Genomic DNA, 115,343 nt, shown 5'->3' on the forward strand with positions numbered 1-115,343 from the left:
GCGCTTTCCGAGAGATCGGACAATCAGACTTGGTAACGGCGCTTACCTCACACCCATCGAGTTCGCTCGCTATGAAAAAGTATCCGACAAAATCTTTTGTCGGATACGCGAAGTGCAAAAACTGTCGCTCAAGATTGAACGAGAGGCAACGAAACTTGACGCGCTTAATATGGCTCCAACAACAAATGTTCTCGGACAAGTGTACGAAAGACAAACCAAACTTATGGAGGCTCGAAACTTGACTCTGGAAGAGGCGTGGGGAGAACTTCACGGCATCGCCCAAGGCCTTGAATGTGCTATCGAAGAGCTGGAAAAACAACTTAAGCCGGTTTCTTCTGCTCGTGCGAACGTTGAGCAACCGTTATCGGGTCGCCCACCTGTCTGAAATGTGTCGGGAACCGACCATCACGACTGGCAGAACTGTGCCGATTCTAGAAATTAAAATTCTGACACTGCCTGTCTGAGCTACTACAAAAATTACCTAATTTTGGCAGCGAGTTGATCATACACACTGCGCCCGATTTCGTTATTTTTCTCGGCTATCAGGAAAAGCCCTTTGCCGCTGCTTTTCTTCTCCCACAGTTCACCTAGCTGACATTTTTCCTTGCTGTCATCATTGGTTGCATAAGCCGTCCCCTTGTATTCGACCACTAGCAAGCGGTTATCTTCAAGCATGGCGACAAAATTAGGGTAGAAACTGTAGATCAGCAGCAAATTTGACCAGGTAACAGTGTTGAATTCTAACCATTCAAAAATCGTATAAAGAATTTTAAACCAGCATGTTGCATGAAAGGTTCGATGGTCATTATTGGGCGCTGAAACTGGTCAAAATTCCGCACTGATTAACAGCCTAGATATTTTTCCCCATGGTACCGATGGTGAATTGTGTCTTTAATCGACACCATGTGTCCGTAGTCCCCCGTGTTACATGAACGGGGCATCACGAAGGTAACATTTGCAATCATTTTAAATGCGATCAGAAAAAAGCAAATAAATTGCATTTTCCACACCGAGGTCAAAATATGACGAAAGCGTTTCTGTCCCACTCTTCATCCGATAAGGAATTTGTTCGGGCTGTCGCAAACGGCCTTGGTCGCCAGTTTTGCTTGTTTGATGAGCAGGTTTTTGACACAGGGGAAACCTTCAAGCTCTCAATAGAAAAACACCTCGATGACTCATCGATCTTCGTTTTATTCGCTAGCTCTGAATCAGTCAAGCGCATGTGGATCGAATTCGAAATCAACGAGGCATGGTATCGAATTCTGGAAGGACGCATTTCTAGGGCGTTAGTGTTCCTAATTGATTCCTCGATTGGCCATGAGGCGCTTCCCCCATGGCTGAGTCGAGCAAAAGTATCTAGAACGAACGCTCCCAAAATAGTTGCCAGAGAGATACGCCAACATCTTGATGAGCTGATTAGAACTGAACAGCACCCCTATTTTGAAGGCCGCTCTGACGACATTGGACATCTACAAAAGTTATTGAGGCCTATCGGCGAACCAGCCCCTCGGGTTGTAGGTATTTACGGGCTACCTAACATCGGCAAAAAGACGTTCATAAGAAAAACTGCACAATTAATACTTTCCTTTAATCGAATCATTACGGTACAGATTGAAGAAAGTGACGGTCTTCCAGACATTGCAATAAAAATTGCAAATCTGCTTGAGCCATACTCGACGAAAGCTGGATTTGATGAAATAGTTGCTCGGATCAAATCAGAAAACAAAGAGCAACTCTTAAAGAGAATGATTTCTGATTTTAGGGTCGCCGTCGAGAATAAAGAGATGCCTGTTCTGATTGACGATGGTGGCGTCTTCACATCGGATGGTTTCTTTACCGATATTGCCAAGATGCTTATCGACGCCCTCAAAGATCAAGGTGAACTTTACATCTTTCTCGTTTCGACGAGAAAACCTATCGAAAACCTTCTGTCCATGCAACTTAAGCCTCTCGCAATCGATGCTGTAAAGAGGCTGGTGGCTGAAATTTCATCCACAATGAAGCCGCCTTTGACAATAAATCAGATATCTGAGCTTGCAGAGTACGTAAACGGCTACCCACCTTCGGCATATTATGCAGTTGATCAAGCAAGAGCATATGGGATTGATTCTGTCCTAGCCGATAAACACCGGCTTGTTCAGTTCAGGACAGCAGTTTTTGTCAAATACATAAATAGTCAGTTGATGACAGAGGAACAGAAATCCATATTATTAACCTTAGCACGATATAGTCCTCTCCCATTGCAGGTCTTAGCCGACACACAAGGTTACGATGCAGCTAAGCTTGCGGGTGACATCATGATCCTCGTTGATCGCTCCCTTATAGTTCCAAATGAGTCCGGTTTATATTCAATAGCGGCCCCAGTTGCAGATGCAGTTGCAAGCGAGTTCCTATCCAGTTCAGACGTTAATCATCAAGCCATATACGACTCCCTGAAAATACTCTTGGATGATGAGAATCTTGAGTTACCCCGTTTAGATCTTTATAGGCTGCTTTTTAGGGCTTCTGTTCGAAGTGGTTCAAAGGATAGTACCGCATTTCATATGACTAACGACCTAATTCGTCTAACGGAGGATTATTACCATCGCCGTGACTATAAGCGATGCATAGAGACGGCAAAATTAGCATTAACCGAAGCCCCAAAGAGTTACTCTGCTCGGGATTTCCTTATTCGGAGTTTTATTCAAGAGGAACAATGGGAAAGTGCTGAGAGCGAGATTCGTGAGTTGGAGAAATTTGCCTCACCTCGAGATGTGCAATTTCTCTTGGGATTTCTTGAACGAAAAAGAGGCCGCTTACAAAAAGCTATTACATACTTCCTGAATGCCGAAAAACTAGGTCGTTCAGGCGTAGCATTAAAACGTGAAATCGCCAGCTGCTATTACCACAATGACCAAATATCTGAGGCGAAAAAGTACGTTAATGAAGCATTGGCAACAAATAAAGATAACCGATTTGTAGTGGATCTGTCGATCCAGATTGCTATCCGCGAGGGAGATGAACAGGCTGCGCGTTCTGGTATTGAGAAGCTGGCTGTACTCGACGTCGAGCCATTTGTGAAGCACAGGCTTTCTACGGTCGAACTTCGGTTCGGTAATATCAAAGAGGCACTAAAATCAGCTCGCGAATCTGTGGAAGCATTCGATAATGATCGGCCCACATTCGGAATATTAGCTCAACTGGCGACATGCCTTACCCGCGTTGGCCTATTTGATGAAGCAGATGTGACCATACAACGCCTATCCCGGCTGTATGTCAATCAGCGACCAGATATTCGGTTAGGGCTAGCTTGTAGACTTGAGATTGAACGTAAGCGCTTTTCCAAAGCCTTAGAGATCTTGGATAACGTAAAGGATATAACCCCGATAATTTATGAGGCCATGCGAAGAGACGCGATAGCAGGAGAATTGGCAATTGGGACTATGCCTGATGAGAAAAGAATTCGCTATCAGCACGAACTTGATACTCTTAACAAGGAACTTAGTACATATGATCCGAATGAAGCTTGGTTCACCTTGATTTCATAACCGAACTTTGGATTTCGAGTAGCGGAGCGTTTCAGGTAGCCGTATGATTTCTCTCCAGTGCTTAGATTCATCTTCTCGGGCACGTCATTAGAAAATCAGAACCGATAATTTCCAGTTACCCCGATTTGTCCGGCTTGGCGAGCGAACAAGACTTCAATCCAGTGCCCCATTTCATCTTTTTGGGCGCGCCAATATCAAATTGGAACAGTGATAACCCAGCTATTTGATTCATCCGAACCGGCGAGCCAGCTACCTTCGAGCCTCGTCTGTCCGCTTAGTGTCGGTTTGAGTCATACGTCAACGACGCAAAAGTTTTGAAACTAGCGGTTCGCATTTGACACTATTCGTCAGAGCAACTCGGAGTTCGATAGCAGACAGCCGGACTATCTCATCTACTATGGGGCTACTATTAAAAATAGACAAGCATTTACAGGTTTGTAAGTACTTGTTTTTATTGGTAGGCCGTGCCAGATTCGAACTGGCGACCAACGGATTAAAAGTTAGACCTATCGAGCTAACATATTAGCTTACTACTAGGCTAGTATCTTTGCATCTTCCTACATAATTACTACATTTACCAATTTATCTGAACTATTCTATATAATGTAGTACTAAAAATACCTTTATAATCATTGGTGGAGACGAGGAGGATCGAACTCCCGACCTTCGCATTGCGAACGCGACGCTCTCCCAGCTGAGCTACGTCCCCGATTGTTACGCGTATTTTATAACAAAAAACGGCAGCATAATATTGAGGTTACTGAAGCATTGGCAACGATGTTGCAATCCTGACAGGTATTTCGGCAAGCAATGATACTTACAAGGGCATTAACGGTGGTCAAATCCCTTCACACCCAATCCTTGCCGATCAGAAAATCCGTATAGAGCTTATCTTCAGCACTGCCAGCCTCGGGCTTCCAGTCATAGCGCCATTTCACGATGGGGGGCAATGACATCAGGATGGATTCGGTACGCCCACCCGATTGCAAGCCGAACAGGGTGCCACGATCCCACACCAGATTGAATTCCACATAGCGGCCCCTGCGGTAGGCCTGGAAGTCGCGTTCGGGTTCACCATAGGACGTATTGAGGCGCCGCTCCAGGATTGGCACATAGGCGGGCAGGAAGTGATCACCGACACTTTTGGTCAGATTGAAACAGGTATCGAAATCCGGCTTGCTCAAATCATCAAAGAAAATGCCGCCTATACCGCGCGGCTCCTTGCGGTGTTTCAGGTAAAAATATTCATCGCACCATTTCTTGAAGCGTGGATGATGGTCACCACCAAATGGTTGCAGCGCTTCTTTACAAGTCTGGTGAAAGTGTATGGCATCTTCTTCAAACCCATAGTAAGGCGTCAGGTCCATTCCGCCGCCGAACCACCAGACCGGCTCGGCCCCCTCCTTATGCGCTTCCAGATAACGGACGTTCAGGTGCACCGTGGGTGCATAAGGATTGCGCGGATGCAGCACGAGCGACACGCCCATTGCCTCGAATGAACGTCCTGACAATTCAGGCCGGGCGGCAGTGGCCGAGGCGGGTAGCCCGCCACCGAACACGTGCGAGTAATTCACCCCGCCGCGCTCGAGTACGTTGCCTTCTTCCATCACACAGCTTAACCCGCCGCCGCCCTCGGGGCGTTCCCATTGATCACGGCGGAAATGTTTGCCGTCCACCTCTTCCAGGCGCACAACGATGCGTTCCTGAAGTCCGGTGAAGAATTCTTTAACTTGCTGTGTTGTATCCATGCGAACTCCCCATATCCGTCCCGTACCAGGCGTTACGCGCTACTGGCTTGTCCAAGCGGCTATTTTCGGTGATTGATAGCCCGATACCCGATGTCGTGGCGCATTTGACAGCCGTCGAAATGAATTTGCTCGGCAATGTCGTAGGCGCGGCGCTGTGCTATCTTCACGCTATCCCCCAGCGCGGTAACACATAATACACGCCCACCCGCCGTCACAGTTTCCTTGCCATCTTCTCCACCCAGGGCCGTACCTGCATGGAACACATGAAAATCTTTCTCCGATGACGCCATGGCCAGGAGTTGCGGTAAACCATGAATCACGTCACCCTTGCGCGGAGTATCCGGATAACCCTGCGCCGCCATTATCACACCCAGGGCGGTGCGACGATCCCACTCCGCTTCTATCTTGTCGAGCGTTCCGTTCATGGCGTGTTCCATCAGCGTTACCAGATCGCTTTTCAGCCGCAGCAGGATAACTTCCGCTTCCGGATCGCCCATGCGGCAATTGAACTCCAGCACCTTTACGCTGCCATCCGGCGCTATCATCAGGCCGGCATAAAGAAAGCCGGTGTAAGTCTCGCCGTCCTGCTCCAAGCCGTTCATCGTCGCCTGGATCACTTCGCGCATTATCTTGGCATGCAGCTTGGGTGTGATTACCGGTGCGGGAGAATATGCGCCCATGCCCCCTGTATTTGGGCCCTGATCCCCTTCTTTCAGGCGCTTGTGATCCTGACTGGTGGCAAGCGGCAGCACATGGCGGCCATCGGCCATGACGATAAAACTGGCCTCCTCTCCTTCCAGAAATTCCTCGATCACGATCCGCGCACCCGCATCCCCCACGCGGTTTTCAACCAGCATCGCGTCCACGGCGGCGTGGGCCTCCGCCAGGGTCGTGGCAACCACCACGCCTTTCCCCGCGGCCAGGCCATCGGCCTTGATAACGATGGGTGCGCCTGTCTGATCCAGGTAATGATGGGCTTCGGCGGCGGAACTGAAGCTGGCATAAGCAGCGGTGGGGATACCATGGCGCTGCATGAAAGCCTTGGCGAAACCCTTGGACGTTTCCAGTTGCGCGGCTTGCCTGGTGGGGCCAAAAATTTTCTGGCCCGCCGCGCGGAAGGCGTCCACGATACCCGCCGCCAGGGGCGCCTCCGGCCCGATGACGGTGAATGCGATGGATTCCTTTCTGGCAAATTCCACCAGCTCGGGAATCCCGGTGATGGAAAGATTCTCAAAATCTTCTTCCAGCAACGTGCCGGCGTTGCCGGGCGCGACAAACACCTTTATGGGACGGGTGGCGCGCGACGACTGGAGCAGTCTCCATGCTAACGCATGCTCCCTGCCACCAGCGCCGATTACAAGTAGTTTCATATCAGGATGTCTCTACATTCAAGTTTTGCGAGTATCCACTGCGGTTCCGGATGCCAGTAGTGCAGCCCTAATGTCTGAAATGCCGCACACCCGTCAGCACCATTGCCACCCCCTGCTCGTCCGCGGCGGCAATCACTTCCTCATCGCGCACGCTGCCACCGGGCTGAATGACCGCCTTCGCACCCGCCTGCACGACCACATCCAGCCCATCGCGAAACGGAAAGAATGCATCCGAGGCAACCACCGAACCGGCGAGCGCAAGACCCGCATTCTGCGCCTTGATGGACGCGATACGGGCGCTATCCACCCGGCTCATTTGTCCCGCGCCCACGCCCAGCGTCTGGCCATGCGCGCAATACACGATAGCATTGGATTTGACGAATTTCGCCACGCGCCACGCAAACAGCAGATCCTGCAATTGTTGCGGCGTCGGTTGCACTTTGGTGACGACTTTCAATTGTGCCTCGGCGACATTGAGGTTATCCGGCGTTTGCACCAGCAATCCGCCGCCCACGCGCTTGAAATCAAAAGTATTGCCTCCTGCCTGAAGCGGCAAGGCGAGCACGCGCACATTGGTTTTGCGGGCGAGAATCTGTTTTGCGTCATCGCTTAATTCCGGCGCGATGACCACCTCGACAAATTGTTTGATCACCGCTTCGGCTGCGGCGCCGTCAAGCGCGCGATTGAAAGCGATGATGCCGCCAAAAGCGGAAGTCGGATCTGTGGCAAACGCCAATTGATAAGCCGCAAGCGGTGTATCGGCCACGGCCACGCCGCAGGGGTTGGCATGCTTGATGATGACACAGGCAGGCAGATCAAAGGTCTTGACGCATTCCCACGCGGCATCGGCATCGGCAATGTTGTTGTACGATAATTCCTTGCCCTGCAACTGGGTGTAGCTGGCAAGACTGCCGGAAGCGGGCGCAAGGTCGCGATAGAAGGCCGCTTGCTGGTGCGGATTCTCACCGTAACGCAAATGCTGGCTGATACTGAAATTAAGATTGAGACACGCGGGAAACGCCTGGCGCTGTCCGGGCGGCTCATCCTCCGGGCCGATCGCAGTAAGATAGTTGCTGATGGCGCTATCGTATGCGGCGGTATGCGAGAACGCCTTGCAGGCGAGCTGGAAACGCAGCTCCTGCCCGACCGCGCCCCCGGCGGACTTCATCTCCTCCAGCAGCGGCGCATAATCCTCCGGATCAGTCACGACGGTTACGCTCTTATAATTCTTTGCCGCGGCTCGCACCATGGTGGGACCGCCGATGTCGATATTCTCGATGGCCTCTTCCAGGCTGCAATCGGAACGGGCCACGGTCTGGCTGAAGGGGTAAAGATTCACCACCACCAGCTCAATGCCGGAAAACCCTGCCTTTTCCATAGCCGCCATGTGCTCAGGGGAATCCTTCCGCGCCAGGATGCCCGCATGGATTTTCGGATGCAGGGTTTTGACCCGCCCGTCGAGCATCTCGGGAAAGCCGGTGTAATCGCTTACTTCAATAACGGTCAAGCCCGCGTCCTTGAGCAGTCTGGCGGTACCGCCAGTGGAAAGAATGGTCACTCCCAGCCGGCGCAACTCGCGCGCAAACTCGACGATTCCGGTTTTGTCGGAAACGCTGATGAGAGCTTGTTTAATCGTCATTTATGGAATTATCCTAAATTCGGCAGTTGGATGGGAGGGCTCACGCAAAAAATTTACCCGGCTATCTGCCTATTTGATCTGGTACTGCTTCATTTTATTGCGCAGCGTATTGCGGTTAATACCGAGCAACTCGGCGGCACGCGTCTGATTGCCCTTGGCATGGCTCATCACCAGCTCGATCAGAGGTTTCTCGACGCTGCGTATTACCATGTCATAGATGGCATGGGGTTTCTCGCCGTCCAGATCGGCAAAATAACCGTTCACGGCTTCGCGTACGCAACGGGCGATTTCGTTTTCATTAATAATGCTCATGCAACCAACTCCTCGGGCTCAACGTAAGTCAAGCGCCGGCCGCGGCCGGCAAGCTCACTGAAAAATTCGTTAACCGCCAACAACTGCTGCTCAGTCGTTTGCAACTGATTCATTGCATGACGAAATACAGCAGAGCCCACTAAACCTTTGGTGTACCAGGAGATGTGCTTGCGGGCGATGCGCACACCGGAATACTCACCGTAGAAATCATATAGCTCATGCAAATGCTGGATGAGCACGCGATGGATCTCGCTCACTTCCGGTAGCTGGAGATGCTCGCCCGTGGCGAGATAGTGGCTGATCTCACGAAATATCCATGGCCGTCCCTGGGCAGCGCGGCCGATCATGATGGCGTCGGCCCGGGTATAGTCGAGTACCTGCCTTGCCTGTTCAGGCGTGGTGATATCGCCATTGGCGATGACCGGAATTTTTACCGCGGCCTTTACCTCGGCGATGGTGTCATACTCGGCATGCCCCGCATAAGCGCAAGCACGGGTACGGCCATGAATAGCCAGCGCCTGGACCCCCGCGCTCTGGGCAATGTTCGCCACTGCAAGTGCATTTCTGTGCTGTGTATCCCAGCCAGTGCGGATCTTCAGGGTAACAGGGACATTTACCGCACCTACCACGGCATCCAGTATCTTTCCCACCAGCGGCTGATCCTGCAACAATGCGGAGCCGGCCATCACATTGCAGATTTTCTTGGCCGGACAACCCATATTGATGTCTATGATCTGCGCCCCTTGCGCCACATTATAGCGTGCGGCTTCAGCCATCATTGCCGGGTCGGCGCCCGCAATTTGCACCGAAATGGGATCCACTTCTCCTTCATGATTGGCGCGCCTCCGGGTCTTTTCCGAGCCCCACAGCAAGGAGTTGCTCGATACCATTTCCGACACGGCCATGCCCGCACCCATGCTCTTGCACAACTGCCGGAAGGGACGATCGGTCACCCCCGCCATGGGGGCGACGATAAGATTGTTTTTAAGAATATGAGGGCCGATCTGCATGCTCTGCTTTTGAATAATGGGGCTGACCCGGAAGAATGAAGGATAGGAACAGTTGCAATTTTAACAGGCTATTGAAATTCCCGTAGCGCTGGCGGTAATCAATGATGGTGCGGTAGCGTATCGTTACGCGGCGACATCAGATAGATGTAAGATCTTACAGGTGACGAAAGCTGATATTTCCTGTAACCCATATCGCTTTGGGGGATTCATTCAGGAAACCGCCGCCTTGATCTGTATGCAAAATGCCTCGATCGCATCAAATAGCCTTGGCAGAGGCGAATTCAACCCCTCGCACCAAACATCATGCGCCGGGCGACGAAACGCTTGGCTTGCGGAAGACAATCCAGCGCGCTCAGCCCCATGCCACGCATGCTTCCCAATACAGGATCGTCATTGGAAAAAAGTTTCACCAGCGAATCCGTGAAAATTCGCCCGGCGCCGCTGTCCATCCGGCGCCTGTGACGATATCTTGCAAGCATCGCCGGAGTTCCTGTCTCAGCGGGAGCTGAGATAATTTCGTCAGCCAGTTCCCAGGCATCACGCAAGCCCAAATTAAAACCTTGCCCCGCAACCGGGTGCAAAGTCTGTGCCGCATTGCCCACCAATGCCGCACGGCAAGCCGTGACGGGGGTGACGTATTTTAGCACAAGAGGAAAGCCGGAACGTTTGCCGGCCTCGACGAGTTTACCGAGACGATCACCGAAATGGTCATGCAATCGAACAAGGAATGCTGCGTCATCCAAAGCAAGAATTTCCTCGGCCGCCGAGGGAGAAACCGTCCATACCAGGGCAAAGTACTCACCCGAAGGTAGCAATGCCACCGGACCATCCGGAGTGAAGCGTTCATAAGCCACGCCCGCCTCGGCGGGAGAACGTATGAATCCGCTCCCGGTGCGGCCGGTAATTTTCAAGGGACGCGCTGCTGTTCCGCCCAAACGGGGACAGCACTCACTTTTGATGCGCGCAACCACCGCCCATTGCTGGTAGTCCTGCACATGCTGGGTCACGCCTTCGATTTGAGCAGTGAGGCGGCCGCCATCCGCCAGCACCAGCAACCGGGCAGCGGCTTTCTTTGTCACTCCATCATGCTGAAATTCAGCCTGCGCCCTCTCGGCGCCGGTTTCCAGCCGCGTTACCTGCGCCCCGGTCAAGTAGTCGACATCGCATTTTTTCAGCGCCTTATGCATGGACCGGAATACATCATGGTGGTTTACTACATAACCCAGTGCCGGCACGCCGATATCGTCAGCGGTCATGACGGCGCGGCCGAAACCCCCGCGATTGGAGATATGGATGGTCGTGATGGGCGTGACGTCCGGTAACCCCTTCCATACGCCCAAACGCTCCAGGATAAGCCGGCTGCCGTGAGACAGCGCCAAGGGGCGCGAGTCTTCCGTTTTTTCTGGCAATCCGCGCGCTTCCAGCAGCAACACGGATACACCGGCGCCGCGCAACGCCAGTGCCAACCCCATGCCTACCGGGCCGCCACCGATGATGATCAAATCATATTCATGCTTCAGGATAGTTTTTCCTTGGCTCATATCCGTACATTCGCGGCTTATTTAGTGTGCGGCTCATCCGTTCGTTCTTCGATGATTTCAGCATCCTCGATTACAACATATTCTCCCTCTTCCGCTTCCCTGGCTTTACGTAATTTTCGGCGCAGCCACCACAGACGAAACGAAATACCCGCAGCGGCAATGGCGAATAGGGCAAGAAAAGCGGTAAAAAAGAAAATACCCAAAACAGCCATGACAATCAATACAGGAATAAAGAGCAGGTAAGCCGCCCACCGGCTGCCAGGGGAGACATGCACGATCTCCTCTTCCGGCATGCCCGTCTTCTCATTCCGGGATATGCGTCTTATGACTATTTTCCTGTCTTCGTCCATAATCCTGAATCCGGCGGTTGGACTACCAATCTTTCCGATCCTGCATCAATTCTTCAATCTCCACCACCGCCTTGGGAGCAGCCGACGTCAATACTTCGCATCCGGTTTCCGTTACCGCCACATCATCCTCGATACGCACACCCGTATCCCAGAAATGGCGGGGCACGTTATCCGCGGGACGGACGTAGCAACCCGGTTCCACTGTCAGGGTCATTCCCAGTTGGAGTGGGCGCCATTCCCCATTGCGCTTGTATTCGCCGGCGTCGTGCACATCCAGTCCCAGCCAGTGACCGGTACGGTGCATGTAAAAACGCTTATAGTCTTCCGACTGTATGACCGAATCCACACTCCCGTGGCACAGACCAAAATCGATGAACCCCTGAACCAGCACCCGCAGTGCCGCTTCATGCGGCGCATCCCATGGGCTGCCCGGCTTTACCGCGCTTATCGCCGCCGCCTGTGCCGATAGCACCAATTGATACAGGTCTCTTTGCGCTGGCGTGAATTTTCCATTCACCGGGAACGTGCGCGTAATGTCAGCCGCATAGCCGTCCACTTCGCAGGCCGCGTCGATCAACAACAGATCGCCGGCATTCAGGCGGGCATTGTTCCCGACATAGTGCAAAACACAGGCATTCGCGCCGCCTGCGACGATAGACGTGTAGGCGGGCGCTTGCGCGCCATGACGGCGGAACTCGTGCAGCAGCGCGGCCTCCACTTCATATTCGTTCATACCGGGCCGGGTTTCCCGCATTGCCCGGCGATGGGCGCCACTGGAAATCTCGGCTGCGCGGCGCATGACCTGAAGTTCTTCCGCGCTCTTGAACAGACGCATTTCATCCAGCAGGGGACGGATGTCATGAATTCTGGCGGGCGCGGTGACTCCGCTGCGGGTCTGTTGGCGTACCTGGTTGATCCAGCCGGTGATACGCGTATCCCATGCCGTATCGTGTCCCAACGAGCAATACACGGTGGGCTGATTTGCCAGCAATCCCGGCAGCATGTCGTCCAGCCTGAAGATGGGATATGCCTCATCGAAATCGAATGCATTCCGCGCTGCCTCGGGACCATAACGGAAGCCATCCCAGATTTCCCGCTCCAGATCCTTGTCGCGGCAGAACAGGATATGCCTGGATGCTTTCTCGTCCGCTTCCGCCACCATCACCAGCACCGCTTCCGGTTCGCGAAAACCGGTCAGGTAATAAAAATAGCTGTCGAAGCGATAGGGATAATGCGCATCGCGATTCCGCACCTGTTCCGGCGCGGTGGGAACAATGGCAACGCCTTTTTGCATCTGGGATGCCAAATGCCGGCGCCGCTCGCGGAATGATTTAATGGGGATCATCACTAATGATTATTACAGTATTTTGCAGGATAACGCAAAGCAGGCACAGCGTCAGAAATTCTCATCCCTCGTTCAGCCGAGCATCAAGCTGGCGCAGGCGTTCCGGCGTGCCCACGTCCACCCATATCCCTCGATAATGCTGACCGCCAATTTTTCCAGCCGCAATTGCCTGGCGCAGCAGGGGCGCGAGCTTTGCCACGGTGCCAGGCACCACATCCTTGAACAATCCGGGTTGATACGCACCGATCCCGCTGAAAGTAAGATTATCCTTCCCTGAAGGGACTATTCTGCCGGAATCGAGGACGAAATCACCGCCGGCATGCTGGGCCGGGTTATCCACCATCACCAGATGCGCCAGATCCTCATCGGGATGGGTTTGCATATGCCGCAGGGCCGGCAATAGTATCGAAAAATCGATTTCGCAATAAATATCGGCATTCACCGTCACGAATGGCTGTTCCCCGTATTCATTTTCCCACCCGGCTTGCAGAAGGGGCATTGCCTGGGCGATACCGCCGGCCGTTTCCAGCGCTGCCGACTCATGCGAATAACGGATGCGGACACCATAACGTTCTCCATTGCCCAGCGCCGCCTCGATCATCTGCCCCAGATGCGCATGATTGATGACGACTTCGACAAAACCCGCGCGCGCGAGGCTCTCAAGATGATACTCAATCAGCGATTTGCCCCCTGCGCGCAGCAGTGGCTTGGGCAGCGTGTCAGTCAGCGGGCGCATGCGCTCGCCGCGCCCCGCGGCCAGAATCATGGCCTTGAACCTAAATCCGGCAGTCGATCGCTCGCTTGTCAGTCCAGCGCCATGATTGGTAGAGAATTTTTGTTCCACTTAGTTCTCATCTTTAGGGTGAACGGCGCCATTTCAGAATGTGTAGCCGACTTTTGCCTCTGGCGGCTTGTTTTCCAGCCCATCCAGCAGCGTCAGCAGAGGATTGAGCTCGCGGTAGCGCTCGCAGGCCTTGCGCAAGTACTCCATCACCAATGGCATGTCCCTGAGATAACCCGCTTTGCCGTCGCGATGATACAGGCGCGCGAAAATTCCCAGCACCTTGATATGACGCTGTACGCCCATCCATTCGAAATCGCGGTAAAAATCAGCGAAATCGGCAGCCACCGGCAATCCTGCTGTTCGCGCTTCTTCCCAGTAGCGGATTATCCAGTCCAGGATACGTTCTTCGTCCCAGCGGATATAGGCGTCCTTGAACAGCGACACCAGGTCGTAGGTGATGGGGCCATAAACCGCGTCCTGAAAATCGACAATACCGGGATTGGGGGTCGTCACCATCAGATTGCGCGAATGGTAGTCGCGGTGCACGAATACCTTGGGTTGCGCAAGATTGTTCCGTACAATCCGTTTGAAAACCGCATCAAGCTCCGCTTTCCGGCTTGCCCCAAGGGACGCCTGCAAATGCTTCGCCACATACCAGTCCGGGAACAAATTCAGCTCTCTCATCAATAGCGCTTCATCATATTCCGGCAGCACGCCGGGGCGGCTCGCCAGCTGGATTTTAAGGAGGGCCGCCAGCGCATCGCGATATAAGCAATCGGCTTTATCGGGATCGCCATTCAGCGCCTGGAGGTAGGTGGTACTTTCAAGATCAGAGAGCAGCAGGAAACCCTGTGTCGGATCCTGCGCCAATATGGTTGGCACATGCGCACCGGCGGCGGCGAATAGTCCAGCCACATGCACAAACGGTGCACAATCCTCCTGCTGCGGCGGCGCATCCATCACGATCAATGTCCGGTCATTGAACGTTGCGCGGAAATAACGGCGGAAACTCGCATCGGCGGAAGCCGGCGATAGCGTGAAGCTTTTATCGGGGAAGTGTGTCTTGATCCAGTTTTCCAGAAGTTGCAAGCGTTCCATAATAATCCGCTGATTTGCCTAATTACCAGAAATATGAGATTTTAGCATGCATGCATCACTCCTCATCCAGCCGGGTGATGGGGCGGCAATCATGGAGGAAATCATGCTCAATCAAAAAGTATTGGACGAAATCGTAACCAAAGTCAACGAACTGCTTGCGCAGAGTCCGGTGAAGGATGTGGAAAAAAATCTGAGGGTTATGCTGTCGGGGATGTTCACCCGACTGGATCTGGTAACGCGTGAAGAATTCGAGGTACAACAGGAAGTCGTGAAACGTACGCGCGAAAAATTGACCGCGCTGGAAGCGAGGATCGCTGAACTGGAAAATCCCACGAAATCAGATAGCCTGGACACTCCGGCGGAGACGGTGGATGACCTCTCGGAAACGGAATGATCTGATATTCGGGCTATGGCAGGTAATAAAGAATTGTAGATACTTTGCAAATATGCAAAAAATATTGGTATTGATTCCATTGGCCCCTGGCTGAGACTTTTTTCATGCCGCTTGCTATTCTTTATAGCCGCGCTATCTCGGGCATGGAGTCTCCGCTGGTGACGGTGGAAGCTCACATCGCCAATGGCTTGCCCAGTTTCACCATCGTTGGATTACCGGAAGCGGAAGTCAAGGAAAGCAAGGACAGGGTGCGGGCAGCGCTGCAAAACGCGCAATTCGAATTTCCCGCCCGGCGCATTACGATCAACCTCGCCCCCGCCGATCTGCCCAAGGAAAGCGGGCGCTTCGATCTACCCATTGCGCTCGGCATACTCGCGGCGACGGGTCAAATTCCTTCGAATAAACTTGATCAGTACGAATGGGCGGGCGAACTCGCCCTCACCGGAGAATTGCGCGCCATACGCGGCGCATTGGCGATGACTTACGGAGCATCGCGTTCGGGCCGCAGTTTCGTGCTGCCGCAACAAAACGCCGCGGAGGCTGCGCTGGTTGCAGAAGCGACCGTCTATCCCGCCACATCGTTATTGCAGATATGCGCACACCTCGCCGGGCGCGAGCCGATGCAACGTTATACGGCGGATGACGGGGCAAGCACCGAAGGCAACCCGGAAAGCGGCGGGCCTCAATACCCGGGAATGGAGGAAGTCAAAGGTCAGGCGTATGCGAAGCGCGCGCTGGAAATTGCAGCGGCGGGAAACCATAGCATGCTGATGGTGGGTCCGCCCGGCACGGGAAAATCCATGCTGGCAGCACGTTTTCCAGGCATCCTGCCATCCATGACCGAAGATGAGGCGCTTGAATCCGCCGCGATGCAATCCCTCAGCAGTGGCGGCTTTAACGTTGCCCACTGGAAACGCCGCCCTTATCGATCCCCGCACCATACCGCCTCGGGCGTCGCCCTGGTGGGCGGTGGCAGCAATCCCCGGCCCGGCGAAATCTCGCTGGCAATGAATGGCGTATTGTTTCTCGACGAGCTGCCGGAATTTGACCGCAAGGTGCTGGAAGTCTTGCGTGAACCGCTGGAATCTGGACGTATCACCATATCACGCGCGGCGCGCCAGGCGGACTTTCCCGCCCGGTTCCAGTTGATCGCGGCGATGAACCCCTGTCCCTGTGGCTACCTCGGGCACTACAGCGGCAAATGCCGCTGTACTCCCGACCAGGTGGCGCGCTATCGCGGCAAAATTTCCGGCCCCCTGCTCGATCGCATCGACATACAGATCGAGGTGCCCGCCGCGCCACAGGAAGACCTGATGCGCCAAGTCCAGAGTGAATCAAGCAGTTCCATCAGGCAGCGGGTCGAGTCAGCCTATCAGCGGCAATTGACGCGCCAGGACAAGGCCAATGCACGGCTGACGGTAAAGGAGATTGACAAGTACTGTGTGCCGGATACTTTGGGGGAGGATCTGCTCAAACAAGCCATCAGCCGCCTGAATTTTTCGGCGCGGGCTTATCATCGTGTTCTAAAAGTGGCGCGCACCATCGCCGATCTGGCGGCAAGCGACGGCATAACCAGTACGCATATCGCGGAAGCGGTGCAGTACCGGAGGCTGGACAGAAGTTAGCCCGGACAAGTTGGATCGAGCTATCCTGCCAGCATAGCGCAAGCTGACGGGCCAATCCAATTCATTAATTTTCATCCTTCACCATCTCCATGGATGCAGGCTTTGTCGAGTTATGCTTCGCTGACCGACCTGCGTCAAGTCTATTGAATTGACATACCACCGCTTTGTTGCAATTTTATGGCATAAAAAATTTTTGCCAGGCACCTTGACAATGACAATCTCCTATACTAGTTTTAGTGTGTTGGAACGAAGCACCTGTCCCGGGAGAGAACATGGGTTTATTCCCCCAAGAATAAACATCCCCAGGTCTTCAATCCAGCCTGTATCACATCTCTCAATTCCCTTGAGTTATCGCTACCACTTCCCATAAAAAGGAGTTAATAATGTCTGATGAGCAGAAACCAGAGGATTCTCCAGCACCCGCCCCGGAAATTGATCCACAGGCAGCGGGAGCGCCCCAGCCTCGTGCACTGGCTGCAAACGCCAGACTGGCCGATCTTACGATCGGCGATCTGAATTCCATTATTGCGGCTGAGACCAACAGAGCCATCGCATCCCGCTTAGGCAATCTGGGTAATATAGGCGCTGCCGGCAGCCACGTGAATTCCGGACCGCCAGGATTTGTCAACGGCGGCGGCCATGCCAACTTCGACCCGGCCAGAGGCATTGGCAACCGCGTGAATGTCGGCGATCTCGGCAGGGCGGGTGTCCATGTGAACTCCGGCCCTCCGGGATTCGTCAACGGCGGCGGTCATGCCAATTTCGATCCGGCCAGAGGCATTGGCAACCGCGTGAATGCCGGCGACCTTGGCAGGGCGGGCGTTCATGTGAACTCCGGCCCTCCGGGATTCGTCAACGGCGGTGGTCATGCCAATTTCGATCCGGCCAGAGGCATTGGCAACCGCGTGAATGTCGGCGACCTTGGCAGAGCCGGCTCGCACGTGAATTCCGGCCCTCCGGGATTCGTCAATGGCGGGGGACATGCCAATTTCGATCCCAGGGTTAACGTGGGCGCCGGTCTCATCAACGTTACCCTGCCGGACGGAGGCCAGGTCGCCATTCCGGCGGCCGGCCCGGTGGATTTGCACGTGCGCGGCTTCCACATTACCCGTTAGCCAATCCGGCCGATGAATCATATGCGGGCCCATGTCGACTGACGGCGCGGCCTGGTCAGGCCGCGCCGTCCGGTCGCTGCGCGCTTTTGTCGAAGCGACTTGCCAAGACGAAAAACTGCGCCAGTTACTGGAAAGCGATCCTGCGACGGCACTGCGCGTGTGGCAGTGGGAATCCGATGCCGTGCCGGCATCACTGCCTCCCCCCATGAGCGCAGTGTCGGTCAGTATCGATGACGCGAGCCTGCTGGGTCCGATAGCGTGGCGAACCGAGCCGGATAAGGCGCTATTGCGGCAAACGCAGCTGCGTCTTTTACTTGCGGGGGCCAAGCCTCTGGCGCTGATCCATGGCAGCGAGCAAAGCCTGACCGCCTTGGCAACCTGGATGCGGGCGCGCGGTTTCTTCACGCTGCTTGGCCCGCATGAATTCCTGCCGCAACACGATTCATGCAAGGGTGGCTATAGTAATCGCATGACCGAGGTAACCGGCGCACATGCCGGTTCTGGTGCATGGCGTGGATTGCTGGTTGCTCCCGACGAACAAACCGTGCTGATGGCCTGGCTATGCCAGCTGTTTAGATGGGAAAGCTTCCTGGGAAGATTACTCGGTTATCCGTCCTGCTGCTGCAAAGCGTTCGAAGACCGCTGGCCCATCGCCGCCTCAAACCACGAAGGGGATGTCGGTCTCATGCTCCTGAAGGAATCAGCATCGGAGACGGTACCACAGGTCCATAACTTGAGCTGGACCACAAATATTTTTGCGCGCTATTTTGGGTGGGAAATTATTCAGCATTTTCCCTGCCAATGGGATTGCCCCGCCACGGCAAATCTGGCCCGGCGCTATTTCGCCGTGCTTGCGCAGTATTGGCCGGCGGATGCACAGGAGATACTGGAATATCTGGCATCTCCCCTGCTGGTGATCCCCCATCATGGCTACAGCCTTTTTCGCGGCGGACACGTGACGCGCGAGGACACTGGCACGAGCTTGATCTATGATCCCGAACGCGTCCAGATTATCGGTATGGACAGCATTTTTACCGATGAAATCGTATCTTCGTCCCGTTTGACGACGGGTATGAACGGAGGCTGGAAAATTGCCGGCGGCGACGTTCCAGGCCGGCTGCTGGATGTCAGCCTTGATGAAACTGTTAGGAGGATCGCGATATGAAATATTTCAGCAGGCCCTACAGGGAAAGCGCCGAAAGTACGTATTTGGCGGAGGCTCACGGCAAGCGCTACGAACCTTTCGGCACAATCAGCTTAAGCGATCAAACGGTGCTGGGCACGGGAGGTGTCATCCTGGAGGATATCGCGGGCGAGACGCTTGCCATTCACCCTGAGAATGCGGCGTGGGCATTTCTCAGTGCCGGCGAGTCAAAATGGTTTCGGCAACTGGAGGGAAAGCCATTTGGCTGGTTACGCCATAATCTATTGCAATACGGTCCGGACAATGCCCTGGACTTTGCCGCCCAACTCTATCGGCGCGGTCTGCTGACGCTGAATGGACACGCTGCCGTGGACCGGCGGATGTTCGCGGACGGCCCCAATTACGACGAGGGAAACCTGATTGAGTTGCTCATCACCGAGAAATGCAATCTTGCCTGTCCCTATTGCCTGGCGGGAGCAAACTCATCCATGCCGGCCATGGATCGGGATATTGCCCGAAAAACTGTGGATCTTGCATTTGCCATGCGCGAGAGCGACACACTGGCTTTCGAGTTTGCCGGCGGTGAGCCATTCCTCAAATATGAACTCATGAAGGAAACCGTGGCATACATTCGTAATCATCCATTACGAGGCAACCGGAAGCTATTTCTTAGCACGCAAACCAATGCCACCTTACTGAATGAGGAACGGGTCCGCTGGTTGAAGGAAGAGGATATCCGGGTAGGAATTTCCCTTGATGGAGGCGCACAACAGCAGAATTTGAGCCGCCCCCAGGTCAACGGCAAGGAGTCATTCAGCAAGATTGCCAAGGGAATCGACCTGCTGCACCGGTTCGAGGTGCCCTTCGGCGGCCTGGTGGTGCTGAACCGGTCCAATGCGGATGACCCGGCGGCCCTGGCGGCCACCATGCTTAATCTTGGTATCCATGGCTTCCGGCTGAATCCCGTGGCCTACCTGGGCGATGCGCGCAAGAACTGGAATAAGGTTGGCTTGAGCCAGGATCAGATTATTGATTTTGTCAAAGACCTGATGAATCACGTAGTGGCGCAAAAATTGCCATTGCTGGAAGACAACGTCCGTAGCATGTGCGACTTTCTCACCAGCAAACAGCGCAGAACGCGCTGCATGCGAACCCACTGCGGGGCGGGGGATACTTTCCAGGCCGTTGCCGCCAATGGCGATATTTATCCCTGCGGCCGCGCCACGCAATCACCCGGACTCAAGCTGGGAAACATTTTCGATGCCGGCCTGGAGAGCCTGTCACAGCCGTCCCGGCATAATGCCGTCATGCAGCAAATTCGCGAGCGCCGCCCGGCTGATCTTGAAGGGTGCAGCACCTGCTCCTATCGGCAGCTATGCCAGTCCGGGTGTTCCGCGCAGGCCTGGGAGCGTTACGGCACAGTCCGGCACCGCACTCCCGAATGCTCCTTTTACAAAACGCTTTACCCCTATTTGATGCACTGGCTGTCCTTCGACGAAATCGCGTTCGATCACCTGAACACCTGTAATTATTTCAATAACGAGGGTGAACGCTTTTCGCGCGACTTTGCATCCATAAAATACCAGGCGGTAGCGGTGTGAAGCTCGATGACGCCGGTCTAAAGGAAGTACTGCGGGAAGAAGGGCTGCCGAAGCATGTGCTAACGGACTGTGCGGGCCTGTGTTACCCGGCTGAACCCGGCAGAACCGTTGACATATTGTTCGGGTTGTCCGCGCTGGCCCGTTCAGCACGCTTGCGGAGCCAGATCTATGCGGCGATGGACACAATGGACAAAAAAGAGCACCCGCTCGCGCAGGGTCTTGTCACCATTCTTGAAAGCCTGCCTGCCGATAGCCGCGCCCGGCTATTTTCCACCCCCCTGGCAGAAATAGACACCGCCCCGAAGGCGGAACCGGACAACCCCGGCAATCCCGGCGCAATACAGATATTGTCCGGGGTGCGGCATTTTATTCACCATCCCGACGTACGCAATATCACTTTTATTTTGCCCCCCTGCCTTTTCTCGGCAGGGCCGCTGTACCTGCCGCACGTCCATGCCATGCTGTCCAATGATGTGCCAGACGTTACGCTGGCTGTGGCGGAAAATGAAGGCAAGACTCATTTCGTCTGGAGCGATGGATTGAGCCTGACGCTTGTCAATAACGGAAGCGGATTGCCGGCGGGCTTCAGTCATCCCCGCCTCGCGGCCCTGCCTTGGGTTGGGGGATTTCCCGTGCTCAACAGGGTTGCTGAAGTTGGCCCCCTGCTATCCTCTTTCGGGCCTGCGACAGATGAAGAGATTGACCTGGGAACCGGGCGTATCGAAGCAGCGCTGGGACTTCTCAGCCAGATCTGGCCGCTCGCCTTCCATGGCCTCTATCGCCACGTCAAGGCGCTGTGTATTCTAAAACAACGCGGGCACTCGCGCAGTCATAGCCCGCCGGAGCTGCCGGGAACCATATTTATGAGCGCCGATGACATCGAACGCATTGGCGATTTGCTGTGCCATGAATCGAGCCATATCAGAATGAATGTTTTCCGGCTCTACGATGCGATTGCCCGCGCGCGCAATCCAGAGGCGGAAGCCATCGGTTTCGTCTCCCCCTGGCGGCCGGATTTGCGTCCATTGCGAGGGCTCGTGGATGGTGTGCATGCTTTTCTCAATGTTTGCCACTATCATCGCCGGCTGGAAATGCGATTTCCCGATGCGTGGGCCTCCTGCGCGATTTATGAGCGGCAAAAACGGAACGTGATGCAGGCCGGTATCACACTGCGCGAACATGCTGTGCCGACGCCGATCGGCGCCATGCTGCTGGAAGAATTTGCCCGGGAGGAGGCCCTGCTATGAACACTTTCGCTTTGAGCCCGGCAATCGATGCCGGAACGGGTCTGGATATCGACCCCTCGTCGCTTGCCCGGCTCCGTATGGAATTCCTTGATCGTGGCGCGGCCGTGCTGGGTCCGCCTGCTCTCGGCCATGATACGCATGCAAATCTTCTGAACGAGGCGCTCGCGCAGCGGCAGAATGCAAGCTGGAGCCTGGTTGCAAAGCAATGTCCGGGAGAAATCTCTCAGCACAATCTCCGCGCGCATCTCGGATGGCACGCACGGAGCTTCCTCTCGTCGGCATCTGTGCTGGCCAGCCTGGAACATGTCACCGGCCATCGGCTTGCTCCATCCTGGAGTGCCAGCTGCTATACCTACTACGATGGTCCCGGCCAGCACATGGGCGAGCATTGCGACAAAAAGGAAGCCTGCCGGATTGCCCTGCTGGTCTATCTTCAGACCATCTGGATGCCCGATGTTCAACCGTCGGCGGGACTTCAGCTGCATGTCTTCCGCGGCGACAACGCAGCAAGCGGCCTATTGCTGCGCATCACCGGGTTGTCGAACCGGATTGTCTTCCTGAACGGCGCCGAGCAGGCGCACCTGCGGCCCGCACTGGCTGCAGGGGAACACATGACGATGCTGGCGGGCTGCTACCAATCAGCAACCGGGAGCGACTTCAGGACTACCTGAAGACAATCTGAACGCCATGCAGTGGAATGATTGGCCCCCTGATGATCCGGCGCTTTTGCCAGGCTATGAGGCATGGCGGGGCGGAAAGCTCGGAGATGCCGAGCTGTTCTTTCGGGAAAGGGCCGGGAAGCAACCGGATTGCGCCGATGTCTGGCGTGGATTAGGCAATGTAGCCTGGTCCCGCCAGGATTTCGCAACCGCCCTTGCTCATTTCAGTGCGGCATTACGCCTCGCGCCCTGGAATCCGATGCACTGGGGTAACATGGGCCTGGTTCGCCGCGACCTTGGCGAACCGCAAGCCGCGATCTCGGCCTTCCGCGTGGCGCTCGGCCTCGATCCGGAATATGCGCCGGCGCTCAATGAATGGGCAAATGTCTTGTTCGATGTAGGCCGCTATGCGGAAGCGTTGCCGCTGTATGATGCCTCGCTGGCGATCGACAATAATCGAGCGGTGGTGCATCACAACAAGGGAGTCTGCCTGCGCTATCTGGGAAGGCTGCCGGAAGCGGTGCGCTATTTTCGCGCCGCGTTGATGCTGGATCCCGGTTACCGCTATTCGCTGGAAGAGCTGCAACATCTGCAACATCTGGGGAGAGAGATAGATGTCAAATGACAAGACCGGCAAGCAGATCGCCGAACCCTATGACGTTGTGATTGTTGGTGGTGGTATTGCGGGCCTGTATTGCTGCCATGAACTGATCAAGCAGCGTGAATTGCTCAAAATCAACAGTATTCTCCTTCTCGAAGCTTCGAACCGGTTTGGAGGCCGCATAGAAACATGGTCCTTGCTGAGAACTGATGAGAAGAATGGAGAAGCCATCGGCTTCGATGATACATGGGATCCCTGTAACTGGGATTTTACCAGCGGAAAACCTGATCCTCTTGAGCCGCATGGCGGCAAGCAATCTCCCTATCGAGGTCCCACAGAAAGACACTCGATGGAAAAGGATGGCAAGGCTGCCGAGAAATTATCCAGGATTGAATATTTTCGTGCTGAATTCGGGCCCATGAGAATAGAGCCGCGTGACCAGCCTTTATTGCACGCATTGCTCGACGAACTGGGAATAAAGGAACAGGCGCCCGGCGAAGAAGAAAGCCTGGACGATTTAGTACCCTTTTCGTCCTATGCGTCCGAAGATCCCATGGAGCCCCGATTTACCCTTCGCGAAGAAGAGGCCAAGCAAAAAACCCCCTTTGACCTGATGATACTGGCCCTCAGGCGTATTTTTGAACTTGTTGATCTCGATAATGCAGAAACGCCGTGGAAGACCAGCGCCGCCAATGAACAGTGGAGAAATTTAACGGAAGAAGCCTTCTTTTATCGCCATTACTGGAAAGGGGAGTTGCTCGAATGGATCCAGAATATTACTGACGAAGATCTGGAAGTCATCAGAAAAACCGCGAGTTTCAGAGGCCAGCCGCTGTGGAATCTGGGTTTCTGGAATGTCCTCAGCGATGTGTTAAGCCATTACGCCGTGGTCAAGATAAGGGACTGGGGGAGTTATTACCACTTTGTACATGAAAACTTGAATGCCGCGGAATGGATTATTTTCTGGCTTAGAGCGATTCGAAGCACCGGATCGCTGCGCGGCATTCGCGGGGGAATGAGCCGGATTATCTGGAAGCTCCTGGAAAGGCTTTATGAAGAAGGAAAAAATAATCCTTCGTTGTGTATTCAGAAAGGCAGAAAAGTATTGGGCCTTCAGTCGGATGGTGATGAAGTGAATCTCATCATCGAAAACGAGAAAGATGTGATCAAGGCGCGGAGAGTGATTCTTGCCTTGCCCAAGCGTCCGCTTGAAAAAATATCATGGAATGGAGGCCCGCCCCACGGAATGCTCAAGGCGGCGCTGAACGCCGTCACCTGCCTCCCCCTGTTAAAGTGCTTCTTCGTGATTGAAAAACCCTGGTGGGAAGACAACAGGCCTCTTAATCGCAGTGCCGCGGATATTCCCACACGAGAATTGCTCTACGTGAAAAGCAGCGATGGGACCAAAGGGCTTATCATGGTCTACACAGACCGTCCGGCAATTACGTTCTGGTCCGATTACTTGAGAACAATCGAATGCAATCATGATCAACCCGGTCAAGCGCCGCCGGAGGACCCTCAACTTGAGAGCCAGGAAATCGCCAAGACCTGGTTCTTGAAGCTGGAAAAAGAACTCTTGCATCCAGATACGCAAGATACGTCTCGATCAATCTATCTTAGTGACGAAAACCCGATCATTGTAAAAGAGCCGGGCTATCCTCGGTTGTGGCAACGTTTCGTGCAGTTTGCGAGAGACTATGAGCACCATGATTTTACCCAGGATCGCCTCCTTGCCTGCGGAATGCGCGACTGGGGCAAGAGCCCCTTTGGCGCCGCGGCTCATGGATGGCTGCCAGGGGTGATGTCCTGGAGACATATTGAGTTCCTTGAGGCATTCTCCTTGAATCAGAATCCCTCGGAAAGAAAGAATATCCATATTTGCGGGGAAGCGTTTTCTGACTACCAGGGTTTCATCGAAGGTTCGCTTCGATCCACAAGACGTGTTCTACGCAGCATTGAAAAGCAGGCAAAATCCACTACCAGCCCGCCGGATTTGAAGAATCGAAGCGAAAATGCGGCTGGGTGAGGTAGATTTTGACGATTTTAAAGACCAATAGTTGTTCTATTGGCAGAGAAAGCGGCGAAATATAGGCTGGCTCGATACTTTCATACCCGGCCTTTGCAGCCGACTTCCTTTAAGTCCGGCGGCTGCTAAGTGGAGCGGCAGCCCTGCCATTCCCTGTGGGGTCAGGGCAAATACCGATGGGGGCATGATAGAATCCAGCCTCAATCGTAACCGATCCAGTCATGAACCAACATCCCCGCACTGCATTATTGCAAGACCTCCTATCCCACCGCATCCTGATGCTGGATGGGGCCATGGGCACCATGATCCAGAGCTACAAGCTCGACGAGGCGGATTATCGCGGGTCGCGTTTCGCCGATTTTCCGCATGATCTCAAGGGCAATAACGACCTTCTGACCCTCACCCAGCCGCAGATCATCCATGCCATCCATACCGGCTACCTGGAGGCTGGCGCCGACATCATCGAGACCAACACCTTCAATTCCACCGCGGCTTCGATGTCGGATTACCACATGGAGGATCTGGTATACGAACTGAATTTTGCCGGAGCTAAACTGGCAAAGGAAGCCGCGCAGGCGATTGAAGCGAAAACACCGGACAAGCCGCGCTTTGTCGCGGGGGTGCTGGGGCCAACCACGAAAACCGCGTCGATATCGCCGGACGTGAACGACCCGGGGTTTCGCGGCATTACCTTCGACCAACTGGTGGCGGACTATTCCGAATCCATTCGGGGCCTGATTGACGGTGGTGCCGATATCCTGCTGGTCGAGACCATATTCGACAGCCTGAACGCCAAGGCCGCGCTGTTTGCCATAGATCAGTATTTCGAGACTCATGGCATACGCTTACCCATCATGATTTCGGCGACCATCACCGACGCTTCCGGACGGACGCTCTCAGGACAGACGCCAGAAGCCTTCTGGAATTCCGTAAGTAACGCGCGCCCATTATCCGTGGGACTCAACTGCGCCCTGGGGGCGGAATTGATGCGCCCATATATAGAGGAGTTGTCGAGGGTCGCCGGTGTGTATGTCAGCGCGCATCCCAATGCCGGCCTGCCCAATCCGCTGGCGGAAACCGGCTATGACGAGTCGCCCGAATATACCGCCAGTCTGATCAAGGGATTTGCACAATCAGGCTTTGTCAATATCGTCGGTGGCTGCTGCGGCACGACACCCGCCCACATCAAAGCGATCGCCGATGCAGTGAGCGGTATTACACCGCGAGCTATCCCCGATATTCCGAAAAAGCTGCGGCTGTCCGGGCTGGAACCTCTCGCTATCGGCGACGATTCACTGTTCGTGAATGTTGGCGAACGAACCAATGTCACCGGCTCGAAAGCCTTTGCCCGGCTGATACTGGGTAATAACTATGCGGAAGCACTGAGTGTCGCCCGCAACCAGGTGGAAAATGGCGCGCAAATCATCGACATCAATATGGATGAGGCGATGCTCGATTCGCAGAAGGCGATGGTGACGTTCCTGAACCTTATCGCCGCCGAACCGGACATCAGCCGTGTACCGGTCATGATCGATTCGAGTAAATGGTCGGTGATCGAAGCGGGGCTCAAATGCGTGCAGGGCAAGGCGGTGATCAATTCCATCAGCCTGAAGGAAGGCGAGGCGGAGTTTATCGAACATGCAAAACTTGCACGCCGCTACGGGGCGGCGGTCATCGTGATGGCTTTCGATGAATCAGGCCAGGCCGATACGAAAGAACGCAAGGTGGAGATCTGCAAGCGCTGCTACCGCATTCTCGTTGATCAGGTGGGTTTCCCGCCTGAGGATATCATTTTTGACCCGAACATTTTCGCGGTTGCCACCGGCATCGAGGAACACAACAATTACGGCGTTGACTTCATCGAGGCCACTCGCATCATCAAGCAAACCCTCCCCTATGCCAAAGTGAGCGGTGGCGTATCGAATGTGTCGTTCTCCTTCCGCGGCAATGAGCCGGTTCGGGAGGCGATCCATACCGCGTTCCTTTATCACGCGGTCCGGGCCGGCATGACCATGGGCATTGTCAACGCCGGGCAGCTGGGCGTTTATTCGGATATTCCCAAGGACCTGCTGGAACGAGTCGAGGATGTGCTGCTCAACCGGCCAGTCGAAGGGGACGTCACGCCCACCGAGCGGCTGGTGGAATTCGCGGAAAGCTTCAAGGGAAAAAGCAAGGAAACCATCGAAGATCTCTCATGGCGCGATCAGCCGGTCCAGGAGCGTCTGACTCACGCGCTGGTCAGGGGCATCACCACTTACATCGTGGAGGATACCGAAGCGGCGCGGCTCGAAATCAGTAACCAGGGCGGGCGCCCGATCCAGGTGATCGAAGGGCCGCTCATGAACGGCATGAACGTCGTGGGTGACCTGTTCGGCTCCGGCAAGATGTTTTTGCCCCAGGTAGTCAAGTCGGCACGTGTAATGAAGCAGGCGGTGGCGCACCTGCTGCCATTCATCGAGGCGGAAAAGAAGTTGTCGGGTGATTCCAGGCCCAAGGGCAAGATCGTCATCGCCACCGTCAAGGGTGACGTCCATGATATCGGCAAAAACATCGTTACGGTCGTGCTCCAGTGCAACAACTATGAGGTCGTGAACATGGGCGTCATGGTGCCTTGTGCACAGATTCTGGAAATGGCGCGGCGCGAGAACGCCGATATGATCGGCCTGTCAGGACTGATTACCCCCTCCCTGGAGGAGATGGCACATGTGGCGAAAGAAATGCAGCGTGAGGGGTTTACCATTCCGCTATTGATTGGTGGCGCAACCACTTCGCGAGTGCACACTGCGGTGAAGGTAGCGCCGCATTATAAAGGGGTTACCGTGTGGGTGCCGGATGCGAGCCGAGCCGTAGGGGTATGCAGCAACTTGCTTTCGGAGGATTTGCGGGCGGCCTATGTGAGTGGACTGCAGGCAGAGTACGAAAAAGTCCGCACCCAGCATAAGAACAAGAAGGGCCCTTCGCCCATGCTCACTCTTGCAGAAGCCCGGAATAATGCCTTTAAAACTGATTGGGCGAATTACACTCCACCCGAGCCGGATTTCATCGGTATAAGATCATTAAGAAATTATCCGCTCGAAAAAATAGTACCCCATATAGATTGGACGCCATTTTTTCAGGCGTGGGAGTTGTCGGGACGCTATCCGGCGATTCTGCAGGACGAGGTAGTGGGTGAGGCTGCCACCACGCTGTTCCGCGATGCCCAGGCCATGCTGAAGAAAATTGTCGAGCAGAAATGGCTGGGTGCGAATGCCGTAGTCGGCCTGTTTCCCGCGAATACCGTGAACAATGACGACATCGAAATCTATGCCGACAAGAGCCGCACCAGAGTGGCAATGACCTTCCACAATTTGCGGCAACAGACCACGAAACCAGCCGGGCGCCCGAATCTGTGCCTGGCTGATTTTATAGCCCCCAAGGAAACCGGGATCCGGGACGCCATCGGTGCGTTCGCGGTAACGGCGGGGCTGGGCATAGACGCGCGGGTCAAGGCTTTTGAGGATGCACATGACGATTACAGCGCAATTATATTGAAAGCGCTGGCCGACCGCCTGGCGGAAGCTTTTGCCGAACACATGCACTGGCGGGTACGGCGCGAATTCTGGGGTTTTGTCAAAGATGAAGACTTGAGCAATGAGCAACTCGTCAACGAAGAATATCGGGGCATCCGTCCCGCGCCGGGTTACCCGGCCTGCCCCGACCACACCGAGAAGGGACCTTTGTTTGAACTGCTGAAAGCGCCGGAAAACGCGGGCATTATCGTGACCGAATCCTACGCCATGGTACCTACGGCTGCGGTGTCGGGCTTCTATTTTTCTCATCCCGAAGCTGATTATTTCGCTGTGGGCAAGATAAATAAGGATCAGGTGGAGGATTATGCGAAGCGCAAAGGCTGGGCATTGGAAGAAACGGAAAAATGGCTGGCGCCGGTGCTGGCCTATGAGCGATAGCAATATGCGGGTATCAGGCGGAAGGCAAGTCTGCGGGTAAGCGAGCGGGAAACGGGTGCGGAATTCGAAGCCCAGTGCGGTTGACTCAGCCTTTCATACGCGTGATTTTTGCCACTTCCGGAATACGCCTCAAACTGCGCATGACTTGTGCGAGGTGGTAGCGGTTGCGGACCTGCAGCATGAAGTTCATGGTGGTATAGGCGCCATCCGCTTCCATGACAACGTTGTCAATATTGGAGCCGGCCTCAGCGATTGCCGCCGCCACCCTTGCCAGTACACCGCGCTGATTGGCTACCACTGTCTTGATACTGACCTCGAAATGCCTGGCAATTCCTTTACCCCATGCCACATCCAGCCAGTTGTCCGAATGGCCCCGGTTTTTTGAGATTACCGGGCAATCATGGATATGAATCACCAATCCCTGATCTTTCTTGATGAAACCGACAATGGGGTCCCCCGGGATCGGGCGGCAGCATTTGGCGAATTGTACCGCCATGCCTTCGGTGCCAAGTATGGTGATGACGCCGTTACCTCCATTCGCTCTGGACGAAGACTCTCCGGGTGATGCCAGACGCCTTGCGATGACTGCCGGCAAGTGCATGCCCAATCCCATGTCCGCCAGTAAATCCTTTCTGGATTTGGCACCGCTCTCGCGTGCCAGTTTCTCCCACTGCGCTTCGCTTATCGTCTGCGGATCAATCTTGAGCGACATCAAAGCCTGATTCAGCAAGCGCTCCCCCAGTTTCGCCGATTCTTCGTATTGCATGGTCTTGAGAAAACGGCGGATATGCGAGCGCGCCTTGCCGGTAACCACGTAATTAAGCCAGGCAGGATTGGGTTTGGCATGTGATGCCGTGACAATCTCCACGCGGTCGCCGCTTCTGAGATGGGTGCGCAATGGCGCATTCTCACCGTTTATTTTGGCGGCCACGCAGCAGTCGCCGATGTCGGTATGCACCGCATAGGCGAAATCCACAGCCGTGGCATCCTTGGGCAGGGCCAATATCTTGCCTTGGGGCGTAAATACATAGACTTCGCCGGGAAACAGGTCAACCTTGAGGTGTTCCAGGAACTCCAAAGAATCGGTGGAGTCACTCAGCGTTTCCAGCAGACTCTGCAACCACTGATGAGTTTTCATATGCAGATCGTTAAGATCAGCATCGGTACTCTTGTAGAGCCAGTGTGAGGCCACACCGGCCTCGGCTATCCGATGCATGTCGGCGGTACGGATCTGCACTTCAATGGGGGTACCGTAAGGTCCCCATAGCGTGTTATGCAAGGACTGGTAGCCATTTGCCTTGGGAATCGCGATGTAGTCCTTGAATTTGCCAGGAATAGGGTTGTACAGGCTGTGCAACGCGCCCAGCGCGATGTAGCAGGAGGGCACGTCCTTGACGATAACGCGGAAACCGTAAATGTCGAGCACCTCGGAAAACGTAAGGTGCTTCTCCGCCATTTTCTTGTAGATACTGTAAAGCTGCTTTTCGCGTCCAGTCACCTCGGCATCCAGTCCCGCGGCCTGAAGACGCTGCTTGATGGAATCCAGAATTTTGGTTACCACTTCGCGCCGGTTTCCTCGCGCCGCCCTGGTGGCATTGGTCAACACTCTGTAACGCGTGGGGAAAAGGTAACGGAAACTGAGCTCCTGCAGCTCCTGGTAGATATTGTTGAGCCCCAGCCGATTGGCGATAGGCGCATAGATCTCCATGGTTTCGCGGGCGATACGGCGCCGTTTCTCGGGCCGCATCGCTTCCAGCGTACGCATGTTGTGCAACCGGTCCGCCAATTTGATGAGTATGACACGCACATCACGCGCCATCGCCAGCAGCATCTTGCGGAAATTCTCCGCCTGGGCGTCCGCATGGGTCTGGAATTCGATCTTGTCGAGCTTGGAAACCCCATCCACCAGCTCGGCCACCGCCTTGCCAAACCTATCGCTGATCTCGGCCTTGGAGACGTGGGTATCCTCCATCACGTCGTGCAACAACGCGGCGGTCAGCGTCTGGGGATCGAGACGCAATTTTCCGAGAATGCCGGCTACCGCAAGCGGATGGGAGATATAAGGTTCACCGGATTTCCGGAATTGCCCGGAATGGGCGCTTTGGCTGAAGAGATAGGCGTTCTGAAGCTCAGAAATATCTTCCGGCTTGAGGTAGCCGGATAATTCGCCAAACAGGAAATCCGCCTCGGGTAAAGTAGCAGAGGGGTCCGGCAAACCTCGTGCTCGCATGGTAATTCCTTCATTCACCGTGATAGGCCCGGAGGTACGGGCATCTCAGGATGGCAGCACCCTCATGACAGTCTATAATCCCGCTGCAAATACCCTGGGTTGACCATTGAATTCAACCAGGTTCTAGTATAGATATGCTTCCCGAAAAATCAAAGCGGGACACTGGTAAGTATTTCTATTCCGACCTTTCCCTGGGCCAGTTCGCGCAATGCAATCACGGTAGGCTTATCCCGTGCGGGTTCCACCATGGGGGTCCCGCCGACCGAAAGCTGTCTCGCGCGAATGGTCGCGACCAGGGTCATATCGAAACGGTTGGGAATTCTTTTTAAACAATCATCAACGGTAATGCGTGCCATGGTATTGCTCCAGAAATCAGGAATAACGGTATAAAATGAATCGCTTTGACTCTTCATCCCGAAGTGCGGGAGATGCAGAAAAGATCAAGAAACTCTCGTTTATGGAACAGGCATTCCAGCGAATTGCGTTATCAGGCTACGATGGCGATCAAGTTGCCTTGATATTCTCAAGCGCTCGGCGTGTATGATACAGGTCAAATCCTGCAATGCCGTGCCCAGTTTCTCGTTGATGATAACATAATCATATTGACTCACATGAGCCATCTCCTCACGGGCGGCAGCCAGACGCCGCGTGATGGCTTCCAGGCTATCCTGACCCCGCTGCCTTAAGCGTGCTTCCAGCACCTCCGGTGATGGCGGCAGGACAAAAATTCCCACCGCATCGGGAAAGACGCATCGCACCTGTTGCATGCCCTGGCTGTCGATTTCCAGCAGAATATCGTGCCCCGACAAGATGGTCTCATCTATCCATTTTTGCGAAGTGCCATAATAATTCCCGTAAACTTCGGCACTTTCGATGAACTCCCCCTGCTTTAGCCTCTGTTCGAAAGCGTCCTGGCTTACAAAATGGTAATCACGCCCATCGACTTCGTCGGGACGCGCCGGGCGCGTGGTGTATGAAACCGACAGGCGCAGGTCGATGCCGGTTTTAAGCAGCGCCTTGACCAGGCTGGTTTTTCCGGCACCCGAGGGAGCACTGATAATGAATAAATTACCCGGCGTCATTTTGTGATGGTTTTTTCAAAGTGTAGCAAGCCGCCGTCTGGTCCAGGTTAACGGGAACGAACCCAGCGCACAATATCCTGAGCCGTCATGGCACCCGACTGCCGTGCAACCTCGCGCCCACCTCTGAATAGTGCAAGCGTAGGAATGCTGCGAATGTGATATTGCGCACCCAATGCCGGCTCAGCCTCGGTGTCGACCTTTGCCAGCCGGACATGCGGCTCCAGCATGCCCGCTGCCTGCACGAAGGCAGGTGCCATCATTCGGCAGGGCCCGCACCAGGGCGCCCAGAAATCGACCAATACGGGAATATCGTTGCGATCAAGGTGTCTGCCAAACGTGGCGGCGGTTAACTCCACCGGATGGCCGGTAAACAATGGCTGGTGGCATTGTCCGCAATTGGGTTGCTGGTCCAGCCGCGCACCGGGTAAGCGGTTAACCGCCTGGCAGTGTGGACAGACAAGATGCAAGGAGTCGCTCAAGAGGAATTCCCGGTCTAATGGGCAGTGAAAGATTCTACCTCATCTTTGAATCTCGCGAGCACTACGCTTAGCATAAGCATGCCGGAGAGATCATTCCAAACCGTTTTCAGGTAACAGGGTAGCCAAGCGATTTTCCACCTCCCTGCAAAACATGGAATAAAAACTGCTTTATGTGCGGTAACAAACTGTGACAAGCTCAACATTAGATTATTTTTCCTTATGGGTACCAGACTAACCACTAAAAAAAGGAAAGCTTAATGAAAAACTTAAAACTGTTTACGGTAGTGGTAATCCTCACCGGGCTGAGTGGATGCATATCGATTGGCTCAAAGGGCACTCCTGGACCACAGGGACCCCAAGGTCCAGCCGGCACCAGCGAGAAGGTTATCGTGGTTCCAGAGAAACAATACTGATCGACGTGAAGGGCATGCAATGTAAAAGAGCCGCGTGGTCACCGGCTTTCTTTTACAGTTCCTTGAGACCGACTGACTCCATGCGGAATGTGATATTCAATCTTTTCTAGGTGTACACGCATGGGTACACACCCTTAAAAAAAAGGCGTTATAGATTAACCCGCTTCGGCGGGTTTTCTTTTGTCTATCGATAATTGCCTAAGTGGCTTGTATTAATTAATTATGGGGATATTATGGTCTTTCCACACTACTCCCTTGCGGGCTTTTTTTTGTTCTAACCTACCTCAGCGTAAGAGTTTGTGCCACTGGCCTGGCCTTGAACACGGAAACCTTAGATCGATCTGCCAGACTCATTCCCAACTGAGCCAACGGAGCTCAGCAATCTTATAGCGCTACCACATAACTCGACAAGCTCATAAAGCGACTCCATTAATAGGTGCGGCTCCGCACCGAATTCTTTTAAAAATTTCGTCATAGTACGCTTCGCTACTACAGTGGGAGATTGAACATATTTAATCCATTATTGATTTGCCAGGAGACTACTATGACCCAAGAAAAAACTCATCCTCCCACCGAACCCTTCACTCCTGATCCTACTCGGGAAAGCCCGCACCATCGCAGGGATCCAGCTAGTGATTTACCAACGGATCCCCCTAGACACGGAAAGGCTGATCAGGACGGCAATAAAGCCGCAAGCCCAAAACCGAAGGGCAAGAGTAACCCGTCGTCGGGATCTCGCTCTCATTCAACCCGCGGTGGAACTTCACAGCAACACGCAAAGACTGCCAGTCAAAGTCATAAGAATAAGTAATTTCCTGAGATAAGGGCGCCTATTGCCCGGCACAATTTCTTGGGACGGGGCGGCATATCACGCCCGTGGAGGGATAATGGCGGTTAATTTTTGCAGCGAAGAGGGCGGATAATGGGCGAAAATATTCTACGGAAAATAGGTGGACAATATATCGCAGAGGCACTTAACACGCTGTCGGACACTGAGAAATCGAAGGAAGATTTTATGGAAACCATGATCGAGTTGCCGCTGCTTGGCCTGGTGCGGTTTCAATACACCAGCGCATGACTGGCCGGCAAGGAAAGAATCAGTATAGATTCTAGACTGCGATTGAGGCATTTAAAGTGGAGCAAAAAAATACCCTCGCGTGAGGGTGGGTGAGGGGAACGCAGGGAGTAGTGATTCAGTTTGAAATCTCCTGTAAAGATTGCATTTCGATATTCGAAAGGACTATGATCAAACTCAAAATAGTATGGGAGGAGCTATGGAATGGATTCTGATGGCGGTGATAGCTTTCGTGGCGGGCGGTTTGATTGGGGTAAAATTGAGGCGCGAGAGAACTGATCTTCGGCTAAGAAAGAGTGCGCGCGAATGGGAAAAGGGTATGGACAAAAAATAATAACCCGGCGCGTAGTTTCTTGGGCCGGGGCGGTGTCCGCTCTTCTATGCGATTCCCGGCCTGACCAAGCCCACTTGCGAGCTTCCAACGCATAGTTTATACAGTCCTCGGCCATTTGGGGGATTGCATTGATGGAAGTAAGAGCGCATGGGGATTTATCAAGGAATGGCCTTATTGAAGTTTTCAATCACCCGGTATTTGATGAATTGATTATTGGCCTCCAATACCTCAATTCTGGCGCCCTTATAGGCTATAAGCATCGAATCCGACAAATCATACTCAACATTGTTATTGAATGCTGGCCGGGCCAGGTTGCCTGAAAACTCGCGATAACCAATATTGATCTTGTCGCCTACCTTGCCGCTATAGATAAGCGTTTGCTGGAAAGAATCGTTGCTTGCTAATGGGCGTTTGCGCTTCTCAAAGTAATTCTGGTGCTCTAAATTACAGGTCGCGATATTGAACATCGTGATGACACAGATTGAAGGCGGATCTTTCCTAGCCATTACGCTCTTCCACGGATCGGCAAGCATGGCTTTATCAACATGCCCCGGCTCATCCCCTCCCGGATAATAATATTCCCCTACGTCATCTTCTCCTTGCTTTAGGTAATAACCAGGCATGAGGCTGTACGCCCAAATTACGTCAATTTTTTTCGTCACATAGATGCTGTCATGTTCCTTGTATTTTCCTTGGCTGAGCATTACGTCGCCCACATAACTGGTATTAGCTGACCCAATTGGAGGCTGGCTGGAGGAGGTTTCTAGAGCTGTGTAGTTATATTTCGGTTTGGCGCATCCGGTTACCGCCGCAACAAAAAATAGGGCCATAACTAGACCCAAGATGCGTTTCATTTTATTCCTTATTGTTGAGTTGGTAACGCGATAATATCAGGATTTCATAGCGCTGCCGACTGGACTGAGGTACACCGAGAATCAGTGTGGGTATTGACTTCTTACCCGAACCCAGCATAAGGATTTGCCCCCATAGGTCTTACAGATTGAGCCCCTCAGACCGATCCGTCTGGCTCCTTCTTAATTTTCTCGGTCCAGCCTCAGAAAGGTTGGGCAGCGTTTTACTATTATAGTTTTTTTCCATCTAGTACTCGCCAGGCCCGTCTCTACCCATGATTCGAAACCTTCTACCGAGATTAATATCCGGCCGTCTGGCGCTTTGCGCCATACCTGTTCTCCAGCCATGAAATGCAATGGTGTGATACGAAAAAGCCGCATGGTTAGCGGCTTTTATTGATCCAATGAGACTTGCTGATTTCGCATGGAAGTCTACTCAATGTTCTGTACCTGCTCCCGCATCTGCTCGATCAGCACCTTAAGCTCCAGGGAGATCTTCGATACTTCCGCATCCACCGATTTTGACCCTATCGTGTTGGCTTCGCGATTGAGTTCCTGCATCAGAAAATCCAGACGCTTGCCGATTGCTCCTCCGCTCGACAGGACCCGCTCCACTTCATCTAGGTGAGTCTGCAAGCGGGACAACTCTTCGTCTACATCGATCTTGCTGGTAAACAGCAATAATTCCTGACGGATGCGATCATCGTCCTGATTTATCATGGCTTCATTTAACCGGGACTTGATCTTTTCCTGAAAAGCCGCAAGCAATGCGGGAATACGCGGCGATACTTCGGCTACCAAGTGGCGCATCCTGCCGAGACGATCAAGCAGCATGATTTTAAGTTTCTCGCCTTCGCGAGCGCGTGCCGCGGCAAACTCATCCAGGGCAGTACATAGCAATTCCATGCAAGACTCGGCCAAACTTTCCGCAGGCGGGGAATCGGCGCCCAATATGCCCGGCCAGCGAAGGATATCGGCCACTTCGAGTCCGCGTGCATCCGGCAGGGCCACTCTGACAGCACGGTCCAATTCCAGCAGTTTTTGTAATAAATCAGCATTGATATGCTGCGGGTCTTCCGCACTCGCCAGGCGGGAAAAACTTAAGCGGCATTCGACTTTCCCGCGGTTCAATCTGGCCGTCAGAAACTCGCGCATTTTTGCCTCAAGCAAACGGAGTTCGTCGGGCAGGCGGAACTGGATGTCAAGGTAACGATTATTGACGGAGCGCAGCTCCAGATTCAGTGAGCCATACGGCACTTCCCGCGCAACCGCCGCATAACCGGTCATGCTGTAGATCATGCTAACTTAACCACCGGCAAGTCCTTAATACGTTAAAATAATGGATGTGGCGCATTATCACCCCATCATCGCGGATTATGCCACAACGCGCTTGCGCCTAGCGGCCTGCCGGACTAACCCGGATGTTTCATAAATTGACGCATGTCAATTTATGAAACATCCGGGTTAAGGGATCAAAGAAAAAAAGCAGCCGGGCGAGAAGGGAAGATTGCCGTGCGCCACCGGCGAAAGCTCTGCCGACACCATTACCCTCTAAGGATTTACCATAACATGCGCCCCAGCAATCGCACTCCGGCCCAACTCCGATCCGTTGCAATCACCCGCCATTACACCCGTCACGCCGAAGGCGCGGTGCTTATCGCGTGCGGCGACACCCAGATATTGTGCACCGCCAGTCTGGACGAGAAGGTCCCCCCCTTTCTCCGAGGTAAAGGCCAGGGTTGGCTCACTGCGGAGTATGGCATGCTGCCGCGTTCCACGCATGAGCGGATGCAGCGCGAAGCAGCCAAGGGCAAGCAATCCGGCCGCACCATGGAAATCCAGCGCCTCATCGGACGCGCATTGCGTTCAGTCGTGGATCTGACCAAGCTTGGCGAGCGCACCATCCAGATCGACTGCGACGTCATCCAGGCCGATGGCGGTACCCGTACCGCCAGCATCACCGGGGCGTTTGTGGCGCTGCACGACGCGGTGGAAAAACTGCTGCAGCGGCAATTGATACAAACCACACCAATACTGACGCATGTCGCCGCCATCTCGGTCGGCATCTATGAGGGTGTGCCCGTGCTTGATCTGGATTATCTGGAAGACTCTAGCTGCGATACCGACATGAACGTGGTGATGACCGGCGATCTCGGCCTGGTGGAGGTACAGGGGACCGCTGAAGGAGTCTCGTTCAGTCGGCAAGACCTGAATGCCATGCTGGACTTGGCACAGCACGGGATACAGGATTTGATCGGAATTCAAAAAGCCGCACTGGCAGCAAAATGAGCGGGGCTGCGGAAATACAAAAACTCGTGATCGCCAGCGGCAATGCCGGCAAACTGCGGGAGATCCGCCACTTGCTCGATCCCCTGGGAATCGAGGTATTGCCGCAGTCCGCTTTCAGCATCACGGAAGTCGAGGAGCCTTACTGCACATTCGTCGAGAATGCGCTCGCCAAGGCGCGTCATGCCAGTAAATCGTCCGGACTGGCGGCGCTGGCGGATGACTCCGGCATTTGCGCGAATGCCTTGAACGGTGGGCCGGGCGTTTATTCGGCGCGCTATGCAGGGGAGCCCAAATCGGACGAGCGGAATAATCAGAAGCTGGTCGATGTGCTGAGAAACCAGACCGATCGCAGGGCTCACTATTACTGTGTCATGGTGCTAGTACGCCATGCCGACGATCCTCAACCCATCATCGCCGACGGCGCCTGGCATGGCGAAATCATCCTGGAACCTCGCGGTGAGGGAGGATTTGGTTACGATCCCTATTTTTTTCTTCCTGATTTGGGTAAAACCGGGGCGGAGCTTCCAATGGAGCTGAAAAATCGAATCAGCCATCGCGGCAAAGCGCTGGCGCGGCTCACTGAATGCCTTAAGGAAGGGGCATTTTGAATCGTAGTTGACCCACTGCCGTCACTTGTTGTCTTAATCGATATGACAGCAATCATCCCTCCCGCACCCAGACCGGGCAACCAGTCTCCAAAATTGAGATCGCTGCCCCCGCTCAGTCTCTACATCCATATTCCGTGGTGCATGAAAAAGTGCCCCTATTGCGATTTCAATTCCCACGAAGTTCGTGGCGGAAATAGCAATGTGCCGGAGGCTGAGTATGTGTCGGCGCTGATTCGCGATCTGGAAACGGCGTTACCGCAAATCTGGGGACGCAGCGTAACAAGTGTATTTTTTGGTGGGGGCACACCCAGCCTGTTTAGCGCCCGATCCATCGATGCGATCCTCACCGCGGTGAGGACCTTGCTATCGCTGGAACATTTCGCCGAAATCACGCTGGAAGCCAATCCCGGAACATTCGAGGCAGGGAAATTCGCTGATTTCCGCGCGGCTGGGGTCAATCGCCTGTCCATCGGTGTTCAAAGCTTCAACCCGAGGCATCTCCAATTGCTGGGGCGAATACACGACGGCCGCGAGGCACGTCGCGCTATCGAACTTGCCCAGGAGAATTTTGACAATGTGAACCTTGATCTGATGTACGCACTCCCGCATCAGACAATGGAGGAAGCCCGGTGCGATATCGAGACTGCGGCAGCGTATGGCGTCCCGCATATTTCCGCTTATCATCTCACGCTGGAACCGAATACGCTGTTTCATCGCTATCCGCCGCCGCTACCGGATAACGATTTGTCGGCGGAAATGCAGATGATGATCGAGCAAACGCTCGCTCAGCGTGGTTACCTGAATTACGAAATCTCGGCATTCGCCCGGTTTGGACGGGAATCGCGCCACAATATGAATTATTGGCTATTCGGTGACTATCTTGGAATTGGCGCGGGCGCGCATAGCAAAATAAGCTTTGACACTAGAATAGTGCGCCAGATGCGCTATAAGCAGCCCAGGGATTATCTTGCCAAAACTTCGCTGGATATGACGGCTTTGGACTCACCATTCATCATGGAACAGCATGAAGTCGGGCAGCATGACCGGGGCTTCGAATTCATGATGAACGCACTGCGGCTTACAGGGGGATTTGAGACGGGAATGTTCGTGGAGCGCACCGGTCTGTCCATAGGCAGCATCCAGCGACAACTTGACGAGGCGGAGCGGCGGCAACTGATAATGCGCGATTATCAGCGAATCGCGCCTACTCTCACCGGCAGACGCTTCCTGAATGATTTGTTGCAGATCTTCCTGCCGGAATAAAGAACCATCCAGCCGCTGATCGACTTCTTTGCGCGATCTCTATTTCTTTCGGAACACCAGATCCCACACCCCGTGTCCCAGCCGCAATCCCCGCTGTTCGAACTTGGTGAGCGGCCGGTATTCCGGGCGTGGGGCATAGTCGATCGCAATATTTGCAAGCCGCGACTCGCTGCTCAATACCTTCAATATTTGACCGGCATAATCCTCCCAGTCGGTTGCGGCATGGATATAACCGCTTTGCTTCAGATGCCGGCAAAGAAGTGCGGTGAATTCCGGCTGTATCAACCGCCGCTTGTGGTGACGCACTTTGGGCCAGGGATCAGGAAAGAAAATATGCACGCCATCAAAACAATCGCACGGCAACATCCGTTGCAGCACCTCCACCGCGTCATGCTGGATTACGCGCACATTCGTCAATCCAGACTCGTCGATCTGCTTCAGCAGATTGCCTATGCCCGGCGTATGAACATCAATGGCGAGGTAATCATATTGAGGATGCGCCTTGGCGATAGTAACGGTGGTCTCACCCATGCCGAAACCGATCTCCAGGAATTTTGGCGCGCTCCTGCCAAAAATCTGGTCAAGATCAAGCCGCTTGTCCCCAAGGGGGATGCCATATTTCGGCATCAGGGTTTCATGTGCCCGGCGCTGGGCATTTGAAACGCGGCCCTGGCGAAGTACAAAGCTGCGGATGGGACGATGCTCTGCCATTTAGAGGGAGAAATAGGCCTGGGAGAGCGGGGAACAGGTTAGGAAGCTTTGTCTTTGCTGCTGGCGATAGTGCCGCTGACGGGCGAACTGGGGCTCGCGCTGTAAAGTTTTTTCGCCATGCGCCCCGCCAGATAGGCCTCGCGTCCCGCTTCCACCGCTTTTTTCATGGCCGACGCCATCAGTACCGGATTTTGCGCAGCGGCAATGGCGGTGTTCATCAGTACGCCGTCGCACCCCAGCTCCATGGCGATAGCCGCATCCGAAGCCGTGCCGACACCCGCATCGACGATTACCGGAACAGTGGCATTGTCGATGATGATCTGCAAATTCCACGGATTGAGGATGCCCATGCCGGAACCGATCAGCGAAGCGAGCGGCATCACCGCCACACAGCCAATTTCTTCCAGTTGCTTGGCGGCAATAGGATCATCGGAGGTATAAACCATGACCTGAAAACCCTCTTTTATCAGGATTTCCGCCGCTTTGAGTGTTTCGACCATGTTGGGGAAGAGCGTCTTCGGGTCGCCCAGAACCTCCAGCTTCACCAGGCTGTGGCCATCCAGCAACTCACGCGCAAGGCGCAGGGTGCGCACCGCATCATCCACCGTATAGCACCCCGCTGTGTTAGGCAGTAACGTGTATTGCGATGGTGGCAGCACATCCAACAGGTTCGGCTCACCGGGATTCTGGCCGAGATTAGTGCGGCGGATGGCCACCGTGATAATCTCCGCGCCGCTGGCATCGACCGCCGCGCGCGTCTCGGCGAAATCCCTGTATTTGCCGGTACCTACCAGAAGCCGCGAGGAATATGTCTTGCCCTCAATGATGAAGTCGTCCATAAAGCTCATCCCCCACCCACTGCGACCACGATTTCAAGCTTGTCCCCATCAGTCAGAACCTGCTCGTCGAACTTGCTGCGCGGGACAATCTCCCCATTGCGCTCGATGGCGATACGCTTGCCCTGCAACGCCATGTGCGCCAGCAATTGCGTGATATTCAGCGTCGCATCACCCTGATCACTCTTTGGCGGCCGTGCCTGGCCGGACGGAGGGAAGCACTGCGGCTGCCCGTTAATGATGAGTTGTATCATTCTGGAACCGCCTGGGGGCGGACACACTTTGGATAAAATAATTGCCGGATTTGGGTTGCAATACGGATTATACGGTGGTGCAGTTGCATAGTCGACTGATGACGTTCATAACTTCCGCCATAAACCCGCTCTGCCAGGACTTTGGAAAGCCCTAACCCGGCTATGGGAGAGTCATCTCTTATTGCTCTCTTAGAGCTGACAGCGCCCATAAAGGTGTTTCCATCGTATAATTCAATCCATGCGGGTGTAGCTCAATGGCAGAGCAGAAGCTTCCCAAGCTTACGACGAGGGTTCGATTCCCTTCACCCGCTCCATCTTTCCCCGCCTATGAACCCGTATCTCAGATACGCACTTATCGTATTTGCTGTCGTAATAACTCTGCTGGCCGGCCTTATGATCTATATTGCCGCCATCTTCGACCCCAATGCCTACAAGCCCCAGATCAGCCAATTGGTAAAAGAAAAAAAACAGCGTAATCTCAGGCTCGATGGCGATATCAAGCTCGCATTTTTTCCCAGTCTCGGCGCGGAGGTAAGAAATCTCTCGTTGAGCGAATATAACAGTGACAAGGAATTTGCCACTGCGGAGAACATTTTTGTGTCCCTCGCCTTGATGCCATTACTCAAGAAACAACTGGCGATCAATGAAATCGCTATCAGCGGACTCAAGGCCAATCTGATTCGTTTCAAGGATGGCCGCACAAACATCGACGATCTTATCGCCAGGAGCGAAGAACCCGAACAATTCAAAATCGACATTGATCGTGTACGGGTAGAGAAAACCCTGCTCGCTTTGCATGATGAAGCCAGCGGGGAACAGTACATGCTCAGAGACTTGAACCTCAGGGCCGACGGGAGCAATGCTCGCTCCCATTCGAAGGGCAACTCGCTTCAACATAAGGTGGAGCTGGCTTTCCGGGCTAGCCAAGCCAGCCAGCCCGGGACTGATCTGGTCACCAGGCTGGGATTCGAATTGGTATCCGATTTCGAGGAGCAATTTTACACCCTGGATGGCCTGAATCTGGAGGTCAACGGCGCCGTTGCGGGAATCAATAATCTTGTGGTACGTTCCAAGGGTGATTTGTCTATCAAACCGGCTGCTGACGAATTCGTCGCAAACAAGATTACGCTGGGCATCACCGGAACAAGCGGCACGAATAATCTTGACATCAAATTCGACGCGCCGCGCTTGAGCCTTGCCCGAGAAATGGTGGCTGGCGACAAAATAACCTTGACGGCAAAAATCACCCGTCCCGAGGGCAACGCCAGCGGCATACTCTTCCTTTCAGGGGTAGCGGGCACCGTAACCGATTTCGAGAGTAAAGCGCTGACCGTTGAACTGGAGTCGAAAGAAGGGGAACTGGCCGTCAGGGCCACACTGGCTTCTCCACTTACCGGCAACTTGGATACCCGCCAATTGAAGCTGCCGGATTTGACGGCTGTTATCAACGCCAATGGCCCGGAGATTCCTGGCAACGGCATTAGCGGTAATCTGCTGGGCAGTGCCGCCATAGATGGCGTATCGCAGAACGTACAGGCTAATCTCACTGGCAAGCTTATGGAGAGCAATGTCCGGGCCAAGCTGGGAGCAACAGGCTTTGTCCAGCCAGCCTTCAACTTTGAAGTGGAGATCGATCAACTGGATGTGGATCGCTTCCTGCCAAAACAGAAACAGAAAAAACATGCGGAAAAAGCCGAAAACGGAAAAACCCTGGAGGAGTCGCTGGGTTTATCCGCGCTGAAGGATCTGAAGGTTCGAGGCACGATCCGCATCGGCTTGCTGAAAGGCGCAAACGTCACATCGTCCAACGTGAAGCTCGACATTAACCCTTGATAAGACAACACCACGCTCATGGCATGTCTACTTTCGCCACCAAACTGATCCATTGGCAAAAACTCCACGGACGTAACAGCCTTCCCTGGCAGAACACGCGCGACCCATATGCTATCTGGGTATCCGAGATCATGTTGCAGCAAACTCAGGTAGCCACTGTTGTTCCTTATTACCTGCGCTTTCTGCATCGCTTTCCTGATATTGAAAGTGTTGCCTCAGGTTCCGAGGACGAAGTGCTGGCACTATGGAGCGGCCTGGGTTACTACTCGCGCGGAAGGAATCTGCATCGGGCGGCACGCTTGATCGCCAGAGAGCAGGGGGGCATATTCCCACGAGGCCTCGAAATCATTCAACAGCTCCCCGGCATCGGGCGCTCCACCGCTGCCGCAATTGCGGTGTTCGCCTATGGAGAGCAATGCGCCATACTTGATGGCAATGTCAAGCGCGTTTTTGCTCGCTGCTTTGGCATGGATGGCTATCCCGGGGAAAGAAAGAACGAGATGTTACTATGGCGGAAAGCTGAAGAGCTGCTGCCGGAGAAAAACGAACAAGACCAGATTGGAATATATACCCAGGCATTGATGGACTTGGGCGCTACCATTTGCACCCGCGCCAAACCCCAGTGCATGACATGCCCGTTGCGGCAGGAGTGCATCGCATTACGGGATGACCACGTAAATCGGCTTCCTGCTCCCAGGCCCCGCAGGCTCCTGCCTGAAAAAGAAACGGTTCTGTTGATGCTGATGAGGCAAGGCAAAGTGTTGCTGGAGAAACGCCCTGCCACAGGGATCTGGGGCGGACTATGGTGCCTGCCCGAAATGCCGTTGAGCGAGGACACTCTCGCATATTGCACCCGGCACTTTGGAATGAATGTGGAGCCGCTGGCACACATGCCGCCATTGGATCATACCTTCACCCACTTCAGACTGCGGATTCACCCGCAGCCACTGCAAGTCATTTCCTATCCCGCCGCCCTAAAGGTGCAAGGCCAGGACGAGACAATGTGGATAACGCCTGACGACGCGCTAAAGGCGGCCATTCCCGCACCGGTGAGGAAGCTGCTCATGCAATATGGATACCCGCAATCAGGTCAATCGATCGAGAAGCAACTGTGATTTTATGCAATCGGCGCTCTTTACAAACAACCCTTCCAGATATAATCCTGAATCCGGCACCGCTCACACCATGATCCGTAATGACGCCGCACCCCGCTCAAACTTTGCCTTTTTGGCAAGTTCACTGCTTCATTATAACCGCCGAATTCAGGATAATGCATAACTGGCGGGAATGGAGAAAGCACCGGCGCACCGAGTTGATGACGCGCCGGGAATCGGCCAGCGAGGCAGAGCATCGCTGCTGGAGTACGGCCATCACGCACTCGCTCGAGCAGGGCTTTCCCTCGTTGCAAAACAGCGTGGTAGGATTTTGCTGGCCCCATCGCGGCGAATATGATCCCCGTCCCGCGATGGATTATTTCGGGGAGCGCGGCGCAACGCTTGCGCTGCCGGAAATCGTGAAAAAGCATGAGGCGCTGCGCTTTCGCAAATGGTGGCGGGAAGCCCCCATAAAAATCGGCGCTTATGACATCCCGGTGCCTGATAATACCGATCCGGTGACGGTTGGCGCAATAATAATGCCCATGATCGGCTTCGATCAACTGGGCTTCCGGCTTGGATATGGCGGTGGTTATTTTGATCGCACGCTGGCTGCAATCACCCCGCGTCCGCTGGCCATCGGTGTGGCGTTCGAGATTCTACGCCTGGACAGCACCCACCCCCAGCCGCACGATATTCCGATGGATTTTATTGTGACCGAGGCGGGGATTTACCGGGTAACGCCAGCCGGCCTGGATTTAATTTCTGCCGAGGAGTGCGCGGCGGAGAATACTTTGAAGTAGCGGCACGAATAACGGCATCGGGTTAACGGCGCTGAAGTCCAGTTTGTACTACCCGCCTTCGGAGGTGACATATCCGGCCTAGTTCTCCGTACCCCAGCGCGGCATAAGGGTGTGCGTCACACCGAGGTGATCGAGTATGCGCGCCACGACAAAGTCCACCACATCCTGCACACTTGCAGGATGATGATAAAAGCCGGGATTGGCGGGCAAGATCACTGCGCCGCTGCGCGCAAGTTTCAGCATGTTTTGGAGGTGAATTGCGGAAAATGGCGTTTCGCGCGGAACCAGAATGAGCTTCCGGCTTTCCTTCAGCATCACATCCGCCGCACGCTCGATCAGTTTTTGACTGAGCCCTGCGGCAATGGCGGCGAGCGTTCCCATGGTGCAGGGGCAAATCACCATCGCATCCGCCGGATTGGAACCGGAGGCCACCGGTGCGAACCATTCCTCGCGCCCGAATACCCGCAACTGTCCTTCGGCGGCGTTAAAACGATGCCTGAACAATTCTTCCGCTTCTTTGGCGCGAGACGGCAGCACCAGTTGCATTTCCTGGTGCGCGACAATCTGCGCCGCTTGAGAGTAGAGCAAATAAACGCGATTGCCGCCGGCCAGCAACAATTCCAGCAGACGTATCCCATAAGGCATTCCAGATGCGCCGGTAAAAGCAAGGGTAATGGTTTTTGTTGTACTCATGATTGCTCGGCCGTTTATTTTTCAATAATGCTGGGTGGCATCTGGCGATTTATCTTTTACCAGTCGGTTGAATCATGAGAATAAGCGCTTCCTCCATGAATTCATTCTATGCATCCAGCTCCCTGTGGCGCACCAGCACCTGGGTGTTTCCCGCGAAATAACGTGCCAGCCGTTCCACGAAATACACCGATCGATGACGTCCGCCGGTGCAGCCGATAGCCACGGTCAGGTAACTGCGATTATCGCGAACGAAACACGGTAGCCAGTCATCGACGAATCGCCGGATATCATCGAACATACGATTGACATCGATGTTCGCATCAAGATATTCGATAACCGGCCCATCTCTCCCGGTAAGCGGCTGCAGGAGTGCCTCATAGTGAGGATTGGGGAGACAGCGAACATCGAATACCATGTCGGAATCCAGTGGAATGCCGTGCTTGAAGCCGAACGATTGAAACAGGAGCGTCAGGCTCGCGGGATTGAGGCCGATGAAGTCTCTGACCCACGCACGCAATGAACTGGTATTCAAGTCGCTGGTGTCGATGGGATTTGCAAGATCGCGCACCTCGCGCAGCATTTCGCGCTCCAACTGTATGCATTCGGGCAACGTCGAGCGATCATCGCTGAGCGGATGGCGGCGGCGTGTTTCCGAAAAACGCTTTACCAGCGTATACGTTTTAGCCTCCAGGAATAGCAGATGCACATCTATCTCCTGCCGCCGCAGGTCAGCCAGCTGCTGCGGCAACAGGTGCAAAGTCTCACGGCTTCGGGCGTCGATACTGACAGCCGCCCGCGGATGCGCCGATCCTTTCAAATAAAGCGTAACCTCTCGTAACAAGCTTGCCGGAAGATTATCCACGCAATAATATCCGCTATCCTCCAGAGCGGTAAGCGCGATGCTCTTGCCGGAACCGGCGAGGCCACTAACGACAATCAGTTGCATTTTTCAGGTGTAGCAATGGGAGTTCCCTTGAAAGACACCGGTTCTCAACCTAAATCAAGTCAATAAGCGGTCAGCTGTCGAATTTAGGTTCAAGATTCATTTTTTGGCTTTCATCATTTTCCTGATTCTCCATTTCCTGCTGATGCCGTGCAAGAAATTCCTGGGCGCTGTCGATCCCTCGCAGTTGCAAGACATAATTACGCACCGCTGCTTCCACCAGTACTGCCAGGTTGCGTCCTGCGGCAACCGGGATGATAACTTTCCGGATATTGACGTCCAGGATATTTTCGGTCACATCATTGATCGGCAACCGTTCCAGAGAATTAAAATCCGCGCTGCTGGGTTTTTGCAAGTGCACGATAAGCTTCATGTTTTTTTTCCGGCGTACCGCAGTCTCGCCAAAAATAGTACGAATATTCAGCATCCCCAACCCGCGAACTTCAAGAAAATCACGCAACATCGGCGGACAACGCCCCTCCAGGGTTTCAGGGGCGATGCGATAAAGTTCCACCACATCATCCGCGACCAGCCCGTGACCACGGCTTACCAGTTCCAGCGCCAATTCGCTTTTGCCGACACCACTTTCGCCGGTAATCATTACGCCCATTCCCAAAACGTCCAGCAGAACCCCGTGCCGGCTACTGGAAGGAGCCAAGGCGCGCCCCAGATAGGGACGTAGTAGCCAGATTACCTCCAGACTGGGATGCGGCGAACAGAACAAGGGGGTATGCGTGGAGTCTGCAAACGCCCTTATTGCGGCGGGTACGCAAGCGCCGCCGGCGACGATAAGGCACCACAGGTTGCTTTGCTCAAGCCGCTCCATATTCTGCCGCAAGGAAACAGGATCGAGCTGATTTAGATAATCTGCTTCCGGATCGTTCAGTACCTGTATCCAGTTGGGATGGATGAAATTGAGATGGCCGATTATCCCCTGGGTAGACCGGGCGATGGCATCATCGTCGAGTTGCCTGTCACCGCCGTCTCGGCCTGCCTCCCAAGTCAAGGCCAGCTTTTCCCGCTTGTCTTCAAACAGCTGCGTGATATTGATTCGGGACATTCGATAGAGGCAGTAGTTGTGCAATACGATTGATGAGAATATATCCGTGCCCTTAATCTGCCGGCAGCCTTTCTAGATTTTTACGATCCCGAATCCGTTCGGCTACTCCGGCTGTTCCGTTTCCTGATTTTTCAACGCGCCATTATTGCGGCGGGTTTCATTCTTTTCCTTGTGCCGGAGTATCTGCCGATCGAGTTTGTCCACCAGGCTATCTATGGAAGCATACATATCGGCGCTGTCGGTTTCGACAAAAATATCTTTCCCTTTCACGTGCACATTGGCCTCAGCCTTTTGCTTAAGTTTTTCCACCGACAGTATCACGCTGACATCGATAACATGGTCGAAATGACGTGCGACCTTGCTCATCTTTGAAGCGACATAATCACGCAAGGAGGGGGTAATTTCCACGTGGTGACCGGTTAGACTAAGATTCATCATGCCTCCTGGGCTTGGGGTTAAAATGATTTACGGAGATTAACGGGAGGAATCTGAATGGACTCCCGGTATTTTGCGACAGTACGACGGGCAACTACAATGCCTTGCTGTCCCAGAATTTCTGAAATCTGGCTATCGCTCAATGGTTTTTTTGCATTTTCTGCATTTATCATTTGCTTGATCAGCGCGCGAATCGCGGTGGCCGAACAGGCACCGCCCGTATCGGTCGCCACGTGACTGCCAAAAAAATACTTTAACTCGAATATACCACGCGGCGTACGCATAAATTTTTGGGTGGTCACGCGCGAAATTGTGGACTCATGCAATTCAAGTGCTTCTGCAATTTCCCGCAACACCAATGGACGCATGGCAACTGCGCCGTGCTCGAAGAACTGCCGCTGGCGATCGACGACCGCAGAGGAGACCTTCAGTATGGTACCAAAACGCTGCTGCACGTTCTTGATGAGCCATTTGGCTTCATGTAATTGACTCGCAAGCCGACGCGCGGAATCATCATGGCTCCGTTTCAGGATATCCGCGTAGAGACGGTTGATCTTGAGGCGCGGCATTGCCTCCGGGTTAAGACTGGCCACCCATGTATCATTGATTTTCGTTACGATTACGTCGGGAATAATGTAACGCGCCACGGTCGAACTGAATGCCGTGCCCGGTCTCGGATTTAAGTGAGTGATAAGGTGCTGTACTGAGCGCAGACATTCGTCGTCGCAATGCAATAACTTTTTGATTGCGCAGAAATCCCGTGACGCCAGACTATCGAGATGACGGTCAACCAAAAGTAACGCGCGGTCCCGGAAGGGCGTATCTTCCGGCAGGGCGTGCAATTGCATGATCAGACATTCCCTCAAATTACGCGCGCCCACGCCAGGCGGGTCAAGATGCTGCAAATATTCCAGGGCAATGTGCAGAGCATCGATATCTATTTCAAGCTCCGGCGGTAACAGACTGACGAGTTCTTCCAGATCCTGGGCAAGATAGCCGTCGTCATTCAGGCTGTCTATCAGTAAACCCACAATACGTTTGTCGCGCTCACCGATCTGGCTCAGGCTGAGTTGCAAGTTAAGATGCTCACGTAGATTGGGGGGCTCCGCCGCCTGTTGCGGAAAATCGCGCTCATCGTCTTCATCCCGCGTGTTGCGAAAAGTACCGTCGTCGCTGAACCAGTCCGCTTCATCGGCAAAGCTGTTTTTTGGGCCGGAGTCACTCTCGACAGCGGGCATCTCTGCGCTGGTGTCACCGGAGGCTTCCAGTAAATCCGGAGCGTGCAATTCCGCTAGGCTATCGAGAGGGGTAGGGCGATATTCGGTGGCATCACTCCCCATGCTGTCATCCAGTTCCAGCAGAGGATTTTCCTGCACGATGCGCTCGATCTCCTGGTTCAGTTCAACCGTGGAAAGCTGTAGCAACCGTATGGATTGCTGCAATTGGGGAGTAAGCGTCAGGTGCTGCGACAGCTTAAACTGGAGGGTAGGCTTCATAGTATGGAAAAACACAGTAAAACCAGATTCGTGCAGATCGAATCCTTATTTTCACAGCCGGAAATGTTCTCCCAGATACACTTTTCTCACATCTTCATTATAGATGATTTCATCAGGCTTACCGCTAGCCAGCACGGTACCGTCGCTGATGATGTAGGCGCGGTCACAAATCCCCAGTGTTTCCCTGACGTTATGGTCAGTAATGAGGACACCGATGTCGCGCTCCTTGAGAAACTGGATAATTTTCTGAATATCCAGCACGGCAATGGGATCGACCCCGGCAAATGGCTCATCCAATAGAATGAACCGTGGCTGTGTCGCGAGCGCCCTGGCAATTTCCACACGGCGGCGCTCACCGCCGGACAAGCTGATCCCCTGGCTGGTACGGATATGGCTGATGTGCAGATCATGCAACAGCTCATCCAGACGCTGCTGCATTTCATCGGCTGTATAACTCTTCAACTCCAGTACCGCGCGAATATTGTCAGCCACGGAAAGTCGCCGGAAGATGGAGGCTTCCTGCGGAAGATAGCTCAAACCCAGGCGCGCGCGCTGATGAATTGGCAACTGGGTCAAATCGCGTTCGTCCAGGTATATGCCACCGCCATCCAGGGGCACCAATCCGACCATCATGTAAAAACAAGTGGTTTTTCCGGCACCATTGGGCCCCAGCAGACCGACTACCTCGCCGCTGTTGACGGAAAGCGACACGTCCTGCACAACCGTGCGAGATTTGTAGCGCTTTTTTAGATTACCCGCTTTTAGCTCACTCATTTCGGGGACAGCATTGCGACACTATGGACTCTCATCCTTCGGGTTTTGCTCCTTTTTCTTCGGCTGAATTACCGCCCGCACTCGCCCATCGGCATTTGTTTGAGTGCTCGTCCCATTGTTGCTGCTCGTGACCTGAAAAAATTCATTGATGGCATCGTAGGCAATATAATCTCCATGAACTTCATCGTGTCCTCTTTTCAATCTTGCTTTCTTGAAAAGCTGGACCTTGTCAGCCTTGCCGTCATATTCCATACGTTCGCTCCAGCCCTCGATGTAATCATCCTTGCCATCGCGCTTCTGTCTAAAGCTGGCGAGATTACCGAAAGCGGTGGCATATTGAAAACCGTTGGCATCTTCTTTCACAGTCATCTTGTCAGCGCGGATGACCAGCGTACCCTGTGTGAACACCACATTGCCGGTAAAGGTGGCAAGCTTGTTGGCATCCTGCACGGTGGCCTGATCGGATTCCAGATGGATGGGTTTATCGCGATCCGCGCGCTCGGCCAGTACCGGCCGCATAAATAACATGGCCACCATGGCCAAAAAAACCATAATGAAAAATGATTTCATGCCTGTCTCGTGAATATGCTCATATATGAATATGATGACGGGAAATACGTGTGCAATGCCTCTGCCGCACCGCACTAACTAACGCGCTTTGGCATGAACAACTCTAACCTGTGACAATAACCGGGTAACCTGGGTACGGTTACTGACTTCCATACCAACCGCTTTGATGACCGCATTCGCTTCGGTAATAACCACAGGCCTATCGGTTTTGGCAATACCGTCATCAGGAAGGAGATGCAGGAAGCTGGTAGTCATGGCTGTCTCACCCCGGCCTTTACTCGCACTCCGCAGTATCCTGACGTTACCCGTCAAATAGATATCCTCGCCGTTGGCAGTCATCTTCGCCTCATCCGCATCCACTTGCATCGCTGGTTTGCCCGGCTCGGTGTTGATAAAACGGGGTTGCTCCAGATCCGTGATATCGTCGTCCGGATAATGCAGCATTTTTCTTGCAGAAAGTAAATGACGCATAACACCGTCACGATCCATGCGAACCGCGGAGAAATTTTCTATCACGTAATCAGGTGCGGCACGACGCGAGCCTGCGTCCTGGGCCGGAGAGGGCGCTTGTGCCGAATGGTTCAACCAGAACAGCACCGACGAAGCCAGCAAGATTGCCAGAAGGAGAGGAAATCCGGAAAGCAGCCGGCCAGTCATTTAAGGTACATTGCCAATTGGGTATCCAGCGTATCCTGCGCCTGCATTATCATTTCACAGGTCTCCCGCACCGCGCCGCGCCCGCCTTCGAGACAAGTCACATAATGCGCATGCCTCTTCACCAGCGCGGGTGCCGCCGGCACACAAATAGCCAGACCGCAGCGCAACATTACCGGTAGATCTATCAGATCGTCACCCACGTAAGCGCAAGCCGAAGCGTCCAACTCCAGTTTCTTCAGCAATGCTTCGAATGCGGGCAGCTTGTCTTTCGCGCCCTGATAAACGAGCGTAACGCCCCAATCTTTTGCTTTCAAATCCACGCAGCGGGATTGTCTACCGGTGATGATTGCAATATTGACTCCACTTGCCTTGAGCATTTTTATGCCGTGACCGTCCTGGCTGTTAAATGCCTTGATTTCCTCACCGCTATCCGTAAGATAGAGGGTTCCGTCAGTAAGTACTCCGTCCACGTCGAAGACAACTGCGCGGATTTTTTTCGCCCTTTCCAGTATATGTTGCATCGATATTCCACGGCGGATCGCCAAGGGGTGGTTTGATGTCTAGTTAAGGGGCCCTGAATAAGCCCGGTGGGGCGTAGTGTCGGCATCATGGGAGGCAGCATGCGCCGGCGCTATCCTGACGATAGCGATATCGCCACCCTCGCGATGCCCGATACCGGTTCCGCCAGAACAGCGGTTACAATGCGCCTTCAGCTGTGGGAATAAATCGCGGGACTTGCTTAAGGTTCCTGACATCCGCCCCATCAATTTTTAGGCAGCGGAAATACCACCGACTCAACCACGCCGCTGAGTTCCTCTACCACCACTTCCCTGCCGGCCTGTCCTGCTCCGATCTGCCTGAGGCGTGATATGACTTCCTGCACAAGCACTTCCGGCGCAGAAGCACCAGCGGTAATGCCGATCCGGTCCTTCTCCTCCAGCCAGCTTTCCTGCAGTTGCTCGGCACGATCAATCATGAACGCGTCCACACCAGCGTTTCGTGCGACCTCACACAGCCGATTGGAGTTGGAACTATTGGGTGAACCTACGACAATCACCAGATCGCACTGCTTTACCATCATTTTTACCGCATCCTGGCGGTTTTGCGTGGCATAGCAAATATCATCCTTTTTCGGCCCGGTAATTTTTGGAAAGCGCTTCTTCAAGGCCTTGATCACCCGCGTTGCATCATCCACCGACAGCGTGGTCTGGGTGACATAAGCCAGATGAGTCGGATCCTTAACCTGCAAATTGTCGACATCTTCTTCTGTTTCCACCAGATACATGCAAGGACCATCTCCTTCAGCCTGGCCCATGGTGCCTTCCACCTCCGGATGACCCTGATGGCCGATCATGATGATTTCCCTACCCTGCTCGCGCATCTTTGCCACTTCAATATGAACTTTGGTCACCAGCGGACAGGTGGCATCGAAGACCTTGAACTGCTGCGCTTCGGCTTCTCGCCGCACTTCATGGGAAACGCCGTGAGCACTGAATATCAGGATACTGCCGACCGGCACTTCATCGAGATTCTCGACAAATACCGCTCCTTTTTTTTCCAGATTTTCTACCACGAAACGGTTATGCACCACCTCGTGACGCACGTAAATCGGCGCCCCATGCATGGCCAGCGCCCGCTCGACAATCTCAATAGCGCGATCCACACCGGCGCAAAAACCTCTGGGATTTGCAAGCAATACTTTGATCATTGGTCGTTCTCCGTAATAACTGTTTTCATTTGAGCGCCGATACTGTGTATGTTCCAACCCGCACTCCTTCGCATGTGCAATAGTGTACCTTTAATCCCTGACAAAAGCCGATGAATCATTATACTAGCAGCCTGTCGGACTTTAAAAAAATCGGCTGCAAAAATGCCGCTTTTCCGCTTCGAATGCTCAAGTCGGGCGGTTGGGCGCTGCTGAAAAGCCTGAATCCAGCGGCTGGGCAGAATAAAGTATGCGGTCGGGCGCAAAAACCGTGTAATTCACCACGATCAACTACCGGATTCAGTATGATACCTCCGTGGAGGGCGTTGCCGGCAAAAACTCCGGATTACTCGGAGTTCCCGCACCTCAGCGGACTTCCTCCAACTGCGCGCATACCTTTTTCGCCGCCTGTAAAATACGTGGCGTCTGGCGATGCAGGAGATCGGGATGCACAAAATATAAATGATTGCTTCTGACCGCGCCGATGTATGACAAGCGCTCCTTCACTCCAGTTTCAGCGAGTTCGAGCGACATGCTGCTGATGACGGCCTGAGGATCGGCTTCCAGCAGACTTTCTGTGGATACTACCGGTGTCAGGGACGCCGCGGAAGCGAACACATTAATGCCGCCGCAAATGTTGATGATATCGCTGATAATATGATGTCCATTTACCGCCATGAATGGCTGATGCCAGATCAATGCAACTACCCTGACTGGCCGGCGGCCGGCATAAGTGCGTTTGAGCTGCCCCAGCTCCGCTTCGTAAGCCCTCGCCGCTGATTCCGCTTGTGTCGAGGTTCCCGCCAGCCTACCGGTTATTCGCAATAAACGTGGCACATCTTCCAGTCTGGTGGCTTCCGTGGCGAAAACAGTCAGCCCCAGTTTCTCAAGTTTCTCAATATCGGAGATGGAATTGCCGCTGCGCCATGCAACCACCAGATCAGGCTTGAGTGCAATAATTCTTTCCAGATCAAGACTGGATGAATCCCCGACGCCCGGAACGGACTTAGCCGCCGCCGGATAATCGCTGTAATGGCTGACGCCCACAAGCTTGCCGCCCGCGCCCGCGGCGAACACCAGTTCAGTGATATTGGGAGAGAGCGAGACAATGCGTGTAGCGATATGATTCAGACGGATATCGCGTCCGCGATCATCGGTCAGCTTGAGCGGAAAATTGGATGGTGAAGGTTCGCGCGTAACCTCTACAGCACTCGCAAGGCCGATAGAAATCCACGGCCACATGGGCAATACAAACAACAGCGCTAAAATGCCATGCCTCATTAATATGGAAGATATTTTTTAATGCGTATATCTCATATTCACGATGAATTTAAAAATGATGCCATGCATGTAGGCCCAAAAACAACCTATGGCTGATAAATGAGCGGTTAACTGCCGGATTCGGGATCAAGGTTCGCTGGGGCGAGCATGCAACCCGCGCACCAAAGCTTTACAAAGTGGATTACGGGAAGTGTCTAACGAGACGTTACAATACTGATTACGGCTCCGCTTCCTGATACCGCCTGGCCAGGGCCGCGCGTTGTTCGTAAGCGTCCCGGGCAATGCGGATATCCTCCAGAAAAAGCGGCAGCTCCTTGATCAGTAGCGCCTGCGGCCCATCCACGAGGGCCTTATTCGGTACTGGATGAAAATCCACCAATACCATGTTGGCGCCCGCTATCACACCTTGGGCGGTAACATGCATGATATCAAGAATGCCCTCCGGCGAAGGTGCGCGCATGCCCACCGAATGCGAAGGATCAATACAAACGGGCATGCGCGTCAGACGTTTGACCACCGGCACATGAGCAAAATCCACAAAATTGCGGTGGGGATCCGCCATGTTGGTTTTCATGCCACGCAATCCAAAAACGACTTTGCGGTTACCCTCGGAAGCCAGATATTCCGCGGCGTTGAGTGATTCATCCAGGGTAATGCCGAAGCCACGCTTGATCAATACGGGAAAATCCTGCTGGCGGCCGACAATCTTTAGCAGCTCGAAATTTTGAGTATTGCGCGTGCCGATCTGCAGCATGACACCAGTGGCATTGCCCGTCCGGAAGAGTGCGTCACGAATTTCTTCCACATGGGACTCATGGGTGATTTCCATGGCGATCACCTTGATGCCATATTTCCCAGCGAGCTCAAATACATAAGGGAGACATGCCTTACCGTGCCCCTGAAACGAATAAGGACTGGTACGCGGCTTATAGGCGCCCATCCGTGTGCATACCTGCCCATTGTCGCGCAGCGCCAGCATCATTAATTCGACATGCTCCAAGGTATCCACCGCACACAGCCCGGCGAATACATTAAGTGTATCCTGACTGAAACGAACGCCGTTATAGTCGAAGTGGGTGGGCCTGTGATCATCCTTGTGCCGTCCGAGAACACGATACTCCTCTGAGATCCGGACAACTTGCTCGACGCACGGCAGGCTTCGCATATCCTCAACAGGCAACGCCTTGGTGTTGCCAATCAAATATACCTCGGTCAGCGTCTGCTCGATGCCTACTTCGTTATGCACGCGCGTGGAGATACCGGGCAAATTAGCCAGGTGCACCATTAACTGTTTATATTCGGAACTGTCAGACCGGGTGTCCGGGCTCAGGACAAGAATCATGGGATAGTATTCGGCGTTGACAAAACCAGCACGGAAAGCATGGCGGCAAAACCGGATTCTAACCGAAAAAACCGGCGCTTGCCATGCAATCGAATATAGCGTTTAATCCTAAAATCCGTAAGTTGCATAAGGTGAGCGTGCGGCCAACTGCCGGATTCCAGTTGGTGCTTTCATGCGGTATTTGCATGGATTTTGAAATTTGTCCCGGCTTCGCTGCGAACCAATGACATCCAAATCAATCCCGCCGGATAACGCCAGACTTGATCGTATTGTCGCCGAAGCCCGGCGCAACCGGGAACAACGCAATACAACCTATCGCGAACAGGCACTCAAGATTTATCCCTGGATCTGCGGGCGATGCGCACGCGAATTTACTCATACGAACGTCCAGCTGCTCACGGTACATCACCGGGATCACAATCACGACAACAACCCGGCTGACGGCAGCAATTGGGAATTATTGTGTGTGTACTGTCATGAAAATGAGCATTCCCGATACCTGGATAACATAGGCGGTGTCAATCCATCGGATAGCGAGGAGAAAGCCCCGGCCACGCATAGTCCATTTGCAAATCTCAAGACCCTGCTTAAAAAGAAATAAGCAAGCAATCGAAATATATTCCGGTCGAATCCGGCACCGCATTCTTCCATGACAGAGCAAAGCTCAGAATTTCAAAATCAGGATTTCGCGTTCTTTCCGCCTGCCATCGTTCTCATGGGACCCACCGCGAGCGGCAAAAGTAGCATTGCACTGGAAATTGCCCGGAATCTGCCGGTGGAAATCGTTAGCGTGGATTCGGCCCAAGTCTATCGCTATATGGATATCGGTACCGCCAAACCCGATACGCACACAATGGCGGCGGTGCCACATCATCTCATCAATCTGATCGAACCGCATGAACGCTATTCCGCCGCGCAATTTGTCAGTGATGCGCTTGCCGCAATGCGCGAGATTACGGCGCGAGGGAATATCCCGCTGCTGGCTGGCGGTACGATGCTATATTTCCGGGCACTGCTGGAAGGTCTTTCCGAACTTCCCTCCGCGGACGCCAGCCTACGCCGGTTGATCGAAACCAAAGCAGAAGAGTTTGGCTGGCCCGCGCTGCACAACGAACTGCTACGGCTCGACCCGGTAAGCGCGGCACGCATTCAGCCCACAGACAGTCAGCGCATCCAGCGTGCACTGGAAGTGTGCCACCTCACCGGCAAACCCATGTCGGAAATTCTGAAAAAACCCAGACATTTTTATCTTCCTTACCGTGTGATTCGTATCGCCCTGACTCCCGGCGATCGCGAAATATTGCATCAGCGTATCGCGCAGCGCTTTGAAAGAATGCTAGAGATGGGATTGATCGATGAAGTTCGTGCAATCCGTGATAAATTCTGTCTGAATGACGAAAGCCCTTCGATGCGCTGCGTCGGCTACCGGCAGGCATGGATGTATCTGGACAATAAAATCAGTCTGGGCAAAATGCGTGAAATGGCGCTTGCTGCCACGCGGCAGCTTGCAAAACGGCAACTTACCTGGCTACGCCCCATGGAAGGCATAAAGGAATTCGATTGCCTGATGGAGAATTTGCCGGAACACGTTTGGGAGTATCTGCGTAGCACTGGTTTGAAGGCGGCGTTGGCTTCATAATCATGGCTTATCAATAAAGGTCGATTTGATTGTCGATTTTTTGATCAACTCCAGTTGGGAGAAAAAAATATGAATGATAAATGTAAAGGAATAGTTTTTACCGTAATGCTTATCGGTGCCCTCTCCGTCACCGGCTGCACCAAGCACGAAGACAAGGTGCATGAATCCTGGGTAACTCCACCGGCGGGGCCGGTCATAGACGATACCACGCTTGCCGCCAACATACGGTCGGCATTGCGCGCCGACCCGAGTGTCAAAAACATGGACGTGAAAATCGAGGCGCACAATGGCGAGGTGATGCTTGGGGGGATGGTGGATAATCAAACGCAGATGGATCGCGTAATCATGCTTGCATGGATGGCGGAGGGCATTAAAAAAGTAGACAATAAGATGAGCTTGAAGAGTGCCGGCGCGGCTGTAAAAGATTGACTGCCGTGCCCGGATTTCCCCCACAATAATACGATGTGGCTGTTTCGAATCCAAACGGGAAAATTACCTTGATCTCCTCTGTGCTGCTGGCGCTGGTCGTAGTTCTCGGCATTGTTCTATTGGTCCCGCCACTGCGGCGCGCGCTCATTTCGAATCGAATGCTGAAATTTTTCCGTAAGATCCTGCCACAGATTTCGCAGACCGAACAGGAGGCACTGGACGCAGGAACCGTATGGTGGGACGGAGATCTGTTCAGCGGCAAGCCGGACTGGAACAAGCTGTTGGCCTACCCCAAGCCGAAACTGAGCGCAGAAGAAAAAACTTTTCTCGCCGGCCCGGTTGAACAATTGTGCGCGATGCTGGATGAATGGCACATTACGCGCAAATTGCACGATCTGCCGCCCCATGTCTGGCAATTCATCAGGGACAACGGTTTTTTCGGCATGATTATCCCCCGGCAGTACGGAGGCCATGGCTTTTCCGCGCTGGCGCATTCCGAGGTCGTGATGAAAATCGGCTCGCGCAGCGGCACCGCGGCGGTATCGGTGATGGTCCCGAATTCGCTGGGGCCGGCGGAGCTGCTGTTGCACTACGGCACGGAAGAACAAAAAAATTACTATCTCCCGCGTCTGGCGAAAGGGCGGGAAATTCCCTGCTTCGCCCTTACGGGACCGGATGCGGGGTCGGATGCGGGCTCGATTCCAGATTTTGGAATCGTCTGCCATGGCGAATTCAACGGCGATCAGAATGTGCTGGGCATGAGGGTCACCTGGGAAAAACGTTACATTACCCTGGGCCCGGTAGCCACTCTCCTGGGACTTGCATTCAGGCTGCATGACCCGGATGGCCTGCTTGGGGAAGAAAAAGACCTCGGCATCACGCTCGCGCTGATCCCCACCCATACACCGGGTGTCAACATTGGACGCCGCCATTTCCCGCTCGATGCGGCTTTTCAGAATGGCCCCAATTCCGGCAAGGACGTATTCATCCCGATGGATTGGGTGATCGGCGGGCGCGACGGAGTGGGTTACGGCTGGCGCATGCTGATGAACTGTCTTGCGGCCGGGCGATCGATTTCCCTGCCCGCCACCAGCACTGGCGCAGCCAAACTGGCGGCGCGCACCAGCGGCGCATATGGCAGGGTGCGCGTGCAATTCAAAACGCCAATCGGGCGTTTTGAAGGCGTGGAGGAAGCGCTGGCGCGTATTGGCGGCAATACTTACATGATGGACGCAGCGCGCGTGATGACGGTGGGCGCGGTGGATCTTGGCGAGAAGCCTTCGGTCATCTCGGCCATTGTCAAATATCATCTCACCGAGCGCGGACGCCAGGCGATTAACGACGCGATGGATATCCATGGCGGCAAGGGGATTTGCATGGGGCCCAGCAACTACCTGGGGCGCGCTTATCAGCATATTCCCGTAAGCATCACGGTGGAAGGCGCCAACATCCTGACTCGCAGCATGATCATTTTCGGCCAGGGTGCGATACGCTGCCACCCTTATGCGCTAAGGGAAATCCGCGCGGCGAATGACAGCAATGCGGCGCGCGCCTCGGTAGAATTCGACCGCGCATTGATGGGACACATTGTTTTCACTATCGGAAACGGTACGCGTTCCCTGCTGCATGGACTCACCGGCGGCTATCTTGCGAGCGCTCCCGGCAGCGTGGGTCCCGAGGTACAAGGTTATTATAGTCAACTGACACGTTTCTCCGCTGCTTTCGCCCTGCTTGCCGACATATCCATGCTTGTCCTGGGAGGCTCGCTGAAACGCAAGGAAAAATTGTCGGCACGCCTGGGTGATATTCTCAGTATGCTTTATTTATGTTCGGCAACGCTCAAGCGCTTTAAGGACGATGATCGCCCCGCGGCTGATTTGCCGTTGCTGCATTGGTCGATGCAGGATGCGCTTTACCGCATGCAGGAAGCCTTCAATGGCTTGCTGGGGAATTTTCCCGGCGGTGCTGTCGGAATTCGGCTGCTCCGGTTCCTTGTATTTCCCTGGGGCAAATCATTCTCGCCACCATCCGATGAATTGGGTCATAAGGTAGCCAAGCTGATGCTGACGCCGGGGGAAGCGCGTGATCGCCTGACCGCGGGTATTTACGTGCCCGAATCTGCTGACGAGCCCTTGGGAATTCTGGAAGAGGCGCTGCAATGCGCAGTCGTAAGCGAGGCAGTGGAAACCAAGTTGCGCGCGGCCGTCAAGGCCGGCCGGGTTCCAGCGCAGCGGGAGGAGAAAATTGCCGCTGCCCTTAAGCAAAGGGTCATCACCACCCACGAGTTGGAGCTGATGGGGAAAATGGAAGCCCTGCGCCGGCGCGTCATTATGGTGGATGATTTTCCCCGGGATTTTGGCGACGAGCCGCAAGCGGGACCTGGACCGGTGGAAGCGATCCCGGAAGTGGCAGCGGAAGTGATCCATGACACGGCAAGCTAGCAGGCTGCCAAGGCCCTCGATTAATTACCAATAAAAACTGGGCGAGGGAAGACAACTCATGCAAAACAGGCAGCATGACCTGACGAACATTATCCCGGTGGAGGTAGCCGGAACACTGGACGGCCTGTTCAGTGAGAGAGCTCGCCGGTCTCCCGAAGGAGTGGCTTACCGGGATTACGACCGGTCGAGCGGCAAATGGCGCGATCTCACCTGGGAACAGATGGATCACGGGATTATGCGCTGGCAAACCGCCCTCTCCCGGGAGAATCTTGTGACCGGCGACAGGGTGGCGGTGATGTTAAGAAACTGCCCCGAATGGGTGATGTTCGAACATGCCGCGCTGAGAATGGGGTTGGTGGTCGTGCCTCTCTATACGGCCGATCGCCCGGAAAATGCAGCCTATATTCTATCCGACGCTGGCGTTAAGGTATTGTTGCTGGAAGAGGTTGCGCAGTGGCGGACATTTTCCGGCTTGAGCCATCCGATTGGCAATCTGATGCGCGTCGTGACGATTCAGAGCAGCCCTGAAAAAATTGAGGACAGTCGCGTGCTTGCGCTGCATGACTGGCTGCCCGGGCAAGCCGGAGAGATGCAGCATGTCAAAGCCGATCCGCATCAACTGGCCACCATTATATACACCTCCGGCACTTCAGGCCGGCCCAAGGGAGTGATGCTGAGTCATCACAATATACTTACGAACGCCTATGGCTGCTCTCAGATTGTGCCGCTGTCGCGGAATGATCTGCTGCTCTCGTTTCTTCCCCTGTCGCATGCCTTCGAGCGCACGGCCGGCTATTATGTCCCCATGATGTGCGGAGCCGCGGTGGCCTATGCCCGCTCGATTCAACAGTTGCCGGAGGACTTGCTGATCATTCGTCCCACTATCCTGGTTTCGGTACCCCGAATCTATGAGCGCGTGTACGCAGGAATTCGCACCAAGCTCGTGGAAGGATCCGCCCTCAGCCGTAAGCTGTTTAAGCTGGCGGTTGATATTGGTTTCAGCCGCTTCGAATATCAGCAGCGCCGCGGTTCCTGGCGTCTTTCCTACCTGTTATGGCCGTTGCTGGACAACCTGGTGGCAAAGAAGGTGATGGCCAAACTGGGTGGGAGGCTTCGCGGGGCGATGAGTGGCGGGGCGGCGTTATCGGCTGACGTTTCGCGGGTATTTATCGGTCTGGGACTGCCGCTGCTGCAAGGCTACGGCATGACCGAAAGCAGTCCCGTGGTATGCAGCAACACCTTTGATAACAATGTCCCAGGGAGCGTGGGGCGACCCATCCCGGGTGTGGAAGTAAAACTTGGCGAGAGCGCTGCGCTGCTGATTCGCGGCCCCAATGTGATGCTGGGTTACTGGAATGATCCGGAAGCCACCAAGGCTGTGCTGACACCTGACGGCTGGCTGAATTCCGGCGACATCGCGCGCATTGATGAAAACGGCGGGATAACGATCACCGGGCGCCTGAAGGAAATCATCGTCATGTCCACCGGTGAAAAGGTGCCACCCGCGGATATGGAAGCCGCGATTCTGCGCGATCCATTATTCGAGCACGTGATGCTGATCGGGGAAGGACGCTCATACTTGAGTGCACTGGTGGGCCTGAATCCCGGCCACTGGGAAAGCCTGTCAGGGCAATATCAACTTGATCGTGACTGGCGCAACCTGGGGCAAGACCCGAAACTTGAGGAAATCCTGCTGGAAAGGATCGCTCATCAGATAAGCGAGTTTCCCGGCTACGCCAAGGTGTACCGCATAGCGCTGGCACAAGAACCATGGACCATCGAGAACGGCATGCTCACGCCCACCTTGAAATTGCGGCGAAGTCGGGTCCTTGATCGTTATAAGGGTGAAGTGGCCAGGCTCTACGAGGGGCATTAAGGCCATCACGAATCGTTACGCGGTAACCAGATAGGCGAATGATGGGTTGCGCTTCGCGTCACCCATCCTGCGAAACCAGGAAGCTGTTTCATTAAATCAGGAAACGGTGACGGAACAAAAAATGAGTAATAGTTCAGACATCCACACCCCGCTGCCGGAAGACCGCGATCCGATTCTGCGCCTGGTGCCAATGCCCACCGACACCAACTATGCGGGCGACGTCTTCGGCGGCTGGATCATGGCTCAGGTGGACATTGCGGGCAGTCTGCCGGCGATCCGCCGTGCCCGCGGACGCGTGGCCACGGTAGCGGTGAATTCATTTGTTTTCAAGCAACCGGTATTCGTCGGCGACGTGGTGAGCTTTTATGCCAGCATTGTCAAGGTCGGGCGCACTTCCATCACGGTGGACGTTGCAGTCTATGCCCAGCGAGGACTGCGTCAAGGTGGCGACGAAATATGCATCAAGGTCACGGAGGCGGTATTGACTTATGTCGCGGTGGATGAGAATCGAAGACCGCGAGTTGTTCCGCAGGAATGATGGGCGCCGCAAAAAATTCAAAGTTTTATGCAAGCTCATTTGCCAATTGCCAGCGCTTACAAAATATTGTGACGAAATTTGGATTTTTGCCTGATGTAAAAAATAGGTCAAACTGGAGGTGAAATTGACTAACGGTAAATTCGTCGTGCGCAAGGCCGCTGTCCTGGGAGCCGGTGTGATGGGCGCACAGATCGCGGCGCATCTGATTAACGCCAATGTGGAAACACTGCTGTTCGAGCTCCCCGCTGAGCAGGGAGACGCCAACGCCAATGTGACCAAGGCGGTCGAGAATCTGCAAAAACAGGAACCCGCGCCACTATCGGTTCCCGCGAGGGCAGCCTTTATCCAGCCTGCAAACTATGGCCAGCATCTTGAATGGCTTCGGGATTGCGATATCGTGATCGAGGCCATCGCCGAGCGCATGGACTGGAAAACCGGGCTGTACCAAAAAATAGCGCCATATCTCGGTGCGCACACCATTTTTGCCAGCAACACGTCCGGGCTTTCCATCAACCGGTTGGCACAGGCGTTTCCAGAGAATCTGCGCCACCGTTTTTGCGGTATCCATTTTTTCAATCCGCCGCGCTACATGCATCTGGTGGAGTTGATCGCCTGCGAAGAAAGCGATACCGCGATGCTCGACGACCTGGAAAAATTCCTGGTCACTTATCTGGGCAAGGGGGTAATTCGCGCGAAGGACACCCCTAATTTCATTGCCAATCGCATAGGGGTATTTTCCACGCTCGCCACCATGCATCATGCCAGCGCATTCGACCTGGGATTCGACCTGGTGGATGCTTTGACCGGCCCTCTGATCGGTCGCCCTAAAAGCGCGACCTTCCGCACCGGCGATGTGGTAGGGCTGGATATCCTCGCGCATGTGATCGAAACCATGCGCGATACGCTGCCGGACGATCCGTGGCACCCCTCCTATGCCGTACCTGGCTGGCTGCAAGCCTTGATAGACAGCGGCGCGCTTGGACAGAAAAGCAAGCGCGGGATATATCAGAAAGTAGGCAGGGAAATTCATGTGCTCGATCCTGCCACACAGAAATACCGTCTTTCCGCGGCTACGGCCGACGACGACATAAAGGAATTGCTCAAACGTAAAAATCCCGCGGATAGATTTGCCGCGCTGCGAGCAAACCAGAGCCCGCAGGCGCAATTCCTGTGGGCCCTGTTTCGTGATCTGTTTCACTATTGCGCTGTCCATCTGGCAGTGATCGCCGACAATGCGCGCGATCTTGATTTCGCCATGCGCTGGGGTTTCGGCTGGAATCAGGGGCCGTTTGAAATCTGGCAGGCAGCGGGATGGAACGAGATCGCAGGGTGGATCAACGAGGATATCGCCGCGGGCAAGAGCATGAGCGCAACGCCACTGCCTGACTGGGTCGGGGAGATGGGGCAAGGTGTCAATCGGAGCATCAATCAGGATATACAGGGTGTGCACAGGATGCATGGATCCTATGCTCCGGCATCAAATACGTTCCGCCCGCGCTCAGAATTAGCGGTTTATCAGCGGCAATTGTTTCCGGACCGGCTCTTGGGCGAGGAAGTGCAATACGGCAAAACCATATTCGAGACGGATGCGGTGCGGATGTGGCATACCGTTGACAATGCCGGCGGCACGGACGGTGACGGGATCGCCATCCTCAGCTTCAAGAGCAAGATGCACACCATCGGCAGCGATGTGCTGGATGGAGTGCAAGAAAGCATAGAAGAAGCGGAGCGCAACTGGCGCGCGCTGGTAATCTGGCAAACCGAACCGCCGTTTTCCGCGGGCGCCAATCTGCAAAAGACCACCGAACGGCTGAAAAGCAGCGAGCCGCCCTCCGCCTTGAATGTACTGGTGAAGAGATTCAAGAAAACTGCGCAGTCCGCTGTGCTCAAAGCCGCGCGCAGCCTTAATCTTGCCGATGCCTTGATGGCCGGAAAGCTGGCGGAAGTCGAGGCAATGGTGGCGCAATTTCAGCAGACTTCGCAAGATCTCAGGTACTCGACGATTCCCACGGTAGCCGCGGTGGATGGACTTGCCTTGGGCGGCGGCTGTGAATTTGTGATGCACTGCGACCGTGCGGTGGCCACAATGGAAAGCTATATTGGCCTCGTGGAAGCCGGCGTGGGATTGCTACCGGCGGGAGGCGGCTGCAAAGAACTCGCATTGCGCGCATGGCAGGACGCAAAAGATAGTGATCCTTTTCCGCTGCTGAAAAATTATTTTCAGAGCGTCGCCACGGCGCAACTGGGGAAAAGTGCTGAACATGCAAAGGAGCTGGGATACCTGCGCCGCGCCGACCTGGTGGTAATGAACCGGTTTGAACTGCTTTATGTCGCCAAGGCGCAGGCGCTCGCACTGGCTGAAGCGGGTTATCGTCCTCCGCTGAGAACCCGCAACATTTCCGTGGCGGGTTCGACCGGCATTGCCACCATCAAAGGCATGCTTGTTAACATGCTGGAAGGTAATTTCATCTCCGAACACGATTACCTGATCGGCAGCAAAATCGCCCATGTCATGTGTGGAGGAGAATTGACACCCGGCAGTCTGGTGGATGAAAACTGGTTTCTGGAACTGGAGCGAGCTGCGTTTATCGAGTTGCTGGCAACCGAGAAGACGCAAGCGCGCGTGGAGCATACGCTGAAGACGGGAAAACCACTGAGAAATTAGCCACTATTGAAAAGCGCCTTCCGGGTACAAACATATTCACCCATCGGGTAATTTTATGAACCAGGTCCGGTCTAATTCGCAAACATAGAGAAGACAAGGCGGCGAGGAAGCCAAAGACGAGCCAACACGGTGAGCGTGAATTAGCAAAGGAGAACTGCCATGACCAAACAAATTCAGGACGCCTATATTGTCGCCGCCGTACGCACCCCGGTGGGGAAGGCACCACGCGGAATGTTCAAGACGGTGCGGCCGGATGACATGCTGGCCCATGTATTGAAAGCCGCGATGGCACAATGCGAAGGGCTGGATCCGGCCGCCATCGACGACGTGATTACCGGTTGCGCCATGCCGGAGGCGGAACAGGGAATGAACGTGGCACGCATCGGGCTATTACTGGCCGGACTCCCGGATAGCGTTCCGGGCATGACGATCAATCGCTTTTGCGCGTCGGGGTTACAGGCGGTGGCGCTCGCGGCCAATCGCATCCGCCTGGGAGAGGCTGACGTGATGATCGGCGCCGGCACCGAAAGCATGAGCATGGTACCGATGACGGGTAACAAGATGTCTTTGGACCCGGCGATATTTGCGCGGAACGAGAATGTCGCGATCGCGTATGGCATGGGCATAACAGGGGAAAAAGTCGCACAACGATGGCAAGTCAGCCGCGAAGCACAAGATGAGTTTGCGGTGACAAGCCACGCCAGGGCGCTGGAAGCCATCAGAATGGGGGAATTCAGGCAGGAGATCGCGCCCTATCCTGTGGAAGAAAAGCGGCCCGATCTCGTCACCCACGAAATCCGGAACGTATCGGCCATCCGGGATACCGATGAAGGCCCGCGCCCCGGCACCAACCCGCAAACGCTCGCCACCCTGAGACCGGTATTTGCGGCCGGCGGCTCGGTAACAGCGGGCAATAGCTCGCAGATGTCCGATGGCGCGGGGGCGGTGATCGTAGCGAGCGAAGCGGCATTGAAGCGCTTCAATCTCACCCCGATCGGACGTTTCATGGGATTCGCGGTCGCCGGCGTCCCGCCGGAAATCATGGGCATTGGCCCGATCAAGGCGATACCCAAGGCGCTCAAGCAGGTTGGCTTGAAGCAGGACGATCTCGACTGGATTGAATTGAACGAGGCTTTCGCAGCCCAGAGTCTTGCGGTCATCAACGACCTGGGGTTGGATCGCGCCAAGGTCAATCCGCTGGGGGGTGCAATTGCGCTGGGGCATCCATTGGGCGCGACCGGGGCCATCCGCGTCGCCACATTGCTACATGGCCTGCGACGGCACAATCAGAAGTACGGAATGGTCACGATGTGCGTTGGGACCGGGATGGGCGCAGCAGGGGTGTTTGAAGCGCTTTGATTTATCCTGAATCCTGCAGCTGGATGCGTGCGACGCTTCGAGAACCCATTCAAAGGAGCTGCGACGCAGCCATGTATCGCTATTTTCCAAAATAGACGTAGGCTTTCTGCGGGACGGCCGATTCCTTGAAGCGCTTGCGCTCATCTCTGTCCAGATTCTTGTCCCACCAGATCGCGCGCGCTTCCTTCTGATCTTCCGCCAGTTGCGGGTTTTTCTCGAACAGTTCACGCATGAATTTAGTGTGGTCGGATTCGTACAGTTTTGCCATGGCCCTGATTCCCTCTATCTTGTTCTGCCCGTTATTCCATTGTTGTGTGCTTACAACTTTGAAACTGTACCAGTTTACGCAGGACGGGTAAAGCGCACGCCACCCATCAGAGCGATAAATAGAAGTAATGGGCTTCCCACAACGGTACCCATCGTGTTGAAAATCGATTCACGGTTTGCCTCTGCGTAATTTCCTGACATACTCCTGAAAGGGCAGGGCAAACTCCGTTTCGAGTTTTTTTGCGCGTTCCCTTAATTCTTCCCATGCCGGTTTACCGGGGCTCTGCTTGAAAGCAAAGGCGATCAGATTGCCGCGTACTTCCGCAGGCATGGTCATGACGTGACCATTGAAACTGTTCTCGATGCGCCTCAGATATTCCTGAAGCCCCTTGTCCCGGCTGAGCAGATTCACCACCAGCACACCCTTCTTCTTCAATGTCTCACGGGCACGATTGTAGAAATCCTGGCTGCAAAGCGGGGGAACCTGGCAGCCCCCATCGAAGCCGTCGATCATCAGTACATCCGCGCTGGCAGGATGGCTGGCGACATAGTCTCCCCCTTCCGCGATGATCACTTGCAGGCGCTCATCATCGGCCGGCACAAAAAAATAATTGCGTGCCATCGCGACAATTTGCGGATTAATTTCGATGACGATTGTTTTCGTCCGGGGCAACCGATGATAGACGAATTTCGCCAATGACCCCCCTCCCAAGCCGATCATCAGAATATTTTCAGGATTGGGATGAAACAGCATAAAACCCATCATGCATCGGGTATAAGCCAGCTCCAGATCATTGGGGGCGGTCAGCCTCATGGCGCTTTGCACCATGCTATTACCCAGATGGAGCGCACGTACGCCGTCCTGCTCACTCAATTGGATGTTTGATTTATCCTGGGCAAGGGGGCGCAGTTTTAAAAATCCATGCACGAGTCTGAATCCTTGAGATTATATCCTGCGCTGCAGTCACAATTCGGCTACTATTAAGTCTGTCACCGGGTGCAATCGGGCATCGCCATGATCCAAGAAGCGAACCGATGCGGTGGCAATTCAGGTTAAAGAGGCAAACCATGAATAAGTTAATTGTGATTTTAGCCCTGCTTTTATCAGCATGCGCAGGTTTCGGCATTTTCAAACACAAACCTCAGCTTTATGCGGACAAGTTCACTGGAGATCACGCGTCCCTCGCCCGTTGCGTGATAAGCAAGCTGAGATCGGATACCCGGTGGGTAATCGGCGGCCTGGGATATGAGGTGCGGAGATATCCGGACATCGATGCCACAGAGGTTTATGCCTATCCGCTTGGTGCATTACCGGGCATGTATGCGCGTAACTTGCCTACGAACCCCGATGCAGTGGGAATTTATGCGGAACCGGTGCCGAAAGTTCGCAACTATGCGGGAAGCACCTATACGGGTCCCGATTACTCGTTCCTTTTGATGATAAAAAGAACCGACAACGAATCGGTGCGCGCTACGCTGAGAGGGAATGAATATGAAGGCAGCATAGCATGGGAGAATTTGAAAGCTTGTTCATCATCTTCTTCGTAGGCAAGTTGAATAAGTCTGCTGCGGAGCAGCATTGCTGGAAGAAGCGAGAGGACTCAATCAAAGACTCTCGGAACCCCATATCCCCGCTTTAATCTGTTTATATATCCGGCCCTAGAATTACCCGACTCATGTGCGTCCCCTGTGGAATTTCCGCAGTTCTGGATTGGAAGAAGAAACATCCGCGGCGTAACCCGGTGGCCTGATAATTTTGCTTGTTCGTCGCGTGGGACTGGAATTTAAAATAAAAATAACCGGACAGTACATTTATCGAACTTCTCAAGTTAAAGTTCGGGTTTTCGGATTTTGCGGGAATAATGGTGAGTCGATGAGGCGGTGGTTACCCATAGCGGGGCTATTACTGGTGTTGCTGACACCCCGGGTCTTTGCCGGAGACTTTGAAGATGGAATGAAGTTTGTCCTGAGCAAAGACTACGCCAAGGCGGTGGAATCTTTCAGAAAAGCCGCCGAACAGGGAAATACGGATGCGCAGTTCAATCTGGGCGTCATGTACGCCAAAGGCCGCGGCGTTCCCCAGGATTACCGGCAGGCAGTGGTCTGGTATCGCAAGGCGGCGGATCAGGGAGACGCGCCGGCGCAATCCATTCTAGGGTTCATGCACCTCAAAGGCCAGGGCGTCACGCAGGACTATCAGCAGGCCATGGCCTGGTACCTCAAGGCCGCCGAAAAGAACTACCCCGTTGCGCTCTACAATCTGGGTGTCATGTATGCAAAAGGCCAGGGGGTGGCGCAGGACTATCAGCAGGCCATGACCTGGTATCTCAGGGCGGCGGAGGAAGGGCACGCTCCCGCGCAATCCATTCTTGGCTTCATGTATCTCAAAGGCCAGGGGGTAACACAGGACGATCAGCAAGCCGCATCCTGGTATCGCAAAGCTGCTGAGCAGGGTTTTGCGGATGCGCAGTACGCGCTTGGTGTTCTGCACGCGAAAGGACGAGGGGTTGTGCAGAACGACCGGGAGGCCGTTTCCTGGTATAGAAAGGCAGCTGAGCAGGGTAACGCCGACGCTCAATACAATCTGGGGCTGGCATACGCGAAGGGACAGGGTACTACACTCGATGAACGGCAAGCCGCATTCTGGTATCTCAAAGCCGCTGAACAGGAAAGCACCCGGGCGCAATTCAAGCTTGCCGTGCTATATGCCAGAGGCCGGGGAGTTGCGCAGGATGACGAGGAAGCTCTGTCCTGGTATCGCAGGGCGGCGGAGCAGGGATATGCCCCCGCCCAGTTCAATCTCGGTGTCATGTATGCGACAGGCAAAGGCGTTACGCAGGACGACCACAAGGCCGTATCCTGGTATAGCAAAGCCGCCGAACAGGGGGATGCGGATGCGCAATACAACCTGGGCGTCAGGTACGATGACGGCCGCGGAATTAGCAAGGACGAACAGGAAGCCCTGGCCTGGTATCGCAAGGCGGCTGAGCAGGGATACGCCAGAGCTCAATACAGCCTGGGGGTGAAGTATGACAACGGCTTGGGTGTTGCGCAGGATTACGGGCAGGCCCTGGCCTGGTATCGCAAGGCGGCCGAACAGGGCCATCCGGGCGCGCAAACCAACCTGGGCGTGTTGTACTACAAAGGCAATGGAGTGAAGCAGGACTTTGTCGAAGCTGAAAAATGGTTCAATATTGCCAGCACGGCGGGTTATGAGGATGCGAAATTGAATAGCGAGGTTATGTCAAAGCTCATGACACCGGAACAGATTGCCGAAGCGCGAAAACAAGCCGACGAATGGAAACAGGCGCACCAGAAATAATGCGCTTCAATCTGATTGCCCCTCGAAGATGAGAGCCAAGGAAAAACTGAGACTGCGGGCACATGGTTGCGGGGTATACCGCGAAGCAAAACAGCGGTCTATTTGGATGATTGCGTATTATTCTTCTCCTTGGCGACGGGGTTGCGTAGCGTATAACCTTTCTCTTTCATCTTGTAACCGCCATAGGCCCCGGCTCCGCCGGCGACGAGGTACCAGCAGCCGGAAAGCGTTGGCAGCACTGCCAATACCAATCCCACACAAATTATTCTCTTTAGTTTCATTGCAATGCTTCTAATTAAGGTAGGAAAAACGACCCGCTTTCGAGGAAGAATCTACCCGGTAGAACAGGAAGTTGTCAATGTATCATCCTGAAGCGGCTATTTTCGTTAATAATACTCGACATGCTCCGCGGGTAGGAAAACGTACCAAACGCGATTTGCCACCTGATGCTCCACGCCGCGTTACGATCACATTCCGTGGGGCGCCCATTTCCGGAAAGACTTTGGAGGGAATATCATGAACTACACATTAAGCTCGAACGCTTGGATCAAGCGCTTGATGATAATCGCGTTGATCATGCTCCTGCCGGCATGTCAAAGCGCGGAGACGAGACGTGCAGGCGGCCTGATTGGCAGCATTGCCGGCTCAATTGGAGGAAGTTATCTGGGTGGCTATCTGGGCGGGGGCACGGCGGGCCGCATCGCCGGCGCGGTTGCGGGAGGCCTTGCCGGCTATTACGTAGGTGCCGGAATTGGAGGCTATCTTGGAAAGGAAGATAAGCAAAAAATGGCCCAGGCATCACAAACAGCGTTCGATACCGGCCAAACGCAAACCTTCAGCAACCCGGATACGGGCGTGAAGGGCAGGGCTGAAATTGTCCCTTCGACACAAACCGCCCAGCAGGGCGATGACTGCAAGACAATCAGGCAAACCATCGTGCTCAAGGATGGAAAAACGGTTACTGAAGATATAAAAAGCTGTAAAAATCCACAGTGAAGTGCTTCGGGAACAGGAAAAGAATAGGGGGACTCTGGGCGGTGGCGGAGCCGATAGCCGGCATCGCGTTCACGGGCGCCGGCCCAAAGACCCGCACATGAGCACACCCACGCAGGCCACGCGTGGGACTTGCGCGCGGCGGCGGCTCGGCCCGCGCGCTGGGCGCATATAGGAATGATCCGCATGCTGGAGCAGGCATCCGCCGGGACGTGTGTGCGGAACATTCATCGGCGCACTGGTCGGGTGCTGCCTACGCGGCAGGCGACTTGGACCACTCTCGAACAATGAGTGCCTGGATTGGATGTCAGGGAGATGATCGCCAGCGCGCGGCAGAGCGTGTCGCGCACCATCTTTTCGTGCGTCGAGAAACTTAACGTCAGATTTGTCGGATTTATTTCGCTTTGATCGTCAAAGCATTCCGTGACGTCAACACATCCCAATAAAAATCGGCACCCATGGGTCTCTTGTCCAACCGTTAAGCCCCACAGGGATATGCAGCATGGCAACGATGCAAGCAGTACTGCTGACGCATGATCAGTTCTGGACCTGCAGACGATTCAGAATCCTAATCAATTCTATCCAGCGATAACAACTGTATTCACCTCGACAACTGGTCCAGAGCTTTATTTTCCTGCCAAAGATTGGCATTTATCAATAAATGCTTGCCGCTCAGCTTCCTTGTCGAAAGTTGGAAGCACCGCCTGCATCCCTGCGCCAGAACAATTCGTTGAATTCACTTCAGGAGCCCCGCCACCACAACCAATCAAAGTGGCACCAAGGGCAATAACAAATATATATTTAGAACTCATTAAATCCTTCCTCTTTAAAAAATCATCAATAGCTTGAACTTCGCGCAATTCGGACAGTCAAGAACGCCCAATCTCAAACATTAGCGGCAGGTATTTCGAAGGGGATACGTGAAAGCAATCATTGTATCATGAGGCTCTTGGTGGCATACGCCCGGTATTTCCCTGGACCTTAGGGCCGACCATCCCCGCGCTGATAGAATCAGTTTCACGCGAAACAGAATAAGCTGCTGGCGCGAGAAGATAGCCTGGCAGTTTTTCATTTATGAGCAGGGAAATAACCAGGTAAAACGCCGTACCATGCCATTGGCTGCATTTTAAAAATGTCGCAAACCGTGAAAAAAAGCCCACACGGCAGCAACCCTTATGGATAGTGGCGCCCTGAAATCTATTGAAGCATCAGAACCTGACAATAATGACGTTTATATGTCCTATACTGATCTCAATCCTGTCTGTTTCGTAGAATATTGTATAGAGTTCATTCGGATTCTGGCAGCGTCGGCAAAGCTTAAGCAGAGCGCACGAATAGAGGTGATTATGGATAAATCGAAATGGGCATCAAGCTCTATCTGCTGCTACCGTTTCATCCCTATATCAAAATAAGACTTGGCTTGAAAATGACAGAGTTTTGCATGAACTAATTCTCAAGGTGAAATTAAATATCGAGGGGGAAACAACCAAAGGAGGCATCCGATGGAAAATACAGGCAAGTCCCAAAAAGGAACAGCGCTGACGTATGTAAGAAATTCTCTGGCCACGCCCCTAGCCGGTGTGGCCACAGTCCTATACGTTATATGGCAGTTAGTGGCGGAGCAGCAGCTTTTCCTGCGCACATTTCTTGTGGAGCGAATGGGCAGACGCGGTGTAGCGAAACTGCCGTTGGGATATGGCAACGTGTTGGCGCTGAAGAGCATCATGTTGTGTCAACACCTCTCCCATAATCCTGACGCGTTGCGGGATATCCGTCGGCATACGGAACAGCGGATACTGCGGCGATTGCAAAACTACGGCGTACCGCGCAGGCAAGCACTGGCAATCCTCGAGTATGGGCCTGGCGAGATCGAGCCGCGCCAGTTTTACCGCGAGCACGTCAAACGGTCCATCCCGTGCGTGCTACGCGGATTTGTAGAAAATGCAGCCGCCGACTGGACACTCGCAAGCCTTGCTGAACGATTTCCAAACACCGTGGTACAGGCTTTGGACAAGGGCACCAAGAAGATGGTGAATACCTCCCTGCGTCAGATCGCTGAAGATCGCCGCCGCAATTTCATCCCACAACAATTGCTGCTCGACCAAAACCCCGTTTTTTACAAATATTTTGGTATCCCGCGCTCACAAGGATATTTTCCGGTCCTGGGCAGGCCGTCGAAACCTGTTCTGAGTTTTCTGATTCTCGGCCTGGGGAAGGGGTTGAACGCCAACTATCACTGCGAGGAAGGTCCCAACTGGTATCTGGCGGTATCCGGATCAAAACGCTGGACGTTGGTTGAGTCCGAATATTCCTGGTTGTTATATCCGGCGGCGCGCGGGAATGGGATGCGACGGTTTGCAGAGTTCAGCGCCGATGAAAATGGCGAACCGAGCGATCGTCATGCTTATGCGCTGGTGGAATACGCGCCACGCTACGAGTTTGACCTGCACCCGGGTGATGTATTGTTTTTTCCGGCATGGATGTGGCACAAGACGATCAACCTCGATGAAGAGGGTCTAGGAGTTACCTGTCGGTACACGGCGCCAACGCAGATCTCAAACAGGTATTTCCGGGGCCTGCAACTACTCTCGGATGGTTTCTGGAAAAGCTGCGTTGAAGTCATCAGCTGCAGCATACGGGGCAATATTGGCGATCTAGCCGCCGACACCGACCACAATGAGCAGGAAACCACGTTTTACTGAGAGAACCCGTCTTTCGCCTTTGAAGGATGAATATGACGACTTCTGTTGATAGCTGATAAATTGAAACAGTTGGCAGGAGCCATTCACAAATCCCCAGCACAAGGATTTTCCACAAACCGAAGATGTCCGTGAAAGTGCTGAGACATGCCACGTGTCAGATAACGTGGCATTCACGCGCCGGTGTTACCAGATTAACCGAACCTCATACACATTAAGGGAGCCCGCCCCGAAGGATCATGTCAACAAGCCGCAGTTACGCATTTTGGGGAAACTGGGTGCTTGAGCACCCTTTTGGGGTGCTATCAACAGTGATCGTGCTCGGCATTTTGGCCGCCCACTACACGGTCGGCCATTTGCGCATTGATACCGATACCGGCAACCTCATTGCTCCCGATGCGCCTTTTCAGCAATACCGCCGTCATTATGAGCAAGCTTTTTCACAGGATTTGAGCACGCTATTGCTGGTGATTGAATCAGATACGCCTGAACTGACCAAATCCGCCAGCAGAAGATTGCTGGATCTGCTCAGCAACGACACGGATCACTTCAATTCGGCCTACATTCCCAATGACAACGAATTTTTCCGTCAGAACGGCCTGCTTTATCTGGATACTGACGCGTTGCAGACGCTGTCCAATGATCTGTCGGTCGCCCAGCCGTTTATCGGCAGAATCGCGCAGCAACCCAATCTGACCGGTTTCTTTTCTATTTTTGAGGATGCCCTGAAGGCCACGGATAAGGCGGCAACAGAAAAGAACCAGCTCATGCCTATTGACTTGGCCTCGCTGGCCGACAAGATTTCCCTTGTTTTGCATAAAACGCTCAATGGCGAAAATGCCTTGCTTTCCTGGGAATCATTGATTGCCGAAAAGAAAAGACATGCTGGCAAGGCCTTTATCATTGTCTCACCCAAGCTCGATCATTCGGAGATCCGTCCCGCCCAAGGTGCGATCGAGGCTATCCGCAAGGCCGCGGCGGACATTCAGGATCCCGCTCTGCCGGCTGTCAAGGTTTGGGTGACCGGCGAAATTGGCCTTGAAGATGATGAGCTTGCAGGCATGAGCAGCGGCACCTTTACCGCCAGCGTGTTCTCCGTAGTACTGGTGTTATTTATTTTATTGATTGCCTACCGATCCGTTTTACTCACGGTAGTCACGTTGCTGACCCTGGCCCTGGGCATGGTTTTCTGCGGGGCATTCGCAGCTATTGCTGTAACGGAATTAAACCTCATTTCACTTGCTTTTGCAGTATCCAATATCGGCCTGGGCGTGGAATATGCCATTCATTTTTGCTTGCGCTATCGGGACAATTTGAAGGATCATGTCGATAAGGAGCTGGCGCTACGCGATACTTTCATAACCGTGGGGCCCTCGCTATTATTGGCCGCCGGCACCACCTCCATCGGGCTTTACGCGTTTATACCGACTGATTACAAAGGCGTCGCCGAGCTTGGGCTGCTGGCAGGGACCAGCCTGTTTATTTGCCTGTTGATCACATTGATTTCCCTCCCGGCGCTGTTAAAAATCTTGCCGGCCCCGCGGAAGTTCCGGTTGGAGAAAGGCCAACATCCACTCTCAAACCTGTCCAGGAAACTGGCGACGTTACCGCTCATTTATGCCAAACCGATTTCCATTGCGACCCTCGTTTTGGCTCTGATCTCAATCGTATTGGCATTTAATGTGAAAACCGATTTCAGTCCAATCAACCTCCGCGATCCGAATACCGAATCCGTCATCGCGTTCAAAGAATTGATGGCAGACGAGGAGACCACGCCGCTGACGTTGAACGTGCTGACCAAGGATGAAAACAGCACCAAAATCCTGCAACAAAAGCTGTCCGCATTAGCTTCGGTTGATAAAACCATCAGCCTTTTTGACCTTCAGCCCACGGACCAGGATGAAAAACTGGCTGTGATTGAAGAGCTGGGGCTGATACTCGGTCCGCAGGGACAGCAGTTCCCTCAACTTAAAATCGATGCCGACCCGGTTCCCGGTATCACCCGTTTGATCAAAACCATCGATGTCCTCCTGCCCCAAAAAACTGGTGACCGCGACCGCGAGTCATTGACACGCTTAAAAAAAGAATTACAGGAAATTCTGACCGAACTCAAGGCACTGCCAGAACCAGGCCAAAAGGTTTTCATTGAAAAAATACAGACCGCGCTGCTCGGTACCTTGCCGCCGGTCATGAAAGAATTGTCAGTAAGCCTGGAAGCCAGAAACATCAGTTTGACCGATCTGCCTCCCGATATCAGGGAGCAGTGGCTGAGCAAGGACGGTTTATTCCGCGTCCAGATCTTTCCGAAAAAAGACCTGAATGATCTAGCCAATCTGAAGGAATTCATTGCCGAAGTGCAAACGGTCGCACCGGAAACAACCGGCCTGCCGATTATATATTGGGAATCCATGAAGGAAGTCGTCCAGGCTTTTCAGCAGGCTATTGTGATTGCCCTGGTTGCCATTGCAGTGGTTTTGCTCGCCATCCGGCGCAGTTTTCTGGATACTGCGCTCGTCATGGTAACGCTTATACTGGCAGGACTGTTTACCATGGCCAGCGCGGTACTTACCCACACCCCCATTAATTTTGCCAACATCATCGCCCTGCCGCTATTATTGGGACTGGGAGTCGACAATGGCATCCACATGCTCGCAAAGCTGCATTCGCTTTCCGAAGAGGAGAACATCTATGAGTCCAGCACCGCCAGAGCCATAGTTTTTGGGGCACTTACCACTTCCTCCAGCTTTGGGGGATTGGCTTTCTCGCCGCACGTCGGTATCTCCAGCATGGGCTTGATCATTACCGTGGGCATATTCTGGATCATGGTTTGCACGTTTATTATCCTTCCTGCGCTGAGTAGACTGATATTAAGCCATAAGGAAAGTATGCGGCCTCGACGAGCGGGGTGAACGCGACGCGGCCCAGAACCCGCAGCACGGGCGAATACTTCAGTTCGCGGGAAATGTCTCTTTGCGCTTTTATATTCATGGACGACTCCCGGAAGCAGTTTAATTTATCAAAACCGTATACCGGAATGGTCATATTCATAGGTCAAAACTTTATCTAACGACCGGCAACTCGTTACAATCCCCCGCGTGGTTCGTACCCTTGAAGCTAAGGGCGCATGGACCCGCTCCGGATTGTTCCTTCGGATGCCAAATGAACGGTGCTGATGATACTTCCTGTTGGGATTGCTGAGACGTGGCGATACACATGCCTGTGCCTATCCTTTTCGTCAACTACGATCACTTAGCAACTAGGGCCAAGCACATGCCGGTCCATAGATCAAAGTAGCAATATAGTAACTAGTAACAAAGCCAAAAACGAGTATCGTTGGCGCCCTGAACACGAATCGAACGTGTGACCTACCCCTTAGGAGGGGGTTGCTCTATCCACTGAGCTACCAGGGCGATAGCTGCATTTTACGCTAATATGCCGGTATGAATAAACCAGCCGCAGCCCCTGAAGAAAATACCGCTACTCGCCAAAAACTCCCTCGCACCGTTGTCGTTCTTGGTCTGGTCAGTTTCTTCAACGATTTCGCCTCCGATATTGTCATTCCGCTCATTCCCATATTATTGGCGACGGTGCTGGCCGCTGGACCGGTCGCTCTGGGATTTATAGAGGGTGTTGCCGACGCGGTGGCGAGCCTGCTCAAGCTGTGGTCGGGGCGGCATTCGGACGTCATGAGCGGGCGACGAAAGAAACTGGCGGTGGCGGGTTATACGCTTTCCAATATCGCCCGCCCGTTGCTGGGGCTTGCCGGTTCCTGGCCTATGATTCTGGTGCTGCGCAGCATCGACCGCGTGGGCAAGGGTCTGCGCAGCGCGCCGCGCGATGCGCTAGTTGCGGATGCAACGCCGCCTGCGATGCGTGGCTATGCCTTCGGTTTTCACCGGGCACTGGATAACGCGGGAGCGGTGGCGGGTAGCCTGGTTGCGGCCGCCGCGCTGGCATGGGCCGGTATGAGCCTGACGGAAGTGATACTCTGGTCGGCCGTGCCGGGTTTTGTCGCGGTGCTGCTGCTGGGCGCTGGTGTCAAGGAAGAGAGACAGGGAGAGGCCGCCGCTGTTCATGCTCCCGTGGTGCTGCCGCCTTTACGCTGGTCGGTGTTATCCCTGCCGATGCGCCAGTATCTGCTGGTACTGATGCTGTTTACATTTGCCCGCGCCTCGGAAACTTTTATCCTGCTGCTGGGGCACCAATTAGGCGTGGGCGTAGTCGAATTATTGTTGCTGTGGTCGGCCTTGAATCTAGCCAAGGCGGCCACCTCCACTTGGGGCGGGCAATTGGCCGATAGCTGGGGGCGCGGCGCACTGATGCTGATCGGATGGGCAACATTCTCGATCTCGTTTTTGCTGCTGGGCACGGTTACGGATAGCATCGGGCTGTGGACGGTGAGCATTTTTTATGGTCTTTGCGCAGGCATGAGCGAAGGCGCGGAACGGGCGATTATCAGTGATTATGCGGAACCTCGCGAGCGCGGAACGGCTTTCGGCTGGTACCATCTGATGGTGGGCATTGCGGCGATTCCGGCGGGGTTGCTGTTCGGCTCCATCTGGCAATTTCAAAGTGCAGAAATGGCATTCTTTTTTGCTGGTGGGCTGGCGGCTATTGCGGCACTATTGTTGCGGTTTTGGGCTTGGCCGGTTAGAAAATTGGATGAGGCTGATAAATGAAAGGACAAGGGATAATGGGAAGTGCTTGATGGGTTGCGCTTCGTTCCAGCCATCATGCGAAATATATGGGGGATTTATGAGAATACTTTCAATACTTGCGACTTTGATGGCAATGGTTCTGTTTCTTGGGAGTCATGCCGCCCGTGCCGAGCCGCTCAAGGTGGGACAGCCGGCGCCGGATTTCAGTCTCCCCGATCAGAACGACAAAACTCATAAGCTCGCGGATTATCGCGGCAAGTGGCTGGTGTTGTATTTCTATGTCAAGGACGACACGCCCGGCTGCACCGAGCAGGCGTGCAAATTTCGCGACGATATCCATCAACTCACCGATCTGGGTGCACAAGTGCTCGGCGTGAGCGTGGATGATAGTGCCAGCCATGCCAATTTCGCCAGGAAATATAATCTGCCCTTCCCGCTTCTCGCGGATAGCAAGGGCGGGACCGCCGCGCGCTACGATTCACTGCGGGGCGATGGCGGTATGGCCAAGCGCAATACCTTCCTGATCGACCCGCAAGGCAGGATTGCCAAAATTTATTTGTCGGCCAGCACTTCGCGTAACTCCGCCGAAGTGATCGAGGATTTAAAGAGGCTGAAGGGTTCGTGAATGGACTTATAGCTGGTAAGTGGAGCTGTGTAGCTTTGGATTTCAAGATTCAATCATAAGGAAATATTCATTATGGCAAAATTGACCGAAGACCAGTTGGCGCAACTGAAAACATCCCTGCAACAACGTTATCTGGATTTGCGGGAAGAAGTCCGGGGTGAACTGGAAAGTTCAGGCGAACAGCGTTATATCGAGCTGGCGGGTAGTGTGCGCGATGCCGGCGACGGTTCGGTGGCGGATTTGCTGCTGGATATCAATACCGCCATGGTGGACCGGCAGGTGCATGAAATGCGTGAGGTGGAGACTTCCTTAAAACGTTTGGCGGAGCTGAATTTCGGTGATTGTATCGATTGCGGTAGTGAAATCGGTTTTGACCGGCTGATGGCTTATCCCACTGCATTACGATGCGTGCGCTGCCAGGACGTGTATGAGAAAACCTATTCCCACGAGGGAACTCCAACCCTTTAGTAAGCGCATGACGATGGAGTCATCGTTGCAAGGCATTATCTCGCAGGTGCCGATTTGAGCAGCACCAGCACCGCGCCACTGCCGCCGTCCTCGGGTCTGGCCTGACAAAAAGCCAGTACGTCATTGCGCTGCGAAAGCCAGCTTCCTATCCTGACCTTCAATACCGGCCCGTGAGACTTTGAGCCGAGCCCCTTGCCATGTATCACGCGCACGCAACGGAAACCGCGTTCGTTACTGGTATCGAGAAAAGTCACCAGTTCCCTGCGCGCTTCGTCGCGGGTGTATCCATGCAAATCAAGTTGCGCCTGAATTCCCCAATGGCCGCGCCGCAACCGGCGCAAGGTCTGGCGCGAAACCCCAGGGCGCAGGAATGACCACTCATTTCCCGCTTCCATCTCCAGCGGAATATGATCGGAGAGCGAGTCATCCGGCATGATTTGCTCATCACGCGAAATCTGGCGCGGGAGGGGTGGAGGTTGCCTGCGGGTATGGAGCGTCTTGTCAGGTTTGGGCAGCGGCGCTACGTCCCGAACCGCATTGCGGAACAATGCGGTGTCGTCATCGACGATTCCGGATACGGCCGCATCATCGGTGGCAGGCTCGGTTGCCGACTTCTTGCCCCGCCGTTTCATATAAATTTCTCAAGCCGCGGTTGCTCGACGTTTACTCAATTCGAAACGTCGAGATACTTTTCCGCATCCAGCGCCGCCATGCAGCCGGTACCCGCGCTGGTCACCGCCTGGCGGTAGATATGATCCTGCACGTCGCCCGCGGCGAATACGCCCGGGAGGCTGGTGGCAGTGGCATTGCCTTCGTTACCGCCCCTGGTCAGGATGTAGCCATTTTTCATTTCCAGTTGTCCCTGAAAAATATCGGTATTGGGCTTATGCCCGATCGCGATGAATACGCCTTGCAACGCCACCGTCTTGCCTGAGCTGTCCTGGGTACTTTTGATGCGCATGCCGTTAACGCCGGAATTATCCCCCAGCACTTCGTCCAGCACGTGGTTGAGTTCCAGCTTGACGTTGCCATTTTTTACCCTGTCCATCAATTTATCGATCAGGATTTTTTCCGAGCGGAATTTGTCGCGCCGATGTACAACCGTGACATTCCGTGCGATGTTCGAAAGATAAAGGGCCTCCTCCACCGCCGTGTTTCCGCCGCCCACCACCGCTACATCCTGCCCCTTGTAGAAAAACCCGTCGCAGGTGGCGCATCCCGACACGCCCCTGCCCATATACGCTTCCTCCGAAGGCAGCCCCAGGTACTGCGCGGAGGCCCCGGTGGCGATAATCAGGGCATCGCACGTGTACGTGCCTTGATCGCCGATCAGCGTGATGGGTTTATCGGTAAGTTTGGCGGTATGAATATGATCGAAAATGATCTCGGTGTTAAAGCGTTCCGCATGTTTCTGAAAGCGTTCCATCAATTCCGGGCCTTGCACGCCCATGGCATCCGCCGGCCAGTTATCGACGTCGGTAGTGGTCATGAGCTGGCCGCCCTGGGCCATGCCGGTAATGAGTACAGGCTTGAGGTTGGCGCGTGCGGCATAAACCGCCGCGCTGTAGCCGGCGGGACCGGAACCGAGGATGAGGAGGCGGGAGTGTTTGCTTGTCATTGTACGTATGTAAGATTTATTTTTAAAAAAACAAGTTCCTGATGGCGCTACAGCCGTTGTTCAACCCACCCGGCCACGCTCTCCAGTGCGGCAGGCAGGTTATCCGGCTGCGTTCCACCTGCCTGGGCCATGTCGGCGCGCCCGCCGCCTTTGCCGCCGACCTGCAAGGCAACAAAATTAATCAGTTCACCCGCCTTGACCTTCGTCGTGAGATCGGCGCTGACGCCCGCGATCAGCTTGACCGTTTCCGCATCTATAGCGGCCAGCACGACGACACAGGATTTGAATTTATCCTTGAGCTTGTCCAGCGTTTCGCGCAGAGCCCTCGAATCCACATCTTCAAGACAGACCGCCAGGACTTTTGCGCCTTTCACCTCCCGCGCCTGCCCGGCGAGATCATCGCCCTGCGAACTGGCAAGTTTCGATTTCATGCGTGCAAGTTCTTTTTCCAGCTGTTTTACATTATCGAGAATCTGGGTAATACGAGCGGCGGCTTCCCGCGGCTGCACCTTCACTGCATCCGCCACCTGCTGCAATTGCGATTCCTGCTGCTGGATATACGCCAATGCGCCCTCTCCGGTTACCGCTTCCACGCGCCGCACCCCGGCCGCCACGCCGCTCTCGGCAACGATCTTGAATAATCCGATGTCACCCGTGCGCTTGACGTGTGTGCCGCCGCACAACTCACGCGAGGAACCAATATCCAGCACACGCACTTCGTCGCCATATTTCTCACCGAACAGCATCATCGCACCAGTTTTCTTCGCATCCTCTATCGCCATCATGCGCGCCCCGGTTGCCGCGTTGGTCAGTATTTCCGCATTGACCAGAACTTCGACCTTGCGAATTTCATCATCCGTCATGGGCTGATTATGCGCAAAATCGAAACGCGTTTTATCGGCATCCACCAGCGAGCCTTTTTGCTGCACATGGGCACCCAGTACCTCGCGCAACGCCTTGTGCATAAGATGGGTGACGGAATGATTACGCTCGGTGCGTGCCCGCGCCTCCGGATTAACCTTTGCCAGCACCTTGTCGCCGATCACCAGCCGCCCGCTGCGCAACAGCCCCTTGTGGCCAAAGACATCCGACTGAATTTTTTGTGTATCCAATACGGCGAAGGTGCCATTGGCAGCAAGCAACTCGCCGCAATCCCCTATTTGCCCACCGGATTCAGCATAAAACGGCGTTTGATCAAGTACGATCACCGCCTCATCACCCGCCTCGATAAAGTCGACCAGGCTGCCTTGCTTGTAAATGGCAAGAACTTGACCTTCATTTCTAAGGCTTTCGTAGCCATGAAACTCCGTCGACGGTCCGTTGTATCTGATGCCGTCTTCCATCGTGAATTTATTGGTTAGCCTCGCTTGATCTTTTTGCTTTGTCATTGCGATATCGAAACGAGCAATATCGACACCAACTCCATGTTCACGGCATACGTCTTGAGTAAGATCAAGCGGAAAACCGTAGGTATCATGCAGCTTGAATGCAACATCTCCTGAAAGAATTCTAAAAGGTTTTAACTCTGATTCATGAACAAGAAATTCTTTATGGGGAAAGTCACTTCCTGCAAGAAGTGAGCTGAATCGAGCTGGTATGTCGGGACCTACATAAACCACATATATTTGTTCGTATTCTATGACGCCGTTCTTAAAGGCATAGATGGAATTGTATATACGATCATATGAGCTGCTATCTTCTGCACCTAAAACAACCTCAACGGGTATTTCCTTGCCACTGTCATTAACTAAACCACCATCAAAGGCATAATTCGTTCCGACGAGATCAACGTAACTCAAACAATACCCGGTTTTTTCCGCTAGCCAGCGCAATACGAAACTTTCCTCAGATGTTGCATAGTGAAGAATTCGCATGCCGCTATCGATAGTTGTTAAGAAACGCTCTTCCTCCTGCTTCAGTACCGCCGCTACGCGAGTTTTGGCTTCGACCAATTCGGGATAGGCGGAGCCCATCACTTTCGCCAGATCGTCCACCAGCAAGTAAAAGAACGGCTGGTTCTGCCCCAGCCTATAGCCATGGCGAATGGCACGGCGGATGATGCGCCGGAGCACATAGCCGCGCCCCTCATTGCCGGGAATCACGCCATCAACGATGAGAAAGGAACAGGCACGTATGTGGTCTGCAATGACTTTGAGAGAATTGCTGGACAAATCAGTCGTGTTCGTAGCTCGCGCCGCCGCTTGGATCAGATCCTGAAACAAATCGATTTCATAATTGCTGTGAACCTGCTGCATTACCGCGGATATACGCTCCAGCCCCATGCCGGTATCCACGGATGGCTTAGGCAGCGGATGCAGCGTACCAGCGCTGTCCCGGTTGTATTGCATGAACACCAGATTCCAGATTTCGACATAGCGATCGCCATCCGCTTCCGGCGTACCGGGCGGGCCACCCGCAATCTCCGGACCGTGATCGTAAAAAATTTCGGAACACGGGCCGCAGGGACCGGTATCGCCCATCTGCCAGAAATTATCCGTGGTGGCGATACGCGTGAAGCGCGACGAGGCAATTCCCACCTCGTTGAGCCAGATATCGGCAGCCTCGTCATCCTCGGCATACACCGTGACCCATAATTTTTCCTGCGGCACCTTGAGGGTAACCGTAAGAAATTCCCATGCAAACTTGATGGCGTTGCGCTTGAAATAATCGCCGAAGCTGAAATTGCCCAGCATCTCAAAGAAGGTATGGTGCCGCGCCGTGTAGCCGACGTTCTCCAGATCGTTATGTTTGCCGCCCGCCCGTACGCAGCGCTGCGAACTCGCCGCGCGCACATAGGACCGCTTATCCTGGCCGAGAAATACATCCTTGAACTGCACCATGCCCGCGTTGGTGAACAATAGCGTTGGATCGTTCGCGGGAACGAGGGGGCTCGACGCGACCACCGTGTGGCCGTGCGACGCAAAGAATTCGAGAAATTTTTGTCTTATTTCGCTGCTTTTCATACCGGCTTCACTGAACATATAGGCGTAGCGGCTAACGCCGCGATATCTCCGTTACCGTCATTCCCAGCGATTCGCCATTGATAATGGCAATATTCGCCACCTTCACCTTGACGGTGATTTTTTCATTCATCCTGGGCAGATCGGCTTCCGTCAGGATAGTAATTTCTCCGCTATCGTCCTTCAATACGTAGGCTTTTGTATTAAATAGCGGAATGCGCGTAAGGCCTTTTGCGACGCCCTGCAGCGTGACTTCCTTGCCATCAAAATTGGCGGGGGAGGTATTGATTTCGTTAATAGGCGTCGCGTTGATGGCGCCGCAACTCACGGCCAGAATCCCTATGACAACCGCCATTACAATCTGAACAAGGCAATTCCTCATGCTTCTTCCTTGTCAGCATGGCGCAACACCTGACGTATCGCTTCCGCCGTAAATCCCCGCCCCATGAGGAAACGCATTTGTCTGCCAAGTTCTTTCGCATTGGCGGGCATCGCACCAAACTTTTTCCGCCATACTTCGCGCGCGGTTTCCTGCTCGGTTTCCCTGAGATTGGGCAACGCCGCGGCGATTAAATTCTCCGCGATGCCCTTTTCACGCAATTCATGAACGATCCGTTGACTGCCAAACTTGCTTTTACGCATGTGTATCACCTGCTCCACCATGCGCACGGCTGACAAAAAGCCGCGTTGTTCAAGCGTGTCCAGCAAGGAAGAAAGTTCTTCGGAAGTTTGAGCATGAGGCGCGAGCTTTCTTTCCAGCTCGAGCCGGGAGTGCTCCCGCCGCGCCAGATAGCCCAAGGCTCGGGTTTTCAGGTTCGGCTCGATACGCCGCGGCAATTTCACGACAGCATCATGACGATATCATGACAGCACAATTATTCCGCGTCGACAGTTTCGGCCTGACTGGCGACGCCCACGGCTGCGCGGATCTTCGATTCGATTTCCATCGCCACATCGTGGTGCTCTTTCAGATATTCGCGGGCATTGTCCTTGCCCTGGCCTATTTTGTCTCCCTTATAGGCATACCAGGCGCCGGATTTCTCGATCAGCTTGTGTTGTACGCCCAGTTCGACGATTTCACCTTCGCGCGAAATCCCCTCGCCGTAGAGTATATCGAATTCGGCCTGCTTGAATGGCGGCGCAACCTTGTTCTTGACCACCTTGACGCGCGTTTCGCTGCCGATCACCTCATCGCCTTTTTTGATGGAACCGGTCCGGCGTATGTCGAGACGCACCGATGCGTAGAATTTCAATGCGTTGCCGCCGGTGGTCGTTTCCGGGCTGCCGAACATGACGCCGATTTTCATGCGGATCTGGTTGATAAAAATCACCATGGTATTGCTGCGCTTGATGTTGGCGGTAAGCTTGCGCAACGCCTGTGACATTAATCTCGCTTGCAAGCCCATTTGGGGCTCGCCCATCTCACCTTCGATTTCCGCCTTGGGCGTCAGGGCGGCGACCGAATCCACCACCACCACATCAACCGAGCCCGATCGTACCAGCATATCGGCGATTTCCAACGCTTGCTCACCGTTGTCGGGTTGAGATATCAATAATTCCTGCACATTGACGCCAATCTTTTGCGCGTATTGCGGGTCCAGGGCGTGTTCCGCATCGATGAATGCCGCAGTGCCCCCCATTTTCTGCATTTCCGCGATGACTTGCAGGGTAAGGGTGGTTTTACCGGATGACTCCGGTCCGTAGATTTCAATGACCCGTCCTCGCGGCAGGCCTCCCACGCCCAAGGCAATATCGAGCCCCAGTGAACCGGTGGAAATTACCTGGATGTCCTTGGCAACATCGCTGGCGCCCAAACGCATGATCGAGCCTTTGCCGAACTGTTTCTCGATCTGGGAAAGCGCTGCCGCCAGCGCTTTGCTTCTGTTTTCGTCCATAGTTTTCCTTTTATGAGTGGGTCGGATTATCGCATATGTGCCTTGGCGCGGGAAGGCGAAGGCGGGATGACAACGTGTCCGCAATGGGCTGGTGGAAGCGCAATTTTTTATTTGCTCCTATCGCAGCATCGCGATAGCTGGCAACAGAACCATGTATCCAATGTAAGACAGAGAATCGATGCTAATTTTCTAAGGCAAAATATATGTGTTGAAATAACGCTCCGCCCTGGATGGATCAAGCTTGCGCTCCCGACGGGCATGAACGGCCTGGGTGTATTGTTTAAGATGAGTGTAAGCCACCCGCGCGCTATACCACGCAGCCGCGTTTGCCGGATCATGCTTTACTTCCTGCTGAGCGAGTTTTAACAATACCTGCCACTCCCCTTTCTTCTCCAGCACCATGGTACGGTTAAGCCAATCCAAACCAGTTGTCGTCGTTATCGTCCGAACAGACGGTGTCCGTGTCGATAATTCGTCGATCCAACTCCACCGGTAACGCAAATGTGAAGTTTTGACGGTCTAAAGACTGGAGGGAGAGGAGCCCTATCAGCCGCCCTCGATCATCGACCAGCGCTCCGCTGCTGGAACCTGGAGAGACAGCGACGGAGATGAGCGGTCAACTACCGGATTCAGGTTAAATAAGCATCGTAGCGCATTGGCCGGGCTTATGTGCACCAGCAACCGTAATCGCGCGCAATAAAAAGTGTAAAATGCCGGATTATTTACCGAAAACCGCGGAACCATATGGAAATCAAGGAAATTAACAACGAACCCGCCAATTATCCCAGGCGCAAACCGATCCAGCCGCTGGCATATTTCATCTTCACCACACGCTGGTTGCAACTGCCGCTGTATCTTGGACTGATTCTTGCCCAATGCGTGTACGTGTACCACTTCTGGGTTGAATTGACCGATCTGATTGGCGCCGTCATGGGTAACCAAGCTGCGTTACAGCATATTCTGGATGCGGTGGCCATTGAAGGCGCGGCCAGGCCTACCAAGATCAGTGAAACCACCATTATGCTGGTCGTGCTGGGTTTGATCGACGTGGTGATGATTTCCAATCTGCTCATTATGGTGATTATCGGCGGCTATGAAACATTCGTGTCGCGCATGAATCTGGAGGGCCATCCCGATCAACCGGAGTGGCTGTCGCATGTCAATGCATCGGTGCTAAAGGTCAAACTCGCCACTGCCATTATTGGCATTTCATCTATCCACTTGCTCAAGACCTTTATCAATGCCAATTCGTACGATGAAAAAACCATCATCGCCCAAACCGGAATCCATGTTGTTTTCCTGCTTTCGGCTATTGCAATTGCTTACAGTGACCGCCTCATGTCCGGTACGAGCGCACACAGCGAGGCCCAGGAATCCCACTGAACGATAGCGCATCTTCAAGCAGTCATCGGCGGGATACCTTGCAGCAGATCCATTACTCCTTGCAGCGCCACCGCCACCGCCTCTCGTCTTATTGACTCACGGCTACCGCTAAAATAGCGCATTTCGGTACGAGCAAGGCCATCTTTCATCAGCCAGGCAAAACATACCGTCCCGACGGGTTTTTCCGCCGTACCGCCATCAGGACCCGCAATGCCGGTAACGGAAACCGCTACCTGCGCATGGCTATGCGTAATGGCGCCTTCGGCCATTTCGTATGCGATCTCCCTGGATATCGCGCCGTTTTGTTCGAGTGTCTTGCCGCTCACCCCCAGCATTTCTCGCTTCGAGATATCCGTGTAGGTGATAAAACCGCGTTCGTACCAGGCGGAACTTCCAGCAATGGACGTGATGATTTGCCCCAGCCATCCGCCGGTGCAGGATTCCGCACTGGCAAGCATCAATCCCTGCCCGGCGAGCGCTACTCCAACTTGCCCGGCAAGATCCTTCAGCATCAGATCATCCATGGTTTTCTCCTGAAATTCTTACGCCTATATTACAAATGCTTTCCACGCCGCCAAACACAATAGCGTGAAAAATGCGGCCAGCATGTCGTCGAACATTGCACCGAAACCACCATGCAATTTGTTGTCGTAATATCGGATCGGCGGTGGCTTGATGATATCGAACAAACGAAACAGCAGAAACGCAAATGCCTGCCATATCAAACTATTGGGCGTAAACACCAGCACCAGCAGGAAAGCCACGACCTCATCCCAGACCATGCCGCCATGGTCATCGTCACCAAGCGCCTTGCCGGTGACGCTGCAAGCCCAGATACCGATGATGAACAGCGCAATAATCAGCAGCAGAAATTCAACGGGATCGAGAAAGTAATCAAGCAGCCAGAATAATGGGAATGCAGCAAGTGTCCCCGCGGTGCCGGGCGCAACCGGGCTCAAGCCCGCGCCACCACCGAATGCGATGAAATGTGCCGGATGACGCTGTACAAACACTTTATCCGGATGGAGGGGTTCAGACGTGGAAATGGTCATATCCCTTGGTCTCCAACGTTATGGTGTTACCTGCGGCATCCAGCACGACCAGACCTCCTCCTTCGCGGATTCTGCCGATGCGGGTCAACGGAATCTCCTGTTCGAGAGAGAGCGTTTCGATTGTTTTGCGCCTGGCTCTGGGCGCCGTAAAACAAAGCTCATAGTCGTCTCCACCGGCCAGCAGGCATTCAATCGCCAGCGGCTGGGGAAGATGCCGTTTCATGGACGCCGAACAGCGTATGTCACCCATTTTGACGACAGCTGCCACCTTCGAACATTTGAGGATATGTCCCAGATCCGCCAGCAACCCATCGGAAATATCGATGGCGCTTGCGGCGAGACCGATCAACCGCTGCCCCAATCCGACCCGTGCCGCCGGGGTATGCAGCGCAGGCAGACACTCCATAATCTCGCCGGGTTCGAGCACGATGCGCCGTTGTTCATGAGCCAGGGCCAGGGCGGCATCACCCAGATGGCCAGATATCCAGATATCATCGCCCGGCCTGGCGCCGCTTCGGCGCAATGCTTTTCCTTTTGCCACTTCGCCCAGAATTGTTACGCTGATAGTAAGGGGGCCGCATGTCGTATCTCCACCAACGAGGTCCACTTGATGCGCATGAGCGAGCCCAAAAAAGCCGTCAGCGAATGCTTCCAGCCATTTTTCATCGGTACGCACCATGGGTTCCGGCAGCGCCAAGGAGAGTGTGGCCCATCGAGGCCTGGCACCCATCGCAGCCATGTCAGAAAGATTCACGGCAAGGGATTTGTAGCCCAGCTTGCGTGGATCGGCATCGGCAAAAAAATGCCGGCCGGCGACCAGCATGTCTGTGGAAACCGCCACTTCCATTCCCCTTGCCGGCTTGATCAGTGCCGCGTCATCTCCCACACCCAATACCGCACCGGGTGCCGGACGGCTAAAATAGCAGCGGATAATGTCGAATTCAGAGAGCATTTTGTACTACGCGGATGGTCAACCTAATCCGGTAGTCGGGCAGGGTGGAGTATCCGGTTTTTGTAAACCATGGCCCAGCTTAAAAATGAGCGGTCAACTGCCGGGTTCAGGCTCATGCTTTCGCATTGATCTCAATCGCTCTCAGTTTCGCCGCCAATTTATCCAGCACGCCGTTCACGTATTTATGTCCATCGGTGCCGCCATAGGTTTTGGCTAATTCCACGGCCTCATTGATGACCGCTCGATAAGGCATTTCGGGGTGGCTGGCAAGTTCGTGGGTACTCAGTAGCAGAATGGCAACCTCCACTGGACTGAGCTCCTTGAATGGCCGGTCGAGATGAGGCTGAATTTCCTTCTCCAGCTCGGAAACGTTCGCCAGCACGCCTCGCAACAGAATGGAAAGATATTCCTCGTCCGTCCTGGGAAACTCGTTGGTTTCGCGGAGCTGCGCTTCAATGGCCTGAACGGTTCCGCCCGCCACCCGCCATTGGTAAAGTCCCTGCAAGGCCAGTTCGCGGGATCTGCGGCGCCGGGTTTTGCGGACCGGTTTGACCGCCCGACTGCCTGCTGCCTGTTTTAATGGCGGAGTTGACGATTCGCTCGCCGGTTTAATCTGCGTCATTGGGTCGATTTCACTGGGTCACATCGTCGAGTTCTTGCAGCAGATTGGCCATCTCCAGCGCTACATGCGCAGCCTCGACACCTTTCTGACTCATGCGCGCCAATGCCTGATCGTCGGTATCGGCAGTAAGTATGCCATTGGCGACAGGAATGCCGGTGTCAAGCTGCACCGCGGCTACACCGTTGGCCGATTGATTGGCTACTACCTCGAAATGATAGGTGTCTCCGCGTATCACCGCGCCTAATGCCACCAGTGCATCAAACTGGTCGGTTAAAGCCATTTTTTGCAGCGCGAGGGGAATTTCCAATGCACCGGGAACCGTTACCAGCAACATACTTGACTCCTGCACACCCCGTTTCATAAGTTCTGCGGTGCAGGCTCCCAGCAACCCCTCGCTCACGTCCGTATTAAAACGGCTCATAACGATGCCGATACGCAGCTCCGCGCCATCAAGATTGGGTTCAACTTCAAGAATATTGTCATACCTTGCCATGTGTACTCCTGTTACAAAATTGAATCGCAAACAAAGATCTTCAGTAAAGCCGTTGTTTCTGGTTTTTGTCCTCCGGTTCCAGGTATCCCGTTACTTCCAGACCGAAACCCGCCATGCTTGGCATTTTACGGGGAATGGCCAGCAGCCGCATCTTGCCGACATTAAGATCTTTCAGGATCTGCGCGCCGATACCATAATCGCGCAGATCTGCCCTGGCAATAGCCTTAGGCCTGGATTTCGCCGGCATGACACGCTCCATCAACTCCGCCGGGCTTTCCCTGCGGTGGAGCAACACGATCACGCCGCACGCCGCTCCCGCGATTATACGGAGGGTGTCGTTCACATTCCAGGAATGGGTTTCATCATTTATGTCGAGCAGATCAATGACGGAAAGGGGTTCATGCACCCGCACGAGAGTTTCGGTGGCAGGATCAATTTTTCCCTTCACCAGCGCCAGATGGGTGGCGTTGATCGTCTTGTCGAGATAAGCAACGAGCCGGAACTCACCATGAATTGTCTGGATGGAACGCTCGGCCATGCGTTTCACCAGGCTTTCGGTGCGGCTGCGATAATGTATAAGATCCGCTATTGCACCGATTTTGAGTTGATGCTTCGTGGCAAATCCGATCAAATCCGGCAGACGCGCCATGCTGCCGTCTTCCGTCAGGATTTCGCAAATTACCGATGCGGGAGCGAGTCCCGCCAGGTTTGCCAAATCGCAACCGGCTTCGGTATGGCCCGCACGTACCAGTACACCTCCATTTTGCGCCATCAGCGGAAAAATGTGCCCGGGCTGGATAATGTCTTCTGGTTTCGTGTCCCGGTTTACCGCTGCCTGAACGGTACGGGCGCGGTCGGCGGCAGAGATGCCGGTGGTGACGCCGCTTGCCGCTTCGATGGAAACTGTAAAATTGGTGCCCAGCGGCGAACGATTTGTGGACACCATCAGGGGCAGGTTGAGCTGCCTGCAGCGCTCTTCGGTCAACGTCAGGCAAATCAGCCCGCGTCCATGCGTGGCCATGAAGTTGATTGCCGCCGGCGTGACGAAATCCGCCGCCAGTACCAGATCACCTTCATTTTCCCGGTTTTCCTCATCCACGAGGATTACCATTTTGCCATTCTTGATTTCGGCAATTATTTCCTGGGTTGAACTGATAATCATGTCAAATTTTGATCGTTATCCGAAATCCGGAAGTGTAGCGAACTCACCAAGCAGGTGAAGATCGAGTGATGAAAAAAGTCATTGTGGATTTATAATTCCGAACCGAAAAATGAGCAGTCAACTGCCAAATCCAAGGTTATTGGCGACCGTCCATCAATCGTTCCACATACCGCGCCAGCATATCCACTTCCAGGTTTACCTTTGCGCCGGCTTCCAGCGCGTTCAGCGTAGTGACGGCCAGTGTATGCGGAATAAGATTAACCTCAAACACATCTCCGGCTATCGCATTTACCGTCAAGCTTACGCCATTCACCGTAATTGAACCCTTTTTAGCGATATATTTTAATAATGAAACCGGTGCCCTGATCGCCAGCAGATAACTTTCCCCGTCGGGTTGAAATGTTGCTACCTCGCCGATATCATCCACATGACCACTTACCAAATGACCGCCCAGCCTGTCGGACAGGCGCATGGCTTTTTCGAGATTGACGCTGCTGCCCTGCTTATCCAAGCCCACGGTACAACTCAAAGTCTCCCGCGAGACGTCCACGGAGAACATGTCATCCGTCAGAGCGCTGACGGTGAGGCACACTCCGTTGATGGCGATGCTGTCTCCTGTATTGACGTCGCGTAAATCCAGCGTGCCGGGCACGATGTCCAGGCGCAGGCCGCCCTCCAGGGATGTGATGCGCCTTAGTTCGCCGACTGCCTGGACAATTCCTGTAAACATCAAACCCCTTCCGCTTTCCAATACAATAAGCGCTTATTGTATGCGTGTATTGATCTGGCAGACCGCCAGGGTAAGAGAGCATGCGGCAATTTGCCGCATAGTCGCGGGTTGTAATATACGCTAATGTTCCGGATTAGATAACTTGTAGGGAAATAAAGCACGGATGGGCAAGAAAAATGTTCAGTGATCTCAGTCAGTCGCCACTGAGCAAGAATTTGCAACGCTTGTTTCTGCTGCGGAATATCGTGATTGCCGCTCAGTGCCTGACCTTCGCCCTGGCGTACTGGGTGCTTGAGATGCAATTGCCATGGACAGAAATGGTCACGGTCGCAGCGCTGCTCGCTTTGCTGAATCTGGCAACGTGGTTTCGTCTCCGTCGTAACTGGCCGGTATCGAGCGTCGAATTTTTTGCTCAACTTTTAATTGACGTTTTCGCGTTAAGCGCCTTGCTGTATTTCAGCGGTGGTTCCACAAACCCGTTTATTTCACTTTATCTATTGCCGCTGACGATTGCCGCCGCGGCATTACCTTGGGCCTATACGTGGCTAATGGCCGCGATCACGATAAGCTGCTATACACTGCTGCTGTTTTATTATGTGCCGTTACCGCATGATCACGAAGAGCATATCAGTGAGTTTAACCTGCATGTTTCGGGTATGTGGCTGGCCTTCGTGCTCAGCACTGTATTAATCGCCTGGTTCGTTGTCAAGATGGGCATATCGATCCGCGAGCGCGACAAGGATCTGGCATTGGCGCGCGAACAGGCGTTACGCAACGAACAAATTATTGCGCTTGGAACACTGGCCGCGGGTGCGGCGCATGAACTCGGGACGCCACTGGCGACGATGGCGATCGTAACAGGAGAACTGCAAAACGACTATAAGGAAAATAGCGAATTTCAGAAAAGTATCAGGATATTGCGTGACCAGATCACGCATTGCAAACATACGCTGACGCAATTGCTGGCCGATGCCGGACAGGCACGCGCCGAAGATGGCAGCGGTGAGGCGGCGGATTATTTCCTGCGCCAGGTATTGGAGAAATGGCAATTGATGCGACCCTCGGTAAAATTTACTTATCATGGAAAGGGGGTGCAACCTGCCCCGCAAATTTTGAATACCCAATTATTGAGCCAGTCCATTTTGAATTTGCTGAATAACGCGGCCGATGCTTCATTAAAACATATTGAGATAGAAGCCAATTGGAATGATCATGAATTGCAGCTTGAAATCCTTGATTACGGCGAGGGGCTTATCGGCGAGGCCGCTCAGCGTGCGGGTGAGGCTTTCTTTACCAGCAAAGCGCCAGGGCAAGGTTTCGGGATTGGCTTATTCCTGGCAAATGCGAATATCGAGCGCTTTGGAGGCAGCGTCCGTTTGACCAATCGCGAAGGCGGCGCCTGTACCAAAGTTATATTACCTCTGATACGGCAATCAACATGACCGATATGACACCCCTCCCGGCAATGGAAGCCGATGATCATCCGACTTTGCTTATTGTCGATGATGATGCCACTTTTTGTGGCGTGCTCGCTGGCGCCATGGCAAAACGGGGCTTCGACGTAACGTGTGCACACACGGTGGAGCAGGCGCTGGAATGCGCCGAGGCTTGCACGCCTGAATATGCGGTTATCGATCTCAGGCTGCCGGGTACTTCCGGGTTAACCTTGGTTGAAAAATTAAAAGCGCTTGATCCCGGAACCCGGATTGTCATGTTGACGGGTTATGCCAGCATCGCTACAGCCGTAGAAGCGATCAAACTCGGCGCCACGCACTATCTTGCGAAACCCGTTGACGTCGATGAAATCATGCTTGCGTTTGAACGCACCTCGGGTGATGCGGATGTGCCGATCAGCGCACATCCGTTGTCGGTAAACCGGCTTGAATGGGAGTATATACAGCGCGTATTAACTGAAAACAAGGGGAATGTTTCCGTTACGGCAAGAGCACTCAACATGCACCGCCGCACGCTGCAACGCAAGCTTACCAAAAATCCCGCGAAAACGTGATCCTGGCGGCTTAGATTATGGGATACGGGCGATGACGCGAATATCCGGTCCCACCATGCGCAAGTCGTGAATCGTGAGCGCGCGCTTGTCCGCGAGATCCGTTAATTCCGGCAGTTGCAGCATGCCCCGCGCCACGTCGCCGATCAGGCACGGTGCGAAATAAATCACCAGCTCATCCACCAAACCCGCGCTGATGAGTGCACCACTCAATTTGCTGCCCGCCTCAACCATCACTTCATTGATCTCAAAATCCGCGAGTGTCTGCATCATTTTCACGAGATCGACATTCTCATTTTTGTCCGGCATTACAATGGAATGGGCGCCCACATCACGCAATGCAGTAATTTTTCCCTCGCTGGCGGCAGCGGCAAATACCAGCTCGCCCTCGCCGCGTAACGCCTTGGCGTCTAGGGGAATCTCCAGGCGGCTATCCACGACCACGCGCAAAGGTTGCCTGAATGTTTCCACGTGGCGTACGATAAGCTGCGGATCGTCCGCCAGTATGGTGCCGATGCCGGTCATGATGGCGCAAGAGCGAGCACGAAACCGGTGACCATCGCGTCTTGCTGCCTCGCTTGTAATCCACTGGCTGCTACCGTTACCGAGTGCCGTCTTGCCATCGAGGCTCGCCGCAATTTTCACCCGGACCCACGGGCGCTTGCGCGTATGACGCGCGACAAAACCGATATTGAGCGCTTTGGCTTCCGCTTCCATCAACCCTGTTTGCACTTCTATTCCGGCCTGCTCCAATAACGCGCTACCCCTACCGGCTACCAGGGGATTCGGGTCTGTCATGGCGGTGACTACTTTAGCGATCCCAGCTTTGATAAGCGCTTCAGCGCAGGGCGGGGTGCGCCCGTGGTGACTGCACGGTTCCAGTGTGACATAAGCGGTCGCCCCTTGCGCGGCTGTCCCGGCAGCAACCAGAGCATTTATCTCGGCGTGCGGCTCGCCGGCACGCTCATGCCAGCCACTGCCCACTATACGGCCATCGCGCACTATCACGCACCCCACGCGGGGATTAGGGCTCGTGCCATACAATCCCTTTTCGGCAAGTTGCAGCGCTTGGGACATATGGGCATGATCGGCCGGCGCGAACATATGAGGCCTCATAACTCCAGATTGCCAGTAATCCGGCGAAAAAATACCAGGAATTTCATTATTGCGGACCCGCTCGGGAATCCGGTCCAAGCTAGCGGTGGCGTACCTTGAACGTCACCGGGATGCCGGCTTTCACCGCCATGACATTGGGTATGGTTTGCGCGGACCATGATGTCTTTTGCGGGGGTATGCTTATTACATTACGCCGGTGAAAACACGAATGCGAGCGAGTTTGCAATCAGGGTTTTTTTATTTCTCTTTTTCGCTGCGGTCTCTGCGCTTCCTTGATCGCGCTATGGAAATCATCGGCATCCTGAAAACTTCGATAAACCGAGGCAAAGCGGATATAGGCGACCTTGTCCAGTTTGTAGAGTTCCTGCATCACCATTTCACCGATCTTGCGTGAAGGTACTTCGCGTTCGCCCAGGCTCAAGAGCTTTTGTACGATACGATCCATCGCGGCATCCACATACTCGGTAGGAACCGGACGCTTATGCAGAGCGCGCATGAAGCCCGTAAGCAGTTTATCGCGATTGAACTCGGAGCGATTGCCGTCCTGCTTTACCACTTGGGGCAAACGCAATTCCACCGTTTCATACGTAGTAAAACGCTTGTCGCATGTGAGGCAACGGCGGCGGCGGCGTATTCTGTTGCCTTCCTCGCTGACGCGGGAGTCGATCACGCTCGTATCGTCCGCATTGCAGAAGGGACATTTCATCCTAACCGTTATAAACCGGGAATTTTGCGCACAGCGCCTTTGCCTGGTGCGCCACTTGCGAGAGGACCGCTATGTCGGTGGGCGCATCCAGCACATCAGCGATCAGATTTGCCAGTTGTTCCGCCTCAATTTCCTTGAACCCCCGTGTGGTTATTGCGGGGGAACCGATACGGATGCCGCTGGTGACGAAGGGTTTCTGCGGATCGTTGGGTATGGCGTTCTTGTTGACGGTTATGTGCGCCATTTCCAGGGATTCCGCGGCCTGTTTGCCGGTAAGATCCTTGGCACGAAGATCCACCAGAAACATATGGCAGTCGGTACGCCCGGACACAATGCGCAGACCGCGTTCCTGCAATACCTTTGCCATTACGCGGGCATTGTCGATCACCTGTTCCTGATAATCCTTGAACTCTTTGGTAGCGGCCTCTTTGAAAGCCACCGCCTTGGCGGCGATGACATGCATCAGCGGACCGCCCTGGGTTTGCGGAAAAATCGCCGAATTGAGCGCCTTTTCGTGCTCCGGCTTCGCCATGATGATGCCGCCACGCGGCCCGCGCAACGTCTTGTGGGTAGTGCTTGTGACAAAATCGGCGATACCGACGGGGTTGGGATAGAATCCAGCGGCCACCAATCCGGCGTAATGCGCCATATCCACGAACAAATAGGCACCCACTTCATCGGCGATCTTGCGAAAACGCTTCCAGTCTATGACAAGGGCGTAAGCGGAAGCGCCGGCGACGATCATTTTGGGTTTGTGTTCGCGCGCCAGACGCGCCACCTCATCATAATCAAGCTCCTCGGTTTCCGGTTTAAGCCCATAGGAAACCGCGTTGAAAATCTTGCCGCTGAGATTGACCGAAGCCCCATGAGTCAAATGGCCGCCATGGGCGAGCGACATGCCGAGAAGCGTATCGCCAGGCTTCAGGGCGGTTAAATATACCGCAGCGTTGGCCTGGGAGCCGGAATGCGGCTGGACATTGACATACTCGGCATCAAACAGCGCTTTCAGCCGATCGATCGCAAGCTGCTCCACGATGTCGACATATTCGCAGCCCCCATAATAGCGCTTGCCGGGATAACCCTCGGCGTATTTGTTGGTGAGTACCGACCCCTGTGCCTGCATTACCGCCGGGCTTGCGTAATTTTCGGATGCGATCAACTCGATATATTCTTCCTGGCGTCGTACTTCGCCCTTGATCGCTTTCCATACTTCGGGGTCAACATTTTCCAGGGTCAGGCTCGGGGACAACATGGCGGTTTATCCTCTGAATAATAGTCAATAAATTGTGCATTCTACCATCATCAGCAGGGCTCGCAGCGCGATACAAATGACCGGGTTTCAGCAGCCACAGCCGTCGATGAAGATCGAACCGCCCTCAAGTAAAATTTTAAGCATCCACCAGTCTCTGTAAGATTTTCGAGAAATAGTCATCAGAGTCTGGCCATGGATGACTCGACGGCCCAAGACTCCTCTGAGTATAGCGCTCCAGGGCAGGTGAAACGTCTTCTGGGGTGGCCTTCCATAGGGATCCACCTATACATCCAGATTTCTAACCCCTAATGCGTTGTTCTCAATGAATGCGCGCCGGGGCTCGACCACGTCACCCATCAGCGTGGTAAAAATTTCATCCGCGGCGATACTGTCTTCAATCTGGGCGCGCAACAGCCGGCGGCTCTTGGGGTCCATGGTAGTTTCCCATAACTGCGCGGGATTCATCTCGCCCAGGCCTTTGTAGCGCTGAGTGGCAATGCCTTTTTTTACTTCCTGAAGCAACCAGTCGAGCGCCTGTTTGAAGTCGCTGACCGGGTGTTTCTGCTCGCCGCGCTGGACATACGCCGCGGGTCCCATCAGACCCTCGAGCACTTGAGCGGTTTGCCTGATTTGCGCGTAGTCGCCGCTTTGCAGAAAATCCTGGTCGAGATAACTGGCACGGGCGTTGCCGTGATGCATACGGGATATCTTCAACCGGTACTCCTCGGTGGTAATGTCATACTCCGGGGTTATTTGCACCGTGGCTACATGTGCGGCCAGCTTGGCGGCGCTTTCGGCGGCGGGACCTTCGCCGCTCAAATCCACGTCTGGATGACGGAACAAGGCGTGCATCACTTCGCTGTCGATGAGACGGCTCATGCGCTCAATGACAGCTTCGGCCAGCAGGTATTCATTGGCGATATTTTCCAGTGTCTCCCCTGTCAGGGGCGGCTTGCCCTCATGGGCATGCAACTCTGCATCGGTCAGCGCCAAACCCAGCAGGTATTGCTTAAGTTCGTGGTCGTCCTTGACGTAGCGTTCCTGCTTGCCGTGCTTGACCTTATAGAGGGGCGGCTGCGCGATATAGATATGACCGCGCTCGATCAACTCCGGCATCTGCCGGTAGAAGAACGTGAGCAGCAAGGTACGGATGTGCGAACCGTCCACGTCCGCATCCGTCATGATGATAATACGGTGGTAGCGTAATTTGTCAGGGTTGTATTCATCCTTGCCAATCCCTGTTCCGAGCGCGGTAATGAGGGAAATAATTTCCTGTGATGAAATAAGCTTATCAAAGCGGGCTTTTTCGACATTCAGGATTTTTCCCTTCAACGGCATGATCGCCTGAAATTTACGATCGCGTCCCTGCTTGGCGGAACCGCCCGCTGAATCACCCTCGACCAGATAAAGTTCACATAGTGCGGGATCTTTTTCCTGGCAGTCGGCGAGTTTGCCGGGGAGTCCCATGCCGTCCAGTACGCCCTTGCGCCGGGTCAGTTCGCGTGCTTTTCGCGCGGCTTCGCGCGCCCTTGCCGCGTCAATGATCTTGCCGCAGATGGTTTTGGCGTCGAGCGGGCGCTCCAGCAGGAATTCCGCCAGCTTTAACGCCACGATTTCTTCTACCGCCGGACGCACTTCCGAGGAAACAAGCTTTTCCTTGGTTTGTGAGGAAAACTTGGGTTCGAATAATTTGACCGATAAAATGCAGGACAAACCTTCCCGCATATCGTCACCAGACGTTTCGATCTTGGCTTTTTTTGCCAGCTCATTTTTTTCAATATAATTATTGAGCGTACGTGTCATGGCAGCGCGCAAACCGGTGAGATGAGTTCCACCATCTTTTTGCGGGATATTATTGGTAAAGCATAAAACCTGCTCGGAATAACTGTCGTTCCATTGCATCGATACTTCCACCACGATGCCGTCCTTTTCTCCGGCAGCATAGAAAATATTCGGGTGAAGCACTGACTTGGTGCGATTAATGTACTCGACAAAGCTTTTCACCCCTCCGCTGAAGGCAAAATTTTCTTCCTTGGCATTGCGCTGGTCAACCAGATGGATTTTTACGCCGTTATTGAGGAAGGACAGTTCACGCAAACGCTTCGCAAATATGTCGTAATGATATTCAATGTCACCGAAAATTTCCTTGCTGGCCAGGAAATGTACTTCAGTACCACGACGCTCGGTCTTGCCGGTGACCGCCAGCGGTGCGACGGGAACACCCATGCGAAACTCGATCTGATGGGTCAGCCCATCGCGCCGGATAGTCAGGCGCAGCCATTCCGACAAGGCATTGACCACGGATACGCCCACACCATGCAGGCCCCCCGAGACCTTATAGGAATTGTCATCGAATTTGCCGCCTGCATGAAGCTCGGTCATGACAATTTCCGCGGCGGAGCGTTTCATCTCGTCGTCATGCTTGATCCCGGTGGGGATGCCCCGGCCATTGTCATGTACGGATACGGAATTGTCCGGGTGAATGATGACGGATATTTCATCACAATGGCCGGCCAGCGCTTCGTCAATGGCGTTATCCACCACCTCGAATACCATATGATGCAAACCCGTGCCGTCGCTGGTGTCACCTATGTACATGCCAGGACGTTTGCGCACCGCATCCAGTCCTTTCAGGATTTTTATGCTGTCTGAACCGTAATCGGTGGAGCCTTCGATTTTTTTCTGCCTGGAGGAGTCTTTTTCGTTCATTGTCTGGCTATTGTGGTTTCACGTGAAACTGGGATTTATCGAAAAATCATACTATGTCCCCCGACACTGCTTGTCCGGACGAAATAATATTCAGTGGTTTTATGTTTGGTGCGGTGCTTTCATATTCTCATGGGCATCACGACATATTTGAAATCATCATTTCCGGGAATGGTGATGAGTGCACTGCTGTTTGCATCACCAAAGGAACAGCGTACTGTTTCGTTGGTCAGATTGTTCAAAACATCCAGCAGATAGGTAACATTGAAGCCTATATCAAGCGCTTCGCCGTCATACTGAACTTCCACTTCCTCCTCGGCTTCTTCCTGCTCCGCGTTGTTGCAAACGATACGCAAGTTCCCCGTAGTCAGAATCAGGCGGACACCACGGAATTTTTCGTTTGAAAGGATTGAAGCGCGCTGAAGCGTTTGCAAAAGCAATAGGCGATTTACATCAATCTGCTTTTGATGGTCGACCGGGATCACACGGTTGTAATCAGGAAACTTGCCATCCACGACCTTGGATATCAGTATGACGTTTGAAAAGGTAAAACGTACCTGATTTTGTAGAATTTCCACGGTTACCAGTTCGTCGCTGTCATTCAATTGCTTTGCCAGTTCGAGTACCACCTTGCGGGGTAAAATAACTTCCCTTTTCTCCTGTGGTACTTGCAGCATCAGCAGGGCGAATGCCAGGCGATGGCCATCGGTAGCCACAGCTTTCAGGTGGCTTTCTTCCATCAGTAAAAGCAGGCCGTTCAGGTAATAGCGGATGTCCTGCTGCGCCATGGCGTATTGCACCATGAATAATAGATGCTTCAGTTCTTTTTGTTTTACCGTTATTTTTGCCTGGGATTCTGTATTTTCAGGAAATTTGGGAAAGTCTTCGACAGGAAGCGTCTGTAAACTGAAGCGGCTTTTTCCGGCTTTTCCCTGAAGCCGGCTGTCCGTGGTTTCCAGCGTTACCTCGGTTTTATCAGGCAATGCGCGCAAGATGTCCTGAAGTTTTTTTGCCGCTACAGTGACTGAATGTCCTTCAGATGCTGTATTGCCATCCTGAGCGGAAGTCGTTATCTGAATTTCCAGATCGGTCGCAATGAATGAAATTTTGTCATTCTTTCGCTCTATAAGAACATTGGAAAGTATAGGCAAGGTATGGCGGCGCTCAACAATTCCGGTAACTGTTTGCAACGGTTTAAGCAATATATCCTTATCAGCCTGTATTAGTTTCATTTATTTAGAATCCAGATAATCGTTAATAGAAGTAGGGTAAGTCCGGTATAAATAAAAAAATACAAATAATATGCGTGAGTTAATTATTATTTCTTATCTGTATCGAGGGCGTATTGTCTGTGGATAGTTTGTGGACACAAATCCGAGTCAGGTGTAAACCGCAAGTTATCCCCAAATCATCCTGTTGTTGTTCGTGTTGTTCAGCCGCGGAGAATATGCAATAAGGTATTGAAGTCCCGGTTGATCGACGGATCGGAAGCCCGCAGCTCGGCAATTTTTCGATAACCGTGCAGTACCGTCGTATGGTCTCTGCCTCCAAAAGCTTCACCGATATCGGGCAAACTCAGAGGAGTGAGTTCTTTGGATATGGCCATTGCCATCTGCCGGGGTCTTGCGACGATGCGCGAACGTTTTTTGGAATACATTTCGGCAACCTTGATTTTATAGTAGTCCGCCACAGTTTTCTGAATATTTTCAATGGAAATCTGGCGGTTTTGCACCGCCAGTAAATCCTTCAGCGCTTCCCGCGCCAAATCCAGCGACAAGGAATGGCCCGTGAAGCGGGAATAAGCAAGGACTCGCTTCAGTGCACCTTCCAGTTCACGTACATTGGATCGAATATGCTTGGCTATGAAGAAAGCGACATTTTCGTCCAGGACGATTTTTTCCATCAGGGCTTTTTTCAGCAGGATGGCAACACGCATTTCCAGTTCTGGGGGTTCAACCGCTACGGTCAAGCCCCAGCCAAAACGGGAAATTAACCGCTCTTCCATGCCAGAGATTTCCTTGGGGTAGGAATCACATGTGATGATGACTTGTTTATGCGCTTCGATCAGCGCATTAAAAGCATAAAAAAATTCTTCCTGCGTCCGGTTCTTGCCGCCAAAAAACTGGATATCGTCTATCAGCAGGAGATCCAGGGAGTGGTAGTACCGCTTGAAATCATCAAATGCCTTATGTTGGTAAGCCCTTACTACATCGGAAACGTATTGTTCGGCGTGAATGTATCTAACCTTGGCAGTGCTGTTGTGCTCCAGCACGGAATTACCGATTGCCTGAATCAGATGGGTTTTTCCTAATCCCACGCCACCGTAGATAAAAAACGGGTTGTAGGCGACACCCGGACGTTCGGCAACCTGGATAGCGCCTGCACGTGCCAGTTGATTGGCTTTGCCTGTGACAAAACTATTGAAGGTGAAAGAAGGATTGAGGCGGCTCGGGTTTTTTTCCTTTGCGGTTTTTGGGGGTAAGCGCACGGGCGCATGGGTAGTAGCCGGGCTCGGCGTGATGACGGTGTTATTCACTGCTGGTGCGGTTTCCTTCGTGGAATTCTGGCTAGCGAGTTTTAATTGAAAATGTATACGGCGCGAAAAATGCTTTTCGGCCATTTCTTCAATGCGCGATAGAAAATTATCTTTGATCCATTGCATGACGAACCGGTTGGGAGCGACGAGAATCGGCTCGTCGGCACTATTCGACAAGTCCAGGTAAAGAGGTTTGATCCAAGTATTGAATTGCTGGGCACTCAGTTCTTTCTCAAAATATCCGAGACAGGAAAGCCAAAAATTGTGCATTGCCGATGTGATCTAAGGATACGTAAAACGGGAAAAAAAGGAATTCGGGAGTGGTGTTGAGTACCCTATTCTAGACCCTTCCTACCCAGTTATCCACAGGGGGGGGAAAAAATATAGGTTGACACCAGCATCCGTAAAGAGTTGTAATGCGAGGTTTTATTTACCAGTCTCAAGGGAAAAGGGAAAACGATGAAACGCACTTACCAACCGTCCGTGACGCGAAGAAAGCGAACACATGGCTTTCGGGTTCGCATGAAAACCACGGGTGGCGCAGCCGTTATCCGGGCGCGTCGTGCCAAGGGGCGTGTCCGCTTGGGAGTTTAGATTTAGCCAATCGCAGAAATCCGCTATCGAGGAGCTGTATCATTCGCTTTCCGAAAAGTCACCGGTTGCATCAGGCGGATGAGTTTTCGTCGGTAATCCGGTTCCGCTGTTCAGCCAGCGGCGAATTTCTTCAGGTTTTTGCTAAGCCCAATAATCTCGTACATTCAAGATTGGGATTGATAATCGCCGGTAAGGTGGAGCGGCTGGCGGTAAACCGCAATCGGGCAAAACGTCTGTTACGGGAGATATTTCGCGCACGGCAGCAAGAATTGGCCGGGCTCGATCTGGTGGTGCGCTTGCGTTGCCGCGTGTCGCCAGGCAACGCGGCGCGAATGACGGGAGAAGCGGAAATGCTAATGATTCAATTACAGCGATGTCGCGGATAATTATTGGTTTTATCAAGCTCTATCAATATTGCCTGAGTCCTTTCCTTGGGCCGTCGTGCCGGTTCAGCCCATCCTGTTCACATTATGCATGTGAGGCGCTGGCCCGGCATGGAGTGTTGCGCGGGATGCGGCTCAGCGTATGGAGAATATTGCGCTGCAATCCGTGGGGTCGCGGCGGCTATGACCCGGTTCCATAGGAATGAATGGACCCGGCCTGAATTATTCCCGGTACAGTTTATGCGTATCATAAAAAAATAAAATTGCGAAGCAAAGATGGACACACAAAAATTTGTACTTTTCCTGATTTTCTCTACATCGATGTTGTTCCTCTGGGACGCATGGCAGAAAGAACAGAATCCGTCCCCCCCGGCAGCAGTTGAGACCCAGGAAGCGGCGGGCGAGTCATCGTCTGTCCGCCGCCAGGAAGGCACTCCGGTCCCGGGAGAAAAGCTTGTTTCGACACAGCCTGGCAAGGGCGAACCTTCTGCCGAGAATGCTGCCCCGGTGAGAGCTTCCGGCAAACTGGAGTCGGGAGAAAAAGTTGTCGTCAAGACCGATCTGGTAGTAGCGGAAATCGATACCGCCGGCGGTGATCTACGTCAACTCGAGCTATTGAATCATCCGGACAAGGAAGACAAGAACAAGCCTTTTGCATTGTTGCAAAGCCAATATGACCATGTTTATGTGGCGCAATCAGGTCTGATCGGGGAGGGTTTACCCAGCCACAAGACGCGCTATACGGTTGAGTCACGCACTTATAACCTGGCGGAAGGCCAGGACAAAATCGAGGTGCGGCTGGTGGCGCCTGCGGCGGACGGCATGCAGGTAGCCAAGATTTATACGTTTCATCGCGGCAGCTATCTCATCGACGTAAGTTTTGAAGTTGCCAATCAGGGAACGGCGGCAATCCAGCCGTTCTCGTATTTCCAGATGCTGCGTGACAGCAAACCCCCGGTCGGCTCGGTTTTCATGATTCCGACCTATACCGGTGCGGCGCTCTACACCGAGGAGGAGAAATTCAAGAAAATCGAATTTTCCGCTCTGGACAAGGGTAACGCGAGCTACCCTAAAAACGCCGATAATGGCTGGATTGCAATGCTCCAGCACTATTTTCTCACCGCGTGGCTGCCAAAAGACAAGTTGCCGCGCGAATATTATGCGAAGCGCCTGGGAGAAAACGAATACACCGCCGGGGTGATCGTGCCTGTGGGGCAGATTGAACCAGGAAACACAAAGACCGTCACCGTACCCCTTTATGCGGGTCCGGAGGAACAGAGCAAACTCGCGGCTGTCGCACCGGGGCTGGATCTTACGGTGGATTATGGCTGGTTGACCGTGATTGGGGCTCCCCTTTTCTGGTTGCTGTCGTTTTATCATTCCTGGACCGGAAACTGGGGAGTCGCGATTATTCTTCTGACCATGTCGGTCAAGCTGGCATTCTTTCCCTTGTCGGCGGCAGGTTATCGATCAATGGCGAAGTTGCGGGTGGTGACACCCAAGTTGCAACGCTTGCGCGAACAGCATGGGAACGACCGAGAGCGCATGCACCAGGCGATGATGGATTTTTACAAGACGGAAAAAATCAACCCGATGGGTGGCTGTTTGCCGATTGTGGTTCAGATCCCGGTATTTATCTCGCTTTACTGGGTATTGCTCGCCAGCGTCGAGCTGCGTTACGCGCCGTTTGCGCTGTGGATAGAAGATATGTCCTCGCCTGATCCCTACTACGTGCTGCCGGTCATCATGGGAATTTCCATGTATGTCCAATCAAAACTCAGTCCGCCGGCGACGGACCCGATCCAGGCCAAGGTGATGCAGATCATGCCCTTTGCTTTCAGTATTTTCTTTTTCTTCTTCCCCGCCGGCCTGGTGTTGTACTCGCTGGTGAATAACGTGCTTTCCATTGCGCAGCAATGGCAAATCACGCGCATGATCGAACGTTCCGCGGCTAAATCCAACACGCCAGCAACCAAGAAAAAATGATTCGCCGGGAAATGCGGTAATTAGACCGGCCGCTCAAGCCTAACCCCCCGGCTATTTGCGAGTGACTGACCTTTTTTCGGTGCAATTTGTCTGAATGGGAAGTACGGACCTCATTGCGGCCATTGCCACACCCCCCGGGCGGGGTGGCATTGGTGTAGTGCGGGTTTCCGGTAAGAATCTATCTCCCCTGATAATAAAGATTATCAATCATATTCCGATGCCGCGGTATGCCAGTCTCAGCAGGTTTCTGGATGAAGATGGATCGATCATAGATCAGGGCATTGCGCTCTATTTTCCGTCCCCACACTCGTATACGGGAGAAGACGTCCTGGAGTTGCAGGGTCACGGCGGGCCTGCGGTAATGAATTTATTGCTCTCCCGTTGTTTGTCCGCGGGCGCCCGGCTGGCGCAGCCGGGCGAGTTTACCTTGCGCGCGTTTCTTAATGGAAAACTGGACCTCGCACAGGCAGAAAGCGTCGCCGACGTTATAGATGCCAGTACTGGCGAGGCCGCGCGCTGTGCCATGCGTTCGCTGCAAGGGGAGTTTTCCCGGGTCATAGATGATCTGGTGCAAGCGCTTACTGACCTGCGGATGGTGGTGGAGGCCACGCTGGATTTCCCGGAGGAAGAGACGGTTGTTCTGCCGCAGGCGGATGTTTGCAGCAAGCTGGCGGCGATTCAATCCCAGCTTGACGATGTGCTGACAGCCGCCAGGCAAGGCAGCCTGCTGCGCGAAGGCGTAGGCGTGGTTCTGGTCGGGCAGCCCAATGTCGGCAAATCCAGCTTGATGAACCAGTTGGCCGGGGAGGAAACTGCGATTGTCACCGAAATCCCGGGCACCACTCGCGATGCTATCCATGAAATGGTTGAAATAGAGGGTGTTCCGTTTCATCTGATCGATACCGCCGGATTGCGGGAAACTGATGATCCGGTCGAGAAAGCAGGCATCGCCCGTACGCGCGCAGCGATAGGAAAAGCGGATCTGGCATTATTGCTGGTTGACTGCCGGTGGGGAGTTGTGCCGGAAGATCGAGCGATAGTCGACAGCCTTCCGCCCAAATTGCCGTTGATCCTGGTGAGTAACAAAATAGATTTGCTGGCGAAGGTCCCGCAAATCGAGAGCGGCGAAGACGGACCGTTGATTTACCTCTCGGCTAAAACCGGTGCCGGAATTGATTTGCTTCGCCGAAAACTGCTGGAAATGGCTGGCTGGCATTCGGAGGCGGAAGGCATATTCATGGCGCGTCACCGCCATGTTGAGGCGCTGAGGGAATCAGGGGAATATCTGCGGAATGCATTGGAGCTGTCCAGACAGGAGGCCCAACTGGATTTGCTGGCGGAAGAGCTGAGGGCTGCGCAGCAGATGTTGTCGTCCATCACCGGCGAATTCAGTGCCGATGACTTGCTGGGAGAAATATTTTCCCGCTTTTGTATAGGTAAATAGACACGGTTCGAGCGTTGGGGGTGTGCATTCCGGTCATCCACTCGCTTAACTTGGTTCGCTCCGCTGTATTGGATATTGAACATCCGCTGCATTGTTTCACGTGAAACATTCCCGTCTTCCGCGCCGGACCATGAAAGCATTATCGAGGCTTTATCTGAGATGGATGGGTGCGCGCCCTTACACAACCCTTCGTTTTGCCGTAGAATGACTTTAGTGCTTTTTCCCATGTTGCCACCTGCGTGGTGGCAAGCGCAACAAGGCGATTTCAAATGATTTTTTCCGAGAGCTTCGATGTAATCGTGGTGGGTGGCGGCCATGCTGGGACCGAGGCGGCGCTTGCGGCCGCACGCATGGGGCAAAAAACGCTGCTGCTTTCGCATAATATCGAAACACTGGGGCAAATGTCATGCAATCCCTCCATTGGAGGCATCGGCAAGGGGCACCTCGTAAAGGAGGTGGACGCATTGGGCGGCGCAATGGCCGCAGCCGCCGACGAGGCCGGCATCCAGTTCCGTATCCTTAATTCAAGCAAGGGGCCGGCGGTACGTGCAACACGTGCCCAGGCTGATCGCGTTCTCTATCGCCAGGCGATTCGACGACGGCTGGAAAATCAACCCAACCTTTGGCTGTTTCAGCAAGCCGTGGACGATCTCATGCTCGAGGGTGAGCGGATCACCGGAGTGGTTACTCAGCTGGGAATAAAATTTTCCGCGCGGGCCGTGGTGCTCACCGCCGGCACGTTTCTCGGCGGGTTGGCACACGTCGGCTCATCCAATTTTCAGGCAGGTAGAGCGGGCGATCCACCGGCTATCAGCCTTGCTATCCGCTTGCGTGAAATGAAGCTGCCAGCCGGGCGGTTAAAGACCGGTACGCCTCCGCGCATAGACGGGCGCACTGTCGATTATTCGGTCATGACCGAGCAACTCAGCGATGCTCCCATGCCTGTTTTTTCGTTCATGGGCAGCGCCGCACAGCATCCACGCCAATTGCCGTGCTGGATCACGCACACGAATAGCCGCACGCATGACATTATTCGTGGCGGCCTGGATCGTTCGCCGCTGTTTACAGGAGTTATCGAAGGTGTGGGGCCCCGTTATTGCCCTTCCATCGAGGATAAGGTGGTCCGGTTTTCCGCCAAGGAGTCGCATCAGATCTTTCTGGAACCGGAAGGTCTCAGTACCCACGAGATCTATCCTAATGGGATATCAACAAGCTTGCCATTCGATCTGCAGATTGAATTGGTGCGTTCTATCAAGGGGATGGAAAAAGCTCACATTACGCGTCCCGGATATGCCATCGAATATGACTACTTTGATCCGCGCGGATTGAAAAGCTCGCTTGAAACCAAGATGATCGAGGGACTGTTTTTCGCCGGTCAAATCAATGGTACTACCGGTTACGAAGAAGCCGCAGCGCAGGGGTTGCTGGCGGGCATCAATGCGGCGCTCAAAACGCTGGACCGGGATGCATGGTGCCCTCGGCGCGATGAAGCTTATCTTGGGGTTCTGGTGGATGATCTCATCACTCGCGGTGTCACCGAACCTTATCGCATGTTCACCAGCCGTGCCGAATATCGCTTGCAGTTACGTGAAGATAATGCGGATTTGCGCCTGACGGAGATGGGGCGCAGGCTCGGTGTAGTGGACGACGCGCGCTGGTCCGTATTCGAAACCAAACGAGAGGCCATTGTTCGCGAGCAGGGTAGATTGAAGGCCATCTGGCTGGGCCCGAAAACGAATTCAAGTGCGCTGTCAGAAGCAGATATCCTGCGAGTGCTGGGGAAAACGATCGAGCGGGATTATTCGCTGAGCGAGCTGCTACGCCGTCCCGGCGTATCCTACGCGAACCTCATGAGCTTGCCGGGCGCGGGTGACGCTGTCGCAGATCCGCTGGTGGCGGAGCAGGTTGAAATCCAGGCCCGGTATCACGGGTATATCGAGCGCCAGAAGGATGAAGTTGCGCGCACCGCGCACTATGAGGAAATTCGTTTGCCGCAAGATCTTGATTATGCCACTGTGCGCGGTCTTTCCACCGAGGCGCAGCAAAAATTGAATCAGCACAAGCCGGAAACCGCGGGACAGGCCGCGCGGATTTCCGGCATCACGCCAGCGACAATTTCGTTACTGCTGGTACACGTGAAGCGTGGTTTTTCCAGTCAGAAAAAAAAGAAAAGCGCGTGAATCTGACGACGCAGCTTGCTGACGGACTCGCAGCATTGGGAATGGCGCTCCCGGATGAAACCCAGGCTCGCTTGTTGCAATACCTTGCATTAATCCGGAAGTGGAACCGGGTGCATAATCTGACGGCGATGCACGAACCTGAAATGATATTGATCCGTCATTTGCTTGACAGCCTTGCGATCCTGTCGCACGTTCCTGGATTCCGCATTGCGGATGTGGGCAGCGGCGCCGGTTTACCGGGTATTCCCCTGGCTTTGGCACGCCCTGAATGGCATGTGGTATTGCTTGAAAGCAATCATAAGAAAGCGGTATTTCTGCAACAGGCGCGTATTGAATTGGAGTTGAAGAACGTCGAGATAGTCGCCGAACGGGTTGAAAATTTTCGCCCGGCGAGCGGGTTCGACACGGTGATCTCACGCGCTTTTTCGGACTTGGCCGACTTTGTCAAACTGGCAGGGCATCTGGTCAGGGAGGATGGAGGCACGCTCGCTGCGATGAAAGGCGTTTACCCGCACGAGGAGTTGGCGCAATTGCCGCGTCCGTTTGTTGTTGAGAATGTATTCACGGTTGCGGTTCCCGGACTTGAGGCGGAACGGCATCTGGTGATGATTAAGCATGAGGGATAAGCAATCGCTGAACAGGCCATGTAGAAGTATTCCGGCGATATGGGTTATCACCAGGCGCTTGTAGGTGAGCGCTCACTTTTGTGCATCTTGTTTCGTGGAGCGGTGGTCACTCCATTGCGGGCATATCAGGGACAGGGTCTGAGGTTACCTAAAAGACATCTTGTATCATTTATTTGAATACCCGGGGGTAGCGCGGTGGTGAAAATTCTGGCGATAACCAACCAAAAAGGCGGGGTGGGGAAAACCACTACCAGCGTTAATCTGGCCGCGAGCCTCGCAGCGGCAAAGCAACGGGTATTGTTGATTGATCTGGACCCGCAGGGTAACGCTACCATGGGAAGCGGCGTGGATAAACGTACCCTGCAGTACACGGTTTATCAAGTTTTGCTGGGTAGCCAACGTATCGCGGACGTGCGCGTGGTTGCCACCAGCGGCAAATATGATTTGATTCCCGCCAACCGTGATCTGGCCGGAGCTGAAATCGAGATGGTGAATCTGCCGCAGCGGGAAACACGCTTAAAAGAAGCGTTGCGGGAGGTGGAAGGCGAATATGATTTTATCCTCATCGATTGCCCGCCGGCGCTCAACCTGCTTACGCTCAACGGACTGTGCGCAGCCTATGCGGTGATGATTCCGATGCAATGCGAATATTACGCCCTTGAGGGTCTGAGCGATCTGGTCAATACCATAAAAAAAGTGCGTGCCAACTTGAATCCGGTGTTGGAGATCGAAGGGTTGCTGCGCACCATGTTTGATCCGCGCAACATCTTGGCGCAACAGGTGTCGGAACAATTACAGCAGCATTTTGGCGACAAGGTTTACCGTACCGTGATTCCACGTAACGTGCGGTTGGCCGAAGCCCCGAGCTTTGGTATACCGGCGCTCTATCACGACAAATTATCCAAGGGTACACAAGCTTATCTGGCGCTGGCGGGGGAAATGCTTAGCAGAGATCCACGCAACGCCACGCCTGTCTGAACAGATGGAGACCAGCAGAATGGAAGATATGCAGCGGAACGGAACGCTATGAAATCAAGGAGATTGGGAAGAGGATTGGATGCGCTCCTGGCAGGAAACGACGATAGCGCCAGGATCGGCGAGTCGCTGCGGAATTTGAAAATAACGCAGCTGCAACCCGGCAAGTATCAGCCGCGTACCCACATGGATCAGGAATCCTTGGCCGAGCTTGCCGAATCCATTAAAGCGCAGGGCGTGATGCAGCCGGTGCTGGTGCGGCCCGTTTCTCCCGAAGGCTACGAAATCATAGCCGGCGAGCGGCGCTGGCGGGCAGCGCAAATAGCGGGGCTTGCGGAAGTCCCCGCACTGATCCGCGAAGTGCCGGATGAGGCCGCGCTGGCCATGTCGCTGATCGAGAACATTCAGCGCGAGAATCTGAATCCATTGGAAGAAGCGATGGGTATTCAGCGGCTCATCAAGGAGTTCGGCATGACTCACCAGGCCGCCAGCCAGGCATTGGGTAGTTCACGCAGCGCTGTTTCCAATCTTCTGCGGTTACTTAACCTGCCCCCGCCTGTGCAGGAATTGTTGATGCAGGGGAAAATCGATATGGGTCATGGCCGCGCGCTACTCGCTCTTCCTCCAGCCAAGCAGATACAAACCGCAAATCTCGTGGTGCACAAGCAGCTTTCGGTACGTGAGACGGAAAAGTTGGTGCATCGGATGGAACGCCCGGTAGCAAAACCGCAGCATCCCAAATACGACCGGGATTTGTTGCGCCTGCAGGAAAATATATCGGCCAAACTGGGTACGCAGGTGATCATAAATCCAGGAAAAAAAGGCACCGGGAAAGTAATAATCCAGTACAACAGCCTTGAACAACTGGACGGAATATTGTCCCGCTGGTGAGTTGAATCAAGTGATTTCGGGCGGTCCTAACGGGTGTGGAAATGAACCCAATGCGCTTTTGAAAAAGGGCATCCAAAAGTTCATTTGCCCCCTACATTATGTAATATATATCTGATAGATACGATTCCTCAGCGTCTCTATCCACCATCCCTCCCGAGCGTCTTTCAAGACCATTTCATCCCGGCGGTTTTTCGGTGTCAAGAGCCTGAGCGGATACTCGCCGCTGGCGAATTCAGGGCACTTCGGAGGGTATGCGCATTAGTGTAACGCATTCGTTTTTGCACTATTGTTTTACCGACAAACTGCTTGACTTGGCGCATCTTCGGGGATAGTCTTTACAGGGTTGTGGGTATGTAATGGTTTAGTAATATAGCGGCGGCGCATTCTGTCTGCGGGAAGGAGGGAGGCGGGAGTAGCTGCCGGCGCGCAAGCATAGAGAAGCACAGGGTACTCGATTAACGTAAGAGGAGATAAAGAAATGGCAACAACACTGGGAACATCAGGCAGCCATGCCGGGTCGAGCGGACGCGACTACGACATGTCGCTGTGGTACGACTCAAGGTGGTACAAATTTGGGCTGATCACGATGCTTGGAGTAGCGATATTCTGGATCTGGTTTCAGCGGACGTTTGCCTACTCGCACGGCATGGACTCGATGGAGCCGGAATTCGAGAAGGTATGGATGGGGTTGTGGCGGGTGCACATGATCGTGATGCCGATTTTTGCGCTGGTCACGTGGGGATGGATCTGGAAGACACGCGACACCAACCTGGACAACCTGGACCCCAAGCTGGAAATCAAGCGTTACTTTTACTGGATGATGTGGCTGGGCGTCTACCTGTTTGGCGTGTACTGGGGTGGCAGCTTCTTCACCGAGCAGGATGCCTCCTGGCACCAGGTCATCATCCGCGACACCAGCTTCACCCCGAGCCATGTAGTCGTGTTTTATGGCTCCTTCCCGATGTACATCGTCTGTGGCGTGGCCAGCTACCTGTATGCCATGACCCGTCTGCCGCTGTACGCCCGGGGCACCTCGTTCCCGCTGGTCATGGCCATTGCCGGACCGCTCATGATCCTGCCGAACGTAGGCTTGAACGAATGGGGCCATGCCTTCTGGTTCATGGAAGAACTGTTTAGCGCACCGCTGCATTGGGGCTTTGTGATACTGGGCTGGTCGGGGCTGTTTGCCGGGGGCATTGCGGCACAGATCATCACCCGCTACTCCAACCTGACCGACGTCGTCTGGAACGGACAGAGCAAAGTCATCCTCAACAACCGGATCGTACCGTAACGGCTGATCCTGAGAGACCATGAGCAGGACAGACGAAATATTAAAGGCGGCCAAGATGCCGCCGGAAGCGGTAAAGATGTCGAGGATGATAGACGCAGTCTATTTCCCGATTCTGTGCATACTGCTGGTAGGGACCTACCACATGCACTTCATGTTACTGGCGGGCGACTGGGACTTCTGGCTTGACTGGAAAGACCGCCAATGGTGGCCGGTGGTTACCCCGATCGTGGGCATCACCTACTGTGCCACCATCATGTACTACCTGTGGGTGAACTACCGCCTGCCCTTTGGCGCGACACTCTGTATCGTGTGCCTGCTGACGGGCGAATGGCTGACCCGCTTCTGGGGCTTCTACTGGTGGTCGCACTACCCGATCAACTTCGTATTGCCCTCCACCATGATACCGGGTGCCCTCATCATGGACACCGTCCTGCTGCTGACGCGCAACTGGATGATCACGGCACTGGTAGGCGGCGGCGCATTCGGCCTCCTGTTCTACCCGGGCAACTGGCCGATATTTGGGCCGACCCACCTGCCGCTGGTAGCCGAAGGCGTATTACTGTCCCTGGCTGACTACACCGGCTTCCTGTATGTACGCACCGGCACCCCGGAATACGTACGGCTGATCGAACAAGGCTCACTGCGCACCTTCGGTGGCCACACCACCGTGATTGCGGCCTTCTTCTCCGCCTTCGTCTCCATGCTCATGTTCTGCGTCTGGTGGTACTTTGGCAAACTCTACTGCACCGCGTTCTACTACGTCAAAGGTCCACGCGGCCGGGTTACCATGAAGAACGACGTCACCGCCTATGGCGAAGAAGGGTTTCCGGAGGGGATCAAATAATGAACGCAAAAAACCTGTTCAAACTGGGGGTCGTTGGCCTCTACGGCATGGCCACCCTGGCGCTGAGCACACTGGACATCTCGCCGGCTGCAGCCCACGGTGAACGCTCGCAAGAACCGTTCCTGCGCATGCGTACCATCCAATGGTACGACATGAAATGGGGTCCTGACACCACCAAGGTCAACGACTTTGCCACCATGACCGGCAAATTCCACCTGGCCGAAGACTGGCCGCGGGCGGTAGGCAAACCGGGACGGGCCTTCTTCAACGTTGGCAGCCCAAGCCCCGTGTTCGTGCGGCTCTCCACCAAGCTGAACGGCGAACCGACCTACATCTCGGGCCCGCTCGAGATTGGGCGCGACTACGCCTTCGAAGTCAAACTGAAAGCCCGCATACCGGGACGCCACCACATGCACGCCATGGTCAACATCAAGGACGCAGGCCCGATTGCCGGCCCTGCGGCCTGGATGAACATCACCGGCAGCTGGGATGACTTCACCAACCCGGTAAAACTGCTGACAGGCGAGACCATCGACACCGAGACCTTCAACTTCAGCAACGGCATCTTCTGGCATTTACTGTGGCTGGGACTGGGCTGCTTCTGGATCGGCTACTACGTTGCGCGGCCCATGTTTCTGCCGCGCAGCCGGGTACTGCTGGCCTACGGAGACGAGTTGCTGCTCGACCCGATGGACAAGAAAGTGGCCTGGATCGTCCTGATCGCCACCTTTGGCATCGTCTGGGGCGGCTACCGCTACACGGAAACCA

General features: G+C 54.0%; 107 protein-coding genes and 3 tRNA genes (2 of these 110 running past the window's edge). 52 read left to right on the forward strand and 58 right to left on the reverse strand.

Annotated features, from left to right (window positions below; translation table 11 throughout):
* Positions 1-385, forward strand: the 3' portion of a protein-coding gene (locus tag EBAPG3_RS02075; protein ID WP_004175321.1) for a hypothetical protein. It extends 218 nt beyond the left edge of the window; 385 of the gene's 603 nt are visible here — the last part of the coding sequence; the start codon falls outside the window, past its left edge; it ends in the stop codon at positions 383-385.
* A gap of 92 nt (positions 386-477) precedes the next feature.
* On the opposite strand, the gene EBAPG3_RS02080 is transcribed toward EBAPG3_RS02075, so the two are convergent.
* A complete protein-coding gene (locus tag EBAPG3_RS02080) occupies positions 478-714 on the reverse strand; it encodes a hypothetical protein (RefSeq protein ID WP_004175319.1) in 237 nt (78 codons plus the stop codon).
* A 308-nt stretch (positions 715-1,022) separates the two neighbouring features.
* Between EBAPG3_RS02080 and EBAPG3_RS02085 the strand changes: the two genes are divergently transcribed.
* The gene (locus tag EBAPG3_RS02085; RefSeq protein WP_040851450.1) at positions 1,023-3,527 is read left to right on the forward strand and encodes a TIR domain-containing protein; all 2,505 of its coding nucleotides are present in this window, start codon (positions 1,023-1,025) and stop codon (positions 3,525-3,527) included.
* Positions 3,528-4,160: 633 nt separating this feature from the next.
* Here the strand turns inward: EBAPG3_RS02085 and EBAPG3_RS02090 are convergent.
* From EBAPG3_RS02090 to EBAPG3_RS02140, 11 genes are all read right to left on the reverse strand, one after another.
* A tRNA-Ala gene (locus EBAPG3_RS02090) sits at positions 4,161-4,236 on the reverse strand.
* A gap of 139 nt (positions 4,237-4,375) precedes the next feature.
* Positions 4,376-5,275 (reverse strand): oxygen-dependent coproporphyrinogen oxidase, encoded by a 900-nt coding sequence (gene hemF, locus EBAPG3_RS02095; RefSeq protein WP_004175316.1) that lies wholly within the window; start codon positions 5,273-5,275, stop codon positions 4,376-4,378.
* A 59-nt stretch (positions 5,276-5,334) separates the two neighbouring features.
* Positions 5,335-6,645 (reverse strand): phosphoribosylamine--glycine ligase, encoded by a 1,311-nt coding sequence (gene purD, locus EBAPG3_RS02100; protein ID WP_040851448.1) that lies wholly within the window; start codon positions 6,643-6,645, stop codon positions 5,335-5,337.
* Positions 6,646-6,712: 67 nt separating this feature from the next.
* Complete coding sequence (purH, locus tag EBAPG3_RS02105; protein ID WP_004175314.1) at positions 6,713-8,284, reverse strand: bifunctional phosphoribosylaminoimidazolecarboxamide formyltransferase/IMP cyclohydrolase; 1,572 nt, start codon at positions 8,282-8,284, stop codon at positions 6,713-6,715.
* A gap of 69 nt (positions 8,285-8,353) precedes the next feature.
* Positions 8,354-8,596, reverse strand: coding sequence for a helix-turn-helix domain-containing protein (locus tag EBAPG3_RS02110; protein WP_004175312.1), 243 nt, complete (start codon positions 8,594-8,596; stop codon positions 8,354-8,356).
* Positions 8,593-9,606: a tRNA dihydrouridine synthase DusB gene (gene dusB / locus EBAPG3_RS02115; RefSeq protein ID WP_004175310.1), complete on the reverse strand. Its 1,014-nt coding sequence runs from the start codon at positions 9,604-9,606 to the stop codon at positions 8,593-8,595. The genes EBAPG3_RS02110 and dusB overlap by 4 nt, the downstream gene beginning before the upstream one ends.
* 281 nt (positions 9,607-9,887) lie before the next feature.
* Positions 9,888-11,147 (reverse strand): FAD-dependent monooxygenase, encoded by a 1,260-nt coding sequence (locus tag EBAPG3_RS02120; protein ID WP_004175308.1) that lies wholly within the window; start codon positions 11,145-11,147, stop codon positions 9,888-9,890.
* Positions 11,148-11,164: 17 nt separating this feature from the next.
* The gene (locus EBAPG3_RS02125) at positions 11,165-11,497 is read right to left on the reverse strand and encodes a hypothetical protein (protein ID WP_151898846.1); all 333 of its coding nucleotides are present in this window, start codon (positions 11,495-11,497) and stop codon (positions 11,165-11,167) included.
* A gap of 22 nt (positions 11,498-11,519) precedes the next feature.
* The gene (pepP, locus tag EBAPG3_RS02130) at positions 11,520-12,842 is read right to left on the reverse strand and encodes a Xaa-Pro aminopeptidase (protein WP_004175304.1); all 1,323 of its coding nucleotides are present in this window, start codon (positions 12,840-12,842) and stop codon (positions 11,520-11,522) included.
* A gap of 61 nt (positions 12,843-12,903) precedes the next feature.
* Positions 12,904-13,608: an N-acetylmuramate alpha-1-phosphate uridylyltransferase MurU gene (gene murU, locus EBAPG3_RS02135; RefSeq protein ID WP_040851444.1), complete on the reverse strand. Its 705-nt coding sequence runs from the start codon at positions 13,606-13,608 to the stop codon at positions 12,904-12,906.
* Between the two features lie 111 nt (positions 13,609-13,719).
* Positions 13,720-14,724: an aminoglycoside phosphotransferase family protein gene (locus tag EBAPG3_RS02140; protein ID WP_004175302.1), complete on the reverse strand. Its 1,005-nt coding sequence runs from the start codon at positions 14,722-14,724 to the stop codon at positions 13,720-13,722.
* Between the two features lie 46 nt (positions 14,725-14,770).
* Here EBAPG3_RS02140 and EBAPG3_RS02145 point away from each other — a divergent pair, with 46 nt between their 5' ends.
* The 10 genes from EBAPG3_RS02145 to metH all read left to right on the forward strand — a co-directional run bounded on the left by EBAPG3_RS02145 (position 14,771) and on the right by metH (position 29,083).
* Complete coding sequence (locus EBAPG3_RS02145) at positions 14,771-15,118, forward strand: accessory factor UbiK family protein (protein ID WP_004175301.1); 348 nt, start codon at positions 14,771-14,773, stop codon at positions 15,116-15,118.
* 104 nt (positions 15,119-15,222) lie between these two features.
* Positions 15,223-16,743 carry a YifB family Mg chelatase-like AAA ATPase gene (locus EBAPG3_RS02150; protein WP_004175300.1) on the forward strand — a complete coding sequence of 507 codons (1,521 nt, stop codon included), beginning with the start codon at positions 15,223-15,225 and terminating at the stop codon, positions 16,741-16,743.
* Between the two features lie 383 nt (positions 16,744-17,126).
* A complete protein-coding gene (locus EBAPG3_RS02155) occupies positions 17,127-17,858 on the forward strand; it encodes a hypothetical protein (RefSeq protein ID WP_004175299.1) in 732 nt (243 codons plus the stop codon).
* 31 nt (positions 17,859-17,889) lie between these two features.
* Entirely contained in the window at positions 17,890-19,023 is a 1,134-nt protein-coding gene (locus EBAPG3_RS02160; RefSeq protein ID WP_004175504.1) for a hypothetical protein, read from the forward strand.
* Complete coding sequence (locus tag EBAPG3_RS02165; protein WP_004175506.1) at positions 19,020-20,603, forward strand: radical SAM/SPASM domain-containing protein; 1,584 nt, start codon at positions 19,020-19,022, stop codon at positions 20,601-20,603. The genes EBAPG3_RS02160 and EBAPG3_RS02165 overlap by 4 nt, the downstream gene beginning before the upstream one ends.
* The gene (locus tag EBAPG3_RS02170) at positions 20,600-21,850 is read left to right on the forward strand and encodes an aKG-HExxH-type peptide beta-hydroxylase (RefSeq protein ID WP_004175508.1); all 1,251 of its coding nucleotides are present in this window, start codon (positions 20,600-20,602) and stop codon (positions 21,848-21,850) included. The genes EBAPG3_RS02165 and EBAPG3_RS02170 overlap by 4 nt, the downstream gene beginning before the upstream one ends.
* Positions 21,847-22,521 carry a hypothetical protein gene (locus EBAPG3_RS02175; protein ID WP_004175511.1) on the forward strand — a complete coding sequence of 225 codons (675 nt, stop codon included), beginning with the start codon at positions 21,847-21,849 and terminating at the stop codon, positions 22,519-22,521. The genes EBAPG3_RS02170 and EBAPG3_RS02175 overlap by 4 nt, the downstream gene beginning before the upstream one ends.
* Positions 22,522-22,537: 16 nt before the next feature.
* Complete coding sequence (locus tag EBAPG3_RS02180) at positions 22,538-23,134, forward strand: tetratricopeptide repeat protein (protein ID WP_004175512.1); 597 nt, start codon at positions 22,538-22,540, stop codon at positions 23,132-23,134.
* On the forward strand, positions 23,124-25,136 hold the full coding sequence (locus EBAPG3_RS02185) for a flavin monoamine oxidase family protein (protein ID WP_004175514.1): 2,013 nt from the start codon (positions 23,124-23,126) through the stop codon (positions 25,134-25,136). The genes EBAPG3_RS02180 and EBAPG3_RS02185 overlap by 11 nt, the downstream gene beginning before the upstream one ends.
* A gap of 221 nt (positions 25,137-25,357) precedes the next feature.
* On the forward strand, positions 25,358-29,083 hold the full coding sequence (gene metH, locus EBAPG3_RS02190) for a methionine synthase (RefSeq protein ID WP_040851508.1): 3,726 nt from the start codon (positions 25,358-25,360) through the stop codon (positions 29,081-29,083).
* An 85-nt stretch (positions 29,084-29,168) separates the two neighbouring features.
* On the opposite strand, the gene EBAPG3_RS02195 is transcribed toward metH, so the two are convergent.
* The 4 genes from EBAPG3_RS02195 to trxC form a co-directional block, all read right to left on the reverse strand.
* Positions 29,169-31,313: a RelA/SpoT family protein gene (locus EBAPG3_RS02195; RefSeq protein ID WP_004175517.1), complete on the reverse strand. Its 2,145-nt coding sequence runs from the start codon at positions 31,311-31,313 to the stop codon at positions 29,169-29,171.
* A 149-nt stretch (positions 31,314-31,462) separates the two neighbouring features.
* On the reverse strand, positions 31,463-31,669 hold the full coding sequence (gene rpoZ, locus EBAPG3_RS02200) for a DNA-directed RNA polymerase subunit omega (protein WP_040851536.1): 207 nt from the start codon (positions 31,667-31,669) through the stop codon (positions 31,463-31,465).
* 99 nt (positions 31,670-31,768) lie between these two features.
* Complete coding sequence (gmk, locus tag EBAPG3_RS02205; protein WP_004175521.1) at positions 31,769-32,395, reverse strand: guanylate kinase; 627 nt, start codon at positions 32,393-32,395, stop codon at positions 31,769-31,771.
* A 47-nt stretch (positions 32,396-32,442) separates the two neighbouring features.
* On the reverse strand, positions 32,443-32,874 hold the full coding sequence (gene trxC, locus EBAPG3_RS02210; protein ID WP_004175523.1) for a thioredoxin TrxC: 432 nt from the start codon (positions 32,872-32,874) through the stop codon (positions 32,443-32,445).
* Positions 32,875-33,131: 257 nt separating this feature from the next.
* On the opposite strand from trxC, the gene EBAPG3_RS15120 reads away from it, so the two are divergent.
* Together EBAPG3_RS15120 and EBAPG3_RS15125 are read left to right on the forward strand one after the other, a co-directional pair.
* A complete protein-coding gene (locus tag EBAPG3_RS15120) occupies positions 33,132-33,287 on the forward strand; it encodes a hypothetical protein (RefSeq protein WP_161493769.1) in 156 nt (51 codons plus the stop codon).
* Between the two features lie 922 nt (positions 33,288-34,209).
* Positions 34,210-34,365, forward strand: a complete 156-nt coding sequence (locus tag EBAPG3_RS15125) for a hypothetical protein (protein ID WP_004175525.1) — start codon at positions 34,210-34,212, stop codon at positions 34,363-34,365.
* 489 nt (positions 34,366-34,854) lie between these two features.
* Here the strand turns inward: EBAPG3_RS15125 and EBAPG3_RS02220 are convergent, their stop codons facing one another.
* Together EBAPG3_RS02220 and EBAPG3_RS02225 are read right to left on the reverse strand one after the other, a co-directional pair.
* Complete coding sequence (locus EBAPG3_RS02220; protein ID WP_040851513.1) at positions 34,855-35,550, reverse strand: hypothetical protein; 696 nt, start codon at positions 35,548-35,550, stop codon at positions 34,855-34,857.
* Between the two features lie 429 nt (positions 35,551-35,979).
* Positions 35,980-36,846 carry a YicC/YloC family endoribonuclease gene (locus tag EBAPG3_RS02225; RefSeq protein ID WP_004175533.1) on the reverse strand — a complete coding sequence of 289 codons (867 nt, stop codon included), beginning with the start codon at positions 36,844-36,846 and terminating at the stop codon, positions 35,980-35,982.
* Between the two features lie 270 nt (positions 36,847-37,116).
* Between EBAPG3_RS02225 and rph the strand changes: the two genes are divergently transcribed.
* The 3 genes from rph to hemW are packed head-to-tail and all read left to right on the forward strand — an operon-like array spanning position 37,117 to position 39,707.
* Positions 37,117-37,836, forward strand: coding sequence for a ribonuclease PH (rph, locus tag EBAPG3_RS02230; protein WP_004175534.1), 720 nt, complete (start codon positions 37,117-37,119; stop codon positions 37,834-37,836).
* Complete coding sequence (gene rdgB / locus EBAPG3_RS02235) at positions 37,833-38,444, forward strand: RdgB/HAM1 family non-canonical purine NTP pyrophosphatase (RefSeq protein WP_004175535.1); 612 nt, start codon at positions 37,833-37,835, stop codon at positions 38,442-38,444. The genes rph and rdgB overlap by 4 nt, the downstream gene beginning before the upstream one ends.
* A gap of 42 nt (positions 38,445-38,486) precedes the next feature.
* Positions 38,487-39,707: a radical SAM family heme chaperone HemW gene (gene hemW / locus EBAPG3_RS02240; protein ID WP_040851515.1), complete on the forward strand. Its 1,221-nt coding sequence runs from the start codon at positions 38,487-38,489 to the stop codon at positions 39,705-39,707.
* A 39-nt stretch (positions 39,708-39,746) separates the two neighbouring features.
* Here hemW and trmB read toward each other — a convergent pair whose 3' ends face one another.
* Genes trmB through thiS form a run of 3 tightly spaced genes read right to left on the reverse strand, consistent with a single transcriptional unit; the run spans position 39,747 to position 41,508 of the window.
* A complete protein-coding gene (gene trmB / locus EBAPG3_RS02245; RefSeq protein ID WP_040851519.1) occupies positions 39,747-40,418 on the reverse strand; it encodes a tRNA (guanosine(46)-N7)-methyltransferase TrmB in 672 nt (223 codons plus the stop codon).
* 38 nt (positions 40,419-40,456) lie between these two features.
* Positions 40,457-41,257: a thiazole synthase gene (locus EBAPG3_RS02250; RefSeq protein ID WP_004175539.1), complete on the reverse strand. Its 801-nt coding sequence runs from the start codon at positions 41,255-41,257 to the stop codon at positions 40,457-40,459.
* A gap of 5 nt (positions 41,258-41,262) precedes the next feature.
* Positions 41,263-41,508 carry a sulfur carrier protein ThiS gene (thiS, locus tag EBAPG3_RS02255; RefSeq protein WP_004175541.1) on the reverse strand — a complete coding sequence of 82 codons (246 nt, stop codon included), beginning with the start codon at positions 41,506-41,508 and terminating at the stop codon, positions 41,263-41,265.
* A gap of 240 nt (positions 41,509-41,748) precedes the next feature.
* Here thiS and EBAPG3_RS02260 point away from each other — a divergent pair.
* The 4 genes from EBAPG3_RS02260 (at position 41,749) to EBAPG3_RS02275 (ending at position 45,238) form a co-directional block, all read left to right on the forward strand.
* Positions 41,749-41,822: transfer RNA gene (locus tag EBAPG3_RS02260), tRNA-Gly, on the forward strand.
* A gap of 13 nt (positions 41,823-41,835) precedes the next feature.
* Complete coding sequence (locus EBAPG3_RS02265; RefSeq protein WP_040851521.1) at positions 41,836-43,341, forward strand: AsmA family protein; 1,506 nt, start codon at positions 41,836-41,838, stop codon at positions 43,339-43,341.
* A gap of 23 nt (positions 43,342-43,364) precedes the next feature.
* Positions 43,365-44,456 (forward strand): A/G-specific adenine glycosylase, encoded by a 1,092-nt coding sequence (mutY, locus tag EBAPG3_RS02270; protein ID WP_051048937.1) that lies wholly within the window; start codon positions 43,365-43,367, stop codon positions 44,454-44,456.
* 155 nt (positions 44,457-44,611) lie between these two features.
* Positions 44,612-45,238, forward strand: a complete 627-nt coding sequence (locus EBAPG3_RS02275; RefSeq protein ID WP_040851523.1) for a 5-formyltetrahydrofolate cyclo-ligase — start codon at positions 44,612-44,614, stop codon at positions 45,236-45,238.
* A gap of 78 nt (positions 45,239-45,316) precedes the next feature.
* Here the strand turns inward: EBAPG3_RS02275 and EBAPG3_RS02280 are convergent, their stop codons facing one another.
* The 12 genes from EBAPG3_RS02280 to EBAPG3_RS02340 all read right to left on the reverse strand — a co-directional run bounded on the left by EBAPG3_RS02280 (position 45,317) and on the right by EBAPG3_RS02340 (position 56,194).
* The gene (locus EBAPG3_RS02280) at positions 45,317-45,931 is read right to left on the reverse strand and encodes a flavin prenyltransferase UbiX (protein WP_004175548.1); all 615 of its coding nucleotides are present in this window, start codon (positions 45,929-45,931) and stop codon (positions 45,317-45,319) included.
* Positions 45,932-46,037: 106 nt separating this feature from the next.
* A complete protein-coding gene (gene rapZ, locus EBAPG3_RS02285) occupies positions 46,038-46,877 on the reverse strand; it encodes an RNase adapter RapZ (protein ID WP_004175550.1) in 840 nt (279 codons plus the stop codon).
* A gap of 70 nt (positions 46,878-46,947) precedes the next feature.
* On the reverse strand, positions 46,948-47,934 hold the full coding sequence (gene hprK, locus EBAPG3_RS02290) for an HPr(Ser) kinase/phosphatase (protein ID WP_004175552.1): 987 nt from the start codon (positions 47,932-47,934) through the stop codon (positions 46,948-46,950).
* Positions 47,935-48,036: 102 nt separating this feature from the next.
* Positions 48,037-48,369, reverse strand: coding sequence for a ribosome hibernation-promoting factor, HPF/YfiA family (hpf, locus tag EBAPG3_RS02295; protein ID WP_004175553.1), 333 nt, complete (start codon positions 48,367-48,369; stop codon positions 48,037-48,039).
* Positions 48,370-48,389: 20 nt separating this feature from the next.
* Positions 48,390-49,865 carry an RNA polymerase factor sigma-54 gene (locus tag EBAPG3_RS02300; protein ID WP_004175555.1) on the reverse strand — a complete coding sequence of 492 codons (1,476 nt, stop codon included), beginning with the start codon at positions 49,863-49,865 and terminating at the stop codon, positions 48,390-48,392.
* 51 nt (positions 49,866-49,916) lie between these two features.
* Positions 49,917-50,639, reverse strand: a complete 723-nt coding sequence (gene lptB / locus EBAPG3_RS02305; RefSeq protein ID WP_004175557.1) for an LPS export ABC transporter ATP-binding protein — start codon at positions 50,637-50,639, stop codon at positions 49,917-49,919.
* A 21-nt stretch (positions 50,640-50,660) separates the two neighbouring features.
* Positions 50,661-51,209, reverse strand: coding sequence for a lipopolysaccharide transport periplasmic protein LptA (gene lptA, locus EBAPG3_RS02310; protein WP_004175558.1), 549 nt, complete (start codon positions 51,207-51,209; stop codon positions 50,661-50,663).
* A gap of 78 nt (positions 51,210-51,287) precedes the next feature.
* Positions 51,288-51,866, reverse strand: coding sequence for an LPS export ABC transporter periplasmic protein LptC (gene lptC, locus EBAPG3_RS02315; RefSeq protein WP_004175559.1), 579 nt, complete (start codon positions 51,864-51,866; stop codon positions 51,288-51,290).
* Complete coding sequence (gene kdsC / locus EBAPG3_RS02320; protein WP_004175563.1) at positions 51,863-52,387, reverse strand: 3-deoxy-manno-octulosonate-8-phosphatase KdsC; 525 nt, start codon at positions 52,385-52,387, stop codon at positions 51,863-51,865. The genes lptC and kdsC overlap by 4 nt, the downstream gene beginning before the upstream one ends.
* 242 nt (positions 52,388-52,629) lie before the next feature.
* Positions 52,630-53,574, reverse strand: coding sequence for a 4-hydroxy-3-methylbut-2-enyl diphosphate reductase (gene ispH / locus EBAPG3_RS02325; protein ID WP_004175567.1), 945 nt, complete (start codon positions 53,572-53,574; stop codon positions 52,630-52,632).
* A 363-nt stretch (positions 53,575-53,937) separates the two neighbouring features.
* Positions 53,938-54,813, reverse strand: coding sequence for a cobalamin-binding protein (locus tag EBAPG3_RS02335; protein WP_040851539.1), 876 nt, complete (start codon positions 54,811-54,813; stop codon positions 53,938-53,940).
* A 256-nt stretch (positions 54,814-55,069) separates the two neighbouring features.
* Complete coding sequence (locus EBAPG3_RS02340; protein WP_004175572.1) at positions 55,070-56,194, reverse strand: 2-keto-3-deoxy-D-arabino-heptulosonate-7-phosphate synthase I beta; 1,125 nt, start codon at positions 56,192-56,194, stop codon at positions 55,070-55,072.
* Positions 56,195-56,417: 223 nt separating this feature from the next.
* Between EBAPG3_RS02340 and EBAPG3_RS02345 the strand changes: the two genes are divergently transcribed.
* From EBAPG3_RS02345 to EBAPG3_RS02380, 8 genes are all read left to right on the forward strand, one after another.
* Positions 56,418-56,795: a YajD family HNH nuclease gene (locus EBAPG3_RS02345; protein ID WP_004175575.1), complete on the forward strand. Its 378-nt coding sequence runs from the start codon at positions 56,418-56,420 to the stop codon at positions 56,793-56,795.
* 48 nt (positions 56,796-56,843) lie between these two features.
* Entirely contained in the window at positions 56,844-57,833 is a 990-nt protein-coding gene (miaA, locus tag EBAPG3_RS02350; protein ID WP_004175576.1) for a tRNA (adenosine(37)-N6)-dimethylallyltransferase MiaA, read from the forward strand.
* A 69-nt stretch (positions 57,834-57,902) separates the two neighbouring features.
* Entirely contained in the window at positions 57,903-58,262 is a 360-nt protein-coding gene (locus tag EBAPG3_RS02355; protein ID WP_040851527.1) for a BON domain-containing protein, read from the forward strand.
* Positions 58,263-58,330: 68 nt separating this feature from the next.
* Positions 58,331-60,703: an acyl-CoA dehydrogenase gene (locus EBAPG3_RS02360; protein WP_004175580.1), complete on the forward strand. Its 2,373-nt coding sequence runs from the start codon at positions 58,331-58,333 to the stop codon at positions 60,701-60,703.
* Positions 60,704-60,761: 58 nt separating this feature from the next.
* On the forward strand, positions 60,762-62,579 hold the full coding sequence (locus EBAPG3_RS02365) for an AMP-dependent synthetase/ligase (protein ID WP_004175581.1): 1,818 nt from the start codon (positions 60,762-60,764) through the stop codon (positions 62,577-62,579).
* 121 nt (positions 62,580-62,700) lie between these two features.
* Positions 62,701-63,117, forward strand: coding sequence for an acyl-CoA thioesterase (locus EBAPG3_RS02370; RefSeq protein ID WP_040851541.1), 417 nt, complete (start codon positions 62,701-62,703; stop codon positions 63,115-63,117).
* A 124-nt stretch (positions 63,118-63,241) separates the two neighbouring features.
* Entirely contained in the window at positions 63,242-65,782 is a 2,541-nt protein-coding gene (locus tag EBAPG3_RS02375; RefSeq protein WP_040851542.1) for a 3-hydroxyacyl-CoA dehydrogenase/enoyl-CoA hydratase family protein, read from the forward strand.
* 159 nt (positions 65,783-65,941) lie between these two features.
* Complete coding sequence (locus EBAPG3_RS02380) at positions 65,942-67,141, forward strand: acetyl-CoA C-acyltransferase (RefSeq protein WP_004175589.1); 1,200 nt, start codon at positions 65,942-65,944, stop codon at positions 67,139-67,141.
* Between the two features lie 79 nt (positions 67,142-67,220).
* Here the strand turns inward: EBAPG3_RS02380 and EBAPG3_RS02385 are convergent, their stop codons facing one another.
* Positions 67,221-67,409: a DUF3460 family protein gene (locus EBAPG3_RS02385; RefSeq protein ID WP_004175591.1), complete on the reverse strand. Its 189-nt coding sequence runs from the start codon at positions 67,407-67,409 to the stop codon at positions 67,221-67,223.
* A 168-nt stretch (positions 67,410-67,577) separates the two neighbouring features.
* The gene (locus tag EBAPG3_RS02390) at positions 67,578-68,336 is read right to left on the reverse strand and encodes a polyamine aminopropyltransferase (protein WP_004175593.1); all 759 of its coding nucleotides are present in this window, start codon (positions 68,334-68,336) and stop codon (positions 67,578-67,580) included.
* Between the two features lie 140 nt (positions 68,337-68,476).
* Between EBAPG3_RS02390 and EBAPG3_RS02395 the strand changes: the two genes are divergently transcribed.
* Together EBAPG3_RS02395 and EBAPG3_RS02400 are read left to right on the forward strand one after the other, a co-directional pair.
* Positions 68,477-68,956, forward strand: coding sequence for a hypothetical protein (locus tag EBAPG3_RS02395; protein WP_040851530.1), 480 nt, complete (start codon positions 68,477-68,479; stop codon positions 68,954-68,956).
* Positions 68,957-69,281: 325 nt separating this feature from the next.
* The gene (locus tag EBAPG3_RS02400) at positions 69,282-70,730 is read left to right on the forward strand and encodes an SEL1-like repeat protein (protein ID WP_081607237.1); all 1,449 of its coding nucleotides are present in this window, start codon (positions 69,282-69,284) and stop codon (positions 70,728-70,730) included.
* A 98-nt stretch (positions 70,731-70,828) separates the two neighbouring features.
* Here the strand turns inward: EBAPG3_RS02400 and EBAPG3_RS02405 are convergent, their stop codons facing one another.
* Positions 70,829-71,011, reverse strand: coding sequence for a hypothetical protein (locus EBAPG3_RS02405; RefSeq protein ID WP_040851531.1), 183 nt, complete (start codon positions 71,009-71,011; stop codon positions 70,829-70,831).
* A gap of 235 nt (positions 71,012-71,246) precedes the next feature.
* Here EBAPG3_RS02405 and EBAPG3_RS02410 point away from each other — a divergent pair, with 235 nt between their 5' ends.
* Complete coding sequence (locus EBAPG3_RS02410) at positions 71,247-71,726, forward strand: surface antigen protein (protein WP_040851532.1); 480 nt, start codon at positions 71,247-71,249, stop codon at positions 71,724-71,726.
* Between the two features lie 623 nt (positions 71,727-72,349).
* Here the strand turns inward: EBAPG3_RS02410 and trbK are convergent.
* Complete coding sequence (gene trbK, locus EBAPG3_RS02415; RefSeq protein ID WP_227869258.1) at positions 72,350-72,583, reverse strand: entry exclusion lipoprotein TrbK; 234 nt, start codon at positions 72,581-72,583, stop codon at positions 72,350-72,352.
* A gap of 642 nt (positions 72,584-73,225) precedes the next feature.
* Between trbK and EBAPG3_RS02420 the strand changes: the two genes are divergently transcribed.
* Both EBAPG3_RS02420 and EBAPG3_RS02425 read left to right on the forward strand, forming a co-directional pair.
* Positions 73,226-74,425: a cupin-like domain-containing protein gene (locus tag EBAPG3_RS02420; protein WP_004175602.1), complete on the forward strand. Its 1,200-nt coding sequence runs from the start codon at positions 73,226-73,228 to the stop codon at positions 74,423-74,425.
* 236 nt (positions 74,426-74,661) lie between these two features.
* Positions 74,662-77,331, forward strand: a complete 2,670-nt coding sequence (locus EBAPG3_RS02425) for an MMPL family transporter (RefSeq protein ID WP_040851533.1) — start codon at positions 74,662-74,664, stop codon at positions 77,329-77,331.
* A 425-nt stretch (positions 77,332-77,756) separates the two neighbouring features.
* Here the strand turns inward: EBAPG3_RS02425 and EBAPG3_RS02430 are convergent.
* Positions 77,757-77,832 (reverse strand) — tRNA-Arg (locus EBAPG3_RS02430).
* Positions 77,833-77,862: 30 nt separating this feature from the next.
* Here EBAPG3_RS02430 and EBAPG3_RS02435 point away from each other — a divergent pair.
* The 3 genes from EBAPG3_RS02435 to EBAPG3_RS02445 all read left to right on the forward strand — a co-directional run bounded on the left by EBAPG3_RS02435 (position 77,863) and on the right by EBAPG3_RS02445 (position 80,173).
* Positions 77,863-79,101: an MFS transporter gene (locus EBAPG3_RS02435; RefSeq protein WP_004175604.1), complete on the forward strand. Its 1,239-nt coding sequence runs from the start codon at positions 77,863-77,865 to the stop codon at positions 79,099-79,101.
* 76 nt (positions 79,102-79,177) lie between these two features.
* On the forward strand, positions 79,178-79,705 hold the full coding sequence (locus EBAPG3_RS02440; RefSeq protein ID WP_040851544.1) for a peroxiredoxin: 528 nt from the start codon (positions 79,178-79,180) through the stop codon (positions 79,703-79,705).
* A 72-nt stretch (positions 79,706-79,777) separates the two neighbouring features.
* Entirely contained in the window at positions 79,778-80,173 is a 396-nt protein-coding gene (locus EBAPG3_RS02445) for a TraR/DksA family transcriptional regulator (protein WP_004175615.1), read from the forward strand.
* A gap of 35 nt (positions 80,174-80,208) precedes the next feature.
* Here the strand turns inward: EBAPG3_RS02445 and EBAPG3_RS02450 are convergent, their stop codons facing one another.
* The 7 genes from EBAPG3_RS02450 to EBAPG3_RS02480 all read right to left on the reverse strand — a co-directional run bounded on the left by EBAPG3_RS02450 (position 80,209) and on the right by EBAPG3_RS02480 (position 87,069).
* Entirely contained in the window at positions 80,209-80,805 is a 597-nt protein-coding gene (locus tag EBAPG3_RS02450; RefSeq protein ID WP_004175616.1) for a Smr/MutS family protein, read from the reverse strand.
* 35 nt (positions 80,806-80,840) lie between these two features.
* The gene (trxB, locus tag EBAPG3_RS02455) at positions 80,841-81,791 is read right to left on the reverse strand and encodes a thioredoxin-disulfide reductase (RefSeq protein WP_004175617.1); all 951 of its coding nucleotides are present in this window, start codon (positions 81,789-81,791) and stop codon (positions 80,841-80,843) included.
* Positions 81,792-81,838: 47 nt separating this feature from the next.
* Positions 81,839-84,754, reverse strand: a complete 2,916-nt coding sequence (alaS, locus tag EBAPG3_RS15345; RefSeq protein ID WP_173844498.1) for an alanine--tRNA ligase — start codon at positions 84,752-84,754, stop codon at positions 81,839-81,841.
* Positions 84,755-84,785: 31 nt separating this feature from the next.
* Positions 84,786-85,133, reverse strand: a complete 348-nt coding sequence (locus EBAPG3_RS02465; RefSeq protein WP_004175619.1) for a hypothetical protein — start codon at positions 85,131-85,133, stop codon at positions 84,786-84,788.
* On the reverse strand, positions 85,130-85,594 hold the full coding sequence (gene recX / locus EBAPG3_RS02470; RefSeq protein ID WP_004175620.1) for a recombination regulator RecX: 465 nt from the start codon (positions 85,592-85,594) through the stop codon (positions 85,130-85,132). The genes EBAPG3_RS02465 and recX overlap by 4 nt, the downstream gene beginning before the upstream one ends.
* Before the next feature lie 32 nt (positions 85,595-85,626).
* Positions 85,627-86,646 (reverse strand): recombinase RecA, encoded by a 1,020-nt coding sequence (recA, locus tag EBAPG3_RS02475; RefSeq protein ID WP_004175621.1) that lies wholly within the window; start codon positions 86,644-86,646, stop codon positions 85,627-85,629.
* A gap of 189 nt (positions 86,647-86,835) precedes the next feature.
* Positions 86,836-87,069 (reverse strand): hypothetical protein, encoded by a 234-nt coding sequence (locus EBAPG3_RS02480; RefSeq protein ID WP_151898848.1) that lies wholly within the window; start codon positions 87,067-87,069, stop codon positions 86,836-86,838.
* Between the two features lie 321 nt (positions 87,070-87,390).
* Between EBAPG3_RS02480 and EBAPG3_RS02490 the strand changes: the two genes are divergently transcribed.
* Positions 87,391-88,029, forward strand: a complete 639-nt coding sequence (locus EBAPG3_RS02490; RefSeq protein ID WP_004175624.1) for a YqhA family protein — start codon at positions 87,391-87,393, stop codon at positions 88,027-88,029.
* 14 nt (positions 88,030-88,043) lie between these two features.
* Here EBAPG3_RS02490 and EBAPG3_RS02495 read toward each other — a convergent pair whose 3' ends face one another.
* From EBAPG3_RS02495 to EBAPG3_RS02525, 7 genes are all read right to left on the reverse strand, one after another.
* Positions 88,044-88,553: a CinA family protein gene (locus tag EBAPG3_RS02495; RefSeq protein ID WP_004175625.1), complete on the reverse strand. Its 510-nt coding sequence runs from the start codon at positions 88,551-88,553 to the stop codon at positions 88,044-88,046.
* Between the two features lie 24 nt (positions 88,554-88,577).
* The gene (locus EBAPG3_RS02500) at positions 88,578-89,081 is read right to left on the reverse strand and encodes a phosphatidylglycerophosphatase A family protein (RefSeq protein WP_004175627.1); all 504 of its coding nucleotides are present in this window, start codon (positions 89,079-89,081) and stop codon (positions 88,578-88,580) included.
* Positions 89,062-90,033, reverse strand: a complete 972-nt coding sequence (gene thiL, locus EBAPG3_RS02505; protein WP_004175628.1) for a thiamine-phosphate kinase — start codon at positions 90,031-90,033, stop codon at positions 89,062-89,064. Before thiL ends, EBAPG3_RS02500 begins: the two co-directional genes overlap by 20 nt.
* A 112-nt stretch (positions 90,034-90,145) precedes the next feature.
* A complete protein-coding gene (nusB, locus tag EBAPG3_RS02510; RefSeq protein ID WP_004175629.1) occupies positions 90,146-90,655 on the reverse strand; it encodes a transcription antitermination factor NusB in 510 nt (169 codons plus the stop codon).
* A 10-nt stretch (positions 90,656-90,665) separates the two neighbouring features.
* A complete protein-coding gene (gene ribH, locus EBAPG3_RS02515; protein WP_004175630.1) occupies positions 90,666-91,148 on the reverse strand; it encodes a 6,7-dimethyl-8-ribityllumazine synthase in 483 nt (160 codons plus the stop codon).
* Positions 91,149-91,188: 40 nt separating this feature from the next.
* The gene (gene ribBA / locus EBAPG3_RS02520; RefSeq protein WP_004175631.1) at positions 91,189-92,310 is read right to left on the reverse strand and encodes a bifunctional 3,4-dihydroxy-2-butanone-4-phosphate synthase/GTP cyclohydrolase II; all 1,122 of its coding nucleotides are present in this window, start codon (positions 92,308-92,310) and stop codon (positions 91,189-91,191) included.
* 136 nt (positions 92,311-92,446) lie between these two features.
* Positions 92,447-93,040 (reverse strand): riboflavin synthase, encoded by a 594-nt coding sequence (locus tag EBAPG3_RS02525; RefSeq protein ID WP_040851534.1) that lies wholly within the window; start codon positions 93,038-93,040, stop codon positions 92,447-92,449.
* A 176-nt stretch (positions 93,041-93,216) separates the two neighbouring features.
* Here EBAPG3_RS02525 and EBAPG3_RS02530 point away from each other — a divergent pair, with 176 nt between their 5' ends.
* Entirely contained in the window at positions 93,217-94,482 is a 1,266-nt protein-coding gene (locus EBAPG3_RS02530; RefSeq protein WP_004175633.1) for an ATP-binding protein, read from the forward strand.
* Positions 94,479-95,048, forward strand: coding sequence for a response regulator transcription factor (locus tag EBAPG3_RS02535; RefSeq protein ID WP_051048940.1), 570 nt, complete (start codon positions 94,479-94,481; stop codon positions 95,046-95,048). Before EBAPG3_RS02530 ends, EBAPG3_RS02535 begins: the two co-directional genes overlap by 4 nt.
* A 15-nt stretch (positions 95,049-95,063) precedes the next feature.
* Here EBAPG3_RS02535 and ribD read toward each other — a convergent pair whose 3' ends face one another.
* The 6 genes from ribD to dnaA all read right to left on the reverse strand — a co-directional run bounded on the left by ribD (position 95,064) and on the right by dnaA (position 103,631).
* Positions 95,064-96,161: a bifunctional diaminohydroxyphosphoribosylaminopyrimidine deaminase/5-amino-6-(5-phosphoribosylamino)uracil reductase RibD gene (ribD, locus tag EBAPG3_RS02540; RefSeq protein WP_418304116.1), complete on the reverse strand. Its 1,098-nt coding sequence runs from the start codon at positions 96,159-96,161 to the stop codon at positions 95,064-95,066.
* 226 nt (positions 96,162-96,387) lie between these two features.
* A complete protein-coding gene (gene nrdR / locus EBAPG3_RS02545; protein WP_004175636.1) occupies positions 96,388-96,867 on the reverse strand; it encodes a transcriptional regulator NrdR in 480 nt (159 codons plus the stop codon).
* A gap of 1 nt (position 96,868) precedes the next feature.
* Entirely contained in the window at positions 96,869-98,119 is a 1,251-nt protein-coding gene (gene glyA / locus EBAPG3_RS02550; protein ID WP_004175637.1) for a serine hydroxymethyltransferase, read from the reverse strand.
* 282 nt (positions 98,120-98,401) lie between these two features.
* Positions 98,402-100,828, reverse strand: coding sequence for a DNA topoisomerase (ATP-hydrolyzing) subunit B (gene gyrB, locus EBAPG3_RS02555; RefSeq protein WP_004175639.1), 2,427 nt, complete (start codon positions 100,826-100,828; stop codon positions 98,402-98,404).
* Positions 100,829-100,947: 119 nt separating this feature from the next.
* Positions 100,948-102,057, reverse strand: a complete 1,110-nt coding sequence (dnaN, locus tag EBAPG3_RS02560) for a DNA polymerase III subunit beta (protein ID WP_004175641.1) — start codon at positions 102,055-102,057, stop codon at positions 100,948-100,950.
* A gap of 200 nt (positions 102,058-102,257) precedes the next feature.
* Positions 102,258-103,631, reverse strand: a complete 1,374-nt coding sequence (gene dnaA / locus EBAPG3_RS02565) for a chromosomal replication initiator protein DnaA (protein WP_004175643.1) — start codon at positions 103,629-103,631, stop codon at positions 102,258-102,260.
* Between the two features lie 189 nt (positions 103,632-103,820).
* Here dnaA and rpmH point away from each other — a divergent pair, with 189 nt between their 5' ends.
* The 12 genes from rpmH to EBAPG3_RS02625 all read left to right on the forward strand — a co-directional run.
* Complete coding sequence (gene rpmH, locus EBAPG3_RS02570) at positions 103,821-103,955, forward strand: 50S ribosomal protein L34 (RefSeq protein WP_004175644.1); 135 nt, start codon at positions 103,821-103,823, stop codon at positions 103,953-103,955.
* 41 nt (positions 103,956-103,996) lie between these two features.
* The gene (gene rnpA / locus EBAPG3_RS02575) at positions 103,997-104,341 is read left to right on the forward strand and encodes a ribonuclease P protein component (protein ID WP_081607241.1); all 345 of its coding nucleotides are present in this window, start codon (positions 103,997-103,999) and stop codon (positions 104,339-104,341) included.
* Positions 104,329-104,538: a membrane protein insertion efficiency factor YidD gene (yidD, locus tag EBAPG3_RS02580; RefSeq protein WP_081607239.1), complete on the forward strand. Its 210-nt coding sequence runs from the start codon at positions 104,329-104,331 to the stop codon at positions 104,536-104,538. Before rnpA ends, yidD begins: the two co-directional genes overlap by 13 nt.
* Positions 104,539-104,614: 76 nt before the next feature.
* Positions 104,615-106,324 (forward strand): membrane protein insertase YidC, encoded by a 1,710-nt coding sequence (yidC, locus tag EBAPG3_RS02585; protein WP_004175646.1) that lies wholly within the window; start codon positions 104,615-104,617, stop codon positions 106,322-106,324.
* Positions 106,325-106,418: 94 nt separating this feature from the next.
* Positions 106,419-107,768, forward strand: a complete 1,350-nt coding sequence (mnmE, locus tag EBAPG3_RS02590; protein ID WP_004175647.1) for a tRNA uridine-5-carboxymethylaminomethyl(34) synthesis GTPase MnmE — start codon at positions 106,419-106,421, stop codon at positions 107,766-107,768.
* A 269-nt stretch (positions 107,769-108,037) separates the two neighbouring features.
* Positions 108,038-109,948 (forward strand): tRNA uridine-5-carboxymethylaminomethyl(34) synthesis enzyme MnmG, encoded by a 1,911-nt coding sequence (gene mnmG / locus EBAPG3_RS02595; protein WP_004175648.1) that lies wholly within the window; start codon positions 108,038-108,040, stop codon positions 109,946-109,948.
* Positions 109,945-110,574 carry a 16S rRNA (guanine(527)-N(7))-methyltransferase RsmG gene (rsmG, locus tag EBAPG3_RS02600; protein WP_004175649.1) on the forward strand — a complete coding sequence of 210 codons (630 nt, stop codon included), beginning with the start codon at positions 109,945-109,947 and terminating at the stop codon, positions 110,572-110,574. Before mnmG ends, rsmG begins: the two co-directional genes overlap by 4 nt.
* A gap of 195 nt (positions 110,575-110,769) precedes the next feature.
* A complete protein-coding gene (locus EBAPG3_RS02605; protein WP_081607240.1) occupies positions 110,770-111,552 on the forward strand; it encodes a ParA family protein in 783 nt (260 codons plus the stop codon).
* Between the two features lie 48 nt (positions 111,553-111,600).
* Positions 111,601-112,440: a ParB/RepB/Spo0J family partition protein gene (locus tag EBAPG3_RS02610; RefSeq protein WP_004175652.1), complete on the forward strand. Its 840-nt coding sequence runs from the start codon at positions 111,601-111,603 to the stop codon at positions 112,438-112,440.
* Positions 112,441-112,918: 478 nt separating this feature from the next.
* The gene (locus tag EBAPG3_RS02615) at positions 112,919-113,731 is read left to right on the forward strand and encodes a methane monooxygenase/ammonia monooxygenase subunit C (protein ID WP_085921897.1); all 813 of its coding nucleotides are present in this window, start codon (positions 112,919-112,921) and stop codon (positions 113,729-113,731) included.
* 19 nt (positions 113,732-113,750) lie between these two features.
* A complete protein-coding gene (locus tag EBAPG3_RS02620; RefSeq protein WP_004179617.1) occupies positions 113,751-114,575 on the forward strand; it encodes a methane monooxygenase/ammonia monooxygenase subunit A in 825 nt (274 codons plus the stop codon).
* A protein-coding gene (locus tag EBAPG3_RS02625; RefSeq protein WP_004179619.1) for a methane monooxygenase/ammonia monooxygenase subunit B crosses the window boundary here: on the forward strand, positions 114,575-115,343 show its 5' portion. The gene runs 479 nt beyond the window's last position; the window shows 769 of its 1,248 coding nt (coding positions 1-769); it begins with the start codon at positions 114,575-114,577; its stop codon lies beyond the right edge, outside the window. The genes EBAPG3_RS02620 and EBAPG3_RS02625 overlap by 1 nt, the downstream gene beginning before the upstream one ends.

The sequence above is a fragment of the Nitrosospira lacus genome (assembly GCF_000355765.4).
Classification (GTDB): Bacteria; Pseudomonadota; Gammaproteobacteria; order Burkholderiales; family Nitrosomonadaceae; genus Nitrosospira; species Nitrosospira lacus.

Coding starts and splice junctions, on each gene's coding strand:
- EBAPG3_RS02085 (WP_040851450.1), top strand. CDS start 1,023: ATGACGAAAGCGTTTCTGTCCCACTCTTCATCCGATAAGGAATTTGTT.
- hemF (WP_004175316.1), bottom strand. CDS start 5,275: ATGGATACAACACAGCAAGTTAAAGAATTCTTCACCGGACTTCAGGAA.
- purD (WP_040851448.1), bottom strand. CDS start 6,645: ATGAAACTACTTGTAATCGGCGCTGGTGGCAGGGAGCATGCGTTAGCA.
- purH (WP_004175314.1), bottom strand. CDS start 8,284: ATGACGATTAAACAAGCTCTCATCAGCGTTTCCGACAAAACCGGAATC.
- EBAPG3_RS02110 (WP_004175312.1), bottom strand. CDS start 8,596: ATGAGCATTATTAATGAAAACGAAATCGCCCGTTGCGTACGCGAAGCC.
- dusB (WP_004175310.1), bottom strand. CDS start 9,606: ATGCAGATCGGCCCTCATATTCTTAAAAACAATCTTATCGTCGCCCCC.
- EBAPG3_RS02120 (WP_004175308.1), bottom strand. CDS start 11,147: ATGAGCCAAGGAAAAACTATCCTGAAGCATGAATATGATTTGATCATC.
- EBAPG3_RS02125 (WP_151898846.1), bottom strand. CDS start 11,497: ATGGACGAAGACAGGAAAATAGTCATAAGACGCATATCCCGGAATGAG.
- pepP (WP_004175304.1), bottom strand. CDS start 12,842: ATGATCCCCATTAAATCATTCCGCGAGCGGCGCCGGCATTTGGCATCC.
- murU (WP_040851444.1), bottom strand. CDS start 13,608: ATGATTCTGGCCGCGGGGCGCGGCGAGCGCATGCGCCCGCTGACTGAC.
- EBAPG3_RS02140 (WP_004175302.1), bottom strand. CDS start 14,724: ATGGAACGCTTGCAACTTCTGGAAAACTGGATCAAGACACACTTCCCC.
- EBAPG3_RS02145 (WP_004175301.1), top strand. CDS start 14,771: ATGCATGCATCACTCCTCATCCAGCCGGGTGATGGGGCGGCAATCATG.
- EBAPG3_RS02150 (WP_004175300.1), top strand. CDS start 15,223: ATGCCGCTTGCTATTCTTTATAGCCGCGCTATCTCGGGCATGGAGTCT.
- EBAPG3_RS02155 (WP_004175299.1), top strand. CDS start 17,127: ATGTCTGATGAGCAGAAACCAGAGGATTCTCCAGCACCCGCCCCGGAA.
- EBAPG3_RS02160 (WP_004175504.1), top strand. CDS start 17,890: ATGTCGACTGACGGCGCGGCCTGGTCAGGCCGCGCCGTCCGGTCGCTG.
- EBAPG3_RS02165 (WP_004175506.1), top strand. CDS start 19,020: ATGAAATATTTCAGCAGGCCCTACAGGGAAAGCGCCGAAAGTACGTAT.
- EBAPG3_RS02175 (WP_004175511.1), top strand. CDS start 21,847: ATGAACACTTTCGCTTTGAGCCCGGCAATCGATGCCGGAACGGGTCTG.
- EBAPG3_RS02180 (WP_004175512.1), top strand. CDS start 22,538: ATGCAGTGGAATGATTGGCCCCCTGATGATCCGGCGCTTTTGCCAGGC.
- EBAPG3_RS02185 (WP_004175514.1), top strand. CDS start 23,124: ATGTCAAATGACAAGACCGGCAAGCAGATCGCCGAACCCTATGACGTT.
- metH (WP_040851508.1), top strand. CDS start 25,358: ATGAACCAACATCCCCGCACTGCATTATTGCAAGACCTCCTATCCCAC.
- EBAPG3_RS02195 (WP_004175517.1), bottom strand. CDS start 31,313: ATGCGAGCACGAGGTTTGCCGGACCCCTCTGCTACTTTACCCGAGGCG.
- rpoZ (WP_040851536.1), bottom strand. CDS start 31,669: ATGGCACGCATTACCGTTGATGATTGTTTAAAAAGAATTCCCAACCGT.
- gmk (WP_004175521.1), bottom strand. CDS start 32,395: ATGACGCCGGGTAATTTATTCATTATCAGTGCTCCCTCGGGTGCCGGA.
- EBAPG3_RS15120 (WP_161493769.1), top strand. CDS start 33,132: ATGAAAAACTTAAAACTGTTTACGGTAGTGGTAATCCTCACCGGGCTG.
- EBAPG3_RS15125 (WP_004175525.1), top strand. CDS start 34,210: ATGGGCGAAAATATTCTACGGAAAATAGGTGGACAATATATCGCAGAG.
- EBAPG3_RS02220 (WP_040851513.1), bottom strand. CDS start 35,550: ATGAAACGCATCTTGGGTCTAGTTATGGCCCTATTTTTTGTTGCGGCG.
- EBAPG3_RS02225 (WP_004175533.1), bottom strand. CDS start 36,846: ATGATCTACAGCATGACCGGTTATGCGGCGGTTGCGCGGGAAGTGCCG.
- rph (WP_004175534.1), top strand. CDS start 37,117: ATGCGCCCCAGCAATCGCACTCCGGCCCAACTCCGATCCGTTGCAATC.
- rdgB (WP_004175535.1), top strand. CDS start 37,833: ATGAGCGGGGCTGCGGAAATACAAAAACTCGTGATCGCCAGCGGCAAT.
- hemW (WP_040851515.1), top strand. CDS start 38,487: ATGACAGCAATCATCCCTCCCGCACCCAGACCGGGCAACCAGTCTCCA.
- trmB (WP_040851519.1), bottom strand. CDS start 40,418: ATGGCAGAGCATCGTCCCATCCGCAGCTTTGTACTTCGCCAGGGCCGC.
- EBAPG3_RS02250 (WP_004175539.1), bottom strand. CDS start 41,257: ATGGACGACTTCATCATTGAGGGCAAGACATATTCCTCGCGGCTTCTG.
- thiS (WP_004175541.1), bottom strand. CDS start 41,508: ATGATACAACTCATCATTAACGGGCAGCCGCAGTGCTTCCCTCCGTCC.
- EBAPG3_RS02265 (WP_040851521.1), top strand. CDS start 41,836: ATGAACCCGTATCTCAGATACGCACTTATCGTATTTGCTGTCGTAATA.
- mutY (WP_051048937.1), top strand. CDS start 43,365: ATGTCTACTTTCGCCACCAAACTGATCCATTGGCAAAAACTCCACGGA.
- EBAPG3_RS02275 (WP_040851523.1), top strand. CDS start 44,612: ATGCATAACTGGCGGGAATGGAGAAAGCACCGGCGCACCGAGTTGATG.
- EBAPG3_RS02280 (WP_004175548.1), bottom strand. CDS start 45,931: ATGAGTACAACAAAAACCATTACCCTTGCTTTTACCGGCGCATCTGGA.
- rapZ (WP_004175550.1), bottom strand. CDS start 46,877: ATGCAACTGATTGTCGTTAGTGGCCTCGCCGGTTCCGGCAAGAGCATC.
- hprK (WP_004175552.1), bottom strand. CDS start 47,934: ATGTCCCGAATCAATATCACGCAGCTGTTTGAAGACAAGCGGGAAAAG.
- hpf (WP_004175553.1), bottom strand. CDS start 48,369: ATGAATCTTAGTCTAACCGGTCACCACGTGGAAATTACCCCCTCCTTG.
- EBAPG3_RS02300 (WP_004175555.1), bottom strand. CDS start 49,865: ATGAAGCCTACCCTCCAGTTTAAGCTGTCGCAGCACCTGACGCTTACT.
- lptB (WP_004175557.1), bottom strand. CDS start 50,639: ATGAGTGAGCTAAAAGCGGGTAATCTAAAAAAGCGCTACAAATCTCGC.
- lptA (WP_004175558.1), bottom strand. CDS start 51,209: ATGAAATCATTTTTCATTATGGTTTTTTTGGCCATGGTGGCCATGTTA.
- lptC (WP_004175559.1), bottom strand. CDS start 51,866: ATGACTGGCCGGCTGCTTTCCGGATTTCCTCTCCTTCTGGCAATCTTG.
- kdsC (WP_004175563.1), bottom strand. CDS start 52,387: ATGCAACATATACTGGAAAGGGCGAAAAAAATCCGCGCAGTTGTCTTC.
- ispH (WP_004175567.1), bottom strand. CDS start 53,574: ATGATCAAAGTATTGCTTGCAAATCCCAGAGGTTTTTGCGCCGGTGTG.
- EBAPG3_RS02335 (WP_040851539.1), bottom strand. CDS start 54,813: ATGTGGCCGTGGATTTCTATCGGCCTTGCGAGTGCTGTAGAGGTTACG.
- EBAPG3_RS02340 (WP_004175572.1), bottom strand. CDS start 56,194: ATGATTCTTGTCCTGAGCCCGGACACCCGGTCTGACAGTTCCGAATAT.
- EBAPG3_RS02345 (WP_004175575.1), top strand. CDS start 56,418: ATGACATCCAAATCAATCCCGCCGGATAACGCCAGACTTGATCGTATT.
- miaA (WP_004175576.1), top strand. CDS start 56,844: ATGACAGAGCAAAGCTCAGAATTTCAAAATCAGGATTTCGCGTTCTTT.
- EBAPG3_RS02355 (WP_040851527.1), top strand. CDS start 57,903: ATGAATGATAAATGTAAAGGAATAGTTTTTACCGTAATGCTTATCGGT.
- EBAPG3_RS02365 (WP_004175581.1), top strand. CDS start 60,762: ATGCAAAACAGGCAGCATGACCTGACGAACATTATCCCGGTGGAGGTA.
- EBAPG3_RS02370 (WP_040851541.1), top strand. CDS start 62,701: ATGAGTAATAGTTCAGACATCCACACCCCGCTGCCGGAAGACCGCGAT.
- EBAPG3_RS02380 (WP_004175589.1), top strand. CDS start 65,942: ATGACCAAACAAATTCAGGACGCCTATATTGTCGCCGCCGTACGCACC.
- EBAPG3_RS02385 (WP_004175591.1), bottom strand. CDS start 67,409: ATGGCAAAACTGTACGAATCCGACCACACTAAATTCATGCGTGAACTG.
- EBAPG3_RS02395 (WP_040851530.1), top strand. CDS start 68,477: ATGAATAAGTTAATTGTGATTTTAGCCCTGCTTTTATCAGCATGCGCA.
- EBAPG3_RS02400 (WP_081607237.1), top strand. CDS start 69,282: ATGAGGCGGTGGTTACCCATAGCGGGGCTATTACTGGTGTTGCTGACA.
- EBAPG3_RS02405 (WP_040851531.1), bottom strand. CDS start 71,011: ATGAAACTAAAGAGAATAATTTGTGTGGGATTGGTATTGGCAGTGCTG.
- EBAPG3_RS02410 (WP_040851532.1), top strand. CDS start 71,247: ATGAACTACACATTAAGCTCGAACGCTTGGATCAAGCGCTTGATGATA.
- EBAPG3_RS02420 (WP_004175602.1), top strand. CDS start 73,226: ATGGAAAATACAGGCAAGTCCCAAAAAGGAACAGCGCTGACGTATGTA.
- EBAPG3_RS02425 (WP_040851533.1), top strand. CDS start 74,662: ATGTCAACAAGCCGCAGTTACGCATTTTGGGGAAACTGGGTGCTTGAG.
- EBAPG3_RS02435 (WP_004175604.1), top strand. CDS start 77,863: ATGAATAAACCAGCCGCAGCCCCTGAAGAAAATACCGCTACTCGCCAA.
- EBAPG3_RS02440 (WP_040851544.1), top strand. CDS start 79,178: ATGAGAATACTTTCAATACTTGCGACTTTGATGGCAATGGTTCTGTTT.
- EBAPG3_RS02445 (WP_004175615.1), top strand. CDS start 79,778: ATGGCAAAATTGACCGAAGACCAGTTGGCGCAACTGAAAACATCCCTG.
- EBAPG3_RS02450 (WP_004175616.1), bottom strand. CDS start 80,805: ATGAAACGGCGGGGCAAGAAGTCGGCAACCGAGCCTGCCACCGATGAT.
- trxB (WP_004175617.1), bottom strand. CDS start 81,791: ATGACAAGCAAACACTCCCGCCTCCTCATCCTCGGTTCCGGTCCCGCC.
- alaS (WP_173844498.1), bottom strand. CDS start 84,754: ATGAAAAGCAGCGAAATAAGACAAAAATTTCTCGAATTCTTTGCGTCG.
- EBAPG3_RS02465 (WP_004175619.1), bottom strand. CDS start 85,133: ATGAGGAATTGCCTTGTTCAGATTGTAATGGCGGTTGTCATAGGGATT.
- recA (WP_004175621.1), bottom strand. CDS start 86,646: ATGGACGAAAACAGAAGCAAAGCGCTGGCGGCAGCGCTTTCCCAGATC.
- EBAPG3_RS02490 (WP_004175624.1), top strand. CDS start 87,391: ATGGAAATCAAGGAAATTAACAACGAACCCGCCAATTATCCCAGGCGC.
- EBAPG3_RS02495 (WP_004175625.1), bottom strand. CDS start 88,553: ATGGATGATCTGATGCTGAAGGATCTTGCCGGGCAAGTTGGAGTAGCG.
- EBAPG3_RS02500 (WP_004175627.1), bottom strand. CDS start 89,081: ATGACCATTTCCACGTCTGAACCCCTCCATCCGGATAAAGTGTTTGTA.
- thiL (WP_004175628.1), bottom strand. CDS start 90,033: ATGCTCTCTGAATTCGACATTATCCGCTGCTATTTTAGCCGTCCGGCA.
- nusB (WP_004175629.1), bottom strand. CDS start 90,655: ATGACGCAGATTAAACCGGCGAGCGAATCGTCAACTCCGCCATTAAAA.
- ribH (WP_004175630.1), bottom strand. CDS start 91,148: ATGGCAAGGTATGACAATATTCTTGAAGTTGAACCCAATCTTGATGGC.
- ribBA (WP_004175631.1), bottom strand. CDS start 92,310: ATGATTATCAGTTCAACCCAGGAAATAATTGCCGAAATCAAGAATGGC.
- EBAPG3_RS02525 (WP_040851534.1), bottom strand. CDS start 93,040: ATGTTTACAGGAATTGTCCAGGCAGTCGGCGAACTAAGGCGCATCACA.
- EBAPG3_RS02530 (WP_004175633.1), top strand. CDS start 93,217: ATGTTCAGTGATCTCAGTCAGTCGCCACTGAGCAAGAATTTGCAACGC.
- EBAPG3_RS02535 (WP_051048940.1), top strand. CDS start 94,479: ATGACCGATATGACACCCCTCCCGGCAATGGAAGCCGATGATCATCCG.
- ribD (WP_418304116.1), bottom strand. CDS start 96,161: ATGAGGCCTCATATGTTCGCGCCGGCCGATCATGCCCATATGTCCCAA.
- nrdR (WP_004175636.1), bottom strand. CDS start 96,867: ATGAAATGTCCCTTCTGCAATGCGGACGATACGAGCGTGATCGACTCC.
- glyA (WP_004175637.1), bottom strand. CDS start 98,119: ATGTTGTCCCCGAGCCTGACCCTGGAAAATGTTGACCCCGAAGTATGG.
- gyrB (WP_004175639.1), bottom strand. CDS start 100,828: ATGAACGAAAAAGACTCCTCCAGGCAGAAAAAAATCGAAGGCTCCACC.
- dnaN (WP_004175641.1), bottom strand. CDS start 102,057: ATGAAACTAATACAGGCTGATAAGGATATATTGCTTAAACCGTTGCAA.
- dnaA (WP_004175643.1), bottom strand. CDS start 103,631: ATGCACAATTTTTGGCTTTCCTGTCTCGGATATTTTGAGAAAGAACTG.
- rpmH (WP_004175644.1), top strand. CDS start 103,821: ATGAAACGCACTTACCAACCGTCCGTGACGCGAAGAAAGCGAACACAT.
- yidD (WP_081607239.1), top strand. CDS start 104,329: ATGTCGCGGATAATTATTGGTTTTATCAAGCTCTATCAATATTGCCTG.
- yidC (WP_004175646.1), top strand. CDS start 104,615: ATGGACACACAAAAATTTGTACTTTTCCTGATTTTCTCTACATCGATG.
- mnmE (WP_004175647.1), top strand. CDS start 106,419: ATGGGAAGTACGGACCTCATTGCGGCCATTGCCACACCCCCCGGGCGG.
- mnmG (WP_004175648.1), top strand. CDS start 108,038: ATGATTTTTTCCGAGAGCTTCGATGTAATCGTGGTGGGTGGCGGCCAT.
- EBAPG3_RS02610 (WP_004175652.1), top strand. CDS start 111,601: ATGAAATCAAGGAGATTGGGAAGAGGATTGGATGCGCTCCTGGCAGGA.
- EBAPG3_RS02615 (WP_085921897.1), top strand. CDS start 112,919: ATGGCAACAACACTGGGAACATCAGGCAGCCATGCCGGGTCGAGCGGA.
- EBAPG3_RS02620 (WP_004179617.1), top strand. CDS start 113,751: ATGAGCAGGACAGACGAAATATTAAAGGCGGCCAAGATGCCGCCGGAA.